Source organism: Paraburkholderia sp. 31.1, from assembly GCF_014397645.1.
In the GTDB taxonomy this organism is placed as follows: domain Bacteria; phylum Pseudomonadota; class Gammaproteobacteria; order Burkholderiales; family Burkholderiaceae; genus Paraburkholderia; species Paraburkholderia tuberum.
This window is the reverse complement of sequence record NZ_VZQN01000003.1, coordinates 57,361-170,423: the sequence shown is the minus strand read 5'-3', so window position 1 is coordinate 170,423 and position 113,063 is coordinate 57,361. Positions and strand designations below refer to the sequence as shown.

100 protein-coding genes and 4 pseudogenes (2 of these 104 only partly in view) are annotated in these 113,063 nt (G+C 63.7%); 53 read left to right on the top strand and 51 right to left on the bottom strand.

Annotated elements, in window-relative coordinates:
• The 5 genes and pseudogenes from F6X37_RS03050 to F6X37_RS03030 form a co-directional block, all read left to right on the top strand.
• Positions 1–144 carry the final stretch of an ABC transporter permease gene (locus F6X37_RS03050; RefSeq protein ID WP_187610263.1) on the top strand. Its footprint begins 750 nt before the window's first position, so 144 of the gene's 894 nt are visible here — the last part of the coding sequence; the start codon falls outside the window, past its left edge; it ends in the stop codon at positions 142–144.
• Positions 145–169: 25 nt separating this feature from the next.
• Positions 170–1,263: pseudogene (locus tag F6X37_RS37835) on the top strand (ABC transporter ATP-binding protein).
• A 62-nt stretch (positions 1,264–1,325) separates the two neighbouring features.
• Complete coding sequence (locus tag F6X37_RS03040; protein WP_187610262.1) at positions 1,326–2,147, top strand: transporter substrate-binding domain-containing protein; 822 nt, start codon at positions 1,326–1,328, stop codon at positions 2,145–2,147.
• A gap of 62 nt (positions 2,148–2,209) precedes the next feature.
• Positions 2,210–2,977 (top strand): amino acid ABC transporter permease, encoded by a 768-nt coding sequence (locus F6X37_RS03035; protein WP_187610261.1) that lies wholly within the window; start codon positions 2,210–2,212, stop codon positions 2,975–2,977.
• 2 nt (positions 2,978–2,979) lie between these two features.
• Positions 2,980–3,636 carry an amino acid ABC transporter permease gene (locus tag F6X37_RS03030; protein WP_187610260.1) on the top strand — a complete coding sequence of 219 codons (657 nt, stop codon included), beginning with the start codon at positions 2,980–2,982 and terminating at the stop codon, positions 3,634–3,636.
• A 1,212-nt stretch (positions 3,637–4,848) separates the two neighbouring features.
• Here the strand turns inward: F6X37_RS03030 and F6X37_RS03025 are convergent.
• From F6X37_RS03025 to F6X37_RS03010, 4 genes are read right to left on the bottom strand one after another with little or no spacing between them, the layout of a single operon-like run.
• Positions 4,849–5,580 (bottom strand): immunity 52 family protein, encoded by a 732-nt coding sequence (locus tag F6X37_RS03025; protein ID WP_184069333.1) that lies wholly within the window; start codon positions 5,578–5,580, stop codon positions 4,849–4,851.
• Positions 5,581–5,587: 7 nt separating this feature from the next.
• The gene (locus F6X37_RS03020) at positions 5,588–6,208 is read right to left on the bottom strand and encodes a restriction endonuclease fold toxin 5 domain-containing protein (protein ID WP_187610259.1); all 621 of its coding nucleotides are present in this window, start codon (positions 6,206–6,208) and stop codon (positions 5,588–5,590) included.
• The gene (locus F6X37_RS03015) at positions 6,208–6,552 is read right to left on the bottom strand and encodes a hypothetical protein (RefSeq protein ID WP_187610258.1); all 345 of its coding nucleotides are present in this window, start codon (positions 6,550–6,552) and stop codon (positions 6,208–6,210) included. Before F6X37_RS03015 ends, F6X37_RS03020 begins: the two co-directional genes overlap by 1 nt.
• Positions 6,539–7,042: a DUF4123 domain-containing protein gene (locus F6X37_RS03010; protein WP_187610257.1), complete on the bottom strand. Its 504-nt coding sequence runs from the start codon at positions 7,040–7,042 to the stop codon at positions 6,539–6,541. Before F6X37_RS03010 ends, F6X37_RS03015 begins: the two co-directional genes overlap by 14 nt.
• Positions 7,043–7,396: 354 nt before the next feature.
• Here F6X37_RS03010 and F6X37_RS36605 point away from each other — a divergent pair, with 354 nt between their 5' ends.
• Positions 7,397–8,725, top strand: a complete 1,329-nt coding sequence (locus F6X37_RS36605; protein WP_187610256.1) for an integrase catalytic domain-containing protein — start codon at positions 7,397–7,399, stop codon at positions 8,723–8,725.
• Positions 8,726–9,074: 349 nt separating this feature from the next.
• Positions 9,075–9,641 (top strand): hypothetical protein, encoded by a 567-nt coding sequence (locus tag F6X37_RS03000; RefSeq protein ID WP_184069325.1) that lies wholly within the window; start codon positions 9,075–9,077, stop codon positions 9,639–9,641.
• 1 nt (position 9,642) lies between these two features.
• On the opposite strand, the gene F6X37_RS02995 is transcribed toward F6X37_RS03000, so the two are convergent.
• The 5 genes from F6X37_RS02995 to F6X37_RS02975 form a co-directional block, all read right to left on the bottom strand.
• Positions 9,643–9,957 carry a cytochrome C oxidase subunit IV family protein gene (locus F6X37_RS02995; protein ID WP_184069323.1) on the bottom strand — a complete coding sequence of 105 codons (315 nt, stop codon included), beginning with the start codon at positions 9,955–9,957 and terminating at the stop codon, positions 9,643–9,645.
• A 103-nt stretch (positions 9,958–10,060) separates the two neighbouring features.
• Positions 10,061–11,371, bottom strand: coding sequence for an MFS transporter (locus F6X37_RS02990; protein ID WP_316251929.1), 1,311 nt, complete (start codon positions 11,369–11,371; stop codon positions 10,061–10,063).
• A gap of 301 nt (positions 11,372–11,672) precedes the next feature.
• On the bottom strand, positions 11,673–12,977 hold the full coding sequence (locus F6X37_RS02985) for a c-type cytochrome (protein ID WP_187610255.1): 1,305 nt from the start codon (positions 12,975–12,977) through the stop codon (positions 11,673–11,675).
• Positions 12,978–12,994: 17 nt separating this feature from the next.
• Entirely contained in the window at positions 12,995–15,247 is a 2,253-nt protein-coding gene (locus F6X37_RS02980; protein ID WP_187610254.1) for a xanthine dehydrogenase family protein molybdopterin-binding subunit, read from the bottom strand.
• 1 nt (position 15,248) lies between these two features.
• A complete protein-coding gene (locus F6X37_RS02975) occupies positions 15,249–15,704 on the bottom strand; it encodes a (2Fe-2S)-binding protein (protein WP_018420878.1) in 456 nt (151 codons plus the stop codon).
• 361 nt (positions 15,705–16,065) lie between these two features.
• Between F6X37_RS02975 and F6X37_RS02970 the strand changes: the two genes are divergently transcribed.
• Positions 16,066–16,464 carry a hypothetical protein gene (locus tag F6X37_RS02970; protein ID WP_184034018.1) on the top strand — a complete coding sequence of 133 codons (399 nt, stop codon included), beginning with the start codon at positions 16,066–16,068 and terminating at the stop codon, positions 16,462–16,464.
• Between the two features lie 250 nt (positions 16,465–16,714).
• Here the strand turns inward: F6X37_RS02970 and F6X37_RS02965 are convergent, their stop codons facing one another.
• The 3 genes from F6X37_RS02965 to F6X37_RS02955 all read right to left on the bottom strand — a co-directional run bounded on the left by F6X37_RS02965 (position 16,715) and on the right by F6X37_RS02955 (position 19,585).
• Positions 16,715–17,662 (bottom strand): peptidoglycan DD-metalloendopeptidase family protein, encoded by a 948-nt coding sequence (locus tag F6X37_RS02965; protein ID WP_187610253.1) that lies wholly within the window; start codon positions 17,660–17,662, stop codon positions 16,715–16,717.
• A 428-nt stretch (positions 17,663–18,090) separates the two neighbouring features.
• Positions 18,091–19,269, bottom strand: coding sequence for a porin (locus F6X37_RS02960; RefSeq protein ID WP_187610252.1), 1,179 nt, complete (start codon positions 19,267–19,269; stop codon positions 18,091–18,093).
• 73 nt (positions 19,270–19,342) lie between these two features.
• Positions 19,343–19,585: a hypothetical protein gene (locus tag F6X37_RS02955; RefSeq protein WP_143037192.1), complete on the bottom strand. Its 243-nt coding sequence runs from the start codon at positions 19,583–19,585 to the stop codon at positions 19,343–19,345.
• A 211-nt stretch (positions 19,586–19,796) separates the two neighbouring features.
• Here F6X37_RS02955 and F6X37_RS02950 point away from each other — a divergent pair, with 211 nt between their 5' ends.
• A complete protein-coding gene (locus tag F6X37_RS02950; RefSeq protein ID WP_187610251.1) occupies positions 19,797–20,906 on the top strand; it encodes an OpgC domain-containing protein in 1,110 nt (369 codons plus the stop codon).
• Positions 20,907–21,118: 212 nt separating this feature from the next.
• Positions 21,119–21,991: an alpha/beta hydrolase gene (locus tag F6X37_RS02945; RefSeq protein ID WP_187610250.1), complete on the top strand. Its 873-nt coding sequence runs from the start codon at positions 21,119–21,121 to the stop codon at positions 21,989–21,991.
• A 57-nt stretch (positions 21,992–22,048) separates the two neighbouring features.
• Here the strand turns inward: F6X37_RS02945 and F6X37_RS02940 are convergent, their stop codons facing one another.
• Positions 22,049–23,143: an AI-2E family transporter gene (locus F6X37_RS02940; protein ID WP_187610249.1), complete on the bottom strand. Its 1,095-nt coding sequence runs from the start codon at positions 23,141–23,143 to the stop codon at positions 22,049–22,051.
• Between the two features lie 343 nt (positions 23,144–23,486).
• Here F6X37_RS02940 and F6X37_RS02935 point away from each other — a divergent pair, with 343 nt between their 5' ends.
• A complete protein-coding gene (locus F6X37_RS02935; protein WP_013091570.1) occupies positions 23,487–23,774 on the top strand; it encodes a DUF3331 domain-containing protein in 288 nt (95 codons plus the stop codon).
• 283 nt (positions 23,775–24,057) lie between these two features.
• On the top strand, positions 24,058–26,643 hold the full coding sequence (locus F6X37_RS02930) for an adenosylcobalamin-dependent ribonucleoside-diphosphate reductase (RefSeq protein WP_187610248.1): 2,586 nt from the start codon (positions 24,058–24,060) through the stop codon (positions 26,641–26,643).
• 57 nt (positions 26,644–26,700) lie between these two features.
• Here the strand turns inward: F6X37_RS02930 and F6X37_RS02925 are convergent, their stop codons facing one another.
• The 5 genes and pseudogenes from F6X37_RS02925 to F6X37_RS02905 form a co-directional block, all read right to left on the bottom strand.
• Positions 26,701–27,654, bottom strand: a complete 954-nt coding sequence (locus F6X37_RS02925) for a dimethyl sulfoxide reductase anchor subunit family protein (RefSeq protein ID WP_187610247.1) — start codon at positions 27,652–27,654, stop codon at positions 26,701–26,703.
• 19 nt (positions 27,655–27,673) lie between these two features.
• Positions 27,674–28,444 carry a 4Fe-4S dicluster domain-containing protein gene (locus F6X37_RS02920; protein WP_187610246.1) on the bottom strand — a complete coding sequence of 257 codons (771 nt, stop codon included), beginning with the start codon at positions 28,442–28,444 and terminating at the stop codon, positions 27,674–27,676.
• A 21-nt stretch (positions 28,445–28,465) separates the two neighbouring features.
• The gene (locus tag F6X37_RS02915) at positions 28,466–31,417 is read right to left on the bottom strand and encodes a molybdopterin-dependent oxidoreductase (protein ID WP_187610245.1); all 2,952 of its coding nucleotides are present in this window, start codon (positions 31,415–31,417) and stop codon (positions 28,466–28,468) included.
• Positions 31,418–31,595: 178 nt separating this feature from the next.
• Positions 31,596–31,847 (bottom strand): annotated as a pseudogene (locus F6X37_RS02910) (Ldh family oxidoreductase); the annotation flags it as partial.
• A 7-nt stretch (positions 31,848–31,854) separates the two neighbouring features.
• Positions 31,855–32,196, bottom strand: coding sequence for a UxaA family hydrolase (locus tag F6X37_RS02905; RefSeq protein WP_187610244.1), 342 nt, complete (start codon positions 32,194–32,196; stop codon positions 31,855–31,857).
• Between the two features lie 269 nt (positions 32,197–32,465).
• Here F6X37_RS02905 and F6X37_RS02900 point away from each other — a divergent pair, with 269 nt between their 5' ends.
• Positions 32,466–33,224 (top strand): GntR family transcriptional regulator, encoded by a 759-nt coding sequence (locus F6X37_RS02900; protein ID WP_187610243.1) that lies wholly within the window; start codon positions 32,466–32,468, stop codon positions 33,222–33,224.
• 144 nt (positions 33,225–33,368) lie between these two features.
• A pseudogene (locus F6X37_RS02895) lies at positions 33,369–33,578 on the top strand (histidine kinase); the annotation flags it as partial.
• A gap of 46 nt (positions 33,579–33,624) precedes the next feature.
• On the opposite strand, the gene F6X37_RS02890 reads toward F6X37_RS02895, so the two are convergent.
• The 3 genes from F6X37_RS02890 to F6X37_RS02880 form a co-directional block, all read right to left on the bottom strand.
• On the bottom strand, positions 33,625–33,927 hold the full coding sequence (locus tag F6X37_RS02890; RefSeq protein WP_187610242.1) for a putative quinol monooxygenase: 303 nt from the start codon (positions 33,925–33,927) through the stop codon (positions 33,625–33,627).
• Between the two features lie 104 nt (positions 33,928–34,031).
• Entirely contained in the window at positions 34,032–35,432 is a 1,401-nt protein-coding gene (locus F6X37_RS02885; protein ID WP_090806019.1) for a heavy metal sensor histidine kinase, read from the bottom strand.
• Entirely contained in the window at positions 35,429–36,100 is a 672-nt protein-coding gene (locus F6X37_RS02880; protein ID WP_090806021.1) for a heavy metal response regulator transcription factor, read from the bottom strand. Before F6X37_RS02880 ends, F6X37_RS02885 begins: the two co-directional genes overlap by 4 nt.
• A gap of 232 nt (positions 36,101–36,332) precedes the next feature.
• On the opposite strand from F6X37_RS02880, the gene F6X37_RS02875 reads away from it, so the two are divergent.
• Genes F6X37_RS02875 through F6X37_RS02865 form a run of 3 tightly spaced genes read left to right on the top strand, consistent with a single transcriptional unit; the run spans position 36,333 to position 38,471 of the window.
• A complete protein-coding gene (locus tag F6X37_RS02875) occupies positions 36,333–36,974 on the top strand; it encodes a hypothetical protein (protein WP_090806023.1) in 642 nt (213 codons plus the stop codon).
• A 43-nt stretch (positions 36,975–37,017) separates the two neighbouring features.
• Positions 37,018–37,668: a cytochrome b/b6 domain-containing protein gene (locus F6X37_RS02870; protein WP_187610241.1), complete on the top strand. Its 651-nt coding sequence runs from the start codon at positions 37,018–37,020 to the stop codon at positions 37,666–37,668.
• A complete protein-coding gene (locus F6X37_RS02865; RefSeq protein WP_090806027.1) occupies positions 37,665–38,471 on the top strand; it encodes a molybdopterin-dependent oxidoreductase in 807 nt (268 codons plus the stop codon). Before F6X37_RS02870 ends, F6X37_RS02865 begins: the two co-directional genes overlap by 4 nt.
• On the opposite strand, the gene F6X37_RS02860 is transcribed toward F6X37_RS02865, so the two are convergent.
• Entirely contained in the window at positions 38,468–39,436 is a 969-nt protein-coding gene (locus F6X37_RS02860) for an AraC family transcriptional regulator (protein WP_026225869.1), read from the bottom strand. The two genes, F6X37_RS02865 and F6X37_RS02860, sit on opposite strands and share 4 nt — an antisense overlap.
• Positions 39,437–39,773: 337 nt before the next feature.
• On the opposite strand from F6X37_RS02860, the gene F6X37_RS02855 reads away from it, so the two are divergent.
• Positions 39,774–40,826, top strand: coding sequence for an NAD(P)-dependent alcohol dehydrogenase (locus F6X37_RS02855; protein WP_187610240.1), 1,053 nt, complete (start codon positions 39,774–39,776; stop codon positions 40,824–40,826).
• Between the two features lie 742 nt (positions 40,827–41,568).
• Positions 41,569–42,525 (top strand): LysR family transcriptional regulator, encoded by a 957-nt coding sequence (locus tag F6X37_RS02850; RefSeq protein WP_187610239.1) that lies wholly within the window; start codon positions 41,569–41,571, stop codon positions 42,523–42,525.
• 39 nt (positions 42,526–42,564) lie between these two features.
• Here the strand turns inward: F6X37_RS02850 and F6X37_RS02845 are convergent, their stop codons facing one another.
• The 4 genes from F6X37_RS02845 to F6X37_RS02830 form a co-directional block, all read right to left on the bottom strand.
• The gene (locus F6X37_RS02845; RefSeq protein WP_187610238.1) at positions 42,565–43,710 is read right to left on the bottom strand and encodes a nucleoside hydrolase; all 1,146 of its coding nucleotides are present in this window, start codon (positions 43,708–43,710) and stop codon (positions 42,565–42,567) included.
• Positions 43,711–43,880: 170 nt separating this feature from the next.
• Positions 43,881–45,362, bottom strand: a complete 1,482-nt coding sequence (gene zwf, locus F6X37_RS02840) for a glucose-6-phosphate dehydrogenase (protein ID WP_090806032.1) — start codon at positions 45,360–45,362, stop codon at positions 43,881–43,883.
• Positions 45,363–45,598: 236 nt separating this feature from the next.
• The gene (gene lhpI / locus F6X37_RS02835) at positions 45,599–46,531 is read right to left on the bottom strand and encodes a bifunctional Delta(1)-pyrroline-2-carboxylate/Delta(1)-piperideine-2-carboxylate reductase (protein WP_187610237.1); all 933 of its coding nucleotides are present in this window, start codon (positions 46,529–46,531) and stop codon (positions 45,599–45,601) included.
• 130 nt (positions 46,532–46,661) lie between these two features.
• A complete protein-coding gene (locus F6X37_RS02830; protein WP_187610236.1) occupies positions 46,662–47,294 on the bottom strand; it encodes a C39 family peptidase in 633 nt (210 codons plus the stop codon).
• A gap of 363 nt (positions 47,295–47,657) precedes the next feature.
• On the opposite strand from F6X37_RS02830, the gene F6X37_RS02825 reads away from it, so the two are divergent.
• The 3 genes from F6X37_RS02825 (at position 47,658) to F6X37_RS02815 (ending at position 50,514) form a co-directional block, all read left to right on the top strand.
• Positions 47,658–47,912 carry a helix-turn-helix domain-containing protein gene (locus F6X37_RS02825; RefSeq protein WP_187610235.1) on the top strand — a complete coding sequence of 85 codons (255 nt, stop codon included), beginning with the start codon at positions 47,658–47,660 and terminating at the stop codon, positions 47,910–47,912.
• A 1-nt stretch (position 47,913) separates the two neighbouring features.
• Positions 47,914–49,254 carry a type II toxin-antitoxin system HipA family toxin gene (locus F6X37_RS02820; protein ID WP_184067127.1) on the top strand — a complete coding sequence of 447 codons (1,341 nt, stop codon included), beginning with the start codon at positions 47,914–47,916 and terminating at the stop codon, positions 49,252–49,254.
• A 405-nt stretch (positions 49,255–49,659) separates the two neighbouring features.
• On the top strand, positions 49,660–50,514 hold the full coding sequence (locus tag F6X37_RS02815; protein ID WP_090806040.1) for a helix-turn-helix domain-containing protein: 855 nt from the start codon (positions 49,660–49,662) through the stop codon (positions 50,512–50,514).
• Between the two features lie 51 nt (positions 50,515–50,565).
• On the opposite strand, the gene F6X37_RS02810 is transcribed toward F6X37_RS02815, so the two are convergent.
• Positions 50,566–52,413 (bottom strand): hybrid sensor histidine kinase/response regulator, encoded by a 1,848-nt coding sequence (locus tag F6X37_RS02810; RefSeq protein WP_187610234.1) that lies wholly within the window; start codon positions 52,411–52,413, stop codon positions 50,566–50,568.
• Positions 52,383–52,952, bottom strand: a complete 570-nt coding sequence (locus F6X37_RS02805) for a molybdopterin-dependent oxidoreductase (RefSeq protein ID WP_187610233.1) — start codon at positions 52,950–52,952, stop codon at positions 52,383–52,385. Before F6X37_RS02805 ends, F6X37_RS02810 begins: the two co-directional genes overlap by 31 nt.
• Positions 52,953–53,238: 286 nt before the next feature.
• Between F6X37_RS02805 and F6X37_RS02800 the strand changes: the two genes are divergently transcribed.
• On the top strand, positions 53,239–54,186 hold the full coding sequence (locus tag F6X37_RS02800; RefSeq protein ID WP_187610232.1) for a phosphoribosyltransferase: 948 nt from the start codon (positions 53,239–53,241) through the stop codon (positions 54,184–54,186).
• 40 nt (positions 54,187–54,226) lie between these two features.
• Here the strand turns inward: F6X37_RS02800 and F6X37_RS02795 are convergent, their stop codons facing one another.
• Positions 54,227–55,894, bottom strand: coding sequence for an ATP-dependent helicase (locus F6X37_RS02795; RefSeq protein WP_187610231.1), 1,668 nt, complete (start codon positions 55,892–55,894; stop codon positions 54,227–54,229).
• A 182-nt stretch (positions 55,895–56,076) separates the two neighbouring features.
• On the opposite strand from F6X37_RS02795, the gene F6X37_RS02790 reads away from it, so the two are divergent.
• Positions 56,077–56,703 carry a glutathione S-transferase family protein gene (locus tag F6X37_RS02790; RefSeq protein ID WP_187610230.1) on the top strand — a complete coding sequence of 209 codons (627 nt, stop codon included), beginning with the start codon at positions 56,077–56,079 and terminating at the stop codon, positions 56,701–56,703.
• Positions 56,704–56,729: 26 nt separating this feature from the next.
• Here the strand turns inward: F6X37_RS02790 and F6X37_RS02785 are convergent, their stop codons facing one another.
• Both F6X37_RS02785 and F6X37_RS02780 read right to left on the bottom strand, forming a co-directional pair.
• A complete protein-coding gene (locus F6X37_RS02785) occupies positions 56,730–57,422 on the bottom strand; it encodes a potassium channel family protein (protein WP_187610229.1) in 693 nt (230 codons plus the stop codon).
• Complete coding sequence (locus F6X37_RS02780) at positions 57,415–58,656, bottom strand: TrkH family potassium uptake protein (RefSeq protein ID WP_262419781.1); 1,242 nt, start codon at positions 58,654–58,656, stop codon at positions 57,415–57,417. Before F6X37_RS02780 ends, F6X37_RS02785 begins: the two co-directional genes overlap by 8 nt.
• Before the next feature lie 260 nt (positions 58,657–58,916).
• Between F6X37_RS02780 and F6X37_RS02775 the strand changes: the two genes are divergently transcribed.
• Positions 58,917–59,525: a Fur family transcriptional regulator gene (locus F6X37_RS02775; protein ID WP_187610227.1), complete on the top strand. Its 609-nt coding sequence runs from the start codon at positions 58,917–58,919 to the stop codon at positions 59,523–59,525.
• Positions 59,526–59,673: 148 nt separating this feature from the next.
• Here F6X37_RS02775 and F6X37_RS02770 read toward each other — a convergent pair whose 3' ends face one another.
• The gene (locus tag F6X37_RS02770; RefSeq protein ID WP_184067100.1) at positions 59,674–60,198 is read right to left on the bottom strand and encodes a response regulator; all 525 of its coding nucleotides are present in this window, start codon (positions 60,196–60,198) and stop codon (positions 59,674–59,676) included.
• Between the two features lie 516 nt (positions 60,199–60,714).
• Between F6X37_RS02770 and F6X37_RS02765 the strand changes: the two genes are divergently transcribed.
• The gene (locus F6X37_RS02765) at positions 60,715–61,446 is read left to right on the top strand and encodes a ribonuclease activity regulator RraA (protein ID WP_187610226.1); all 732 of its coding nucleotides are present in this window, start codon (positions 60,715–60,717) and stop codon (positions 61,444–61,446) included.
• 48 nt (positions 61,447–61,494) lie between these two features.
• Here the strand turns inward: F6X37_RS02765 and F6X37_RS02760 are convergent, their stop codons facing one another.
• Positions 61,495–62,307 (bottom strand): TetR/AcrR family transcriptional regulator, encoded by an 813-nt coding sequence (locus tag F6X37_RS02760; RefSeq protein ID WP_187610225.1) that lies wholly within the window; start codon positions 62,305–62,307, stop codon positions 61,495–61,497.
• Between the two features lie 75 nt (positions 62,308–62,382).
• On the opposite strand from F6X37_RS02760, the gene F6X37_RS02755 reads away from it, so the two are divergent.
• The 3 genes from F6X37_RS02755 to F6X37_RS02745 all read left to right on the top strand — a co-directional run bounded on the left by F6X37_RS02755 (position 62,383) and on the right by F6X37_RS02745 (position 66,842).
• Entirely contained in the window at positions 62,383–63,897 is a 1,515-nt protein-coding gene (locus tag F6X37_RS02755; RefSeq protein WP_187610224.1) for an MDR family MFS transporter, read from the top strand.
• Positions 63,898–64,327: 430 nt separating this feature from the next.
• Positions 64,328–65,512: a hypothetical protein gene (locus F6X37_RS02750; RefSeq protein ID WP_187610223.1), complete on the top strand. Its 1,185-nt coding sequence runs from the start codon at positions 64,328–64,330 to the stop codon at positions 65,510–65,512.
• A 256-nt stretch (positions 65,513–65,768) separates the two neighbouring features.
• Complete coding sequence (locus F6X37_RS02745; RefSeq protein ID WP_187610222.1) at positions 65,769–66,842, top strand: TAXI family TRAP transporter solute-binding subunit; 1,074 nt, start codon at positions 65,769–65,771, stop codon at positions 66,840–66,842.
• A 48-nt stretch (positions 66,843–66,890) separates the two neighbouring features.
• On the opposite strand, the gene F6X37_RS02740 is transcribed toward F6X37_RS02745, so the two are convergent.
• Positions 66,891–68,330, bottom strand: coding sequence for a PLP-dependent aminotransferase family protein (locus tag F6X37_RS02740; protein WP_187610304.1), 1,440 nt, complete (start codon positions 68,328–68,330; stop codon positions 66,891–66,893).
• Between the two features lie 111 nt (positions 68,331–68,441).
• Between F6X37_RS02740 and F6X37_RS02735 the strand changes: the two genes are divergently transcribed.
• From F6X37_RS02735 to F6X37_RS02725, 3 genes and pseudogenes are all read left to right on the top strand, one after another.
• Positions 68,442–69,329 (top strand): DMT family transporter, encoded by an 888-nt coding sequence (locus F6X37_RS02735; RefSeq protein ID WP_187610221.1) that lies wholly within the window; start codon positions 68,442–68,444, stop codon positions 69,327–69,329.
• Positions 69,330–69,486: 157 nt separating this feature from the next.
• A pseudogene (locus F6X37_RS02730) lies at positions 69,487–69,816 on the top strand (hypothetical protein); the annotation flags it as partial.
• Positions 69,817–69,892: 76 nt separating this feature from the next.
• Positions 69,893–70,480 (top strand): GNAT family N-acetyltransferase, encoded by a 588-nt coding sequence (locus F6X37_RS02725; protein ID WP_184069238.1) that lies wholly within the window; start codon positions 69,893–69,895, stop codon positions 70,478–70,480.
• Here the strand turns inward: F6X37_RS02725 and F6X37_RS02720 are convergent.
• The 8 genes from F6X37_RS02720 to garD all read right to left on the bottom strand — a co-directional run bounded on the left by F6X37_RS02720 (position 70,477) and on the right by garD (position 79,722).
• The gene (locus F6X37_RS02720) at positions 70,477–71,031 is read right to left on the bottom strand and encodes a putative glycolipid-binding domain-containing protein (protein WP_187610220.1); all 555 of its coding nucleotides are present in this window, start codon (positions 71,029–71,031) and stop codon (positions 70,477–70,479) included. The genes F6X37_RS02725 and F6X37_RS02720 overlap by 4 nt on opposite strands.
• A 250-nt stretch (positions 71,032–71,281) precedes the next feature.
• Complete coding sequence (locus F6X37_RS02715; RefSeq protein WP_090806074.1) at positions 71,282–72,493, bottom strand: porin; 1,212 nt, start codon at positions 72,491–72,493, stop codon at positions 71,282–71,284.
• Positions 72,494–72,570: 77 nt separating this feature from the next.
• Positions 72,571–73,923, bottom strand: a complete 1,353-nt coding sequence (locus tag F6X37_RS02710; RefSeq protein WP_187610219.1) for a TRAP transporter large permease — start codon at positions 73,921–73,923, stop codon at positions 72,571–72,573.
• A gap of 13 nt (positions 73,924–73,936) precedes the next feature.
• Positions 73,937–74,446, bottom strand: a complete 510-nt coding sequence (locus F6X37_RS02705; RefSeq protein WP_090810071.1) for a TRAP transporter small permease — start codon at positions 74,444–74,446, stop codon at positions 73,937–73,939.
• Positions 74,447–74,623: 177 nt separating this feature from the next.
• Complete coding sequence (locus F6X37_RS02700; protein ID WP_184049987.1) at positions 74,624–75,616, bottom strand: TRAP transporter substrate-binding protein; 993 nt, start codon at positions 75,614–75,616, stop codon at positions 74,624–74,626.
• A 611-nt stretch (positions 75,617–76,227) separates the two neighbouring features.
• Positions 76,228–77,157 carry an SMP-30/gluconolactonase/LRE family protein gene (locus tag F6X37_RS02695; RefSeq protein ID WP_090806080.1) on the bottom strand — a complete coding sequence of 310 codons (930 nt, stop codon included), beginning with the start codon at positions 77,155–77,157 and terminating at the stop codon, positions 76,228–76,230.
• Positions 77,154–78,032 carry an NAD-dependent epimerase/dehydratase family protein gene (locus F6X37_RS02690; protein ID WP_187610218.1) on the bottom strand — a complete coding sequence of 293 codons (879 nt, stop codon included), beginning with the start codon at positions 78,030–78,032 and terminating at the stop codon, positions 77,154–77,156. The genes F6X37_RS02695 and F6X37_RS02690 overlap by 4 nt, the downstream gene beginning before the upstream one ends.
• A 100-nt stretch (positions 78,033–78,132) precedes the next feature.
• On the bottom strand, positions 78,133–79,722 hold the full coding sequence (gene garD, locus F6X37_RS02685; RefSeq protein WP_090806085.1) for a galactarate dehydratase: 1,590 nt from the start codon (positions 79,720–79,722) through the stop codon (positions 78,133–78,135).
• A gap of 255 nt (positions 79,723–79,977) precedes the next feature.
• On the opposite strand from garD, the gene kdgD reads away from it, so the two are divergent.
• The 3 genes from kdgD to F6X37_RS02670 all read left to right on the top strand — a co-directional run bounded on the left by kdgD (position 79,978) and on the right by F6X37_RS02670 (position 83,420).
• Positions 79,978–80,895 carry a 5-dehydro-4-deoxyglucarate dehydratase gene (kdgD, locus tag F6X37_RS02680; RefSeq protein WP_187610217.1) on the top strand — a complete coding sequence of 306 codons (918 nt, stop codon included), beginning with the start codon at positions 79,978–79,980 and terminating at the stop codon, positions 80,893–80,895.
• A gap of 189 nt (positions 80,896–81,084) precedes the next feature.
• The gene (locus F6X37_RS02675) at positions 81,085–82,443 is read left to right on the top strand and encodes an MFS transporter (protein WP_187610216.1); all 1,359 of its coding nucleotides are present in this window, start codon (positions 81,085–81,087) and stop codon (positions 82,441–82,443) included.
• A gap of 233 nt (positions 82,444–82,676) precedes the next feature.
• Positions 82,677–83,420: a FadR/GntR family transcriptional regulator gene (locus tag F6X37_RS02670; protein ID WP_187610215.1), complete on the top strand. Its 744-nt coding sequence runs from the start codon at positions 82,677–82,679 to the stop codon at positions 83,418–83,420.
• 142 nt (positions 83,421–83,562) lie between these two features.
• Here F6X37_RS02670 and F6X37_RS02665 read toward each other — a convergent pair whose 3' ends face one another.
• Positions 83,563–85,146, bottom strand: a complete 1,584-nt coding sequence (locus tag F6X37_RS02665) for an aldehyde dehydrogenase (NADP(+)) (protein WP_187610214.1) — start codon at positions 85,144–85,146, stop codon at positions 83,563–83,565.
• Positions 85,147–85,378: 232 nt separating this feature from the next.
• On the opposite strand from F6X37_RS02665, the gene garL reads away from it, so the two are divergent.
• The 4 genes from garL to F6X37_RS02645 all read left to right on the top strand — a co-directional run bounded on the left by garL (position 85,379) and on the right by F6X37_RS02645 (position 88,693).
• On the top strand, positions 85,379–86,179 hold the full coding sequence (gene garL / locus F6X37_RS02660; RefSeq protein WP_187610213.1) for a 2-dehydro-3-deoxyglucarate aldolase: 801 nt from the start codon (positions 85,379–85,381) through the stop codon (positions 86,177–86,179).
• Positions 86,176–87,105, top strand: a complete 930-nt coding sequence (locus tag F6X37_RS02655; protein WP_260336498.1) for a 2-hydroxy-3-oxopropionate reductase — start codon at positions 86,176–86,178, stop codon at positions 87,103–87,105. The genes garL and F6X37_RS02655 overlap by 4 nt, the downstream gene beginning before the upstream one ends.
• Before the next feature lie 464 nt (positions 87,106–87,569).
• The gene (locus F6X37_RS02650; RefSeq protein WP_187610212.1) at positions 87,570–88,403 is read left to right on the top strand and encodes an RNase A-like domain-containing protein; all 834 of its coding nucleotides are present in this window, start codon (positions 87,570–87,572) and stop codon (positions 88,401–88,403) included.
• A complete protein-coding gene (locus F6X37_RS02645; protein WP_187610211.1) occupies positions 88,400–88,693 on the top strand; it encodes a contact-dependent growth inhibition system immunity protein in 294 nt (97 codons plus the stop codon). Before F6X37_RS02650 ends, F6X37_RS02645 begins: the two co-directional genes overlap by 4 nt.
• Before the next feature lie 824 nt (positions 88,694–89,517).
• Here the strand turns inward: F6X37_RS02645 and F6X37_RS02640 are convergent.
• From F6X37_RS02640 to F6X37_RS02630, 3 genes are all read right to left on the bottom strand, one after another.
• Positions 89,518–90,816, bottom strand: coding sequence for an MFS transporter (locus tag F6X37_RS02640; RefSeq protein ID WP_187610210.1), 1,299 nt, complete (start codon positions 90,814–90,816; stop codon positions 89,518–89,520).
• Positions 90,817–90,861: 45 nt separating this feature from the next.
• On the bottom strand, positions 90,862–91,656 hold the full coding sequence (locus tag F6X37_RS02635; RefSeq protein WP_184067005.1) for an NAD-dependent epimerase/dehydratase family protein: 795 nt from the start codon (positions 91,654–91,656) through the stop codon (positions 90,862–90,864).
• A 358-nt stretch (positions 91,657–92,014) separates the two neighbouring features.
• Positions 92,015–92,836: an alpha/beta fold hydrolase gene (locus F6X37_RS02630; RefSeq protein ID WP_018420811.1), complete on the bottom strand. Its 822-nt coding sequence runs from the start codon at positions 92,834–92,836 to the stop codon at positions 92,015–92,017.
• A gap of 623 nt (positions 92,837–93,459) precedes the next feature.
• On the opposite strand from F6X37_RS02630, the gene F6X37_RS02625 reads away from it, so the two are divergent.
• From F6X37_RS02625 to F6X37_RS02610, 4 genes are all read left to right on the top strand, one after another.
• Complete coding sequence (locus F6X37_RS02625; protein WP_090806103.1) at positions 93,460–94,884, top strand: cytochrome ubiquinol oxidase subunit I; 1,425 nt, start codon at positions 93,460–93,462, stop codon at positions 94,882–94,884.
• A gap of 24 nt (positions 94,885–94,908) precedes the next feature.
• A complete protein-coding gene (cydB, locus tag F6X37_RS02620; RefSeq protein ID WP_187610209.1) occupies positions 94,909–95,913 on the top strand; it encodes a cytochrome d ubiquinol oxidase subunit II in 1,005 nt (334 codons plus the stop codon).
• Positions 95,888–96,085, top strand: a complete 198-nt coding sequence (locus F6X37_RS02615) for a hypothetical protein (RefSeq protein ID WP_187610311.1) — start codon at positions 95,888–95,890, stop codon at positions 96,083–96,085. The genes cydB and F6X37_RS02615 overlap by 26 nt, the downstream gene beginning before the upstream one ends.
• A 256-nt stretch (positions 96,086–96,341) precedes the next feature.
• Positions 96,342–97,109, top strand: coding sequence for a response regulator transcription factor (locus tag F6X37_RS02610; protein WP_187610208.1), 768 nt, complete (start codon positions 96,342–96,344; stop codon positions 97,107–97,109).
• A 45-nt stretch (positions 97,110–97,154) separates the two neighbouring features.
• On the opposite strand, the gene F6X37_RS02605 is transcribed toward F6X37_RS02610, so the two are convergent.
• Positions 97,155–99,047 (bottom strand): hybrid sensor histidine kinase/response regulator, encoded by a 1,893-nt coding sequence (locus F6X37_RS02605; RefSeq protein WP_187610207.1) that lies wholly within the window; start codon positions 99,045–99,047, stop codon positions 97,155–97,157.
• 389 nt (positions 99,048–99,436) lie between these two features.
• Here F6X37_RS02605 and F6X37_RS02600 point away from each other — a divergent pair, with 389 nt between their 5' ends.
• From F6X37_RS02600 to F6X37_RS02590, 3 genes are read left to right on the top strand one after another with little or no spacing between them, the layout of a single operon-like run.
• Complete coding sequence (locus tag F6X37_RS02600) at positions 99,437–99,736, top strand: Arm DNA-binding domain-containing protein (RefSeq protein WP_410451185.1); 300 nt, start codon at positions 99,437–99,439, stop codon at positions 99,734–99,736.
• Between the two features lie 7 nt (positions 99,737–99,743).
• Positions 99,744–100,415, top strand: coding sequence for a phage integrase central domain-containing protein (locus F6X37_RS02595; protein ID WP_187610205.1), 672 nt, complete (start codon positions 99,744–99,746; stop codon positions 100,413–100,415).
• Complete coding sequence (locus tag F6X37_RS02590; RefSeq protein WP_184066977.1) at positions 100,385–100,618, top strand: hypothetical protein; 234 nt, start codon at positions 100,385–100,387, stop codon at positions 100,616–100,618. The genes F6X37_RS02595 and F6X37_RS02590 overlap by 31 nt, the downstream gene beginning before the upstream one ends.
• A gap of 7 nt (positions 100,619–100,625) precedes the next feature.
• Here F6X37_RS02590 and F6X37_RS02585 read toward each other — a convergent pair whose 3' ends face one another.
• Positions 100,626–101,243, bottom strand: coding sequence for a flagellar biosynthesis sigma factor (locus tag F6X37_RS02585; protein ID WP_187610204.1), 618 nt, complete (start codon positions 101,241–101,243; stop codon positions 100,626–100,628).
• Between the two features lie 2 nt (positions 101,244–101,245).
• Complete coding sequence (locus F6X37_RS02580; protein ID WP_187610203.1) at positions 101,246–102,259, bottom strand: DUF2515 family protein; 1,014 nt, start codon at positions 102,257–102,259, stop codon at positions 101,246–101,248.
• Positions 102,260–102,823: 564 nt separating this feature from the next.
• Here F6X37_RS02580 and F6X37_RS02575 point away from each other — a divergent pair.
• From F6X37_RS02575 to F6X37_RS02565, 3 genes are all read left to right on the top strand, one after another.
• Positions 102,824–103,615, top strand: a complete 792-nt coding sequence (locus F6X37_RS02575) for a hypothetical protein (RefSeq protein ID WP_187610202.1) — start codon at positions 102,824–102,826, stop codon at positions 103,613–103,615.
• A gap of 228 nt (positions 103,616–103,843) precedes the next feature.
• Positions 103,844–107,260 carry an alpha/beta fold hydrolase gene (locus tag F6X37_RS02570; protein WP_187610201.1) on the top strand — a complete coding sequence of 1,139 codons (3,417 nt, stop codon included), beginning with the start codon at positions 103,844–103,846 and terminating at the stop codon, positions 107,258–107,260.
• A gap of 311 nt (positions 107,261–107,571) precedes the next feature.
• The gene (locus F6X37_RS02565; protein WP_262419779.1) at positions 107,572–107,745 is read left to right on the top strand and encodes a hypothetical protein; all 174 of its coding nucleotides are present in this window, start codon (positions 107,572–107,574) and stop codon (positions 107,743–107,745) included.
• Positions 107,746–107,763: 18 nt separating this feature from the next.
• Here the strand turns inward: F6X37_RS02565 and F6X37_RS02560 are convergent, their stop codons facing one another.
• Both F6X37_RS02560 and F6X37_RS02555 read right to left on the bottom strand, forming a co-directional pair.
• Entirely contained in the window at positions 107,764–109,206 is a 1,443-nt protein-coding gene (locus F6X37_RS02560; protein WP_187610199.1) for an FAD-binding oxidoreductase, read from the bottom strand.
• Positions 109,207–109,217: 11 nt separating this feature from the next.
• On the bottom strand, positions 109,218–110,192 hold the full coding sequence (locus F6X37_RS02555; RefSeq protein ID WP_187610198.1) for an isopenicillin N synthase family dioxygenase: 975 nt from the start codon (positions 110,190–110,192) through the stop codon (positions 109,218–109,220).
• A 239-nt stretch (positions 110,193–110,431) separates the two neighbouring features.
• Here F6X37_RS02555 and F6X37_RS02550 point away from each other — a divergent pair, with 239 nt between their 5' ends.
• The 4 genes from F6X37_RS02550 to F6X37_RS02535 form a co-directional block, all read left to right on the top strand.
• Positions 110,432–111,259 (top strand): transporter substrate-binding domain-containing protein, encoded by an 828-nt coding sequence (locus F6X37_RS02550; RefSeq protein ID WP_187610197.1) that lies wholly within the window; start codon positions 110,432–110,434, stop codon positions 111,257–111,259.
• 88 nt (positions 111,260–111,347) lie between these two features.
• Positions 111,348–111,998, top strand: a complete 651-nt coding sequence (locus F6X37_RS02545; protein ID WP_187610196.1) for an amino acid ABC transporter permease — start codon at positions 111,348–111,350, stop codon at positions 111,996–111,998.
• A gap of 28 nt (positions 111,999–112,026) precedes the next feature.
• Positions 112,027–112,689 carry an amino acid ABC transporter permease gene (locus F6X37_RS02540; protein WP_187610195.1) on the top strand — a complete coding sequence of 221 codons (663 nt, stop codon included), beginning with the start codon at positions 112,027–112,029 and terminating at the stop codon, positions 112,687–112,689.
• A gap of 13 nt (positions 112,690–112,702) precedes the next feature.
• Positions 112,703–113,063: the 5' portion of an amino acid ABC transporter ATP-binding protein gene (locus F6X37_RS02535; protein WP_316251928.1), read on the top strand. Its footprint extends 527 nt past the window's final position; only the first 361 of its 888 coding nucleotides appear in the window; the start codon lies at positions 112,703–112,705; its stop codon lies off the right edge, out of view.

Below are 113,063 nucleotides of genomic sequence, written 5' to 3'. Positions count from 1 at the left end.
ACGCTGCCGGTATGGCTCTATAGCCGCACGGTGTCGTCGCTCGATCCGACCGTGTTCTGTTTCGCGGTGGTCATCGTCGTGATCGACTTCGCGCTGATCTGGCTGCTCGAAAAGCTGATCGGCGACGAAGGCGTCGCGCTGTGAACCCGCCACCTTGCTGGAGCCTCCGATGACCCATCTGACCTTGCAGGCCGTCACGCGGCGCTTCGGCGCCGTGCATGCCGTCGACGACGTCGACCTGAGCGTGCCCGACGGCAAGCTCGTGTGCTTTCTCGGCCCGTCCGGCTGCGGCAAGACCACGCTGCTGCGGATGATCGCAGGCCTCGAAACGCCGACCGAGGGCAGCATCCATTTCGCCGGCCGCGACATCACGCGACTGCCGGCCAACCGGCGCGACTTCGGCATGGTGTTCCAGTCGCTCGCGCTGTTTCCGCATATGACGGTCGCGCAGAACGTCGCGTATCCGCTGAAGCTGCGCAAGGTCGCGAAAGAACGGCAAACGCGCGCGTCGCCGAACTGCTCGAACTGATCCAGCTGCCGCACATGGCGAACCGGCCGGTCACGCAACTGTCGGGCGGGCAGCGCCAACGCGTCGCGATCGCGCGCGCGATCGCTTCGGAGCCGCAACTGCTGCTGCTCGACGAACCGCTGTCCGCGCTCGACGCGAAGCTGCGCGAAGCGATGCAGGTCGAAATCCGCCTGCTGCAGCAACGCCTCGGCATCACGACGATCATGGTCACGCACGACCAGCGCGAAGCGATGACGATGGCCGACGAGATCGTCGTGATGGAGAAAGGCCGCATCGCGCAGGTCGGCAAGCCGCTCGACATCTACCGCGATCCGGTCAGCGAGTTCGTCGCCGACTTCATCGGGCTCGGCAACATTCTGCCGGTGCGGTACGACGGCGCGGGCGTCGTGAGCCTGCCGGGCGGACGGCGCATCGCGGTGACGCCGAACCCGAGCGCGCCGCTCGCCGATGCGCGGCAGCCGGGTGCGGCCGGCGACGCGATCCGCCTGCTGGTTCGCCCCGAGGACATCTGCGTGAAGGCGGCCACGGAAGCACCGAACCCGAACCGGCTGCCCGGTACCGTCACGTTCATTCGCGACGTCGGCGCCTCGCTCGAAGCGACGATCGATTGCGTGGGCTTCACGCTGACCGCCGCGACCACGCCGCGCGAAACGCCCGGGCTCGCGCTCGGCATGCCAGTGCTCGCCGAACTGCCGCCGCACGCGTGCAAGCTGATCGCCGCGCGCGCCGCCTGATACCCGAACCCATCACACGGCTTTGCCTGAATAACTACCGTATTACGACAGAGGAACACATCATGAACCAGCGCCCCGCTCTCCAAACGACCCGCCGCGTGTTCGCGACGCTCGCCGCGACGCTCGCGATGACCGCGCTCGGCGCGCTGTGCGCACTGCCGTCGGCCGCGCATGCCGACGCGCTCGACGACATCGCGAAGTCGGGCACCGTGCGCATCGGCGTATTCGAGGACTATCCGCCGTTCGGCTCGATCGGTCCGGACATGAAACCGGTCGGCTACGACATCGACGTCGCCAATCTGATCGGCAAGGCGCTCAACGCGAAGGTCGAACTGGTGCCGGTCACCGGCGACAACCGCATGGCCTTTCTCGCCGACCACAAGGCCGACATGTTGCTGTCGGTCGGCCAGACGCCCGAGCGCGAAAAAGTGATCGACTTCTCGCAACCCTACGCGCCGTACTACCTCGCGGTGTTCGGCCCGAAGTCGCTGCCGGTGAAGACCGCCGCCGACCTCGGCGGCAAGTCGATCTCGGTCGCGCGCGGCACGCTCGAAGACCTGAGCGTGACGAAGATCGCGCCGCCGTCGGCGAACATCAAACGTTTCGACGATCCGAACGGCGCTATTTCGGCGTTTCTTTCTGGTCAGGTACAGTTGATGGTGGTCGGCAACGACGTCGGCGCGACGATTCTCGCGCGGCATCCGGCGAACGATCCGGAGCAGAAGTTCGCGCTGTTCAGCTCGCCCGATCACGTCGGTCTGAACAAGAACGAGCCGCGCCTGAAGGCGAAGGTCGACGAAACGATTGCCAAGGCCCGCAAGGACGGCACGATGAACGCGATTTCGCAGAAGTGGCTGCGCGCGCCGCTGCCGGCCGATTTTTGAAACCTGTGGCGTGGCGCCGTGAAGGCCGCGCCGCGATCTGATCCTACGATGGGCACGAGGCCATGACTTACGCGTTCGATTTCAGCGGCTTCGGCCTGTATGCGGGGATGCTCGCGCGCGGCGCGGCCGTGACGCTCGGCCTCACGGCCGTATCGACCCTGGCGGGTGGGCTGGTGGGGATCGCCGGCGCGAGCATCGCGGCGGCCGGGCCGAAGTGGGCGCGCTGGCTGGTCGCGAGCTACGTCGAGCTGATCCGCAACACGCCGTTTCTGGTGCAGTTGTTCTTCGTGTTTTTCGGCCTGCCGAGCCTCGGCATTCATATCGACGAGATAGAGGCCGCGATTCTCGCGATGACCGTCAATCTCGGCGCGTACGCGATCGAGATCGTGCGCGCCGGCATCGATTCGATTTCGCGCGGTCAGGTGCAGGCCGCGCAGGCGCTCGGCCTGCATGGGCGCCAGGTGTTCCGCTACGTCGTGCTGCCGCAGGCGCTCGCCAACGTGTTTCCCGCGCTGCTCGGCCAGGTGCTGATCGTGATGCTCGGCTCGGCCGTCGTGTCGCAGATCTCGGTGCCCGACCTGACCTATGCGGCGAACTTCATCCAGTCTCGCAACTTCCGCTCGTTCGAGAGCTACGTGATCATCACGGCTGCCTATCTGCTGATGTCGATCGTGTTGCGGCAGCTGTTGAACCGCTTCGGCCGCGGGCTGTTCGCGGGCCGCGCGGCGCGAGGTAACAACCGCAGTAGTAGCGGCAACGACGGCTTGCCGCGCAACTGGCGCAGCCGCCTGATGTGGCGCGGCGCGCGCACCTTGCCGACGGAGCGCTGATCATGGTCGAATTCACGCTGTGGGACATCGCCCGCAACCTGCTGCTCGCCGCGCGCTGGACCGTGCTGCTGTCGCTGATCGCGTTCGTCGGCGGCGGGATCGTCGGGCTCGTGCTGCTCGCGATGCGCGTGTCGCCGATCGCGTGGCTGCGCCGCGTCGTCGTGCTGTACGTCGAGGTGTTTCAGGGCACGCCGCTCTTGATGCAGCTTTTTCTCGCCTTCTTCGGCTTGCCGCTCATCGGCATCGACGTGTCGCCGTGGGCCGCCGCGACCGTCACGCTGACGCTCTATACGAGCGCGTATCTGGTCGACATCTGGCGCGGCTGCGTCGAAGCGGTGCCGCGCGGTCAGTGGGCCGCGGGTGCGAGCCTCGGCATGACGTTCGGCCAGCAGTTGCGCTACATCGTGTGGCCGCAGGCGCTGAAGATCGCGGTCGCGCCGAGCGTCGGTTTTCTCGTGCAGGTGGTCAAGAGCACCGCGCTCGCGTCGATCATCGGCTTCGCCGAACTGACGAAGACCGGTACGATGATCACGAATGCCGCGTTCCGGCCGTTTCCGATCTACGGCATGGTCGCGATGATCTACTTCGCGATGTGTTTTCCGCTGACCTGGTATGCTCGCGTGCTCGAAAAGCGGCAGAAGGTGGGACAGCATCGGTGACCCTATCAACAAACGTGTTTGTTGTTGTCACTCCGGTCGATTTTTGGGGACCGGAATTGGCACAACACTGGAATGCGGAAGATGATCCGAATAGGCTTGCTTCGCTAGCGGCACCAGCGTCGTATCGGTAAATAATGTATCGCTCGGGAGACTCGTTCCGCCCGCTATTGGGTATCAGTACGACTAACCCTTTCGGATCGAGATAAATGGCGGCTGGGCGTTCGCTCTCGGCGAAATCGACGCGCTCCCATCGCCCCGCCTTCGTGTTGTAGCGGATCGCAACGCCTTGGAGATAGTTCGATGTGAATTCGCCGGATATCACGAATACGCGCTCCTTTGAACCGATACATGCCACCTGTATTTCATCGCCCCGCGATTGATCCTCGTCCCCCGCATAAAGTCGTACCGGCGCGGTGCTGTTCTTGCTGAGATAGAAAACCGCCGTGCTATCTATGGGATGATCGCGCAGCAATGCGAGCGTATGACTCTGATCGCTTCCGAGTCCGCAACGCGTGACCACTTCCATACCGATAGCGGATTGCGAATCGGCGACGTAGCCAATACACAGGATCGCGATAAAGGCGGCTATTCTCATTTCACCGTATCCGGAAGGGGTTGCATTGAATCGGATCGGCGCTCAGGCCGTCCGCGCACCCCGTGATTTTCTTATAGTAGACGCCGTTGGACAGGCCGCGATAGCGTTTACACGCTGCATTTCTCCATTGGATTTCCTCGTCAATTTTCTGGCAATGCCCCACAATCTGTCTCCTTGTGCCAAATTCCTCCCCCGCAACCAACCGAAATCATTGAAAGGTTACAACGCATCGGCGTGTAACCCTTTTTTTGTTTTTGCGACTTTCTACTAATTGTCAAGACCTGACCCAACTCACGTGTGATGCAATGGCATCGTTGCGTGCCCGGTATGCCGGGCCGCCGATGGATGCGCTTACGGTGGTGGTGAACCGGTGCTGTGATGGCGTCAAGCCGACGCCTGATGAATACCGGGCCGCTATGGAACAGGCGGATGAGGCCGGCAGGCGCGAACAGCTGTTGCACAACTGCTGGAGAAGATCGCAGCGGAACAGCGCATGTGGCATCGTGGCGGATCGCCCCTGAGGCCCACTCTCTGGAATCACGCGTAACCGCGAAAGGCCCGCTCGCCGGGCCTTTTCGCAGGCAAAGCCCCGCCGAAGCGGTGGTAGCGAGCCGAACTCAGAGATCAACGAAACGCGGCAACAGGTCTTGGTCGGCGAGGCGGATTTCGATATCATTAGCCGAATTGACGTGCTCCCGGTTGTTCACGTCAAAGACTTCATCCGTCACGCTGACGATGATCGTGCCTTGCTGCTTGCCATCGCACATGACAGGGATAAGGGCGCGCGCTTCGGGCACTTGGGCGGCTGTGAGAGCGTGCGGTAGGTAGAGCATCCAGCTTACGCCGGGACGATTATCGAAAACCGAGTTGGCAAAGTACTTGCGTGGACCGAAGATGGCATAGGACGGCGCATACACTTCTACGACTTTCGTGACAATCTGCGCGACGGCTTGATACCCCCCAAGTCGAGATGATTCATTTGATCTTTCTTTGACATTAAAGTCGAATTGTTGGGAGAAACCATCTCCACCATCGATAGATATCGTGAATGAAGCACCATCTTTCTGTGCCGCCCCATTCCAAATCCCAATTGATTTTGGATCATCCCTCGATTTTCCCTTGTATTCTTTTGTCATCTCATCAATGGCCGTAGGCAAAGGTTGACGATTCTCTCCGTAAACGCGATACCGAAGCGCTTCCTCGGCGCTGCCCCCCTGGATATACCACTCCTTAAGCATTGCATCTTGACTTGCAAGTGCATCAACTACAGGCCTTAAGCGACGCAGATGAAATTCGAAGTCGGCATTGGGTAAATTGGGCGTATCCCTATACTGAGCAAATAGATTCATTGCGATCTCAAGGTTGGTAGACAGAAGGGACGCCGTTTTTCAGCAGCGTTGGCATTATGTATTCCCTTGCTTTAGGTGTCCCAAAATACCACATCAATCTCGATGGAGGGTTGGCATTCACTTTCTTCGCCTGCTCTGCGATGGTATCGGCCATACTTTTGAATCCCGCAAACCAAAAGACCGGTTCATCGTCTTCATCTAGGAACTGATCGTAGTCATCCTTTGCCTCTTGCAATAGGCACTGTGCCGTCACAAAGCCATCGAAATCAGTTCCAAGCCACGCCCACTCCTGATTCCAACCACCGCGAGTCTCGCGGCCTTTGGCGTCAGTGTCGATCCCATATGCTTTTCCGGTGATACGGGCTTGATAACGCCGGGACTTCGGACTCATACCGTACCTGCGCGTGATTTCATCGCCCTTCTCTGGTGGGCACTTGCATGGCCTTTCGCGCTCGCGGCTCCGGTCACGCGGTAGTTCGCCCCATCCGCCGTCTGCACCCGCGCCAGTTCCGCTGCTGCCCGCAGGACCAGCAGACGGTGCGGTGGTGGGGACCGGAATAGGTATTGGCATTGCCTGCGCCATTGCGTTTGCTGCGCGTGCGAGCGTCGCCGGGAATGGAATACCCATCAGCGTTTCTCCTTCATTTCCTGTTGTCTTTTACCCGTCGCCTGTAGCAGCATTTCGAATCGCTGTTCAGCCGGAACGCCTGATTTGTGCAGCCATGCTATGACCGCCGGAATCCAGTAAAACCCCGGCGTGGTTGCTTCCGCATACAGGAAATCGACTATCGGCACGTCACGCGTAAAGCGGAGTACCTTTGTTTGCGCGAAGGCCGCATTAAGCCGGTCGCGCAAGGTCGGATCATTGGCCAGCGCGGGATAGTCGCGCACGATATGACCACGGATAAAGTCCACATAGTTACGGTCTTCGTAGTCTTTCAGAAGCGCCCATTGTCCTTCAGTAAATTCCATTGTCGTTGATGGTGAACCGTCGTCCTTCGTTGAGGTAGTGCCAAGCTTCGGCAGCCCTGAAAAGATCGCGCTCGCTCTTGCCGTGGCATACCGCATTGAGCGCATGCAACACCCTGGGGTCCCAGAAGCGCAGCAGAGCGGATCGTCCGTCCGGTATTCGGGTATTCAGGTGCGGGCGCAGCTTTGCGGCCTGCCTCTCCAGGCTCTCTGAGGTGATCAGCCAGATCACGCCAGGGCGGGCCTGTTCGAGTTCGCGCAGGTTCGCAAGATGGTCGGGGGTCGTCTTCGGATCAAACAGCCACGGCCCCGCGTGTGCGAGTGCCATGTCGTTCGTGCCCGCGAACAGCGAAACCGTCCTATCGTTTTCGGGCGTGAGTTGCTGGCCGGTATGCTGCTGGTACTGGATGCCATCCACTAGCGCCAGCACGTGGCCACTAAAGTGCCGTTCCCCATACTGGCGAAGCTGCTCATTGACAGAGGTGGGAATCATCAGCGTTCCAGGGTCATCGCGCCTTGCCCGGCAGCGTGGATCATGCATTCGAGACAGATAGACGACTGCGGAAGCGCCGACCGGGGCGTTGCGCGGTGGATCGATAACGGGCCTTTTTTCTGCGCGGAATCAGGGGAGCGTCCGCGACAATCGCATGCCCACGCGTAACCGAGGGCCTCGGCCATGTCGTAGCCGTTTGAATACGACCGAAGCCTATCGAACGAGCGCTGTCCACTGGCTCGTGAGCCTGGGCAGCGATAAATCGGTGTCAGGCCGCCGCGTTTCCAACGGCATTTGAGCCCGAGCCCGGCGAGGACGGACGGAAAGCCTGCCAATGGGTGGCGGGCGTGCCGGATGGTTGATCATCTGCGGATGGTCATTCACTTGAACGAAACCCAGATACGAACCCTGGAACAGGTGCGCGCTGTACTCGACGGAACTCAAGCCTTGGTATTCGCTCCGGCTACCGATGCAGGTGCCCGCTGCGAGTGGATTGCGTCGGTCCTCAAACGCTTTCGCTACGGTCACCTGAAGCGGGGCGATCGCGGGCTGCTATTGCGCTATCTGCGCCGCTTTGGCGGATTCAGCCGCGCCCATCTCACCAGGCTCGTGCTGCGCTGGCTCGACGGCAGCAACCTGGTCAGCCCCAAACGTAAGGCCCCGCCCAACGCCTTTGCGCGACGCTATACGGAAGCTGACCTGGACGCGCTGGCCGAGGTCGAACGCGAGTACGGCCGGCTATCAGGACCGGCCACGGTAGCCGTGCTGCGACGCATGTATCAGCTCTATGATGACGAGCGTTTTGTCCGGCTGCAGCAGTTGTCCTCATCGCACCTGTACAACCTAAGGCGGTCCGCCTCGTACCGGGCCCGCCATACCGTGCGCACGAAGACACGCAGCGATCCCAAAGGCGCCGCCATTGCCATGCGGCGTGCGCCCACGCCGGAGAACCGCCCCGGCTTCATCCGCATCGACAGCGTGCATCAGGGCAACTTTCGCAGCGATCGGGGGCTGTACCACATCAACGCGGTGGACTGCGTCACCCAGTGGGAGGTGGTCGCCAGCGTGCAGACGTTAGCGCGCGAACACATGCTGCCCGTACTGCGCGACATGATTGACCAGTTCCCGTTCCAGATCCTGGGGTTTCACAGCGACGGCGGCACCGAGTACATCAACTACGAGGTGGCCGACATGCTCGAAAAGGAACGCATCGAGTTCACCCGGTCCCGCCCGCGCCACTGCAACGACAACGCCCTGGCGGAATCAAAGAACGGCAATGTCGTGCGCCGCCAGTTCGGTTACTCGCATGTTCCGGCCAGTTACGCCGAACAGTTCAATGCCTTCTGTTCCGGACATCTGAATCCGTTTCTGAATCTGCATCGGCCGTGCCTGTTCGGCACCGAGGTGCCCGATCCGCGCAAGAAGGGCCGCACACGCCGGGTTCACCGGCACAAGGATGTGATGACTCCACTGGACAAACTGCTCACGCTGCCAGACGCGGGCAGCTTCCTGCGCGAAGGCATTACCGTCGACAGCCTGCAACAGCAGGCCCGCAGCCAAACCGACATCGAAGCCGCACGCCAGGTCCGCGAAGCCCGTGAGGCGCTGATGGACCCCATTGCCGTCGAAGTGCGCGCCCGATACGGCGATGTCTGGAGCTACGCGCGTGAAAGCGCAGCCTAGTCCCTATATTGGCCGCGCAGGGGAAGCGGCTACGGGCTACGCCCTCCACCGCTTCCCCTGCGCAACACGCACGCCACATCGATCAACATTCAATCGACCCATGCCTTTAAACTGATGGCTTCAATCAACGATCAACTATCAGGAATATCCGCTTCCCGTTCCCGCTCTCCAGGCTCATTTCGGTATTGGAAAGCTCTAATTCTGAAGGTTTCAGGCACATTCTTGCTGGCACAGGACTAAAATGATTGCATCGAGCCGCCTGTGCCGTTATTGATTGACGCCGATTAGTACTTTGTCCATGATGCGTCCATATCCGCCAGTTCACTTTTCAATATTTCTTTCACTCAATATGGATACCGCGATCCTTTCGTCAATCGTTGCTGGTTCGGCCGCCTTGCTCGGCGGCGCTCTCACCGCCGTTATCCAGATGCAGACGCAGCGGAGCAATCATCGCTTTCAGATCGAGCAGGAGACATTGAAACGGAATGGCGAGTTGCGCGAGAAAGAGAAAGCTCTTGCCCTTGAGCGACTGGCTACAGTGCATCGGCAGTTGACCGCCATAGGTCGAGAGTTCTCACAAGACAGCATAGATATCAACTGGCGCGCTGAAATGGGCGAATATGAATATGATCAGCGCTACCTGTCTATCCGCAAGGAAACCGATGAACTGCGAATGATCTGTGGGCTTTACGAGCCGTCTCTGTACGACGACGTTGAAATGCTCCACGGCGAAATGAACTTGTTCTGGGGAAACTTCAAGAATGTCCTGTACCTAACGGCTCATGAAAAAAGAGTCGATCACACGACGCCGTGCCTCGACCGCGCACACTCGGCCGCAATGGAAATTTCCCGACAAACGTCGGCATTGAAGGCGCGCCTAGCCGAACGAGCGCGCCATTACCGATCGGCCGGCTGATTCAGCATCGGCCCGCGTCGCACGGAGCGCCGACCGCAGCACCAGAAAGCTGACGACCCGATGCCCCGGCCGCCCCAGCATCTTGCGGCCCGGCCGGCGCCTGCCAAGGCGAGACGTGAATGGTTCGCGTCGAATAATCGGTACCGTTCAAGCCGAAAAGCAGGCCCAATGCCAGCAATGCGGTGACCTCCGCGATGCGCAGCATCGGCGAGGCACGGCGCAAATCCATGAAGTAGATCGCCACCAGCAACCCCTTTGCCACTGCGATAAACAGGTTGATCGCGCTATTCCACGCGCCCAGACGCAATGCATGCAACGGCTCGACGCGAAACTGCCGATTCGCTGCCGACATTTGGTTTTCTGAAGTTCAAGTCGGAGCATCTCCGGGATCAGACCGCCATGCGCGAGCGAGCGCCATCTCATGATCGCCTGCTGACCCCGGTGGATACGTCCTGCCGGGAAGCGATCCTGATGCGCGAGACGAACCACGCCGCGAGCACGAACCACCCCGCTGCGACGACGAACGCGACGACATAGGCGGGTCCGGCACCGGCAAACGCCTTGACCCATGACAGCATCCACCCGGTGGCGGCAGGGCCGAGGATCTGCGGTAGCACCATCGACACTTGCCAGATGCCCATGTCCTTGCCGCTGGACGCATCGTCTGGCAACACTTGCAACGCGAGTGCCCAATCGACGGCTTGATAGGTTCCGTAAGCGGCGCAGAAAACCAGCCCGACCGCGATCACCAGCAACAGGTTTGGATGCAACGCCAGCAGGACAAAGCCAATCGCGGCTCCGGCCATGATCCAGCTGGTCAGGCGGACGACGGGAACGACGCCGTGCCGGTCGGCGAGCCGTGCGCCCAGCAGGCTGGCCGGGATCGCTAGCACCACGCCGACGCCAAGCAGCCCATTCAGGAGACTGGTCGGATGACGAATGCCGATCACGTCCTGCAGGTAGTACAACATGAAGGCGAAGATCGACCAGATTCCCATGTTGCCGAACAGACGGGTTACCAGCACCCAGTAAAAGTTTCGGTGCAGACGTGGATCGAGATAGAACGAGCGCATGAACGTGACGAGCTCGAACCGTTGTCGGGATCTGACAGGTGTCGGCTCGCGCGAGCCGCGAATCGTCAGCCAAAGGCAGAGCAACATGATCGCAATGAACGCGGCAACCGTAGGATACAGGTGGCCCGGCGAATAGAGGACAACGAGCACCACGTTGCCAGTGATCGTGCCGAGCACGGTCATCACGTTGAGCCACGCGCTCGCGCGGTTGGTTTCCTGTTTTGGCACGACATCGGGCACCAGCCCGGCGTACGGCCCCGCCGCCCAGTTCCACCAGAACTGGAGATGCAGGAACGCGAGGGTATACATCCCCACGCTGCCCCCGCCGTTGAATGAAGCAAGCCATACCAGTGCAACCGCAATGCCGAGCACGCCGGTGACGAGAAACGGTCGCCGGCGTCCATGTTTTGCAGAGCAGCGATCCGAAAGAGCGCCGGCCAGTGGCGCCACGATCATCGCAATGAATGCGCCGGACGCAATGACGGAGCCGGCCACGCCTTCCTTCAACGCGGCATCGCGTCCGAGCATATCGGCGACCTGTGCCGGCACGAGCACCGGAACGACCGTCATCCATTGGGTAAAGAGCGCAAACCACAGCGACGCGATCTGTATGTGACTGAGCGTCGACAGGCGAGAAGCCGACGGTGTGACCGACACGTTTCGGGCTTGCCTGGGTAGGGTCATGTCGGAAGTCCATGAGCTTCGCGCAGAGACTTCGACGCCGCACGGCGGACGAAGGTCGTGGCCAATTCCGAGAGCCGTTCGAACACGACGGGGACTCCCATAGGACCAATGCGCCTGTATCGGTCGTGGTGCAAATGTCGGCATTGGCCGACGGCGAGTCCATCGACGAAGGCGCGGTGTGGCCGCCCCACTATGATAGCTGCCGTCGGTTGGCCCACAACCTGAAACGGCGCGAGGTCGGCAAGCGCGCTTCTGCGCCGCACTTAGCGACCGATCAACGCCCCGCCTGCGTCGACTGCCGCAACTTCGCCACCTCCGCCGCACCGACCGCCGGCGCGCCGTTGTTCCAGCCAGCCCGCACGAAGCTCAGCACATCGGCGATCTGCTGATCGTCGAGCACCGCGGCGAAGCCGGGCATCGGAAACGGCGACGGCACGCCGTCGATCACGAGATCGCCGGTGCCGTTCAACGTGACGTTGATCAGCGACGACGCGTCCTTCGCGAGCACGTTCGGATTGCCGGCGAGAGGCGCGAGCATCGGCGCGAAGCCGTGCCCGTCGACGCCGTGGCAATGCATGCAATACGCCGTATAGACGCGTGCGCCGGCATCGTTCGCGGGGCGATCGAGCGACACCTTCGTCGCCTGCGGATCGTACGTATAGGCCGCCGCGCCGGTGCCGCCGACCGGCGGCAGCGACTTCAGATACGTCGAGACTGCCGCGACGTCCTGATCGCTCATCGCTTGCGTGCTGTTGTTGATCACGCTCGTCATCGCGCCGAACGCCGATGCATGGCGATTCGCGCCGGTCTTCAGGAACGTGCGCAGATCCTCGTCGCTCCAGCGGCCGAGCCCGGTGTTGTGCTCGCCCGTGAGGTTCGACGCGAACCAGCCGTCGAGCAGCGCGCCGCTCAGGAATGCGCTGCCGCTTTCGTCGAGCGCACTTTCCTGGAACGCAACACCGCGCGGCGTGTGACACGACCCGCAATGTCCGAGCCCTTGCACCAGATACGCGCCGCGATTCCACGCGACGTCTTTGCCCGGCTTGTCGCGATACGCACCCTTCTCGAGAAACGCCATGTTCCAGAACATCAGCGGCCAGCGCATGTTCAACGGCCACTTGATGTCGGACTCGCGATTCGCCTGCTGCACTGGCGCGACGCCGTGCATGAAGAACGCGTACAGCGCCTTCACGTCGTCGTCGTCGACCTTCGCGTAGGACGGATACGGCATCGCCGGATACAGGTTGTGGCCGTCTTTCGCGACGCCCTCACGCAGCGCCCGCGCGAAGTCGGCTTCGGTGTAGCCGCCGATGCCGGTCCGTGCGTCGGGCGTGATGTTGGTCACGTAGATGCGGCCCATCGGCGTGTTCATCGGCAGGCCGCCGGCGAACGGCTTGCCTTTCGGCGCGGTGTGGCAAGCGGCGCAATCGCCGAGTTGAGCGAGGTAAGCGCCGCGTTGCACGAGCGTTTGATCGGCTGCGCCGGTGGCTGACGCAGTTGCGGCATCAGCATGCGCCTGGGCGATAAACGGCAATGCGACGCATAGCGCCGCGCCAAGACCCTTCAGCATTTTTTTCATGTCGGGCTCCTTTCGCGTCAGGCGTTGTGCAGTTGGCGGCCAACCGGCAATTGCCGCAGCCGCGTGCCGGTGGCCGCATAGATCGCGTTGGTCAGCGCGGGCGCGAGCGCCGCGGTGCCGGGTTCGCCGATGCCGCCGGGCGCCTCGCCGCTCTTCACGATATGCACGTCGATCGGCGGCGTCTGGTTGATGCGCAGCATCCGGTAGTCGGTGAAGTTGTTCTGCTCGACGCGACCGTCCTTGATCGTGATCTCGCTATAAAGCGCCGCCGTGATACCGAAGATGATGCCGCCCTGCACCTGCGCTTCGATCGTGTTCGGGTTGACGAACATCCCGCAATCGACCGCGCAGTTGACGCGCTTGACCGTCACTTCGCCCTGCTCGACCGCGACCTCGACGACGATCGCGAAGAAGCTGCCGAACGCGTGCATCACCGAGATGCCGCGCCCTTGCCCCTTGGGCAGCGCGCTGCCCCAGTTGCCCGCTTGCGCGGCCAGGTTGAGTACGTTCAGCGCGCGCGGCGATTTGCCGAGCAGATCGCGCCGGTACTGCACCGGATCGATCTTCGCGTGCGCGGCGAGTTCATCGATGAAACTCTCGACGACGAACGTGCCGCGCGTCGGCCCGACGCCGCGCCAGAACGCGGTGGGCACCGCGTGCGGTTCCACGCGCACGTAGTCGACCAGCTGGTTCGGCAGGTCGTACGGCAGATCGGCGGCGACCTCCACCGCATCGGGGTCGAGCCCGTTCTTGAACGCGGGCGGCGCGAAGCGCGCCATGATCGACGACCCGGCGATGCGATGCTGCCACGCGATCGGCTTTCCGTTCGCGTCGAGCCCGGCCGAGATCGTGTCGTAGTAGTACGGCCGGTACATGTCGTGCTGGATGTCCTCCTCGCGCGTCCACAGCACCTTGACCGGCGTCGACACCTGTTTGCCGACCTTCACGGCCTGCGTGACCATGTCGGTTTCGAGCCGCCGTCCGAAGCCGCCGCCGATCAGATGGTTGTGCACGATGATCTTGTCGGCGGGCAAGCCCGTGACCGCGACCGCCGCATCGACGACACGCGTCGGCACCTGCGAGCCGAGCCAGATTTCGCAGGCGTCGCCGCGCACGTGGACCGTGGCGTTGACCGGCTCCATCGTCGCGTGCGCGAGGAACGGCTGCTGGTAGACCGCGTCGACGCGCGACTTCGCATCGCCGAACGCGCGGCCGACGTCGCCGTCCTTGCGCGCCACCGCGCCGCCATGTTGCGAGGCCGCCGCGAGATCGTCGACGATGCGCTTCATCGATACTTGCGCGCCCGCGCCTTCGTTCCACTTGATGTCGAGCGCCTGCAGGCCGCGCTTCGCGGCCCACGTGTGAGCGCCGATCACCGCGACCGCGTTGTCGAGCTTGATGACCTCGCGCACGCCGGGGATCGTCTTCGCATGCGTATCGTCGACGCTCGCGAGCGTGCCGCCGAACACCGGACAGTTCGCGATCGCCGCGTAAACCATCTCGGGCAAGCGCACGTCGAGGCCGAACTGCGCGGTACCGTCGACTTTCTCCGGCGAATCGAGACGCTTCGCCGGCGTGCCGATCAGCTTGAAGTCCTTCGGGTCTTTCAACGGCACGTTCTGTGGCGCGGGCAGCGCGGAGGCGGCCTGCGCGAGCTGACCATAGCTCGCGCTGCGATTACTGGCCGGGTGTATCACCTGACCGGCCTGCGCATGACAACTCGCCGGATCGACCTGCCACTGCTGCGCGGCCGCGTTGATCAGCATCACGCGCGCAGTCGCGCCCGCGCGGCGCATCGGCTCCCACGCGAAGCGGATCGACGTCGAGCCGCCGGTCAACTGCCCGCCGAGCAGCGGGTCCATGAAGAGCTTTTCGTTGGGCGGCGCGTGATCGAGCGTGACCGTGCCGAGCGGCACTTCGAGTTCCTCGGCGATCAGCATCGGAATCGACGTATAGACGCCCTGACCCATCTCGACCTTCGGTATCACGAGCGTGACCTTGCCGGCGTTGTCGATCTGGATGAACGCGTTCGGCGCGAACACGCCGCTTTGCGGCGCCTCGTTCGCATCGCCGCCGATCACGCTCTTGCCCGCCTTCTGATCCTGGCTCGCGGCCGGCATGCTGAAGCCGAGCAGCAGACCGCCGCCGGCCGCGGCGCCGACCGTCACGCCGAATTTGAGGAAGCCGCGCCGCGAGATGCCGCGTGCATGCCGCGTGTCGGTGTCAGCCGGCTGCGCGCCGTTCTGTGCATCGAGCAATCCCTGAGACATGTCAGGCCCCCTTCGCGGCGTGCTTGATCGCCGCGCGCACGCGGTGATAGGTTCCGCAGCGGCAGATGTTGCCCGCCATCGCGGCGTCGATGTCGGCGTCGCTCGGATTGGGATTGCGCGCGAGCAGCGACGCCGCCGACATCACCTGCCCCGACTGACAGTAGCCGCATTGCACGACGTCGAGCTCACGCCAGGCCTGCTGCACTTTCTGGCCCGTGGGCGTGGCGCCGAGCGCTTCGATCGTGACGATCTTGCGGTCGCCGACCGCCGCCGCCGGGAACACGCACGAACGCACCGCGACGCCATCGAGATGCACGGTGCATGCGCCGCATTGCGCGATGCCGCAGCCGAACTTGGTGCCGGTCAGCCCGACGAGATCACGCAGCACCCACAGGAGGGGCATGTCGGGCGGGGCATCGACGGTATGGGTTTCGCCGTTGATATTGAGCGTTGTCATGAGCGGCTCCGGGTGGGGACGTTGTTGTGGTCACGCGGTTTAGATCGCGACACCGCACCAGACCGCCGACATGCACCGGTTTTGTTCGGCGTGTCGCGCTAATAAGCCATGAAATGCGGCCTGTGAGCGAGCGGGTGTCGCAAGAAAACCGGCCGATTGTAGTCGTGTCGAAAGAAGTTCGCTTTGGCGGTGTCAGGCGGCACATCGCATGCTGTGCGCGGTGGATCGCATGTGTCGGCTGGAGCGATGCGTTACCATCGACGGATCGATCCGTTAGCGTGATCGCGCGACCCGCTGCATCGCACTGCGTGGTGTTGCGACGCACGATTCCGTCGAATCACCTCAGCCGCTGGAGCCGCCGATGAACGACCCGCAATGCACTCAATTCCTCACGGACATTCGCCGACCATTGCTTGCGCTGCACAAGGCGATTCTCGATCACGAACGCGCCGCGTACGAAAAGGAGTTCGGCCCGGTAACGCCGGCGGCATTCCTGCAGGTGCTGATCAACGGCTCGGGGTTTCGTTGGCTGACGCCGCTGTCGACGGTGATCGCGAGCGTCGACGAAGTTCTCGACGACGCGGAAGCCGAGGCCGGCGACCGTCTCGCGACCGCCGAGGCCGTGGTCGGCCTGTTCTCGCCCGATCAACCGCACAATCACTTCCTGCCGCGTTATCTGCCGCTCTTGCAGGCCGATCCCGCGATCCTGCATTACCACGGTGAGGTATCGCGGCTGCTGCGCGGAGGGCAAACGACGTAAGGGCGATTCGCACCAGGCACGGCGGCGGCGCGTGCGCTGCCTGCCGGCTCCTGCATTGCCTCACCGTTCATAAACGGCTGCGGGTCGAGGCCGCATGCTTGATCGTCGGTATTCTTGCGCAGATCGAGCGGAATGCTCTGACGTGAAGGTACTTTTGCAACGATTCGTCGACCGCCGGAATGCGCGGTCGATCAAATTACCTGGTTTAGCTGAATAAATTCAAGGTGAGCTTTTCCGGGAACGTCGAAGCTCAGCCGCGCCCCTGCGGCAGATAAGGCAGCGGATCGACCGGCTTGCCGTCGCGCCGCACTTCGAACCCCACCGACACACGCGAGTTGTTCTCGTCGCCCATCTCCGCGATCTGCTGTCCCTTGCGGACGATGTCGCCCATCTTGACCATCAGCTTGCGGTTGTGCGAATACGCGGTCAGAAAATCCTTGTTGTGCTGGACGATGATCAGACTGCCATAGCTGTTCAGTCCGGTGCCCGCGTACATCACCTTGCCGTCGGCGGCGGCTCGCACCGGATCGCCCGCGTTGCCGCCGATTTCGATGCCGCGTGTTTCGCCGGGCTGGAACGCTTCGACGACGCTGCCCGCGGCAGGCCATGCGAGCGTCACGCTGCTCGCGTGCCGGCGGGTTTCCTGCGTGACTTCGCGCACTGCGGTGGCATCCGGCGCCGGCGCGGCGGACTGTGTCGAAGCTTGCGCCGACGTTTGCGCTGTCGCTTGTGACGCACGCTGCGCCGCGGATTGCGCCGCCGCCTTCGCGGCGGCCGCCGCATTGGCCGCCTGCACCGCGCGCACCGTTTCCGGCGACGCAACGTGCAGCACCTGCCCCGGCTTCAGCCGCGCCGACACCTTCAATCCGTTCCATGCCTGCAACTGCTTGACGCTGATGTGATGATGCTGCGCAACCCGCGCGAGCGTGTCGCCGCGCCTGACCCGATACACGAGCGGCGGCGATTTTTTCAGCGGCGCGTTATCGCTGGCGTCGATCGACAGCGGCGCGGCTGCCGCCGGGTCGCCGGACGCCGCTCCCGTCGCATTCGCCGCCGGCACGCCGGACGCCGCGTTGGCGCTGGTTGCCGCACCGTTCTGCGCATTTGGCTGCCCGACGTTCGCACAACCGCTGACGGCCAGCGCGACCCACGCGCCAGCGAGACTTGCCAATAACGTTCTGTCGAAACGCTTTCTCATCCTGTTCGACTCCTGCTCTATGAATGCGCAAGCCGGATAGCCCGATGCCGCGGACGAGGTGCGCGATCTTCGGCCGCGCGGCCTTCCCGACGGCACGGCGAAGCCGCCTCGTATGGCGCTCATTTCCTGCCTGCTGGCCGATCAAATTTCTCGCGGAATTCTAAAGTGTCGTTTAACAAAAACGCCCTGCCCCACACACTCTGATACAGACGTTACGAGCCGTATTTCCGCGTTACGACGGCACGTGTATTGGGACGCCAACGACGCACACATCACCGCTTCGCCGCGGCGCGTTCAGACTTGTTGACATTCGACTTATCGGCAGGCGCGAGGGGAACTTGAATAGCCATGCGTCGCGTCGGAGGGCGCAAAAAAGGCCAGCCTTCGGAATCCGAAGGCTGGCCGATCTGCGTTTGAAGGGCAGCGAACTAGAACTTATGCCGGATCGCCGCGCGCACGACGACCTGCTTCGACGTCGACGACGGCGATTGCGTGCCGGGGATGAATGCGAAATCGAGGATCGACAGCGTGGAATCGCCGGTGACCTGTTGATAGGCGCCCTGCAGATAAAGGTCGGTGCGCTTGGACAGGTTGTAGTCGGCCATCAGGCCGAACGTATGGATGCGCGGCTTCACGCCGCCGTTCGATGCGTCGTAGGTTTCCATCGTGTACACGTACTGCGCGCCGACGAACAGCACCGGCGAAATCTGATATTTGCCGTTGATCTCGAAGTTCTGATACTTGAGCGAATTCAGCAGCACGCCCGGCGGTGTGACGGGCACGAGCGGCACCAGCGGCTCGATGCCGAGATAGCCGTTTGCGGTCGGCTCCAGGTAGTTCGAGTTGCTATAGACGAAGCCCGCCGTCGCCGGTCCGATCGTATAGGTGATGCCGCCGCCGAACACGCGCAGGCGCGTCGCGACGAAGCCGGCGTCGTTCGCGGTGATCGCCCCGTTCGAGCCGTTGCCCGGATTGTCGGCCTGCAGATAGGCGGCCGCGACCAGCAGCCCGCCGTACGTGTACCGGCCGCCGAAGCTGTAGGCGCGATTGTTGGCGAAGTTCGTGTCGTTGCTGAAGCTGTAGGTGCCGCCGAACTGGAAGCCCGAGATCGACGGGGTCGTGTACTTGACGGTGTTGTCGAGGCGGAACGTGTTGTCGGTGTTGTCGTTGTCGTACGGATGCGAGAACAGCTCGCCGCCCCAGTTGCCGTTGGCCGTGGTCTGCGCGAGATAATCGACGACCGAGTCATATTGCCGGCCGACCGTCAGCGTGCCGTACGCCTCTGAACTGAGTCCGACGAAAGCCTGCCGGCCGAACAGGCGGCCGCCCTGCCCGAGCCGCCCGGAATTCAGATCGAAACCATTCTCGAGCTGGAAGATCGCCTTCAGGCCGCCGCCGAGATCTTCGGAACCCTTCAGGCCCCAGCGGCTTCCCTGCGCAAGACCGCTGGCGAGTTCATAAACATGGCCGTGGCCGACATTGTTCGTGTAGTTGATGCCTTCGTCGATCACGCCGTACAGCGTGACGCTAGTCTGCGCGGCGGCAGGCGCGGCAAGAACGGCAGACGCAGCAATGGAGACAGCCAGCGCGAACACTTGCTTGTTCATGATGATCTCCCTGCACCGCGAGTGATAGGACAACTCGATCCGGCCGCTTTGTTCTCTTTGCTCTTTATTCTCGTCACTTTTCCAGCAGTTCTGAAGACTGCTCCAATGGCTGCGCTTTTCCGGAAATCCTCACATGACATCGTCCGGGCGTCCATGAGTGGATGCGCCAAGCATCGAGAATGTTGCTAATTCTCCACTGCGTGTTGCTGCCTCTTTTTTCGTAACGTCGCTTCAGGTAAACAGCAGCCGCTGCTGCCCGTCTCGCTGCGTCATTGTCATGAAAAGAAATATAATCCTGCGCCTTGCTGCGATGCAACGGAACTCGGCGTCACAGCGAAGGTCATCTTCACAGCCCGCTGACACGGCCGCCTTGCGATACCGGTCGAGCGTGGCGAGATGGGCCACAGGCGACGCCAGCACGGATCACCTCACCGCCGCAGCACCCAATCCCATATTAAAAAGCCTTGTGAGACGCCCGCCGCGCTGGATCAGCGCGCCGTCGCACGGGGCTGCTTTTGACGCAAACAATGGCCAAGTCATCTTCCCGCCTGATCGAGCTCGACTTTTTCCGCGGACTGGTTCTGCTGATCATCGTCGTCGATCACATCGGCGGCAGCATTCTGTCGCGCGTGACGCTGCACGCGTACGCGCTATGCGATGCCGCCGAAGTATTCGTGTTCCTCGGCGGCTTCGCGACCGCCACCGCCTATGCGACGCTCGCCGAGCGGCGCAATGAGACGATCGCGCGCGGCCGCTTCCTGCGCCGCTCGTTCGAGATCTATCGCGCGTTTCTCGTCACTGCCGGGCTGATGCTGCTGGTCAGCGCGCTGCTAACCGCATTCAGCATCGACGGGCCGAATCTCGCCACGACCGATCTCGACGACCTGATCGACACGCCGCTTGCCGCGCTGCGCGACATCGTGCTGCTACGCCGCCAGCCGTACCTCGCGTCCGTGCTGCCGATGTACGCGTTGTTCGCGCTGCTGGTGCCCGCGATCCTGCCGCTCGCGCGCAGCAAGCCTTGGCTGCTGGTCGCCGGCAGCGTCGCGCTGTGGGCCGGCGCACCGGCGGTCAGCCAGTACCTTCCCGCCGCGCCCGACATGCACTGGGACTTCAACCCGTTCGCGTGGCAACTGATGTTCGTGCTCGGCGTGCTCGCGCGCTGCCAGCCGGTGTATCAGCGCACCAGCGCGCATCGATCCGGATGGCTCGTCAGCGTGCTGGCGTTCGCGGTGGTCGTGGGCGCCGCGTACTACAAGCTCGTTCTGCTGCATGCGCCACTTGCCGCGAGCCTCAAGCAGAACCTGTCCTACCTGCGCGCGGGGAACTTCCTCGCGATCGCGTGGCTCGTCGCCAATCTGGTCGAGCTCGGCTGGGCGAAGAAGGTCGCGCGGCGGCTGCCGTGGGTCGGCGCGATCGGGCGTCAGGGTTTGCTGTGCTTCATTGCCGGCGCGGTGATTTCGCTGGTGATCGACTCGCTGCTCTACGCGGCGACCGATGGTTACCTGAACTATCCGCTCGGACTGCTCGCCGATGCGGCCGCGGTCGGCGCGCTGTTTGCCGTCGCGTTGGCCGTGGAACCGCTGAAGCGGGTCGTCGGGCGGCTCGTGGACGGGCGGCTGCGGACGTCGGGCTGAAGAACTTTTCGGCAACGTTTCGAGCGCCCTTCGAGCGCGTCCCTGACGCGTCGCGATTTTCGGGGCACTTGACGTACCCTTGGCGCCCGAAGAACTTTGCGCGCATAAAGCGCCGTCCTTCTCTGCACCACTTTCCATCTCAAATCTGCCGCCAATGCTGATAGCATGACGGCCGCGCGCGAGTCCCGCGCCCGCCGTCCTTCCTTACTGACATGCGTCGATTCCTCAGTTTCGCCCTCGCACTGCTTGCCTTCGCCGTCGGCGCGCCCACGTTCGCGAGCACGGTCGCGAGCCGCAGCTTCCATTCCGATGCGCTCGGCCGCGACTGGAACTACACGATCTACCTGCCGGGCGGCTATCGCGCGGACGGTCCGCGCCTGCCGGTGCTCTACCTGCTGCACGGCAATAACGGCGACGCCAACGACTGGCTCACGCAAGGTCATTTGCAGAACGCCGCGGACACGCTGATCGAGCGCAAGGAGATTGCCCCGGTCGTCATCGTGATGCCGCAAGGCGGCACGGACTGGTACGTCGACCGCAAGGAAAAGATGGAGAGCGCGTTCTTCGACGATCTGCTGCCCGAGATTGAAACGCACTACGCGGTCGCGACGCAGCGCGGAGGCCGGATGATCGGCGGCGTGTCGATGGGCGGCTTCGGCGCGCTGCGCTACGCGCTTACGCGGCCCGAGATGTTTTGCGGCGCGCTGCTGCTCAGTCCGGCGATCTACGCGAACGAGCCGCCGCGCGCGTCGGCGGCGCGGCGGGTCGGCGTGTTCGGCGAGCGCCAGTTCGATCCGCGCGTGTGGCACGAACTCAACTATCCGGCGCAGTGGGACCGCTACATGAGCCAGGCGTATCGCCTGCCGATGTTCATCGCATCCGGCGACGACGACCTCGACATCCAGGCCAACGCCTCGCTGCTGTACACGCATCTGCGGCTCGCGGGCAATCCGGCGGCGCTGCGCATCATCGACGGCGGCCACACGTGGGACGTGTGGCGCGCGCTGTTGCCCGCCGCGCTCAAATACACGCTCGGCTGCGTGAAGCCGCCGGCGCAGGAGCACCCGTCGAATCAGCGCCCTTGAGCCGGCGCGGCACGCGAGGCGCACGGCCGCCCAGCCCCGTGTCCCTCGACGCCCGCGCTACTCCACGAGATCGGTCCACAGCACCATCAGCACCGTCATCAACGCGGGGCCGATGAAAATCCCCAGCAGCCCGAACGTCTCCGCGCCGCCGAGAATGCCGAACAGCACGAGCAGAAACGGCAGGCGCGTCGAGTTGCCGATCAGCACCGGCCGCACGAAGTGCTCGGCGACGAACACGACGACCGCGCCGAACACCAGCAGCCCGGCCGCCGCGACCATCGAGCCCTGCACGAGCAGCCACAGTGCCGCGAGACCGAACACGATCGGCGCGCAGAACGGCAGCATCGCGGCGATCGCCGTGACGAAGCCGAGCAGCGCCGCATGCGGCAGCCCGGTCACAAAGTAGGCGACGCCAAGCAACAGGCCTTCGCCGACGCCGACCACGATCAACCCCGACACGGTGCCGCGCACCGCGGTACCCATATGCGCGACGAGGTCCGCGCCGCTATCGCCGAAACCGCGTCGCGCGGCCTTCAGCAGCGAGCCGGACAGCCGCGGCCCCGCCTGAAAAATCACGAACAGCGTGACCAGCATGAACGCGAACACCATTGCCGCATGCGCGGCGCGCGCGCCGAAATGCCGGCCGAGCGTCATCACCGTATTGCTGTGCAAGCCTTTCATCGCGGCCGAGTCGCGCAGCGGCTGAGCAAGATTGGCCTGCCACCAGGAAGTGATCTGCTGCACGCCGAAAGGCAGACGGTTGATGAAGTCCGGCAGCGCGATGCCGTTCTCCTGCACGCTGCGGAACCAGTCGTTCAGCTCGTGCGCCTCGCGCAGCGCCTGGGCGATGCCGAGCCCGACCGGCAGCAGCACGAGCACGGCGATCACCAGCGTGAAGACCGTCGCGAGCAAGGTCGCGCGCCCCTTGAACCAGTGGCTGCCCGCCACCTTGTGCAGCAGCGGCCACAGCGCGATCGCGACGACCCCGGCCCACGCCACCACCACGATGAAATCGCGCACCACCCACAATGCGAGCAGCGCGAGACCGATATAGAGCACGATCGATGCGGCCTTCTGCTTTTTCAGGCGCTCGGCGGCGACGGACGACGCTTCGGGAGAGTTGGGGGGGACGGCGGGAGGGCGTGGAATCATGTGAACTCTTGTGTTTTTGAACGGTATGCGCGCGAGCCGACCTGAAAAATTCAAACCCGCTACACTGACGGCTCAGTTCGCCGCCCGACATTCGACATCTTAAAGGAAGCGTTGCCGCCTCTTTCCCGGCCGCCCTCCTCATCGCGCCACAGGCAACACAGCGTTGCAAAAATATGCCTTATTAAAAAATCACATAAAAAATGCTTGCAACGCCTGTCATTTCGGCGAATCGCTAATGTCAAGTCTGATTATTGCTAATTCCGGAACGGTGTTTCAACGGTGACACAATAGCTATCCGGCGCGCGTGGGACTACATTCGGCACTCCACAATACGGAGCCGATGATGACCCTGGAGTCCATCCCCCTCGACGGTAGCAATGGCGTACGCATCGAAATTCTCGAGAGCTCCGACACGACGCTGGTGATCCGCTGGGTCGAGCCGGGCCGCTGCCACTACGGTGAGCAGCGCTGGCGCCGTCGCTCGGCGCATTCTTCCGGCACCTGCGCGGTGTCGCGCCGCAAGATCCGTCGCGGTGACCCGGTGTTCAAGCCGGCCGAGCGCCCGGCGCCGTCGAATGCGTCCGCCATGATTTGCGCGGAAATCCTCGAACCGCTGCTTGAAGCGGCCTGACGCACGGAACGTTCCCGAGTCCCGCGCACTAAGCGCGGTTTTCAACCCGTTGTTCCGGGGGCGATCTCCCTACTGCCCACGTGCCCTTAGCGCGCGCGTGCCCGGCGGCCGCGGCATCGCAAGATGCGGCGCCGCGCCGGCCCCGCTGCCGGTTGCCGCCCCGCGCCTCGTGCGTTAAGGTGGACTCGTTGCGCCCGCCCGACCGCCGGCTCGCTATCCGGTGCCGGCCGCGCGCCTTCCACCACCGCGCCGCGCCCGCCGCGACGCCGTTTGAGGGCCGATCATGGCAGAAGACACGCCGCAAACCCGCGCGGCCAACGCCGCTTCCACGCCTCCCGCCTCCTCCGCTCCTCCCGCTTTGCTAATCCCGCCGCAGCAGTTCTCTCTCGACGTGCTGCTCGAAAAGTATGCGAAAGGCGACGAGCAATCGGCCGACGATGTATATCGCCGCGTCGCGCGCGGCGTCGCCGAGGCCGAGCCGCCCGGGTTGCGCGCGTCGGTCGAGGAACAGTTCGTCGACAACATGCGCCACGGCGCGCTCGGCGCGGGCCGCATCATGAGCGCGGCGGGCAGCGGCATCGCCGCGACGCTGATCAACTGCTTCGTGCAGCCGGTTGGCGATTCGATCCAGGGCGTCGATGAACAGGGCTTGCCCGGCATCTACGTGGCGCTGCTGCAGGCGGCCGAAACGATGCGGCGCGGCGGCGGCGTCGGCTACAACTTCTCCGCGATCCGGCCGAAGGGCGCGCGCGTTCACACCACGAGTTCGGCCGCCTCGGGTCCGTGCAGCTACATGGACGTGTTCGACGCGTCGTGCCGTACCGTCGAAAGCGCGGGCTCGCGGCGCGGCGCGCAGATGGCGGTGCTCGACTGCGACCACCCCGACCTGCTCGAATTCATCGAGGCCAAGCATTCGAAGGGACGCTGGAACAACTTCAACGTGTCGGTCAGCGTCACCGACGAGTTCATGCGCGCGGTCGAAAACGACGAGCCGTGGCAACTGGTCCATCGCGCCGAGCCGTCGCCGGCGCTGCGCGCGGCCGGCGACGTGCGGCAGCGCGAAGACGGCCTGTGGGTCTACAGCGAACACCCGGCGCGCGCGATCTGGGACCGCATCATGCGCTCGACGTACGACGTCGCCGAGCCCGGCATCGTGTTCATCTCGCGGATGAACGAGGACAACAATCTGCGCGCCGTCGAAACGATCCGCGCCACCAATCCGTGCGGCGAGCAGCCGCTGCCCGCGTACGGCTGCTGCAACCTGGGGCCGCTCAATCTGACGCGCTTCGTCGTCGATCCGTTTGCGCAGTTGCAGGGCCGCCAGCCGTCGTTCGACTGGGACGGCCTCGCGCGGCGCACCCGCACGCAGGTGCGTTTTCTCGACGACGTGCTCGACGTCACGCTGTGGCCGCTGCCGCAGCAATACGACGAATCGCGCGCGAAGCGGCGCATCGGCGTCGGCTTCACCGGCCTCGGCGATACGCTCGTGATGATGGGCCTGCGCTACAACTCGCAGGAAGGCCGCGATTTCGCGGTGCGCATCGCGCGGCTGATGCGTGACGAGGCGTATCGCGCATCGGTCGAACTCGCGAAGGAGCGCGGCGCGTTCGAGCTGTTCGACGCCGCGCGCTATCTGGAAGCCGGCACGTTCGCGTCGCGCCTGCCCGATGACATTCAGCAGGCGATTCGCCGCGACGGCATTCGCAACAGCCACCTGCTGTCGATCGCGCCGACCGGCACCGTGAGCCTCGCGTTCGCCGACAACGCGTCGAACGGCATCGAGCCGGCGTTCTCGTGGACTTATACGCGCGTGAAAGTGATGGCCGACGGCGGCCGCGAATCGTTCGACGTCGAGGACTACGCGTACCGGCTCTATCGCGAACTCGGCGGCGACGTGAGCCGGCTACCCGACTATTTCGTCAGCGCGCTGCAGATGTCGGCGCGCGACCATCTCGACATGATGGCGGCCGTCCAGCCGTACGTCGACACGTCGATCTCAAAGACCGTCAACGTGCCAGCCGACTATCCGTTCGACGCGTTCGAAAGCCTCTACTTCGATGCATGGAAAAGCGGGCTGAAGGGCCTTGCCACCTATCGCCCCAACGACACGCTCGGCGCGGTGCTGAGCGTGACGCCCGCGCAGGCCGACGACACGCTCGCCGAGATGGACCAGGACCCGCTGCGTATCGCGATCGATCATCGGCCCAGAGGCGAGTTGCCGGCGATCATCGAGAAGGTCGAGTATCTGACCCAGGCGGGCAAGAAGTCGCTGTACGTCGCGGCGTCCTTCATCGAGGTGACGGGGCGGCTCGGCGGCGAGGACGTGACGATCGAGCGGCCGATCGAGTTCTTCATTCCGACCGGTCAGCGCGACGAGTCGCAGCAGTGGATCACCGCGACGATGCGTTCGCTGTCGCTGGCCGCGCGCGGCGGCTTCGTCGCGCGCAATCTGCAGGATATGCGCAAGGTGTCATGGGATCGCGGACAGGTGCGGCTTGGCGACGTGCAGCGTCTCGACGGTCATCGCGCGCCGCGCTGGCACGATTCCGAAGTGGCGGCGCTCGCGTTCGCGATCCAGCAAATCCTGTATCGACGCGGCTTTCTCGACGCCGAGGGCAATCAGGTCGCGTCGCGGATGCTCGCGCGTTTGCCGCGCGGGCACATGAAAACCGACATGGCGCTGTCCGCCGATTTCGGCATCCGTCCGAATCCAGCGGATAGCGCCGACACCTTGCTGCAGCCGAACGGCACGCAAGGACTGCACACGATGCTCGGACGCAAATGCGCTTCGTGCGGCGCGAATGCGGTGATTCGCAAGGACGGCTGCGATTTTTGTACCGCGTGTGGGGAGGTGGGGGCGTGCGGGTAGTGTGAGGCGACGAGCGCGCTGACACCCAGGCCGAACGCGCTCGTTGAAGGCTATGCCTCACCCCACCCTCGCGTAGTAAAGATTCTGCGGATGCTTCGCCTCGGCGAAGAAAAACCAGCGCTCCGCCACGAGCCCCGCATACTGCACGAGACAAGCCGCGGCCAGCAAGCCGAACGACCCGCCAGGCGAACGCAGCCCCGCGCCCAGCACGATCAACACGACCGGCACGACGAACGCACCCACGAGAAAGCCCCATTTGACGCCACGCAACGTCCGCGCCGATTTGCCGTGAAAGAACTCGCGCAAATTGAACGCACCGGCGGTGAAGCCTCGTGACACCTGCACGAGCTTCGGATTGCGGATGCCCGTTGCGCTCTGCACCGTCGATTTCGGCCGCAAGCGCGCATTGCGCATGAGCGACGCGTAGCGGCTCGCGCAACCGGCGAGCGTCAGCAGGCACGCGCAGACCGCCAGTCCCGCCGTCAGCGCGGGCGCGAACCATGCGCTCAGTGCGGTCGCGAGCGTCAAGCCCGATGCGCAGCCGAGCAGCACGAAGTTCACCAGCGTCAGCGGCGTCGCCCACTCCTGCAGAAAGCGCAGGCACGCATAGATCATCGCGGTGCAGACGAACAACGCGGCGCTGGCGAGCACGCCGAGCCAGCCGAGCGCGAGCGACCACGGCGAGCCGAGCCAGTGCGCGACGCCGTACAGGAACGCGCACGCCAGAAACGCCGGCAGGCACAGGCATTCGCGCGACAGCCACGAGGTGCGCCACATCGCGATCGCGCGCCACGCGCGTTCCGGATGGCCCAGATGGAAGAACGACGCGATCAGACCAAGACCGCCCAGCAGCACCGCGAGCGCCGCGCCGCTCACGTAGAACGCGGTGGCGGCGGGTTGCGCAACGACGCCCAGGCACGCCGCACTCTCGACGCCGACGAGCGCGATCAACAGCCCCTGCGCCGCGCCGCTCAGCGTGGTCAGGAAGACTACGGAAAAAGCCGGATTCATCGTGTGGCCTCGTTGTCGTTCAAATGCGCTTCGCGATCGACGCGAGATGCACTTCGCCATGCGCGAGTTGCCCCTCGAGCTGCGAGTCGGGCGAGCCCGGCGTGTGCGTGGCATCGCCGGTGGTCGTTCCTGACGATTTGCACGAGCACCCGTCGTCGCCGCAACTCGCGGACGCGATCGGCACGCGCGGCAAATAGTGATTCGCGGGGCGCGTGCCCCACTCCGGCATCAACTGATAGCCGCCGCGCTCGCGGATCGCTTGCGACACCACCGACTCCGGATCGTGGATATCGCCGAACAGCCGCGCGGATGTCGGACAGGCGAGCACGCAGGCCGGCTTGCGATCGCGCTCGGACAGATGCTCGTCATGAATGCGATCGACGCACAGCGTGCACTTGGTCATCTCCTTGCGCGCTTCGTCGAGTTCGCGCGCGCCGTACGGGCACGCCCACGCGCAATACTTGCAGCCGATGCAGCGATCGAAATCGACCAGCACGAGACCGTCTTCCTTGCGCTTGTAGCTCGCGCCCGTGGGACACACCGGCACACACGGCGGGTCCTCGCAATGCAGGCACGACTTCGGGAAATGGATCATCTCCGTGTCGGGGAAGCTGCCCGCTTCGAAACTCTGCACGCGGTTGAAGAACGTGCCGGACGGGTCCGCGTCGTAAGGATTGAAATCGGCGAGGCTGCCCGATTCGCCTGACGTGTTCCATTCCTTGCAGCTCGTCACGCACGCCTGGCATCCCACGCATACGTTCAGATCGATCACCAGCGCCATCTGGGTCATTGCAAGCTCCTTGCCGTGGCTTTAGCGGTCGTCGCCGTTATGTTCGGCGCGGCGCAACGTCCCGCGCAGGCGAGCCGCGAATTCTCCGCGTCCCGCGAAATAGGTCTGGACGATGCGCGACACCACACTCTTCTGTGCAACCGCGCCGGGCAATTCGGGCATCGCCTCGAACTGCGGCAGCGTGTGCCGCGCATCGGCTTCAGCCGGATAGATGCGCACGCGCACGTCGTACCAGGCGGCCTGGCCCGTCACCGGATCGGAGTTCGACATGCGCGCGGGTGCCTCGTCGCAGCCCGGCAGCTCGTCGGTGATCAGGTGATTGAGCAGGAAGCCGCGCTGCGACTCGTTCGCGTCCGGACCGAGATTCCATGCGCCCGCCGCTTTGCCGATCGCGTTCCACGTCCATACGGTGCCCGGTTCGACGGTCTCGCTGTAGCGCGCCATACAGCGAACGCGGCCCCATTGCGATTCGACGTAGATCCAGCTGCCGTCGGCGATGCCGTTCGCGCTCGCCGTTTTCGGATTCACATAAAGGTAATTCTCCCCATGAATCTGCCGCAGCCACGCGTTCTGCGAATCCCACGAGTGATACATCGCCATCGGCCGCTGGGTGACCGCGGCGAGCGGGAATCGCGCGAGATCCGTCGCCGCGCTTTCGAGCGGCGCGTACCAGAACGGCAGCGGATCGAAGTACCTGTCGACGCGCGCGCGCAGATGGTCGGGCGGCTGCCGGCCGCTCGTGCGTCCTTGCGCGGCGAGCCTGAACTTCTGCATCACGTCCGAGTAAAGCTGGATCAGAATCGGTTCGCTGAACTTGCGGAAGCCATTTTTGACCGCCCAGTCGAGATACGGTCCGTTGCAGTTGCGCATGTACTGCAAGGTCTCGGGCAAGCGGTAATGGAATACGCAGTTGTTCTTCGCGTACTGCTCCCATTGATTCGGATTCGGCTCGCCGACGAGCGCCTTGTCGCCATCCTTGCCGCGCCAGCCGATCAGAAAGCCGACCCCGGAACCGGGCGACGTGGTGTGATTGACGATGAAGTCCGGATAGTCGCGAAAGCGCCGGCCGCCATCCGCATTGGTGAACGCCGGAAACCTCAGGCGCGACGCCAGTTCGATCAGCACTTCCTGGAACGGCTTGCATTCGCCGGTCGGCGGCACGACCGGTACACGCACCGAATCGACGGGGCCGTCGAACTCGGAGATCGGCCGGTCGAGCATCGACATCGCGTCGTAACGTTCGAGGTAAGTCGTGTCCGGCAGGATCAGATCGGCGAACGCGGTCATCTCCGACTGGAACGCGTCGCACACGACGAGAAACGGAATCTTGTAGTCGCCGTTGGCGTGTTTGTCGGCGAGCATCTCGCGCACCTTCATCGTGTTCATCGACGAATTCCACGCCATGTTGGCCATGAAAATCATCAGCGTGTCGATGGGATACGGATCGCCGCGCCACGCGTTGGTGATCACGCTGTGCATGACGCCGTGCACCGCGAGCGGATATTCCCACGAGAACGCCCGGTCGATGCGCACCGGAGCGCCGTGTTCGTCGATGAACAGATCCTCGGGTGCGGCGGGCCAGCCTAGCGGACCCGTCGCAAGCGGTGTATTGGGCTTCACCGCGGCGGGGTCGTTCGGTGGTTTCGCCGATGGCGGCACCGCGCGCGGGAACGGCGACTTGTGACGAAAGCCGCCGGGCCGGTCGATCGTGCCCAGGAGCGACATCAGCACGGCGAGCGCGCGGATCGACTGAAAGCCGTTCGAATGCGCGGCGAGCCCGCGCATCGCATGAAAAGCGACCGGGTTGCCCGTGACCGTCTCGTGCGTTTCGCCCCACGCGTCGGTCCAGCGGATCGGCAGCGTGATGCGGTGCCGGCGGCCCGTCTCGATCATCTCGCCCGCGAGCCGCCGGATCGTCTCGGCCGCGATGCCGGTGATCGCCGCCGCCCATTCGGGCGTGCACTCGGCGACGCGCTCGCGCAGCAATGCAAACGACGGCGTTACCGGCTTGCCGTTGTCGAGCGTGTAACGGCCGTCGAGCGCGGGCCTCACGCCGCTCGCATGATGCGGTACCGCGCGCTGGGTGGCCGGGTCCCACCACAGATGATTCTGCGGAAACAGCGGATTGCCTTCGGCCCGTTCGGGATCGCGCACGAACAAACCGAAGTTTTCGCTCGCTTCGTCGAGATCGATCAGCTCCGCCGCGTTCGTGTAGCGCTGCACGAACTCGTGATCCCACGCGTCGGCGGCGATCAGTTCGTGCAGGAACGCCATGAACAGCGCGCCGTCGGTGCCAGGCCTGATCGGCACCCATTCGTCCGCGATCGCCGCATAGCCTGTGCGGATCGGATTGATCGCGATGAAGCGGCCACCCGCGCGCTTGAACTTCGCAATCGCGATCTTCAGCGGATTCGAATGATGATCTTCCGCGGTGCCGATCATGAAGAACAGCTTCGCGCTGTCGAGATCCGGTCCGCCGAATTCCCAGAACGAACCGCCGATCGTATAGATCATGCCGGCCGCCATGTTCGACGAGCAAAAGCCGCCGTGCGCCGCATAGTTAGGCGTACCGAACTGCTTGGCGAACAGGCCGGTCAGCGCCTGCATCTGGTCGCGGCCCGTGAACAGCGCGAACTTCTTCGGATCGCTCGAGCGAATCGCGGCGAGACGCATTTCGAGCACGTCGAACGCGGTGTCCCACGAGACCGGCTCGAACTGCGCGCTGCCGCGCTGCGCGCCGGCCTTGCGCATCAAAGGCTGCGTAAGGCGCGCGGGCGAGTACTGCTTCATGATGCCGGAGGCACCCTTCGCGCAGATGACGCCCTGATTGAGCGGATGCTCCGGATTGCCGTCGATATAGCGCACCTCGCCGTCGCGCAGATGCACGCGGATGCCGCAGCGGCACGCGCACATGTAGCAGGTGGTGGTCTTGACATCGAGCCGTTCGTTCTGCGTGCGGGCGTGGTGCTCCATGGCCATCTCCGTCGTTGCTTCTGGTGGGCCGAAGCGCGCGTCATACGCGCTGCTCATACGATACCGACCATCGTATTCGCACCTGCCTCACAAGGGAAATCGCGATTTGCGAGCAAAACTATCCGGCGCACCGATAGTTTCGGTTTCGCTTTCAGCTATGCGCTTTTTTCGATGGCGTGTCCAGTCGGGCGATCTCGATCAGCGCCTCGACACGCGACAGATACGCGTCGTCGCCGGCCAGCGCGCCCGGGTCGATCACCCGGAACAGGTGGCCGATGCGCGAGCGCTGGCCCTCCTCGGTCAGGAACGAGCCCGCTTCGCAGCCGAAGTTCGCGCCGCTCAGCGCGGCGGCCAGCAGTTCGACCACCAGCGCCAGCATCGCGCCTTTCGCGCCGCCGAACGGCAGCATCATGCCGTCGAGCGCGGCGCTGCTCTGCCTACCAGCGCTTCGTCTTGATGTTGTGCACGTGGGCGTGCTCGCCGGCCTTGATCGGCGCGACCACCTTGCCGATGTCGACGCCGTACTTGAACACCGTGTCGCCAACGGCCATGTCCTTCAGCGCGATCTTGTGACCGATCGGAATGTCCTGCTTCGCCGGCACGGTGACGATTTCGTCGTCGTCCATGATCCATGCGTTGAGCAGCGTACCCGCCTTGATGCCCTCGACCACCGCCACGCCGACCGTGTCTTTCGCCTCGTGCAGCACGATGTGGATCGTTCTGCGCGGCGCCGACGCGCCCGCTGCGGTGTCGTTGATGTCTGCCGTGGGATTGCTCATGAGCGTCTCCGTTCGTAGTTTGAATGCGGTGAGGGTGTCGCCGGGGCAGCGCAGCCAGGTGCGCCGCGGTGAATCGATATTAGGCGGCGACTTACCCAATGTCAACTAGGTCATATATATGTGTTAGACGACTGGGCGAGAACCGGGCTGTTGTCGCGATTCACCGACAACATACGATTCATCCAGATGGATTAGATGACCTGGTCGTTTAGAATCAGGGCAGGTTCAACCCCGGCGAGCGGCACGACTCGCGTATCCCAGAGGTTTTCATGAGCACGCTCGCGATCAATGCGCCCGCAGTGGGAGGCACACGGTACAAGGAGGTCAAGAGCGCGATTCTCGCGGCGCTGGCGGCCGGCGAATGGAAAGGCGGCGAATGCATTCCGTCGGAAAAGCGCCTCGCCGAACGCTTCGGCGTGTCGATCGGCACGCTGCGCAAAGCCATCGACGAACTGTGCGCCGAGAACATTCTGATCCGTCATCAGGGGCTCGGCACGTTCGTGGCGATGCATCAGCGCGACCGGCACTTCTTCCGCTTCTTTCGCATCGTACGGCGCGACGGCGACAAGGCCTACCCGGTCGTCACGCTGGTCGGGTTCAGGAAGGCGCGTGCCTCGCGCGAGGCGGCCGCCGCGCTCGGCATCGACACCGGCGCGCGCGTTCTGCAGTTCGTCAACGGGCTCGCGCTGCACGGCAAGACCGTGCTGATCGAACATATCACCGTGCCCGAAGCGCTGTTTCCCGGCTTGACGGAAAGCAAGCTGCGCAACCGGCCGAACACGCTGTACAACTTCTATCAGGACGGTTTCGGCATCAACGTGGTCGAGACCGATGAGCATGTGAGCGTTGCGCTCGCCAATGAGCTCGAAAGCACACAACTAGGCGTCGAAGTCGGCGCGCCGCTGCTCGAGATCCGGCGCATCGCGTACTCGTATCGCCGCAGCGCGGTCGAACTGCGCATGTCGCGGCTCAATACCGAGGAGTACGAGTACATCGGCACGCGCGCGGCGCGCGACGATCAGAAATAGCGGACCTCGGTCGCTGCCTGCGCTTCACATCACATCTGCGCAAAAACGACAGGCCAATCGTCTTTCATTTTCGGCCGGCGCCAACCTGTCTAAAATAGCCGCACTTCCGCCCCCGAGAACCTCATGCTGGATACCCTCACGAGCGGCTCCGCGATGATCGACGCGATCCGCCAGCTCGTCGAGATGAACAACCAGTTCTATCCGGGCTCGCCGCTGAGCTTCTCGATGGGCGCGGCAACCTGCCAGCGCGGCGATCGGCTGGAAGCGGGCGTGCAGCACGCCGACCTGCTGATGTACGAGGAAAAGCGCGCGCACTACGAGGCGCAGCCGGGGGCGGACGCGGCGGCGAAGTAACGCTCGCCGGCGTCAGGCGTTCACCACGCCAACGCAACGCTCAACCTCAGCCCGGCAATTTGGCCGCGAGCACATCCAGCTTGACGATGCTCGGTGGCGACGCGAACAGCTCGCCCGCCTTCTCCATCAACGCGGCCGCGACCTTGCCGTTCAGATGCGCGTCGCGGCCGGCTTCGTCTTCGAACGCGTCGAAAATGGCGTACGTCGACGGACCGAGCTTCAGACCGAACCACGCGGCGGTGGCCGGCTCCTGCTCGACGAGCCGCAGGCCGCCGAGCAGAAACGCCTCGACTTCCTTTTCCTTACCGGGCTTGGCTTCCAGACGGACATACAAAGCGAGCTTGACCATGATGCGACTCCTGGTGAGTTCGGCAGCGAACGGTCCTTTCAAAGCGCTTTGAAAAGTATAGGCGGCGTCGGCTGAGGCGGCGCCGGACTTACCCCGCTAGCAAGTCACGCGCCCGGAAAGCGCAGCTCGAAGCGCACGACGCCTGGCAGCGGACACACCACACGCGCGCTGCCGCCATGCAGATGCATGATCGCCTTCACGATCGCGAGCCCGAGTCCGTTCGATTCGGTGAACGCGCTGCGCGCCGCGTCGCCGCGATAGAAGCGGTCGAACAGCCGGTCGAGTTGCATGGCGGGAATCGGCTCGCCCTCGTTTTCGACCGTCACCAGCGCGCCTGCTTCGTCCTGCGCGCCGCGCAGGCGCACGATCGTGTCGCCCGCGCCGTAACGCACCGCGTTGACGACCAGATTGTTGATGGCGCGGCGGCACAGCATCGGATTGGCAGACGCGACGCCCGCCGCGTCGACTTCGAAACGCATCCCGCGTTCGTCGGCCAGGCCTTCGAAATAGTCGGCGATCCTGATGAGCTCGCCACGCAGATCGACCGGCTGCCGCTCGATCGACAACGCCGCATGATCCGCATGCGCGAGAAACAGGATGTTCTCCGCGATATGGCTCAGGCGATTCAACTCCTCGAGATTCGATTCGAGCAGGTGCTGATATTCGTCGGCTTCGCGCGGCTGCGCGAGCGCCACCTGGGTTTGGCCGACCAGCGCGCCGACCGGCGTGCGAATCTCGTGCGCGAGATCGGCGGAAAACTGCTGCAGGCGTTGATAGCCGTCGGCGAGACGATCGAGCATCGCGTTGAACGCCTGCGTAAGTTGACGCAGTTCCACCGGCGCCGCTTCGTCGTCGAGCCGGACCGCCAGGTTCGTCGGACTGATTTGCGCGGCCCGCGTGGCGATCTCGCGAACCGGTCGCAGCGCGCGGCGCAGCACGCCGTAAGCGAGCAGCGTCGCGGCCAGCATGCCGCTCAGCGTCGCCAGCACGATGCGGTTGCGGTATTCGTCCAGCATGCGCATTTCGTTCGTCATCGGATGGCCTGCGATCACCGCGACTTCGGCGCCATCCTCGCGCGCTGTCGCGGTCGCAATCGCCCAATGCACCGGCACGCCGTCGGAGAGGCGCGTTTGACGCATGTCGGCGGCACCCGGCGGATTGCCCGCCGGGCCGACCTGTAGATCAGGCACCGCGAGCCTGCCCGGATTCACGTCGACGAACGGCGCTTCGCCCGGCCGCCGGAAGATCAGCACGTCCTCTTCCGCGCCGAGCATCGTCTCGAACAGCAGCGGGCGCTTTTTTAATTCGCTGACCGAATAAAGGTCGTGCACGATGCGGCTGAAATGCTCGACACGGCCGCTCAGCACGACGTCGGCGCGGCGTTGCAGCGAGACTTCGGCGGAATGATAGAAATACGCGCCGAGCGAGCCGATCACCGCGCAGGCGATCAGTGCGAACAGCAACGTGGTGCGCGCGATCAGCGAGCGTTCGCTCCAGAGTTTCATGCGCCGTCGCCGAACGTGTAGCCGATGCTGCGCACCGTGTGAATCAGCTTCTTCCCGAACGGGTGATCGACCTTTGCGCGCAAGCGCTTGATCGCCACGTCGACCACGTTGGTGTCGCTATCGAAGTTCATGTCCCACACTTCCGACGCGATCTGCGAACGTGACAGCGCTTCGCCCTCGCGGCGCACCAGCAGATGCAGCAGCATGAACTCCTTGTTGGTCAGCGCAATGTCGACGCCCTCGCGCGTGACCCGGCGGCGCAATACGTCGAGCTTGAGGTCGGCGACTTCGAACACGTCGCTCTCGCGGATTACGCCACGGCGCAACAGCGTGCGAACGCGCAGCACCAGCTCGGTAAACGAAAACGGTTTGACCAGGTAGTCGTCGGCGCCGAGTTCGAGACCGCGAATGCGGTCGCTGACCTGATCGCGCGCGGTCAGGAAAATCACCCGCAGATCGCGCCGCGCACGCAACGCCCGCATGATTTCCCAACCGTCGATGCCGGGCAGCATCACGTCGAGAACGACCAGTTCGTATTCATGCTCGAGCGCCAGATGCAGGCCGTCCGTGCCGGTGCGCGCGAGGTCGACCGCGTAGCCATGCTCGCGCAGGCCCTTCTTCAGATAGTCGCCGGTTTTCGGATCGTCTTCGATGACCAGAATGCTCATGATGCTCACTGCTCCTCTCGCGCGATGCGACCGTAAAGGCCGCGCTCGCCCGCGCAAAAAAGCCTGATGACAGCGCTCGAGAACAACCGCAGCGCTCCCGGCGGCCATTCTACGTGGCCGCCATCGACCCTTGATGACGTTTTTGTCATCCTCCCGTCACTCTGACGAGCCGATGCGACGGCTAGTCTGAACGCACCGTCCACCACGCTGCATCCCTTCCTGGAGTTGCCTCATGAAGACCCGTATGAAGATCGCCCGCGCACGAACGCTGCGCGCCCTCGCCGTCCCCGCACTCGCCGCCGTGCTGCTCGCGACGACGTTCGCGGCTTCGGCCCAGACCGCCGCGCCGACCGGCGTGCGCGGCACGGTGACGTCGCTGTCGGGCGATCTGCTCAAAGTCCACACGCGCAATGGTCAGGACGTCGACGTGAAGCTGGCCGCCGACACGCCGATTCGCGGCGTCACGCTCGCCAACGTCAGCGACATCAAGCCGGACAGCTACGTCGGCACCGCCGCGATTCCGCAGCCCGACGGCACGTTGAAGGCGCTCGAAGTGCATGTATTCCCGCCGAGCATGCGCGGTTCGGGCGAAGGTCATCGGCCGTGGGATCTCGGCGCGAACAGCACGATGACGAACGGCACGGTCGGCTCGCTCGTGGTCAGCAACGGCCGCACGATTACCATCAAGTACAAGGATGGCGAGAAGAAGATCGTGATTCCGCAGGACGTGCCCATCGTCAGTCTGGAGCCGGGCAACCGCGCGTTGCTCACGCCCGGCACGAAGGTCGTGCTGTTCGCGCACAAGGAAGCGGACGGCGCGATGGCGGCGAATTTCATTTCGGCCGGCGAGCATGGCGTGACGCCGCCGATGTAAAGCGGCGCGTCGTTCGTCTTCCTCCCCCTCGTCTTTGAAGACTATGCCCGACTCGCAAGCATTTCTGGTCGTTCATCCCCTCGTCGTTCGCGTGACGCACTGGATCAATGCATTCGCGATGGTCTGCATGGTGATGAGCGGCTGGGCGATTTATAACGCGTCGCCGATCTTTCCGTTCCGGTTCCCCGTGTGGGCGACGGTCGGCGGATGGCTCGGCGGCTCGATCGCATGGCACTTCGCGGCGATGTGGCTGCTGTGCGCGAACGGCCTGCTGTATCTCGCGTATGGCGTCGCGAGCGGCCATTTGCGTCGCAAGCTGCTGCCGGTGCGTGCCCGCGAGCTGGCGCGCGACGCGGCGCTCGCGTTGCGCCTAAGACTGCCGCACGAAACCGGCAAGTACAACGCCGTGCAGCGCGCGTTGTATCTGCTGGTACTGCTGCTCGGCTTGCTGCTGGTCGCATCGGGACTATCGATCTGGAAGCCGGTGCAATTGTCGTGGCTAACCGCGCTGTTCGGCGGCTTCGATTTTGCGCGCCGCGTGCATTTCGTCGCGATGGCCGGCGTGGTCGGCTTTGTCGTCGTGCATCTGCTGCTGGTGCTGCTGGTGCCGCGCACGTTGCCGCCGATGGTCACCGGACGCGCCCGGCGCAATGCGCAGCGCATCGATCAAGCCTCCCAGAGGACTCGCGCATGAGCGCCCCGCAACGAACCGACACGGCGAACGATACGCACGCCAATACAGAAGACGCGCGCCGCTCACGCATCGTGCTTGCCGAGCACCGGCCGCGGATCGAGCAGTTGCAACGCCGCTTGTTTCTGCGCTCGTCGCTATCGATCGGCGCGCTCGCGATGCTGTCCGGCTGCAACCTGCAGGACAACGATTCCGTCGACAAGGTGCTATGGGCGATGTCGCGCTGGAACGACCGCGTGCAGGCGTGGCTGTTCAATCGCAACAAACTCGCGCCGACCTATTCGGCGCGCGATGTCACCGATCCGTTTCCGTTCAACGCGTTCTATCCCGAGTTCGACGCGCCCGATATCGACGGCTCGACCTATCGGCTCGAAGTATCGGGGCTCGTCGCGGATAAACGCGGCTGGAGTCTCGAGCAGCTGCGCAGGTTGCCGCAGGTCTCGCAGATCACGCGTCACGTGTGCATCGAAGGATGGAGCGCGATCGGACAATGGAGCGGCGTGCCGTTTCGCACGTTTCTCGAACTGATCGGTGCCGATCTGAGCGCGCGCTACGTCGGTTTCAAATGCGCGGACCGCTATTACTCGAGCCTCGACATGGCGACCGCGCTGCATCCGCAAACGCAATTGACGCTCGATTTCCGCAACGCGCCGCTGCCGGCCAGATACGGCTATCCGCTGAAGCTGCGCGTGCCGACCAAGCTCGGCTTCAAGAACCCGAAGCACATCGCCGCGATCTTCGTGACCAACACGAACCCGGGCGGCTACTGGGAAGATCAGGGCTACAACTGGTTCAGCGGGCTTTAGACCGCGGTCACATAACGCGGCACCGGCTTGTGCGCGCGCGGCGGCGGCGCATCGTGAGCGACGCGCATGCGCTTGACCTCGTCGACGGGACTCAGGCCGAACAGCCGCTTGAACTCGCGGCTGAACTGCGACGCGCTTTCGTAACCGACCCGCACGGCGGCCGCGCCCGCATTCAAGCCATCCTGCACCATCAACAGACGCGCGTGATGCAGACGCGTGGTCTTCACGTACTGCATCGGCGAGGTCGCGGTGACCGCCTTGAATTGCGCATGAAACACCGCGAGGCTCATGCCGGCCTCGGCCGCGAGCGTATCGACGTCGAGCGACGCGTGGTAGTCCGCATGAATGCGCCGCAGCGCCTTCGCGATGCGGCCAAAGTGATTCTGATGCGTGAGCGCCGCGCGAATCGCGCCGCCCTGCTCGCCGGTCAACACGCGATAACAGATTTCCCGGACGATGCCAGGCGCCAGGATTTGCGCGTCGAGCGGCGACGCGAGCGCCTCCAGCAGACGCTGCACCGCGCTGCTCAGTGCGGCATCGAGCGGCGTCGAATACATGCCGGCCGGTTCGTATTGCGCGAGGCCCTGGGTTTCGTTGAGCGCCATCAGCAGTTCGGCGACCATCGTCAGATCGACGCGCACCGACATGCCGAGAAACGGCTCCTGTTCGCTTGCCTCGGTCTCGCATTCGAACGGCAACGGCACCGACAGCACCAGGTACTGCTGCGCGTCGTACTGGAACACCTGATCGCCGAGATAGCCGCGCTTGCGCCCCTGACAGACGATCACGATGCTCGGCTCGTACATGACCGGCATGCGCGGCATCGGACGATTCGCGCGCAGCAGGCTGACGCCTTCGAGGCTCGAGCGCGTCATGCCGGCATTCGGCGCGAGCAGGTTGAACAGTTCGAGCAAGCGGCGTTGCGCGGGGTCTTCCGGAATGGAACCGACAGCTTGAGTGGACATGACGATATGGCGACGGCCAAGAGAATAATGCTTGAAATTTAGCATCAAACAGCCTGTCGCGCTGCCCCTCCAGAGTTTTAGGCAAACCTTCAAGACGATCAGGTATTCCCCGGGCAGCGCCGGGTCCCTAAGATGGGAACCCTGCCGGATCGCCTTTTTCGACGCGCGCAGCATGCGCGGTCATCGACCGCCATGCGCCGACAGCTTGCCAACGGCGGCCCCCAACGCTCGCGCCCCGATCCCGGTTCATGCTGCGGCCCGCCGCATCCGCAACCCAGTGTTGCGCATCGTCGGCGCGTCGCATGTTACGCCATCACCCTCTTTGCTGGAGCCATCCATGAGCACGACGTATGCCTATGCAGCGACCGACGCGACCGCGCCGCTCGCCCCATTTGAAATCCAGCGCCGCGCACCCCGCGCCCACGACGTGCAGATGGAAGTGCTGTACTGCGGCGTGTGCCATTCCGACCTGCATCAGGCGCGCAACGAATGGAAGAACACGATCTACCCGGTCGTGCCGGGCCACGAGATCGTAGGCCGTGTGACCGCGGTTGGTCCGAACGTGACGAAGTACAAGGTCGGTGAACTGGTCGCGGTCGGCTGTCTGGTCGATTCGTGCCGCACCTGTTCGAGCTGCGCGGAAGGTCTCGAGCAGTATTGCGAGAACGGTTGGGTGGGCACGTATAACGGTGTCGATCGCGTCGACGGACAGGTCACTTACGGTGGCTATTCGACGCAACTGGTCGTCGATGAGGCTTTTACGCTGCGCGTGCCGCGGAATCTCGACGCCGCGGGTGTCGCGCCGCTGCTGTGCGCGGGCATCACCACGTATTCGCCGCTACGCACGTGGGGCGTGGGCCCGGGCAAGAAAGTCGGGATTGTCGGCCTCGGTGGACTCGGCCATATGGGTGTGAAGCTCGCTCGGGCGATGGGCGCGCATGTCGTGCTGTTTACGACTTCGCCGTCGAAGATCGAGGATGCGAAGCGGCTTGGCGCGCATGAAGTCGTGGTTTCGAAGAATCCGCAGGAGATGGAAGCGCATGTGAATAGCTTCGATTTCATTCTCAATACGGTGGCTGCGCAGCATGATCTGAATCCGTTTTTGAATCTGCTCAAGCGTGACGCGACGATGACGTTGGTGGGGGCTCCGGAGCACGATCATCCGTCGCCGCAGGTGTTCAATCTGATCTTCAAGCGGCGGCGCCTTGCTGGTTCGCTGATTGGCGGTATTGCCGAGACGCAGGAGATGCTCGATTTCTGTGGCGAGCATGGCATTACTTCTGATATTGAAATGATTCCGATGCAGAAGATCAATGAAGCTTATGAGCGCATGCTCAAGAGCGATGTGAAGTATCGGTTTGTGGTTGATATGGATTCGATGCGGAAGTAATAGCAACTTTTTTGGCCGCGCAGCGGGTGGTTTTTTTGCGCCTGCGGCGCGGGGTTCTGTTTTGTTGTTGTGTTTTTTTTTGCCTTCGCACTTTTTTCTGTGTTCTTAGGGCGTTGGCCTTTCCTTGATTTCTTGTCGGTCTATTAGCGTTGCCCCTGTGCGGGGCGGCACCTACTTTCTTTGCTGCTGCAAAGAAAGTAGGCAAAGAAGACAGCTCAAACCGCTAACTCTTAAGCGGGTCCCTTTGTCCACCTCGGGTAGTGGTGCATCTGGAATCTGTGTTCCCGCACACTCCGCGTTAGTGACAAGGCCATCATTCTTCCGGCGGCGCTGCGCGCGCCGAAGCGCTGTTCTCAAACCATTGGTCGTTTCGGCGCGTCGCCGAGGCGCAGCCGATGGTCCCACTAACATAAAAAAACAGCCTGGTTTCCCTTGCGTACGCGTCCGCGACGCACGTAGTGCGGAGTGGGATGGATGACGGCTTTGTCACTGCCGTGGAATGTGCGGGGGCACGGATTCCAGATGCACCACTGCCATTCGTGGAGCACGGTGCCCGCTTAAGAATTGGCGGTTTGAGCTGTCTTCTTTGCCTACTTTCTTTGCAGCAGCAAAGAAAGTAGGTGCCGCCCCGCACAGGGGCAACGCTAATAGACCGATAAGTCAGCAAGGAAAGGCCAACACCACAAGAACAAAGACAAATCCGCCGCAGGCAAAAAAAGAGAAAACCATTTGGAGCATCCCAGTGATCGACAGAATAACTGCAATGCGCACATTCATCCGAATTGTGGACACCAACAGCTTCACCCGCGCAGCGGAGTCATTAAACATTCCGCGCGCAACGGCGACGACGATCGTCCAGAACCTGGAAGCCCTGCTGGGCACAGCGCTGTTAGTCCGTACGACGCGCCGCCTGAGCATCACGCCGGAGGGCGCCGCCTATTACGAACGCTGCGCGCAAATCCTGGCCGACATCGACGAAATGGAAGCCAGCCTCCGTAATTCGACCGACAACCTGACCGGCCGCCTCCGCATCGAAATGCCCAGCGCGGTAGCGAGTGCAATCGTGCTCCCGTCGCTAGACGACTTCCACACCCGTTACCCGAACCTCGACCTCGCGATCGGCGTCAGCAACCGCACCGTCGATCTGGTCGCCGAAGCAATCGACTGCAGCATCCAGCTCGGTGAATTGCCCGATTCCAATCTCGTCGCGCGGCAACTCGGCACGCTCGATCAGGTCACCTGCGCGAGTCCGGCCTACCTGGCCCGCCACGGCACGCCCGCCGATCTCGATGATCTGCGCGCGCACGTCGCGGTCAACTGCGTGTCGCCGCATAGCGGCCGCGAATGCGACTTCGATTTCGAAGTGGGCGGCGAAGCGCGCAAGGTCAAGCTCAACGGCTTCGTACAAGTCAGCGACGGACAGGCGTACCTGACCTGCGGACTGCAAGGCCTCGGCATGATCCAGCCCGCGCGCATCGCCGCGCAGCCTTACCTCGATTCGGGCTTGCTGCATGAAGTGCTGCCGCAATGGAAACCCGTGCCGATGCCGGTCTCGGTCGCGTATGTGAAGAACCGCCGCGTGTCGCCGCGCGTGCGCGCGTTCGTCGATTGGCTCGCGGAGCTGTTCGAGAAAGCCGGCCACGTCGAGCAGGATCTGTCGCGCGTGCGTCAGTTGCTGCGCGGCCTGCATCCCGCGTGAAGCGGGTGCGGGTCCGGGCGCGCGGCGCTCGCGCGTTGGCTAGTCCAACGGCCGCACCGGCACCGGCCGCGTCAACAGATCGACATAGAAATTAAAAAACGCCGGATTATCAAATCGTTTGACGACCGTCATCTTCTGCAAACCCGGCGGCGGCGAACTCGTGTAGCCCCTTGCCTTGCCATCGTTGGCGCCGAAGCCCGTATCCACATCCACCCACTCCTCGACGGTCTGCGTCGCGAACGACGGATGCATCAGATAAGCGAGCGTCAGCGTGTCCCAGATGTTCGTCGTGTAGTTCGGATTGGTCTCGAAGCCGTTCTTGCCGTCGTATCCGTAGCCGTTCAGCGTCCTGAACAGTTGCGTGATGATGGTCTGCTTCGCCGGATCGTGCGCGACGCGATCGTACAGTGCCTTGTCCATTTTCACGGTATCCGTCACGTCGAGCGGAATCACCGTCTGTTTGATCGGCAGACGCAGCACCGCTTTCGCCGCTGCGGGATCGAACCACCAGTTGAATTCGGCGGCGGGCGTGGTATTGCCACGCACGTCGATCGCGCCGCCCATGTAAATGATCTGCTTGATCAGCGGCACGATCTCGGGATGCTCGCGCGTGGCCAACGCGATGTTGGTCAGCGGGCCGATCGCGAGGATCGTCACCTCGCCCGGGTACCGCTCGACCGATTCGGCGATGAAGTCGATCGCGCTCTGGCTCTGCACCTTCGTGTGCGTCGCGAAGCCGTCCGGCGGCGCGACGAGGTCGCTAGCCGATTTCGGCTCGGGCTTGCTCCATGCGCCAACATAGCCATCGCCGCCGGGGAATTCCTTCAGTTCCCGCTGGATCGTTTTGAAGTCGTGCGTCAGTGCGTAGTTGGCGCCCGCATAGACGCCGATCTGTTGTTCGACGCCGAGTCGTTCGACCGATTTCAGCGCATCGGCAACACCTTGCTTCAGCCACTGATTGCCCGACACCACGGTAATGCCGAGCACTTTCAGCGCGCCCTGCGCCTGCAATTGCGCGGCCATCACCCCGAGCTGGCCGTCATCGCCGAGCGTGTTGTAGTCGCTGTCGATGATCACCTTCGGCGGATCGCTCCGGGCATCGAGACTGCTGCTGGCGCAAGCCGTGAGATCGAGTGTGATTGCCACGCTTGCCGCCCAGATCAATGCCACGAGAATTCGCCCCATCGATGCCCCGTTTGGAATGCCGCTGAGTGACGCGGACAAGGAAATCATCGTAGGCGCGAGCCGTATGAATGACGAATAGTCAGCGCGGCAACGACAGCACACGCAAAAGCGGCTCGCGACGCCACTGCCACGTCGCGAGCCGCTTCGAATAGCGCGCTGTCAAAAGCCCGTTACTGCGATTCCTCCGCCCACACGGCGTTCTCCCGCGTCATCAACGCGGTCGATGCCGCCGGTCCGAACGTGCCCGCCGAATATGAGCGCGGCCGCTCGCCCGACTTCGCCCAGCCCTCGAGAATCGGCTCGGCCCACGCCCATGCCGCTTCGAGTTCGTCGCGGCGCATGAAGTGCGTCAGACGTCCGCGGATCACGTCGATCAGAAGCCGCTCATAGGCTTCCGCGCGACGCTCGGTGAACGCCTGCTGCAGGTCGAGGTTCAGGCTCACCGGCAGCATGTGCATGCCGCTGCCCGGCTCTTTCGCGAGCACCTGCAGCTGGATCGACTCTTCGGGTTGCAACTGGATCACCAGACGATTGCCGTAGGTTCGTCCACCGCTCGGGATGATCGAGAACGGCAGATCGGAGAATTCGATGACGATCTCCGACAGCTTCTTCTGCATCCGCTTGCCGGTGCGCAGGAAGAACGGCACGTTGGCCCAGCGCCAGTTGTTGATCCGCGCGCGCAACGCGACAAAGGTTTCGGCGCGGCTGCCCGCCGGCACGTTGTCTTCCTCGAGGTAGCCCTTGACCGCCTCGCCATCCACCGCGCCCGCCGTGTACTGGCCGCGCACCGTGTCGCGCGCGATGTCCTCGGGCGTCATCGGCCGCAGCGAGCGCAGCACCTTCAGCTTTTCGTCGCGCACCGCGTCGGGATCGAGCGACACCGGCGGCTCCATCGCGACGATGCACAGCAGTTGCAGCAGGTGGTTCTGCACCATGTCGCGCAGCGCGCCGGTCTTGTCGTAGAACCCCGCGCGGCTGCCCACGCCGACCGTTTCGGCCACTGTGATCTGCACGCTCTTGATGTACGGCGCCTGCCACAGCGGCCCGAAAATCGGATTGCCGAAGCGCAGCACCATCAGGTTCTGCACGGTTTCCTTGCCGAGGTAGTGGTCGATCCGGTAGATCTGCGCTTCTTCGAAATGCTTGCCGACCGCGTTGTTGATCTCCTGAGCGGACGCGAGATCGTGGCCGAGCGGCTTTTCGAGCACCACCCGCGAATTGCCGTCGACGAGCCCGGCCGACGACAGGTTGTCGCAGATATGGGTGAACAGATCCGGCGACGTCGCCAGATAGAACACGCGGTTCACGCCGTCGCGCGACGCTTCCTTCAGGCGCAGGTAGTCCTCGGCCGCATCGACGTCCATCCGCACGTATTCGAAAATCGCGAGGAATTTGTCCCACGCCGACGCGTCGAACGCTTTTTCGTCGATGAAGGGCTTGGCCTTCTGCTCCATGAATTCGCTGATGTATTCCTCGCGCGACCAGGGCTTGCGCCCGATCGTCAGAATGCGGGTGTCGGGCGGGAGGTTGCAGTGCAGATGCGCCATGTACAGCGCGGGCAGCAGCTTGCGGAACGACAGGTCGCCGGTGCCGCCGAAGATGATCATGTCGAGCGGCAGGTCAGGTGTGGCAGGAGCTTGTTGGGTCGTCATGGCACGGTCGCAGCGTCTAGGGGGAAGGCGTCGATCAGGAATCGGCGGCGGGCGGACGGGCTACGGCTCACGTCCGCTATGGCGCTTTTTCCGGCAAACATCTATGGTGCAACGTTTTGAGATAGTTTGCACGGCAGCATCTGCCGCAGGTTAGCGCAAGTTGCCAACCTTGCGCGCCAGACAGTCGTTTTTTCGGGATATTTTGCGGGATTATTTGCCGGTTGGGCCGCTGACGGTCAGCCGCGCGCCAGCGCGTCACGCGCGACCCGGCATGCGGCCAGATCCCACGCCGCGCAGCCTACGCTCTTGAACACCACCGGCCCCGCCGGCAAGGGCTGCGTCTGCTCGAGCACCGCGGCGATCCCGCCCACCCGCGCCCAATCGACACCGGCCTGGATGAAATCGCCGGCCTCGTGCAATGCACCAGCCTGATCGTCGACGAACAGCGCGCTGCCCGCGATCGTAGTCGCGCCGATCTCGACCATCTGCGGCGTGAAAGCGCCGACGCCGATCACGAGCCGCTCGGCGCGCGCCGTCTCGTCGTAGACCGGCTGTTTGCTCGTGGTCAACGCGATCACGACGTCAACCGAAGCGGGAATCGTCGCGCCCGCATCCGCGAGCGGCCGCAGCTCACGCACCTTGCCGCGCTGCGCCGCGCAGAACGCTTCGGCGCGCGCGGGCGCGCTGCCCTTGACCCACACGCGCGCGTCGGCAAACAGTTCGCCGATCGCCTCCAGATGATTGAGCGCCTGCGTGCCGGTGCCGATCAGCAGGAATTCACGCGGCGCGCGCGCGGCGAACGTCGCGATGCCGAGCATCGACATCGCCGCGGTCCGGCGCCCCGTCACTGTCGGACCATCGAGGATGAACAGCGTCTCGCCGGTATCGGCATCGAAGGCCATGACCTGACCGTGGATCGTCGGCAGATGGCGCGCACGGTTGCTCGCGCACACATTGACGAGCTTGTGGATCGCGAGATCGGGCGCGGTGGCGGGCATCGACAGCATGACGCCGCCGGCGTTCAGCGGCACGACGAGCCGCTCGGGGCTCACGATGCGTCTTTGCGCGTAGTCGATGCTAGCGCGCCTCAACGCGTCGACAAGCGCTGCGTAAGGCATCAGCCGCGCGGTGGCGGCGGCGTCGAAGATCTGCGTGATCGGGCGGGTCATGGGCGGAACGATCCAATGGGGGATGGAGTGGGCATGACGTCACCGTAACCGAGCGCGAAAAAATTGACCAGTCGTGTGGACGTCTACTGCCCCCCGAATCGCGAACTCCGCTTGATGCCCAGCGCGCCGGCTAGCTCGTGCCGCGGCTGAGCGTCATCCCCCGCCCCGCATAAAAACGCGAGATCGTCGCGAACGGCAGGTACACGTCGGACTGATGCGGCGCGACGCCCGACGGGTTGTGAAACCACACGCCGCCGCGATCCCGCCCGTGCAGAAGGATCAGATGACCGCCCCGCCGCTGGTTCGTCCGCTCCGGATAGCGGATCTCGGGACTGACCGACACGATCGCGAGCGTATCGTCGTCGAGCCGCGCCGCGATCTCCTCGAGCGACGCCTGCGGCAGCACCTCGATATCGAGGCCGAACGCCGGGCCCGCCCAGTCGGCGAACGGCCGGTAGATCAGACCGTCGACGCCACCATCGTCGCGCAACCGGTATACGCCGTGCCGCAGCGCGTCGTCGAGCAGTGCGGCGCGCGGCGCGTGATCGATGCTCCAGTAGTCGAGAGCCGACTCGAGGCACGTCAGCCCGCACAGGCGTTGCGCCCAGAAGCGATAGCGCTCGGGGTCGGCGAAACCGCTGCGCTGCCAGTGCGGATCGTCGCACGGGTCGCGCTGCTGTTCGACGATGGCGCGCACCCACTCGGGGCTGCCCCATTGCGTGTAATACGGGACGTCGGCGTGGCGGAGAACGGGTTCGGTCATCGGTGGTATCGGTCGGGTCGGGTTGTATCGGGCTGGGTTGCGCGGGGTTACAGCATGCTGCGCGGCCGCTTCATCGTGCCGTCGAAGAAACGCTGCAAACGGAACGCCGACAGATCGAGCGAGTGCAGCGGGTAAGTCGTGGTCATGGGTGGGCGGATTGGAGATGTGGGCGTCATCTTCGCAGTGGGAGCCATCGTCCGCAATGACGAGCGACATCGGTACCGCGGCTGGTCGCAGCCGGCGCCTGCCGGAATGCCCGATTATCCGTCACACGAATATTCATCGATTATGCGTCACGCAAATATTTGACAAATATTCGTCTCACGCATAAATTGCGTTTATTCGTCTCGCAGATAATCCGCCATGCTCCACCTGATCGCCACGTCGGACCAGCTCGCGCAGTTGCTAGCGGCCAGCCGCCGCCAGGCCGGCCTCACGCAGTCCGCGGCCGCCGCGCGCGTGGGCGTGAGCCAAAGCCGCATTTCCGCGCTCGAAACCGATGCGAGCGGGCTCACGCTCAGCCAGCTGCTCGCGCTGTGCGGCGCCTACGGCCTGCAACTGCAGTTGCGCGACAAAAATCAGCCGAGCTCCGAGCCGGCACCGAACGTCGAGTGGTGAGATGGCCCGGCAAACCGCTTCGAAGGCATTGTCGGTGTGGGCCAACGGCGAGCGCGTCGGACTCTGGCGGCTGCCCGCGCGCGGTCCGATGGAGTTCGCCTACGACGCCGCCTGGATCGCGTCGCCCGCAGGTCGTCCGCTGTCGCTGTCGCTGCCGTTCACGCCCGGCAACATGACGCACAAAGGGCCGCGGGTGCTCAACTACTTCGACAACCTGCTGCCCGACAGCGACGTCATCCGCAAACGCATCGCGCAGCGCTACCGGACCGAAACGCTCGAAGCGTTCGACCTGCTGCAGGCCATCGGCCGCGACTGCGTCGGCGCGGTCCAGCTGCTCGCCGAAGACGACGCGCCGGCCGGGGTCCAGCGCATCGAAGGCACGCCGCTTTCCGACGACGACATCGAGGCGCTGCTCGCGCAGACGGTCGGCAAACCGACGCTCGGCGCACCCGACGAATTTGACGATTTCCGCATCTCGCTCGCCGGCGCGCAGGAGAAAACCGCGCTGCTGTGGCACGACGGCCAATGGCAACGGCCGCACGGCGCGACGCCGACCACGCATATCTTCAAGCTGCCGCTCGGGCTGGTCGGCAACCGGCTCGCCGATCTCAGCACGTCGGTCGAAAACGAGTGGCTGTGTCTGCGGATTCTGCGCGCGTTCGGCCTGCCGGTCGCGAACACCGAGGTGCTCAGGTTCGGCAAGCAGCGCGTGCTCGCCGTCGAACGCTTCGACAGGCAGATGCATTCGAGCGGCCGCTGGCTGCTGCGTCTGCCGCAGGAAGATTTCTGCCAGGTCTACGGCGTGCCGTCGCATCGCAAGTACGAAAACGAGGGCGGCCCCGGCGTGCTCGACCTCGCGCGGATTCTGCAGCAATCGGTCGAGGCGCGGCAGGACATCGAGACCCTGCTCGCGAGCCAGATCCTGTTCTGGATGCTGGCCGCGCCGGACGGCCACGCGAAGAACTTCAGCATCCGCCTGCTCGCCGGTGGCCAGTACCGTCTGACGCCGCTTTACGACGTGATGTCGATCTGGCCGGTCGAGGGCAACGGCCCGAACCAGTGGTCGTGGTACAAGGCGCGGCTTGCGATGGGGCTATGGTCGCGCAGCAAGCACGATGCGTTTCGCGACGTGCAGCGGCGACACTTCAACGCGATGGCGTTGAAGTGCTCGTACGGCGCCGACGCCGAGCCGCTGCTCCAGCGTCTGATCGAGCAGACACCTGGCGTGATCGAGCGGGTGTCGGCGGAGTTGCCCGAGCGCTTTCCGGGCAAGGTCGCCGAGCGGATTTTCAAAGGACTTCAAAATTCGGCGGCCCGGCTCGACACGATGCCGGCAAGCTGAACGCGGACCGCGCGTGCCGGCGCAAACCCGATCCCTCCGGACACACGTTTCATTGCGCCTCTCGCCTGGCTTTTCCGCAAGGGCGGACCTGCCGGGCTTTGCGGCAAGCGGCCGGATCCGTCGCCTTGCGCACTACTCATTCGTGGATTCCCTACGGTTTCGTCATCGTTTCACCGGTAGAATGCCTTTTGATGCTCGATGCATCAAAGTCACCGGCACGGCCATGGCGTCGCTTGCATCAGCGGACTCGGCGGCCGGTCTGACAAAATCATAAATGGTGATTTTTTTACGGTACATTTGCTGTCCCCGCGTGGCCGATTCATGCGCATAGCATGCGCAGGGTCGGCTTGCGCCTGCCGACCGCGCTCCAGATGTACCTTTTAACCCGGCGGATTTTCACCCAGCATGGCCAACGAAACACACTCACCCGACTCCATCGCGGTTGCCGAGCGCGTGCGCGAGTTGATGAGCAGGCATGGAATCGGCAAGCGACAGCAAACCACGGAGCTATGCCGCATCCTCGATCTGAGTTTTTCTCAGGGGCACCGCAAACTGCGCGGCAATAGTCCGTGGACGCTGTCGCAGATCAAGAAAGTCGCCGAGGTATTCGACGAACCCGCGGCGCAGCTGTTCGGCGCGCAGTCGCTCGATCCGGGCGTCGTCGGCGCGATCGCCCAGGAGGCGGTGTTCTGCATCGGCGCGACCGAAATCGCCTGCACCGCGTGGGTCGGCGCGGCGCTCGAACCGGGTAGCCGCCCGGAATTCGTCGCCTATTCGCGGCTCGGTCAATGGCGCGTCTCGCGTCATGATGGCGCGCTGTATCAGAGCGCGTACGAAGTCCACAAGATCGAGATCTATCCGCGCCGCGCCGAGACCGACAAGCCGGCCATCGCGGTGGTCGACGACGATCGTGCAAGCGCCGATAACCTGCGCGATTATCTGGAGCGCAGCGGCTTCACGGCGGTCGCGATCTATGGGCTCGCGGCCTTCAGCGAGCAGTTGCAGACGCAGGTGTTCGACGGCGTGATCATCGACTGGCTGTTCGGCTCGCAGACCTCGGCGGCCGCGATTCGCGCGGTGCGCGCGTCGGAGAACCCGGACGCGCCGATCTTCGTGCTGACCGGCGAACTGCTGACCGGCAAGGCCAGCGAATCGGAGATCAGCGAGGTGATCCGCGATTACGACGTCGCGTGCTACGAGAAGCCCGCGCGCATGGCGATCCTCGTCGCCGATCTGTCGAAGCGGCTGAACCGCCCCTGAAGCGCGGGCGCCGATGCGCGCCCCGTTCGCGGCAGCGCCGCCTTCACGCGCTCACGCCTGATGCCGCGCCGCCAGCGCCCGCTGCAGGGCGTGCTTCAGATCCTCGTAATGGACTGGCTTTAACAGCGCCTCGAACACCGACGGCACGCCAGTCCCGCCACTTTCGCCATTCCGCACGACCTCCGGCGCGTACGCGCTGACCACGATCACCGGCACGCCCGCCGACGGTCCGTCGCGCATCGCGAAGTCTTCGAGAAACGTGTAGCCATCGCGCTCCGGCATGTGCAGATCGAGCAGCACCACTTCGCAGCGGTGGGTGTCGAGCCACGCGAGCGCGTCGTTGGCATTGCCGAATGCGAGCGAGTCGTAGCCCATGTGCGCGACCATTTCGCTGAGCGACTCGCGGATCAGCCGGTTATCGTCGATGATCAGCACGCACGGCTGCGCGCCGTCCGGCTCGGCTTGCTCCGCGACCTCGGCCGGCTCGACTGTTGCGACCGGCACGACCGGGATCGTCACCGTGAAGCTGGTGCCCTCGCCGACCGTGCTCGCGACATCCACCGTGCCGCCGAACAGCTTCACGAGCCCTTGCACGATCGTGAGCCCCATCCCCGCGCCTTCGAAGCGGCGCGTGCGCGACGCGTCGAGCTGCGTGAACTCCTCGAAGATCAGCGGGATCTGTTCGGACGGCACGCCCGGCCCCGTATCGCTGACGACGAAAACCAGCAGCGCCGGCTCTTGCCGCAGTTCGATGCGCACCGTGCCGGTCTCGGTGTAGCGGATCGCGTTGGTGACGAGGTTGTTGACGATCTGCCGGATGCGGTGCGGGTCCGACTCGACGAGCCCGCTCGCGCCGCTCGCCTCGCTTTCGAGCTCGAGCCCGCGCGTCCTGGCGGACATCGTGTGTTCATCGACGATCGACGCCAGCAGCTCGCGCGGCTCGAAATGCTGGTGCCGCAGTTCGAGCTTGCCGGCGCCAAGGCGCGCGTAGTCGGTCAGGTCCTTCATCTGCGCCTCGAGATGGCGCGCCGCGGTTTCGAGCCGCTGGATCACGTTGCGGTCGGCCTCCGAGTGATAGTTGAAGCCGAGCAGTTCCACCGACGAGACGATCGCATGCAACGGCGTGCGCAGCTCATGGCCGATCATGCCGAGAAACGCATCCTTCGCGAGGCTCGCCTCGCGCGCCGCGCGGCTCGCCTGATGCTCGGCTTCCAGCGCCGCGCGCTGCTGGCGCATGAGCCGCGTGCGGCGCCGGCCGTTGAGCACGAGCAGCAGCGTCGCCGCCGCCGACAGCAATAGCAGCACCAGACCGCCCGCGAACAGAATGCGGCGCTTGTCGATGAAATCGCGGTTCATCGCCTCGCGGTCGGCGACATCGGCGAAACGGCGCGACAGCGCGAGATCGTTGACCTCGCTCCAGTGCTGGCGCAGCTGCGCGTCGATCCGCGCGGCACGCGCACGGTCGCCCTGCAGTACCTCGATCTCGGGCTGGATGTCGTCGAGCACAGTCTCGAGCGTCTTGATTTCGTCGAGCTGCCGTTGCAACAGAGCGAGCTGCGCGGAGAGCCGATGCGTCGAGCCGGCCATCACGCGCAGCTTCGATTGCAGCAGCTGGAAGCGCAGCTGCAACTGCTGATAATCGTCGTCGGCACCGGACTGATACAGCAGCAGCTGGTTCTCGAAACGCGCGTACGCGATCTGCAGTTGCGCGGCGTCCCAGTAGAAACCGTCGTAGGTACCGGTCAGCTGCTCGGTCGCGCGCGGGTTCAACAGGTTCGCATAGAGTAGATAGCCGATCGCGCCGGCGGGCGCCGCGAGCGCCATCAGCCAGATCAGCACGTACAACACGCGCCGCCACGGACGGCGCGCTATTTGACGATGAGGGCCTTGATCTGCCATACGAATTTCGAGTCGCCGACCGCGCCAGTCAGTTCATCTGGAAAAGCGTCGCGCGGATAGATCAGAAACAGCGGCCCGAAGTCGCTGAGTTTCAGGCGCCGGCCGTTCATGCTGTACGCGACGATCACGCCGTAGCGTTCGCAGTCCGACACCGGCACGGTGTAGGTGTAGTCGTCGAACGTGTGGAGTTCGATCTGGGTGCCGTGCGCGCCGACGACCTTCAGGATGTCGGCGAGCCTGGGCCCGGTGAACGTCGAGCGCGGCGTCCAGGTGGTCGAGGTCGTGATCGTATGCACGGGCAGCGCGAGCAGTTGAGCCTCGTTGAAGTGATAGGTGCGATGCGCGGCGTCGTTGGTATTGGCGATCTTGCCCTGCACGTCGAGCGCCAGCGCCGGCGACTGCCGCGCGCCCGGCTGCGCATGCGCGCAACAGACGGAAAGCCCGACGATCAGTCCCGCCAGCCCCGTCAGCCAGCGCATCCGCCAGGGCACACCGGTTCCGCTGGCTGCGTTGCGCAGCGTTGCAATCAGATTGGCCATTTGCTTTTTTTATCCGATTTCGTTGATTCGCCGGACCGCGGGCGGCGCCACGGTCAGCCGATCTCATGCCACGCGAAGTGTTGCGCCGTACCGTGCCGTCAAACGCGTGCCACCCCGACACGCGACCTTTGACCCGCATGCATAATATCGCCAAAATGCGCTGACTCAAAAACGGGGACCCGCGATGTCGCGCCAGTGCGCCAGTGCGCCAGTGCGTCAGCGCGCGCCGCGCGCGCATCCCCGCGGACCATTGCCTTCCATCGCGCCACGCGGCGCCTCGATAGTCATGAACAAGCCGGTCCTGCCTCTGACGTACGAACAGCTCGATCACTGGATCGAATCGCTGCAACCCGCGTTGCTCGCCGAGCGTTTCTCGATGGCGCTCGGGATTCTGCGCGGCGGCGCGCCGCTCGCGCTGATGGTGTCGCACGCGGTCGGCGCGCCGGTCGCGTTCCTGCGCTACGACCGCCAGACGCGCGCGGTCGCATGGGATTCGACGCTGCCGATCCCGCCCGCCGGATCGAAAGTGCTGTTGTGCGAGGACATCGCGGGACGCGGTTTTACGCTCGTCGATTGCATCGCGTTTCTTCAGGCGCACGGGCTCGAAGTCAAAACCCTGACCGCCGCGGTCGATGATCTGAGCCGCGCGCAGCCCGACTACGCGATCGATGCGCGCGGCTACTTCGCCCTCTTTCCATGGGAGCGCCAGGCGTACACCGAGCGCTACCGCGACGACTGGGCGCGCGTCGAAGCCGGCGCCGCGCCCGCGATGGCCAACGACCACGAGTACGCGGCCTACGCGATCGACCTCGACGGCATCCTGCTGCCCGACGTACCGCTCGCGCGCTACGACGAGGACCTCGCCGCCGCGCTCGCCGAGCGCGACGCGCTGCTGCCGTTCGAGGTGCTGCCCGGCCTCGACCTGCAGCAGGTGCGCACGATCATCACGGGCCGCCCGGAGATGGATCGCGCGCGCACCGAAGCGTGGCTCGCGCGACACGGCTTCGCTCACATGCAGTTGGCGATGCGCACGCCCGGCCTGCACGACGACAGCCCCGCCGGCGCGGCCGCGCACAAGGCGAGCGCGGCGCTGCGCGCGGGTGTCACGCACTTCGTCGAAAGCGATCCGGTGCAGGCGCTGCTGATCGCGCAGCAAGCGCCGCTGCTGCGCGTGATCTGGTGGGACGCGCTGACGCGCACGGGGATTTTGGTGAGCGCAAGGGCGTGGAGTTGAGCGCAACGTTCCTTGTGGGCGCAGCGCCCGAACGCCGCCGCTATTTGTCCTTCGCCTCGCGCAACTGCAAATGCCGCGCGGCCCGCTGCGACGCGACGACGATCAGCTTCATCGTCGCGCGCGTCGCGCCGACGAACAGCTTGCGCGCGCTGCGTTCGTCGAACGCGTCGAAGTCGATCTCGGTGAAGATCACGCACGGCGCCGCCTGCCCCTTGAAGCGGTAGATCGACTCGAACAGCACGTCGCCTTCACGATACTCCGGGTTGCCGAACAGATCGTATTTGCCGGTGAAACTGCGCAGCCGATGCGGACCGAGCTGATCGAGCGCGCTCATCGCCGAGCCCTCGCGGCCGCGGAACGACAGCACCGCGATGTCCTGCTTGCGAAAACCGAGCGATAGCGCCTGCGTGATGGCGCGCTTGGTTGCGTCGATACTGCTTTCGGCGCCCTGCGCTTCGTCGTAGACCGACACCGAAACCTCGGAGCCGTCGAACGGACTGCCCGACGTAAGTGCCGCGGCCAGCGGCACCGACGCGCCCAGCACGTCGCGCAGATAATCGAGGATGTCGCGAGGACTGCGGTAATTGGTGGTTTCTCTCAGCGTGGTCCAGCCGGGCAACGAGACCGGCTCACGCATGTACAGATTCTGCAGTGGGTCTTCGAGCCACCACCACGCGGCGCCCGGCCGCAGCAGCCGCTCGAGCGCGGCAACCCATGGCTGCTGGAAATCCTGCCCTTCGTCGACGATCAGTACGTCGAATTGCCAGCGCGGTTCGATCGGCGTGTCGGCGAATACGGCCTCCAGTTGATCGAACACCTGCGCCGACCGGAAATCGGGCGCGCGGCCCGCGTCGCGCGCGATCCAGTCGCAAAGCTGGTGATAGTTCGCGACTTTCGCCTCCGGCGGCGCGACCCGCGCGATGTGATCGGCGAGCGGCCGGTTGAAGCACACGTACAACGGCCGCTCGCCGCGCGCGACCGCGTCCTTCATCACCTGCACCGCGAGTTGCGTCTTGCCGGAGCCCGCCGTGCCAATCACGCGCAAACGGAACGGCGCGAATTCGAGCCGCCGGGCCCATGTCGCAAGTCCGCCCGAAAGGCGCGTGACGAGCGTGCCCGCCTGCCCGACGAGCGCGCTCGTGTCGGGCGTCAACGCGAGTTCGTCGGCGAGAAAGTGGTGGATTTTCGCCGCGCAGGGAAGCCGCGGTTCATCGGCCGGCAGCGCTTCGCGGACGATCGCCGCGAGACGCTCGCGCCGCGTAGCGTCGACGATGCGCGCGGGATTCACGCCGGCGATCGCCGCATCCTTGACGATGTGATCGGGACAGTACAGCAGTTCCTCGATGAAATAGGCGCCCGCGCCGAACGCCGCGGTAAAACGCCGGTGCAGACTCTCGATCGTATGCGCGAGCGCGATCGCGACGTTTCGCTCGGTTTGCAGATACACCTTGACGAGCCCCTTCGGCGTTTCGCGCAGAAAGCCGGTCTTCTGCTCGATGATCAGCAGGCGCCCGGCGGGACTCACGATCACGAAATCGGCCTCGCCGAACACGGAGAAGTTCTGGTTCAGGCGCGTCCAATGCACGCCGTGGTAGACGGTGTAGTCGGCGGGCAGTGCCTTTTCGAGCAGCGCGAGCGTTTCACGTTCGCGCGCCGCCGCGCCGGTCGCTTCGAGGCTCTTCCAGTCGTCGGGAACAATGCGGGCCATGCGATGCCTCAATGAGTTGGGATGCGTGTTTTCAGCGGGCAATCCGGAGTGCGGTCATTGTACGCAACGCAATGTCGGCCGGGCGGCCCGTCGCGCAAAGGCGCGCACATCGTGTATTGTTACTGGCTGAACGCCGCGCACGCCGCGCGGCTTGCCAACCGTAAGAGAAAAGGATTTACCGGATGATTACGATCTGGGGACGCGCCAATTCGGTCAACGTCCAGAAAGTTTTGTGGTGCTGCGACGAGCTCGTGCTGCCGTTCGATCGCGTCGACGCGGGCCTGCAATTCGGCCGCAACAACGAACCCGACTATCTCGCGATGAATCCGACCGGCAAGATCCCGACGCTGGTCGACGACGACTTCGTGCTGTGGGAATCCAACTCGATCCTGCGCTATCTGGCGATGCAATACGGCGAATCGAGCCTGCTGTATCCGGCCGGCCCGAAACTGCGCGCGAGCATCGACCGCTGGCTGGACTGGTCGCTGTCGACGCTGCAGCCAGTGGAACGTCCCGTGTTCTGGACCCTCGTGCGCACGCCCGAGGCCGAGCGCGACGCCGCCAAACTCGCCGCCGACGCGAAGGCGGTCACCGTCCTGTGGCGCCTGCTCGACACGCATCTGCAGGGCCGCTTCTTTCTCGAAGGCGACAAGTTCACGCTCGCCGATATCGTGATCGGCGCGTACGCGAAGCGCTGGTTCGGTGTCGACGGTTTGCAGCGGCCGCCGCTGCCGAATCTGGAGCGCTGGTATTCGCGTCTCACGACGCGTTCCGGGTTCAAGAAGTATGTGGATTTCCCGTTGACCTGAGCATGGCGCGGGTCGGCGGAAACGGTTCAGGTATTCGTGCGACCCGCAAACTCTTCAACCTTGCTCGCGGGGCCGGACACGATCAGCAGATCCCCCGGCACAACAACCGTGTCAGGCCCCGCGTGCTGGAACTCTTCGCCAGCGCGCCTGACGGCCATGACCATCACACCGAACGCCTCCAGAAAGCCGCAATCTGCGAGCGGACGGTTGTGTGTCGGCGCCGGGGCATGAATCGCGGCGACGGCAAATCCTTCGCCGAATTCAATGTAGTCCACGATTCGGCCTGCGATCAGGTGAGCGATCCGTTCACCCATTTCCGCTTCCGGATAAACCACGTGATGCGCGCCAATGCGCTGGGCAATCTGGCCGTGTTCCGCGGTCACCGCCTTCAGCCAGATGTCCTTGATCTGAAGTTCCGTTAGGGCCATCAAGGTCATCAGGCTCGCCGACAGGTCGCTTCCAATGCCCACGATCGCATGAGGGAAGTCGGCAACGCCCAATTGGCGCAGGGTATTCACGTTCGTCGAATCGGCCTGGACGGCATGCGTCAACCGGTCCGCCCATAACTGCACCTGCTGCTCGTCCCGGTCGATTCCCATCACGTCATGGCCAAGCCGAAGCAGCGACTGGGCCACGGCACAGCCGAACCGCCCCAAACCGATGACGACCACACTGTCGCCTTTCGAAAAAGAGAGCGAAATCTTGAACAGGTCAGCCAACAATTGGATGCTCCTCGGGGTAGCTATATTGCGCACGCCGCTCAACCAGCATTAACGACGTCGCAAAGGTAATGGTTCCAACCCGGCCGACGTACATCAGCGCGATGATCACGAACTGTGCCGGCGCAGGCAAATCACCGGTGATACCCGTTGACAGACCGACCGTACTGAACGCCGAAACAACTTCGAAGATGACCTGATCGGTAGGAAAATCGGTGATGTGCAAAATGATCAGTGTGCCGACCGTGATCATCACGGCACCCAGCGCCACGACGGTAATCGCTTGCCGCTGCGCCGACACGCTGACACGGCGCCCAAACGCTTCGATATCGCCACGCCCGCGGATCTCTGCGATCACCAGCAAGGCCAGAATGGCGATGGTGCCGATCTTGACACCCCCTGCCGTCCCCGCGCTGCCCCCGCCAACGAACATCAGGAAGAAATGCAGGGCCCAGCTTTCATGACGCATTGCGCCGATGTCGAGCGAGTTGAAACCCGCCGTGCGCGCGGATACCGAGGCGAACGCGGCCGAAAGGAGCTTCTCTCCTAACGGCATCGGACCCAGGGTTTGCGGATTGGTCCATTCGAACAGCAGCAACGCAAGAAATCCGCCGAGCAGCAGCACCCCCGTGACCACTAAAGTGAGCCTGGTGTGCAATGAAAGCCGACGGGCACCCCAAAGTTTTTCCCGCAGATCGTACAGAACCGGAAACCCGATTCCGCCGACGACAATCGCGACCATCACCGGTACCAGCATCGACGCGTCGGCGGCATAGCGCATCAGACTGTCCGGGTGAATTGAAAAGCCCGCGTTGTTGAACGCGGAGGCCGCATGGAACCATCCACTCCATGCGGCCTCGCCCCATTGGATGTTGTACCCGAGATGAAGCCTCACCGTCAGCCAGAGTGCCGTGGTCAGTTCAGTGACGAGCGTCACGACGAGCACGAGGCGCGCCACGCTGCCGATGTCCCCGAGACGGAGCGTGTGCGTCTCGACCTGGGTGATCAGCTTCGCTCGCAGCGGCAAGGACCGGTTGACCATGAGTCCCAGCAAGGTGGCTGCGGTCATCATGCCGAAACCGCCAATCTGAAACAGGCCGAGGATGACCCACTGTCCAAAGCTTGACCAGTAGGTGCCCGTATCGACAACGACGAGTCCAGTCACGCAGACCGCGGAGGTAGCGGTAAAAAAAGCGCTCAGCCACGGCACTGCCTCACCTTTGGCCTGCGACAAGGGCAACCTCAAAAGGAGCGTCCCTGCGGCAATCGCAAAGAGAAAGGCTAAGGCTACTGCCCGCGATGGGTGAAGCAGTTGTCTCATCGAGATCCCATCAAACATATTCAGCGACTGACTGACAAAGAATAGGCATTTTTTGCCAGTAAAGACCCTATTTTTCGTTTGTTGTCAGTTGTAAGCCAAATCTGGGGAATCCCGATTCTCTCGACGCTTCGACCGGCGCGGCACTTGCATCCCCCTGCCTCTATAATCGACGCATGAAAACCGCCAAGCCCGCCGCGACCGGCCGTCCGGTCGCTCCCACACCTGCCGCCCCCGCCGCCGATGCACACGATCATCAAGCGCATCACGATGTGCACGAGCCGTCGCACGCGCATGGCCCGTCGCAGGAAGCGGCTCTCGCACTCGCCGAGGAATATTGCCGCGAACGCGGTGAAAAACTCACGCCGATCCGGCGCAAGGTGCTCGAACTGCTGCTGAACTCGGGACGCGCGACCAAGGCCTATTCGCTGCTCGACGAAATGCGCCAGATCCACGCCGGCTCGGCGCCGCCGACCGTCTATCGCGCGTTGGATTTTTTACTGTCGGTGGGGCTCGTGCATCGGATCGAATCGATCAATGCGTTCACGGTCTGCCATGATCTGACGCAATGCCAGCACGGCATTCTCGTCGTATGCCAGCAATGTGGCAGCGTCACCGAATTGCATCAACCGAAGCTGCGTCAGGCCCTCGTCGCGCAGATCGAGGACGCGGGCTATCGGCTCGCGAGCGACGAAATCGAATTGAAGGGATTGTGTGCCGCCTGTCAGGCGGCCAAAGCCGCCAGCGCGGCCAGCGCGGCCGCGCCGGTGGCCGCGGCGAAATAGCGGCGCGCCACATTGGGTGCGCAACGCTGTATGACGCGCTGCAAAGCGTCGATGGCCGTGCGCTGCTTCGAGAAACGACATCTCCCCGCCGCGCGCCGGCGTGCTCTGTCTAAAACCCGCTCCCACGAGAGCCGCTGCGAAGCGTCGATCAACCCGCCGCGCGGGCGTCGATCGCGTCGTGCAGCAGCGTCACGAGCGCTTCGGGTAACGCGGGCTTGGTCATGAAATGCTGGAAGCCTTCGCCGATGCTGCGCAGGCGGTATGCGTCGTCGGTATGGCCGGTGAGCGCCACTGCCACCGAGGGGGAATGACCGCCGCAAATCTCGTGGTCGCGCAGCCGCTGGATCAGATAGAAGCCATCCATGGCCGGCAAGTCGAGGTCGCAGACGACCGCGTCGGGAAGCAACCGCATCGCCGCCACGACGCCCTCTTCCGCATCGGCGACCGCGCAAACCTTCGCGCCTTCCGCCTCGAGTAACAAGGTCAACGATTCCCGGCTGTCCGGGTCGTCCTCCACCAGCACGATCGTGGCCTGATCGAGCCTCATTGCTGCGTTCATCGTATGTTGTTGCTCTGAAAAACCGGTTAGGCCGTCCGAGGGGGCGGAGGTTTCACTTTGTATTTCACTTTGCTGATTGCCGCCGATTCGCGCGGCCAGGGTGTTGCTGTCCATGATTCCGACCCGATTTCGCACGCCGAGTTACAGACAGGTCCGCGCTTGTAAAACATTGCGCAACATCTTCCCGAGTACAACGCTTGCGCACGGTAACGCGCCAAAATTGCACGTCGATGAAAAAACGGCGCTCGACGCGCACCGCGATTTAGCTGCTCAGTGTCCGCAGTTTTTCCGCGGCTCGCCGATCGCCGGCACCCGATGTTCCGGCGCGATTCGTACGAACCCCGTTCGTGCGGCCTTCCCCGCCCGGTATCGATTCTGCCCTTCGTATTGTTTGCACAACGCGGCGCTGCCGTTCGTTTTGCGTCGCTCGCATCCGACGACACTGCAAGCACGTCGCGTGCCTCGTTGCAGCGGTTCGCGTCACGTAAAGAAGGGCTCGGTCGCGGTTGCCGATAGCGCGGCGATGAACGGCGCTGGTCTGCTAACCGGTGGTGTCGCGGCGCTATCATCGTGGGCGCGCATGCGCGCCTACCGATGCCCCCTCATTTCGACCCGAGGTCAACCGACACCATGTCCGCCACATCGCCCGCGCTTTCCGCCGCGACGCTCGACATCCTTCGTCACGTCAGCACCGCCACGCTGACCACGCAGCTATTCAAGCGCGGTCTGCGCAACACCTTCATGCAGGGCGTCGCGCCGCTCGGTCCGCGGCGCGGCGCGAATCTGGTCGGGCCGGCGTTCACGCTGCGCAACATCCCATCGCGCGAAGACATCGACGTACTGGAGCTATTCGCGGACCCTGAGTACGCGCAACGCAAATGCGTCGAGACCATTGCGCCGGGCCACGTGCTCGTGCAGGATTGCCGCGGCGAGCGCGGCAGCGCGTCGTTCGGTTCGATTCTGTCGCTTCGTTTACAAGTGCGCGGTGTTGCCGGGATGGTGTCCGACGGCCCGGTGCGCGACAGCGCGACGATCGCCGCGCTCGACATGCCGGTGTTTTGCGCCGGCGCGAGCGCGCCGCCCAATCTGATCCGCCATCACGCGGTCGATATCAACGTGCCGATCGGCTGTGGTGGAGTCGCGGTGTTTCCGGGCGACGTGATCGTCGGCGATGTGGATGGAGTTGTGGTAATTCCGCTGAAGATGGCCGACGACGTCGCGCAAGCCGCCGCCGGACAGGAACAGCTCGAGGCGTTTCTCACCGAGAGGATTCGTGCCGGCGCCGCGCTGCCCGGCACCTATCCGCCGAACGACGAGACGAAGGCGGCGTTCGACGAGTGGAAGAACAATCGCAAAAGCTAGGGCCTTTTCAAAGGACGCGGCGACCGGTGCGCCACACCGGGCGCCAGTTCAATCGCCCTTGCCGGGCCCGATGCCCTGCAACAGCAACGCCACCGCGTGCCGCGCAATCTCCGCGCCGCCGATACTGTGGCGCAACGGATCGTTGCGCCACAGCTTCGAGGTGGCAAGCGGCAGAATCGTCATGCCGAGCAGCGTGACGAACACGAGCGCGGGTTCGAGCGATGCATTCAGGCGCCCCTCCTTCTGCCAGCGCGCGATCGCCAGCAGCGACGCCTTCTGATGCGCGAAACCAAAGCGCTCATGCATGCGCTGGCGCAGCAGTCCGCCGTCGCTGATCACTTCGCGCACCCACAGCGACGCGAACCACGGGTTGTCGCTCGCGATCTGCACGAGCCGCTCCGTGAGTTGCGTGATTGCCGCGACCGGATCGTCGGGATTCTCCTGAAACGGCAGCCCGAGGCTCGCGCGCAACGGTACGAAACACTCGTCGATCAGCACGTCGAGCAGTTGATCGCGCGTCTTGAAGTAGTAGTGCACCATCGCGGGCGTGAAGCCGGCCTCGCGGGCGATCTCACCCAGCGATGTCTCGACGATGCCCTGCCTCGCGAACAGCGTCAGCGCGGCGTCGAGCAAGCGCGCACGCTGCGCGGGACCGCGCGCGGCGCCCGACGGCCGGCCGGGGCGGCGGGCGGCCGATCCAGCCGGTGCGCTGCTGCCGATATTCGCGGCATGAATATCCGTTGCCGCTGCTGTGAGTTTGGGCTTCGACGCGTCGCGCTCTTTCGCGGCAATTCCCGCGGGCGGCCCCGTATCTGCCACGGCATTGTGCGCCGCGGCGTCGTCAGGCGAGATCCTTGTCATTGCATTGAATTTGACGTGAGAGGCGATGTCACATATATTAATCTCTCAGTTAATTAATTTCAACGCGTTGCCGCCATGGAACAACCCGCCACGACCCTGTCAGTCAACCCCGCGCCCGCGGCGGCCGACCATCCGCCGATCCGGCTGCTGTTTCCGGCGCTGCTGCTGGTCATGCTGCTCGCCGCCCTGGACCAGACGATTGTCTCGACCGCGCTCCCGACCATCGTCGGCGAACTGGGCGGGCTCAATAACCTGTCGTGGGTCGTGACCGCCTACCTGCTCAGTTCGACGATCGTCGTGCCGCTGTACGGCAAGTTCGGCGATCTGTTCGGCCGCAAGATCGTGCTGCAGACGGCGATCGTCATCTTTCTCGTCGGCTCGGCGCTGTGTGGCATCGCGCAGAACATGAGTCAGTTGATCGTGCTGCGCGCGCTGCAAGGGCTCGGCGGCGGCGGCCTGCTCGTCGTGACGATGGCCGCGATCGCCGACGTGATTCCGCCCGCTGAGCGTGGCCGCTACCAGGGCGTGTTCGGCGGCATCTTCGGTCTCGCCACTGTCATCGGTCCGCTGCTCGGCGGCTTTCTGGTCGAGCATCTGACGTGGCGCTGGATCTTCTACATCAACCTGCCGCTCGGCATCCTGTCGCTCATCGTGATCGGCGCGGTGTTCAAGCCGCACGTGCGCCACGTGAAGCACACGATCGATTACATGGGTGCCGCGTTTCTCGCCGGCGCGCTGACCTGCATCATCCTGTTCACGAGTCAGGGCGGCACGATCCTGCCGTGGTCGTCGCCGCAACTGTGGTTCACGCTCGGCATGGGCCTCGCAGCGATCTGGGGATTCATTCACGAAGAACGCAGCGCGGTCGAACCGATCATGCCGCTCGGACTGTTCAAACAGCGCACGTTTCTGATCAGCAGCCTCGTGAGCTTCATCATCGGCGTATCGCTGTTCGGCTCCGTGACGTTCATTCCGCTCTATCTGCAGGTCGTGAAGGGCTCGACGCCGACGCAAGCCGGCATGCAGATGCTGCCGATGATGGGCGGCCTGTTCATCCTGTCGATGGTGACGGGCCGCGTGATCAGCAAGATCGGCAAGTACCGGCTGTTCCCGATCATGGGCACGTTCCTCGTCTCCGTGGCGATGCTGCTGCTCGCGCGCCTGCAGATCGATACGCCGATTCATGTGATGTATCTGTACATGGGTCTGCTCGGCTGCGGCCTCGGCATGGTGATGCAGGTGCTGGTCCTCGCGGTCCAGAACACCGTAGAGTTCAAGCATATGGGTGTGGCGACATCGGGCGTCACGCTGTTTCGCTCGATCGGCGGCTCGATCGGCGTGGCCGGCTTCGGCGCGGTGTTCTCGAACGGCCTCGCCGGACGCCTCGAAAAGCTGATCCCGCCCGACACCGAACTTCCGCAGGCATTGGGTCCCGCAGCGATTCATCAGCTGCCCGAAGCATTGCGCAACGACTATCTGCATGCGTTCGCGGGTGCGTTGCACACCGTTTATCTGTCGGCCGCATGCGTCGTGGTGCTCGCCTTCGTGCTCGCATGGCTGCTGAAGGATCATCCGTTGCGCAAGCACTGAGCGTACTTCGACGCCTGATCGGGAAGCTATGTAAACGCGTACCGGCAGGCGCCAGATAGAAGGTCGATCACGAGGCCGCACGCACGACGCGTCGGCCTCGTTGTTTTTTTGTCGCGCTCGCTTCATGCAGCGCGATGCTTCCGGTTACCTTCCATTTGTCGTGAAACAACAGAGACATACACTCGTTTCGAATGTATGGCCAGGGTTTCTTCATACCTCCAAATGAGCGGTAGCGCACACAATCCAGGGGCCAACCGCGTTGACGTCCCCCGTGAAACGCCACATATTGGAACCCGTGGAAACGCGGCCGCTGCCTACGTCTCCACGACTTCCGGCGCATGTGGATCGTGATTCCGCGGACAAGGCTCCTGCCTCTACACGATCCGAAGCATGCCTTTACGGCATCGTTTTCCAAAGGTGGGTCCACGGCATGTCCACCCAGACAGCAACCGGCCAAAGTTTCCCCACGCCCTGCAAACGCTGCGGTGGCGCACTGTACCGACAAGTCGACGCCTGCCCCTACTGTGGCGCTGCGCATCCGTTCGACCAGGACGATCCGCACATCCGCACCGGTATTCCAGGCAGCCGTGCGAGCGCCACGCACAAGCCCCTGCCCCGTTTCGACAACGAGTTCGGCACACGGGACGAGCCCGCCATCGCCGCTGCCGCGATGGCGTCCGAACCCCTGTTGCAGACCGAGCCGGTCATGCACACGGCGCTCGTGTCGACCGACACCACTATCCCACCTTACGAAGATCCGATGTATGCGCCGCCCAACACTGCGCAGACGATTTGGCGCGTGCTGTACGTGATCGGCGCGGTTGTCGCAATCGGCCTGACGTATGTCGCTTATACGCTATTCAGCGACGGCGGCGAATCGGAGGATCAAGGCGTGGAGCAGATTACGCCGGATGCCAGAACAACGACCGGCATGATCGCGCCGCTTGTGTCCGCCCCGGTGATTGCTCAAGCACAGACCATGCACCCGCCGGCCGCGGCCAAGCCTGCGCCACCGCCCGTGACCGCACTGGCGGCGAAGCCCGCGCCCGTCGTGCCCTCGGCTCCTGTCATTCCAGCGACACCAGCTGCGCCGCCTGCCGCGCCGCCGATGGCCGCGACGCCCATGCGGCCCGCGCCGCAATTCCGCGACGCCGGACAAGCATTGCAGGTCGCGAAGACAGCGTTCCGCGCGAACGATCTGTCCGCCGCCCAGGCCGCTCTCGCCGCCGCGCAAACGTTACAACCCGGAAACAGCGACGCGCAGGGTCTGGCCGATCAGATGCGGCCGCTCGTCCAGCGTCGCGATACTGCGCTACAGGCCGCGCAGGCCTGCGTCGCGCAGCAGTCGTGGCCGTGCGCGCGCCAGCACGCGAATGAGGCGCTCGCGATCGACAGCGGCAACGACGCGGCGAAAGTGATCCTCGAGCGCGTCATTCGCGAGACCGGCTGGGCGCCGCTGACTCCGCCGCATGCGGCGACGACGGATGCCGCGCCGGGCGCGCCGCTCGCGCAAGCGCAGGCACCGCTGCCCGTCGGCATGCAAGCGCACGGCGAACGGGTCGTGACTGCAACGAACGTCGGCGTCGTGAGAACCGCGACGCCGCGGAGCAACTAGCGCTCACGCGCGACGCGACGGTCCGAACCGGGTCCCGGAGACGCAAACTGCTGCGCCGTCGCGCAAAAACATTGCTTCGCATACCAGATCAAATGGCCGCCGTCTGTGCCGATTCGCACATTATCGTGCGTCCTCTGAGCGGAAACAGACGGAGCGACCCTGGCAGTAGTTTGAACATGACAGGGCAACCGGATCACTGGTGCTTCCACGCGCCACGCGTGAAGCGGGATCAACCTGACCGATAGGTAGAAAGATCATGCTGAAGAGACTTCTCGCGGGCTGGCTGGGCCTGGTGGTACTGGTCGTATGTTCGCTGGCCGGCGCGGAACCGGCGCACTACAAGATCGTCACCGGGCCGGAGCGCGGCACATATATCCAGATCGGCAACGACCTGTCGAAATGGGTGGCCCAGCCGGCTGGCATCGACCTCGAAGTGGTGGCGTCGAAAGGCTCGGCCGAAAACGTGCAGCGCATGCGTTTCGAGCCCGGCGTGAAGCTCGCGCTCGTGCAGTCCGACGTGTACCAGGCGTTCATCGACATGGCCAACTCGGGCAACCCCGATGCGGGCACGACGATCCGGCCGCTGCGACTGATCATGCCGCTCTACGACGAGGAAATTAACGTCGTCGTACGGGCGGATTCGCCGCTGAAAACGCTCGCCGACATCAAGGACAAGACCATCAGCGTCGGCCTGCTAGGCAGCGGCACCGCGCAGTCGGCGACGACGCTCTACCGCCTGATGTTCGGCCAGCCGATTCCGGAGCAGAACGTCGTGCATCTGAGCAACGAGGACGCGCTCGCCGCGCTGATCGTGAAGAAGATCGATGTCGCGATCATCGTGGTCGGGCAGCCGGCGAAGCTGTTCAACGACATGAAACCCGACCTGCTGTCACAGTTGCGTCTGTTGCCCGTCGATCCCAACGCGCCGGAGACGAACCGCGCGAAGCAGACCTACTTTCCGACCACGATCCACCAAAGCAGCTACCCAGGCTGGCTGAAGGAAGACGTGCCGGGTCTGACCGTCAAAGCGTTTCTGGTCACCTACGATTACGGCTTGCGCGACACAGTCAGCAATCTGAATCATTTCGCCGACTCGTTGTGCGCGAACTTCGACAATCTGCAGGAGCATGGCCATCCGAAATGGAAACAGGTGAAGCTCGAATTGCCGACGCTCGTTCGTGGGTGGAAGTACTACGGTCCGGTCGAGAAGCATCTGCGCGCGTGTCTCGCGAACCGCAGCGCGGCGATGAGCGCGGCGGCCGCGCAACCCGCGCCGAAACCGCACACGCCTTGCTCGGAAGAAGAACGGATGCTTCTGCTGTGCAAATAACGCTGTAGCGGGGGACCGCGAACGCCTGCTTCGCCGCCTGAGTTCGTCTCAGACCCGCTCGCGCCCCGCGCCGGCCGACACCGTGCACGCTTGCATCGCCCGTTGCAATGCCTCGTACACCTTCGGGCGATTGCATTGCGACACGTTGAAACGCAGAAAGCCCGCCGCCGCTTGCGACGCGCTGAACACGTTGCCCGGCGCGAACACGACGCCCGCCGTCAGCGCATGACGGGCGATGTCGGCGGCATCGAGCGCCCCGGGCAAGCGCGCCCACACGAACAGGCCCGCGCGCGGCCGTGTCCAGATATCAAGGCCCGCATAGCCGAGACGCCTGATGGTCTCTCCCATCGCATCGGCCAGCTTCGCGCGCATCGCCTCGAGATGACGCCGATAGGTACCGTCGACGAGCATCCGATGCACGACGCTCGCCGCGAGCTGACCGTTGCCGAACGATGTCGCGAGCTTCAGATCAATCAACGGCTCGACCCATTCGGCGCGTGCCGCAATATAGCCGCAGCGCACCGCCGCCGACAGCGTCTTCGAAAAGCTGCCGATCGACACGACGCGCGCGAGGCCATCGAATGCGGCAAGGCGCGGCGCGGCTTCGTCTTCGAAGTCCGCGAAGATGTCGTCCTCGACGATCAGCAGATCGTGCTCGCCGGCGAGCTTCAGCAGCCGGTGCGCGACGGCCGGCGCGAGCGTCGCGCCGGTCGGATTGTGGATCGCCGAGTTCGTCACGTAGAGCCGCGGACGCTGCTCGACCAGAACGCGCTCGAACGCCGCGAGATCCGGTCCCTGCGGCGTGTACGGCACGCTCGCGATCCGCACGCGATGCGCGCGCAACAACGCCTGAAAATTGAAATAGCAAGGATCGTCGATCAGCACCGTGTCGCCGGGTTCGAGCAGGAAGCGGCACACGAGATCGAGCGCATGGGTGCCGCCGTCGGTCAGCAGGATCTGCTCGCGCGGCGCATCGACCCCGTGCGCGGAAAGCCGCCATGCAAGCTGCTGACGCAGCGCGGGCAAGCCCGCCGGGCTCGCGTAATCCGCGAGCAGCGATTGCGGATCACGGGCCACCGCGCGCAGCGCGCGCCGCACGCCATCTTCCGGCAACCACGAAGCCGGCATCCAGCCGCAGCCGGGCTTCAGCGCTTTCGAGCCGGTCTCCAGCGACTGCCGCGTGAGCCACAGCGGATCGACCTCGCGATCGAGCCGCGGCCCGAGGTCGGCGAGCGCGAGCGGCGGCGCATGGCCCGACACGAAGAAGCCCGAGCCGCGCCGCGCGATGATCACCCCTTCCGCAACGAGACGGTCGTAGCCTTCCACCACGGTCGACTTGGACACGCCGAGCGTGTCGGTCATCGCGCGGATCGACGGCACGCGGGCGCCCGGCATCAGCGAGCGGCTCGCGATACGCTCCCGCAGATTGTTCATCACGAGGCCGACACGCGTGCCCGGCACCGTCTCGTTGTTCTCGCTTTCCGCCATCTGTACTGCTCCCATGTTCGGTACAGTTTGCACGAACTGTACTGATCTGTAGCTTAACGTTTACGGCCGCGGCGCGCATCATGAGACTCTTTCAGCGCAGGGACGTTTGCCATGGACAAAACCACCAACGGCTGGCTCAGCGGTTTCGCGGGCGTGCTGATTTTCAGCGGCTCGCTGCCGGCCACGCGGCTTGCCGTGCAGGGCCTCGATCCGGTGTTTCTGACCGTGGCGCGCGCGACGATCGCGGGCATCCTTGGTCTGCTGCTGTTGCTGGTGTTCCGCGAGACCCGCCCGGAGCGGCGCGATCTGCTGCCGCTCGTCGTGGTCGCGCTCGGCGTCGTGGTCGGCTTTCCTTTGCTGACCGCGCTCGCGCTGCGTCACGTGAGCGCCGCGCATGCGGTCGTGTTCATCGGCCTGCTGCCGCTCGCCACCGCGATCTTCGCCGTGTTGCGCGGCGGCGAGCGGCCGCAGCCGGCGTTCTGGCTGTTCTCGGCGCTCGGCAGCGCGGCGGTGGCCGCGTTCGCGCTGCGTCACGGCATCGACGCCTCGCCGCTCGGCGACGCGCTGATGCTCGCGGCGATCGTCGTGTGCGGGCTGGGCTACGCGGAAGGCGCGCGGTTGTCGCGTCATCTTGGCGGCTGGCAGGTGATTTCGTGGGCGCTCATGCTGTCGCTGCCGTTGATGCTGCCGCTCGCATGGTGGACGCGGCCCGTGTCGTTCGACGGTGTCGGCGCCGCCGCGCTGTGGGGACTCGCGTACGTGTCGCTGTTCAGCATGCTGATCGGCTTCGTGTTCTGGTATCGCGGGCTCGCGCTCGGCGGCATCGCGGCGGTCGGCCAACTGCAGCTGCTGCAGCCGTTTTTCGGACTGCTGCTCGCCGGCGTGCTGCTGCACGAGCAGGTACCACCATCGATGATCATCGTCACCGTGATCGTGGTCGCCTGCGTGGCTGGCGCACGGCATTTTTCGCGCGCCGCGCCGGTGCGGCGGCCGGTCTGACGCGGCTCGACCGTCGCGCGGCGAACAGACTTTTTCAGGATCGAATTGCGCGAGCTGTGGATCGATATGTCATCATTTCGCACGATTGGCACAACCAGCGCCCCACGCCGCGTTCCGCCGTGGCCCGAGCGACTGCGCGCAAACCGGTGAGCTTCATGAACCGAGCGTCGCTGACGGCTCCTCGCCTCGCGACGCCGCGCTCGCCCAATCGCTCGAACTCGAGATCGGCGCGATCCGGCACGTGTATGAACTCGCGCGCTCGCCGGCCTTCGCGCGCGTCGGCATCCAATTGACGCGCGGCATCAGCAACGCGTTCTACAGCTATCTCGAATACATCCGCCCGCGCGTGTTCTATTCGGACGGCATGTCGGGTTCCTACGTCGATTCGCTGATCTCGGCGGTCGTCGAACGGCGTGGACCGGCTATCGACGAACGCGTGGCGCGTAATCGCGAGCTGCAGAGCGAGTTCGATCAATTCGATCTTTGACCCGCTTCAAATCCGCCCGGGCGACAGGCATAGTGAAGACTTCCGCCAAACTGCGCCCGCCACGACAGGACCCCGCATGAGTTCACCCCGCCCTCCGCTCGACGCCCCGCTGATCCGCGACGCCAGCGAAGCCGACCTCCCCGCGATCCAGGCGATCTACGCGCATCACGTGCTGACCGGTGTCGCGTCGTTCGAAGAAACCCCGCCGTCCGTCGACGATCTGCGCGCGCGGCTCGCAAGCGTGCGCAGCCACGGACTGCCATATATGGTCGCGGAGATCGACGGCGACGTGGCCGGCTATTGCTATGCGACGCCGTATCGCCCGCGCGCCGCCTATCGCAACACGATCGAAGACTCGATCTACGTCAACGACGCGTATCGCGGACGCGGCATCGGACGCGTGCTGCTGCAGGCGCTGATCGAACGTTGCGAGACCGGACCGTGGCGTCAGATGATCGCGGTGATCGCCGATGGCGGCAGCGGCGGCTCACTGTCGTTGCACGCGCAACTCGGCTTCGAGCTGACCGGCACGTTGAAGGCTGTCGGCTACAAGCACGGCCGCTGGCTCGACACGACGCTGATGCAACGCCCGCTCGGCCGCGGCGCATCGACTGGGCCCGACGACGACTCAAACGCAGCGGGCGACGCCGAACGCACAACCTAACGCGCGCGCGGCAAACGCATGAACAAGGTCGGATAGTCGATCACGAGACCATCGCTATCCACGCGCAAATTGGCGGTGAACTCGCGAAAAATGCCTTCGTAGCGGTACTCGCCATTCAACTCGATGCACGTGTAGGCCTGCTCGGCGCGCGTGACCTGCAAGTCCGGCGTCGCGATATACGCGACTTCGATCGGCTGACGTTCGCCTTGCGCGAGTTGCAGCCGACGGATCGGCAACGTATTGGTGTACGGCGTCGCCGCGATATCGATGTCGATACAGCCTTCGATCGCGCTGAGCGCGAGGCCGTGCCCGTCGTGCCAGTGGCCGTCGCCATCGCCATGCAGCTCCAGCTCGCCGCCGCCGACGACCTTCAGCCGCGCGTAGCGCGTGCGCCAGCGCGCGTCGCAGCGCACCGCGTAATGCAGCCCGTACGCCTTGCCGTAGCGCTGCCCGACCACCACGCTTTCAACGGCGAAGCCATCGTCGCGCGCATCGAATACCAGATGTTCGATGCCGTCGCCCTCTTCCGAAGCCCATCGTAATTCACGCATCGGCGTCTCCTCGCGAAACGGCGCAGGAAAGCGCGCCGGGCTCTCATCGTAACGCGAAAGCCCGCGCGCGACGCAATCCCAACCCAGATCTGGCACCGCTGGCGAGACCAGCGCCTGCGATGCATCAAAATGAAGCATCCAAAAAAAAAGCTGCGCACGTAATGTGCGCAGCTTTACGAGACTGACGACGCGAAAAAAAACGCGTCGATGTGGCGGCAAAACAACGTGCCGCCACGTATTCAGTAACTGTTTAGAACTTGTGGATGATACCCACGCCAACCGCGGTCTGGCTGCGCGACGAGGACGGCGAACCGTTCTGGCCGTCACCGATGCTTGCCACTGCGTTGATGATGGACTTGCCGTTGCCCGACAGCGTCTGGCCGCTAGCGCGCTGATACGCTTCGAGTGCGTACAGGCCGGTGCGCTTGGACAGCGAGTAGTACTGCGACAGGTTGAACTGGCTGTAGCTAGCCGTGCTCTGAATGCCGTTCGACGACGTTGCACGGGTGTAGCTATAGCCAGCGGCCAGGTCCAGCACCGAGATCGGCTTCCAGTGCAGCACTGCGCCACCGGTATTCCAGATCTGCGTGTCGTGGAACAGCGAAGCCTGGCCCGCAGCGTATTGAACGTTCGAGTATGCGAACGAAACGTCCCACTGCGAGTTGAACGCGTAACCACCGGTCACCGCAATGCGCTGCTGCTTCGCTGCGGTCTGGAAGCCGTTGTTGATTGCCGAGACGGACGGCTGAGCGCCGTTGTTCGACGCCGTGGAATTCCACGCGGGGGTGCCAACGGTCGCCGCGTTGTCAATGCGCTGGATACCTGCCGCGAGACCGATCGGGCCGTTCAGGTACTGTGCCGCAACGCTCCAGGTTTGGCCGGCTGCGAAGCTGCCCGCGTTGCCGCCCAGTGCGTACGAACCGCTAACCGTCAGACCGGCAAAGCTCGGCGACGTATAAACCAGTTGGTTGTTCACCCGGAACGTCGTATCCAGCGAGTCGATATCACCCGGATGCGCACCGTATGCACCGGTCAGCCACGTGGTCGGGCTATACGGCGAGAGCAGCGTGTAGTACGAGGTGTACCCGCGGCCTGCCGTCACCGTACCGAACTGAGCGTTCGTCAGACCGACCCATGCCTGGCGGTTGAATGCCAGACCCGACACACTTTGCGCGCCAGTTGCGCTGTTAAAGCCTTCTTCCAACTGGAAAATCGTCTTCGTGCCGCCACCCAGATCTTCCGAGCCCTTCAAACCGAAACGGCTGCCTGCCCAGATGCCGTTGATCATCTTGACTTGCGAGTTGCCAGCGACGGTCTGCGGTTTCGCCGCCGTGGTCAGCGACGCCGAACTGTTCTGCCAACCCAGGCCCGTATCGACGATACCGTAAAGCGTCACGCTGCTTTGCGCATGTGCGCCCAGGGCGACCAACCCCAAGGCAGAAGCTAAGAGAGTCTTTTTCATTGTTACTCCTCTGTTAAAAACTTTCTAATGCGGCCTATGCGAGCGCCGCTGAGTGTGGGTAAGACGTTTTATTTGGATCAGAACACCGGGTGACCGTTGATGATGCTCGGCAACCAGGTCGAGAACCACGGGACATAGGTGACAATATTGATGGCCGAGAAGATAGCGAGGTAATACGGCCAAGCCACCTTAGTAGTTTCCCCTATCGACACATTGCCAATTGCGCAACCAATGAACTGCACCGAGCCAATCGGCGGATGCACGAGACCCAATGCGCAGTTCAGCAGAATCATGATGCCGAACTGAACCGGGCCCACCCCGTTGTGCATGGCCATCGGCAGGAACAGCGGGGTTGTGATCAGGATGTGCGCCGCCATGTCGACGAACGTACCGAGGAACACCTGAATCACGTTGATGTACAACAACATCAGCCACGGCAGCGAGGTCGCGCCGTCGAGCATGCGCTCGATCGCCTCCGGGATCTCCAGATAGGCCATCTGGTAGCGCAGCATGTTCGACACACCGATCAGCAGCAGCACCACGCCGGTCGTTTTCGCGGCCTTGCCGAGCGCATGGCCGAGCTTCTTCATCGACAGCGAGCGATACACGACGATGGTCAATATCAGCGAATAACCCACGGCGATTGCGGCCGCCTCCGTCGCGGTGGCGATACCGCGCGCCACGCAGAACAGAATGATCGCGATGACCATCAGACCCGGCACCGCGCCGATGAACGTGCGCAGCACCGCCATCCAGCCCGGGAAACGCTGCAGTTCGGTCGAACCGTCGGGACGGCGCGGATAGCCGAACTTGACAGCCTGCCAGTAAGCGGCGATCAGCACGAGGCCCATCACCCACAGCACCGGCAACAGACCCGAGAACAGCAGATCGCCGATCGACACGCCGCTCATCTGCTTGCCGTTCAGCACGCCGCTCACGCCTTGCGCGGCGAACGCGTAGATGATCATGTTGGTCGATGTCGGCATCAGCGCGCCGGCGAGCGACGAGTGCGTGGTCACGTTGACCGCGTATGCGGCGCTATAACCTTCGCGCTTCATCAGCGGGATCACGACGCCGCCCATCGCCGACGTATCCGCGGTCGGCGAACCCGACACGCCGCCGAACAGCGTACAGGCGACCACGTTGGCCATGCCGAGGCCACCGCGGAAATGGCCGACCGTGGCCTGCGCGAAACGCAGGATCCGGTCAGCGATGCCGCCGTGGAGCATCAGCTCGCCGGAGAAGATGAAGAACGGGACCGCGAGGAACGAGAAACCGTTCATGCCCGAGATCATCGACTGCATCGCGGTCGCGGTCGGCAAGCCTTCGAACAGGTACGTCAGAACGCAGGACAGGCCCAACGCGAATGAAACCGGAACCCCGAGGAAGAGGAAGATTAGAAAACTGGCGGTAAGAAGGGCAAGTTCCATGATGGTTCTACTTTTATTCCGTGGCGGAGAGTTCGAGCGCCGGCTCTTCCCGTTTCCCCGCGAAGAGCTCGAGCAGATGCTCGATCGAGAACAACGCGATGCACACACTGGCGAAGATCGGGATGCAGTAGCGCACGCCTTCCGGCACGCCGATGATCGGAATGCGGTCGCCCATCGTGGTTTGCGCCATCTCGAGGCAACCGACGAAGACCGCCACCGCGAAAGCGACCAGACACAGGTGCTGAATCCCTTTCGCGATCACCTGGCCTTTCTCGGGCAATTTCTTCACGAGCGAGTCGAGTCCGATGTGACCGCCCTCGCGAACCTTCAGCGCGGCGCCGAACATCGCGATCAGGATCACCAGCAGCAATGCGATGGGCTCAACGAAATCGGGCGCGTCGCTAAACACGTAGCGCATCACCACGCTATAAATCACGAGCAGGCAAAGCACGGCGAGGCTAAGCGACGCCACGACCAGCAGCACGCGAAAAAGAAAATCATTTGGGCGTTTCAGGAAACTCATGACCCTGTCCTTGCTTACGACCGACCTGTGCTTGAGATTCAGCCGTCCCGATACGACGCGATCCGCACGCGCGCGCGAAATCGCGCGGCGGAAGGTCTCGCGAGTTTCCTCGCGGGACCATTCACGCCGCTGTTGCGACAAGCGTTGCTATTGCTGATTGCGTCCGGGACGCGTGACTTACTTGATTGCTTCGATCTCGTCGACGATCTGCTTCATTTGCGGGGTCTTTTCATACTTCGCCCACACAGGCTGCATCACCTTCACGAAAGCCGCGCGGTCGATCTGCGAAGCCGCGATGACCGTTGCGCCACCCTTCGTGACGGCCTTCTGTGCGTCGGCTTCGCGCGCGGTCCACAGCTTCTCGTAGTAAGGTACCGAGTCAGCCGCGGCCTTCTTGATGATCTGCTGCTCTTGCGGCGACAGCGTGTCCCACACCTTCTTCGAGAACACCAGCACTTCCGGCGTCATCGAATGCTGGGTCTCCGAGTAGACCTGAGCGACTTCGAAGTGCTTGGTTTCTTCGTACGACGGCAGGTTGTTTTCGGCGCCGTCGACGAGGCCGGTCTTCAGGCCCGTATAGACCTCCGAGAACGGCATCGGGGTCGGCGTGCCGCCCATTGCCTTGATTTCGTCGACCATCAGGTCGGACGGCTGCACGCGGACCTTCAGCCCCTTCATGTCAGCCGGCGATTTGATCGCCTTCTTCGCGTACATCGAGCGTGCGCCACTCTCGTAGAACGTCAGTGCGATCATGCCCTTCGCGGTGAAGGCGTCGAGGATCTTCTGGCCTTCCGGACCGTACATGACCTTGCGGAAATGGTCGACGTCGCGGAACAGGAACGGCAGCGACGGGATCATCGATTCCGGCACGATTTCGTTGAACGCAGCACCGTTGGCACGGGCCATGTCGAGCGCGCCGATACGGACCTGGTCGATCGTGTCGTTTTCCGAACCGAGCGCGCTGTTGCCGAACACCTTCACGGAGTCCTTGCCGCCGGTCGCCTTGCTGATCTCCTCGCCCATGTACTTCACGGCCATGTTGGTCGGGAAGGTGTCGCCGTGCACATCGGCGACGCGGAACACGCGCGCTTCAGCCGACATCGTGCTGAACGCCAACGCCGCGGCCGCGACGATCATCGAAACATGGGAAGAGGCAAACTTCTTGTTCATCGTGACATTCCTTGAAAAATAGACCATCCCAGCAACAGCGGATGTGACATGGTTTTGACGCGTCTCCGGCTTCACGCTCACTGCCTTCGCAGGTGCGGGCGTTGGCCGTACTGGCTGTGCGACTTCCCCGGCACAGTTGACCCAGCACTCCAGTCGACAACTCGACTACTTACTTCAATCACGCCGGCCGGCTTCGGACATGCATGCCGCATCGACCGCGGCGGCACGAATGCCTTGAAACCCACCGAATTGCACTGTCACACCAACACAGAAAGCCATTTGTTTGGGCTTATATGTTGTACGACAACATACGAAGTCTATAAAAGGGGTTTTATCTTGTACAGACGGTATTTACCCGCATCAAGAAAAGCGCCGGTACGGATGACCGGCGTGGCATGCCACAAGGTCCCGCGCCGTCCGGCATTGGATGGGGACGGAATCGGTACAGTCTGCGGAGCTGTGGTATTTTTGCTGAAGAAATACGTGGCGGCGTGGTCTTCACACAACACGTTGTACGACGAGTGACAAATAAAGGGCCACACGAATGGTCCTGAAAAATGAAAACGCCGGGAGAAAAACTTCGTCCCGGCGCATGCTTCATGCAAGCAACGTTACAGTTGCCCTGCGAATTCTGGTTCAGGCAGCCCGCTCACGCCGGGCCGCAGCGCGAACACGTGGCCGTCGTGCTCGCTCGCGCCGTTGGCGGGACGAATCGAGGTGACGAACAGCGTATCGAGATCGCGGCCGCCGAACGCGCACATGGCAGGCTTGATGGCCGGCACCGGAACCTGCCGGTCAAGCTTGCCCTGCGGCGTAAACCGCAGCAGCAGACCGGCGTCGTTCGCGCAGATCCAGTAGCAGCCGTCGGCATCGACCGCCGCGCCGTCCGGACGGCCCGAATAGTGATGCAGGTCGGCGAACACGCGGCGGTTGCGCGGCTCACCGCTGTCGACGTCGTAGTCGAAAGCCCAGATCAGCCGGCGCAGCGGATGCGAGTCGGACAGATACATCGTCGTGCCGTCCGGCGACCAGCCCAGGCCGTTCTGCGTGATCAGCGAAGCGACGACCGGCGCTGACAGCACGCCCTTCTCGTCGAAGCGGTACAGCGCGCCGCCCGGGATCGCCGCGGCCATGTCCATCACCATCGTGCCGGCCCAGAAACGCCCTTGCCGGTCGCAGCGGCCGTCGTTGAAACGCATTCCGCCGTGCGGGAATTCAGGCGCCGCGAGCTTGCGCAGCGACGCTGTCAGCGGCTCGCCGCTCGCCGCTTTCGACGCGTCCGCGAGCGTGAGCGCGAACAACCCGGTCTCGCAGCCGGCGAGCACGGTGCCGGCGTGATCGAACGCGATGCAGGCAACCTGCTCCGGCAGCAGCCATTCGCTGCGCTGGCCCGTCGCGAGCGAACCGCGCACGATCTTTTTCGCCGGAATGTCGACCCAGTACAGCGCCTGCTCGGCCGCGCGCCAGACCGGGCTTTCACCGGTGGCCGCGGGCAACCGACCGGCCGCTTCGAAGCGCTCCACTTGCGGATTCGCGCTCATTGCTTAGGCTCCCGCTTAGGCTCCCGCTTAGGCTCCCGCTTCGGCTCCATCGGACCGGCCAGCACGAACGGGCCGCCCTGGTACTGCTGGGTCGGGTCGTCGTAGCGCGTGTCGGGGGCGCTCGGTGGGAACAGGTGTTCGAACTGCGCCGAGCTGTCTTGCGGACGGTAGCCGAGAAACGCGGCGTTCGTGTTGTCGACCCACGAGATGCGGTTATTCGACACGCCGTAGACGATCGCGTGACCGACGCGGTTCGTGAACAGCGAGCAGCGCACGAGCTCGATGAAATCGCGGTAGCTCAGATACGTGACGAGCATGCGTGCGGTCTTCGGCTGCTCGAACGACGAGCCGATCCGCAAACACACGGTCTCAAGACCGAAGCGGTCGAAGTAGTAGCGCGACAGCGATTCGCCGAAACACTTCGTCACGCCGTACATGCCGTCCGGACGCAGCGGCACTTCGGTATCGAGAACCGACGTGACCGGATGGAAACCCACCGCGTGATTCGAGCTCGCGTAGATGATGCGCTTCACGCCATGCTTTTGCGCCGACGAGTACACGTTGTAGAGGCCGCGGATGTTCGCTTCGAGCAGGTCTTCGAACGGCGCTTCGACGGAAATGCCGCCGAGATGCACCACCGCGTCCACGCCTTCGAGCAGCGCGTGCACGGCTGCTTCATCGGCGAGATTGACGACGGCCGCTTCCTCGTGCGCGGCGACTTCGCCGAGCGCAGCGATATCGGACACGCGCACGATGTCGGCCCATTGCGCGAGCGCGGGACGCAGTTGCTTGCCGAGGTTGCCCGCGGCGCCGGTGAGCAGCAGACGGCGGAAGGGTTTCTTTGCCGCGGAGCGGTCAACGTTCAAATCGGTCATGTCTCTTTGCTGTTGTGATTGCGAGCGGGTCTTCTGAACGGAAAAGCGAGCGCCGGCTGGACCGGCGCTCGCCTGAGTATTGACGGGGCACGGTGCCTGCTCAGGTCACCGGCGCCGGGTTGAACAGCGTCAACGCATTGTGCAGTCCGAGCTTCTCCGCGCAGGTTTCCTTGCGGCCGCTCGCGACTTCGAGCATCAGGCGGAACAGTTCCCAGCCCACCTCCTCGATGCTGGACTGGCCGGTCGCGATCGTGCCGGCGTTGATGTCCATCAGATCGTGCCAGCGACGCGCGAGGTCCGAACGCGTCGCGACCTTGATGACCGGTACTTCGGCGAGGCTGTACGGCGTGCCGCGGCCGGTCGTGAACACATGCAGCGTGATGCCCGAGGCGACCTGCAGCGTGCCGCAGATGAAGTCGCTGGCCGGCGTCGCCGCGTAGATCAGGCCCTTCTGATTGACCTTCTCACCCGGCGACAGCACGCCGGAGATCGCCGAGTTGCCCGACTTGATGATCGAGCCCATCGCCTTTTCGACGATGTTCGACAGGCCGCCCTTTTTGTTGCCGGGCGTCGTGTTCGCGCTGCGATCCGCGCCGCCGCGCTTCAGGTAATCGTCGTACCACTGCATCTCGCGGATGATCGCCTGTGCGACGTCCGCATTGGCCGCGCGCGCGGTCAGCTGATCGACGCCGTCGCGCACTTCGGTGACTTCCGAGAACATCACGGTCGCGCCGGCGCGCACCAGCAGGTCCGTTGCGAATCCGACGGCCGGGTTCGCGGTCAGGCCCGAGAACGCGTCGCTACCGCCGCACTGCACACCGATCACCAGATCCGACGCCGGACAGGTTTCGCGACGGCGGTTGTTCAGGCGCTTCAGATGCCCTTCGGCCATCCTCATGATCGACGTGATCATCGACTGGAAGCCGACGTGCGATTCGTCCTGCAACACCACGACGTCGCCGTTCTGGTCCAGCGCGACATCACCGATGTCCGCGACGTCGTCGACGACCGCCGCCGCCGCGATCGGAATCGTTCCCGGCGGCATCAGACGCTCGGGCTGCAGCTTTTCGCAACCGAGGCTCACCATCATCACTTCGCCGCCGAAGTTCGGGTTCAGCGCGATGTTGCGCACGGTGCGGATCGGCACCATCGCGTCGGGCGCGTCGATCGCGACGCCGCAGCCGTAGGTGTGACCGAGGCTGACGACATCGTCGACATTCGGATATTTCGGCAGCAGCTCGGCCTTGATGCGCGTGACCGCGTGTTGCACGACGTCGGCGACGCACTGCACGGTGGTCGTGATCGCGAGGATGTTGCGCGTGCCCACCGAGCCGTCCGAGTTACGGTAGCCCTCGAACGTATAGCCTTCGAGCGGCGGCATGTCCGGCGCTTTGGTGGTGGCGATCGGCAGGTCTTCGAGTCCCGGCGGGCTCGGCATGCGAATCACGTGCTCGTTGATCCAGCTGCCCTTCGGCAGCGGCTTCAGCGCATAACCGATCACGACGTTATAGCGGATGACCTCGTCGCCCTCGGCGAGATCGGCCACCGCGACCTTGTGGCCCTGCGGCACACGCTCGCGCAGCCTGAGGCCATCGGCAAATACCGCGCCCTCGCCCAGACCGCCGTCGTTGACGACGATCGCGACATTGTCATTGGGATGAACGCGGATGTAGAGCGGAGTTTGTTCCATTGATCGATCCTTGAGGCGTGATAGACCTGCGTCGCCAGAAATCATACGTCATCCTACAACGTGAAGTTTCGCCCGGATGTTCCGTATTTACCCTATAGCGTGAATTATGCCGTGAAAACCCCGTTGAGTTACCGGATTTGTTGTTGTACGATGACGTATAAGAAATCTGATTTCCAAAGATTTTCTACTAGTACGACGTCCGTTGTACTGGTTGGAACCAACAACGACCCAATCCGACGCCTGGATACTTTGATCATGACGACACCGCAGGAACTCAAGCAGATCGTTTCGGAAGGCCTCCTGTCCTTCCCCGTCACCGACTTCGACGCTAAAGGCGACTTCCGCGCCGACACCTACGCAGAGCGTCTCGAATGGCTCGCTCCGTACGGCGCATCGGCGCTGTTCGTCGCCGGCGGCACGGGCGAATTCTTCTCGCTGACGCAAGACGACTACACGCAAGTAGTCAAGACCGCGGTCGAGGTCTGCAAGGGCAAGGTACCGATCCTCGCCGGCGCCGGCGGCCCGACCCGCGTGGCGATCGCCTACGCGAAGGAAGCGCAGCGCCTCGGCGCGCACGGCATCCTGCTGATGCCGCACTACCTGACCGAAGCAAGCCAGGACGGTATCGCCGCGCACGCCGAAGAGGTCTGCAAGGCTGTTCCGGGCATGGGCATGATCATCTACAACCGCGCGAACTCGAAGCTCAACGCCGACATGCTCGAGCGTCTGGCAGACCGTTGCCCGAACCTGATCGGCTTCAAGGACGGCGTGGGCGAGATCGAAAACATGGTGACGATCCGCCGCCGCCTCGGCGAGCGCTTCTCGTACCTCGGCGGCCTGCCGACCGCGGAAGTCTACGCTGCCGCCTACAAGGCGCTGGGGGTGCCGGTGTACTCGTCGGCGGTGTTCAACTTCATTCCGAAGACCGCGATGGACTTCTACCGCGCGATCGCCGCTGACGACCACGCGACGGTCGGCAAGCTGATCGACGAATTCTTCCTGCCGTACCTGAAGATCCGCAACCGCCGTGCCGGCTACGCGGTCAGCATCGTCAAGGCTGGCGCGAAGCTGGTCGGCCACGACGCAGGTCCGGTGCGCGCACCGCTGACCGATCTGACGCCGGAAGAAATGGAGCAGCTCGACGCGCTGATCAAGAAGCTCGGACCGCAGTAAGGAACCGGCGTCAGGGCTTCGAGCGAAGTAGCTCGCGAGCCTCATCGATGAGGGCCGCCTAGACGGCCGCGTGGCGAACGCCCGGCACAGCAACGTTGCCGGGCGTTCGTGTGTTTGCCCGACAGGCAGGTGGTCTGCGGGCCACCCGGTGTGCAGACTACACCTCGCCCGACAATACAGGAGATGACCATGGACTTGAGCCGCTCGGCCAGTTCCACCGACGCCGCTTCTAGCGCGGCACGCACCAAGGTCCGCTACGGGATCCTGCTGCTGATCTTTGTGATCACCACCCTCAACTACGCCGACCGCGCGACGCTGTCCGTCACCGGTTCCGCAATGCGCACCGCGTTCAGCCTCGACGCGATCCGCATGGGCTATATCTTTTCCGCATTCAGCTGGGCTTACGTGCTGTCGCAACTGCCGGCCGGCTGGCTGCTCGACCGTTTCGGCGCGCGCCGCGTGTACGCGGCGAGCATCTTCTCGTGGTCGCTATTCACGCTGCTGCAGAGCTCGGTCGGCCTGCTCGGCAGCGCCGGTGCGGCGATTACCGGCCTGTTCGCGCTGCGCTTCGTGATGGGCGCGGCCGAGTCGCCGGCGTTCCCGGCGAACGCGAAGGTCGTCGCGAGCTGGTTCCCGACCAACGAGCGCGGCACCGCGTCGGCGATCTTCAACGCCGCGCAATACTTCGCCGCGGTCGTGTTCACGCCGCTGATGGCGTGGCTCACGCACGCGTTCGGGTGGGAAATGGTCTACGTCGTACTGGGCGTGGCCGGGCTGCTGCTCGCGCTGACGTGGCTGAAGGTCATGAAGAATCCCGCCGACCATCCGCGCGTGTCGCGCGCCGAGCTCGAGTACATCGAGCAAGGCGGCGGCCTCGTCAGCGGTGCGCGCAAGACGCGCCCGGACGATGTTTCGAAGGCCGGCGGCTGGACGCTCGTGCGTCAGTTGCTCAGCAACCGCATGCTGCTCGGCGTCTATCTCGCGCAGTACTGCATCAACGTGCTGACCTACTTCTTCCTGACGTGGTTTCCGATCTACCTCGTGCAGGCGCGCGGCATGACGATCCTGCATGCGGGCCTCGTGGCCTCGCTGCCGGCGATCTGCGGCTTTCTCGGCGGGGTGCTCGGCGGCGTGCTGTCGGACGGAATGATCCGCCGCGGCTGTTCGCTGACCGTCGCGCGCAAGGTGCCGATCGTCGGCGGCATGCTGCTGTCGACCTGCATCATCGGCTGCAACTACGTGTCGACCGACTGGGTCGTCGTCGCGCTGATGTCGCTCGCGTTCTTCGGCAAGGGCATCGGCGCGCTCGGCTGGGCGGTCGTCGCCGATACGTCGCCGAAGGAAGCGCTCGGCTTGTCCGGCGGGATCTTCAACATGTTCGGCAACATCGCCGGCATCGTGACGCCGATCGTGATCGGTTATCTCGTCGCGCGCACGGGCTCGTTCAATGGCGCGCTGGTGTTCGTCGGCGCGAACGCGCTGCTAACCGTGATCAGCTATCTGGTGATCGTCAAGGACATCCGGCGGGTCGAGTTGCGCCCGGGGTGAGCCCGTTATAGGCTTGGTTATCGTCGCGGTTATCGTCGCGGTTATCGTACTTCCGGCCGACCGACCCGGCGCCTCGCGCGATCTATCCGCGCCGAGGCGCCAAACTTCGGGCCTGCGCCGATATACGTGACATTTGCGCCGGAAACGATCCGGCCTTCTATAATCAGTCGTCAGACGACGATATAATAAAAATGCACGATTCCCAGCGGTCTTTCAAACAAGGAGCGTTTTCGATGGCTACACCACTAGCATCCGCGGCACCGCCACGACGCGCTCGCAATCTTGCCGAGTTCGTCGTCAACTACGTCACCGAGCAGATCGCGGCCAACTTGCTGAAGCCGGGCGACAAACTCCCCACCGAATCGCAGCTGATGAGCACACTCAGCGTGAGCCGCACGGTGATTCGCGAGGCGATCTCGCGCCTGCAGGCAGGCAAGGTCATCGAGACGCGGCACGGCATCGGCAGCTTCGTGCTCGAGCCGCAGCGCGAAAAGCTCGGCATCGACATGGTGCCCGCCACCACGCTGCGCGACGTGCTGTGCATTCTGGAGCTGCGCATCAGCCTCGAAACCGAATGCGCCGGTCTCGCCGCGCAACGCGCGAAAGCGGACGACCTCGCGCGCATGCGCGCGGCGCTCGACGCGATCGAGGCCACGCGCCACAACGGGCTCGACAGCGTGCAGGCCGACCTGCAGTTCCACATCTCGGTCGCACGCGCAACCGGCAACCGCTATTTCGTCGACATCCTGTCGCAAATGGGCAGCGCGCTGATTCCGCGCAACCGGCTCGACTCGGCCGGCATCGCGCGCGCCGATCCTGATGCGTATCTGTCGCTCGTGAACCTCGAGCATGAAAGCATCCTCGAGGCGATCAGCCGGCACGACGCCGAAGGCGCACGCGCCGCGATGCGCATGCATCTGTCGAATAGCCGCGAGCGGCTGCGTCGCGCGAATGAAGTGAGCGAAGCGAACAGCTGATTCTCACGAAGCTCGCGGGCGAAAAAAATGGCCGGGAATCTCCCGGCCATTTTTTTATCTTGCGATTGCGTCCGCCCTTCCCTTCGATCCGCGCCCGGCCGACCGGCCCGGGCGCGCATCCGTTCAGGACGGCGTCACGCGATTAACCGCGCGTGAGTTCGCCATCGCGACGACGCCACAGTTCGAGCGGATTGCCGTCAGCCAGCGTTTCCGGCAGCAGCTCGGCCGGGAAGTCCTGGTAGCAGACCGGGCGCAGGAAGCGGTCGATCGACGTGGTGCCGACCGAGGTCGCCCGGCTATCCGACGTTGCCGGGAACGGGCCGCCGTGGACCATCGCATGGCACACTTCGACGCCGGTCGGGAAGCCGTTGACCAGAATCCGGCCGGCCTTGCGCTCGAGAATCGGCACCAGCTTCTTCGCAGCCGCCACGTCGGCGCTGTCCATCTGCAGCGTCGCGGTCAGCTGGCCGGCGAAGTATTCGGCGACCTTCAGCATTTGCTGCTCGTCCTTGCAGCGGATGATCGTCGACACCGGGCCGAATACTTCGTCTTCGAGCGCCGGGTTCGCGAGGAACGTCTGCGCGTCGGTCACGAACAGCGCCGCGCAAGCCTGGGTCGGGCCGGTCGCGGCGACGCCGCGTGCCACGACTTCGACGCCCTTCGTTGCGGCCAGCTTGCCTTCGCCGTCTTCATACGCGGCGTGAATGCCCGAGGTCAGCATGGTCTGCGCCGGCTTCGCCGCGAGCGCTTCCGATGCCGTCGCGACGAAGCCCTTCAGCGCGTCGCTGTCGATCGCGATGGCGAGGCCCGGGTTGGTGCAGAACTGGCCCGCGCCGAGCACGAGCGAGTCGACGAAACCGCGCGCGATGCTGTCGCCGCGTGCCGCAAGAGCGTTGGGCAGCAGGAACACCGGGTTGATGCTGCTCATTTCCGCGTACACCGGGATCGGCTCCGGACGCGCCGCCGCGACGCGCATCAGCGAAGTGCCGCCCGCGCGCGACCCGGTGAAGCCGACCGCCTTCATGGCCGGGTGCGCAACCAGTGCCTCGCCGACCGAGTTACCCGCGCCGACGATCATCGAGAACACGCCTTCGGGCAGATCCATTTCCTGCGCGACGCGCTGGATCACGCGACCGACCAGCTCCGACGTGCCGAGGTGAGCGCGATGCGCCTTCACGACGACCGGGCAGCCAGCAGCCAGCGCCGCGGCGGTGTCGCCACCCGCTACCGAGAACGCGAGCGGGAAGTTGCTCGCGCCGAACACCGCGACCGGACCGAGCGCGATCTTCTGCATGCGCAGATCCGAGCGCGGCAGCGGCTTGCGCTCCGGCAGCGGCGAATCGAGCGTAGCGTTGAGCCCCTGGCCCGCGCGCACGGTCTGCGCGAACAGCTTCAACTGGCCGGTGGTGCGGCCGCGCTCGCCTTCCAGACGCGCCTTCGGCAGTCCCGATTCAGCCTGCGCGCGCTCGATCAGCTCGTCGCCGAGCGCGGTGATGCCGTCAGCGATACGGTCCAGGAACTCGGCGCGCACTGCGAGCGGCAGTTGACGGTAGGCGTCGAACGCCTGTTGCGCGAGCGCGCAGGCCTGCTCGACGTTCTCGACGGTGCCGCTGCCGAACACCGGCTCGGGAATCTCGGAACCCGTGGCAGGATTGAACGCGCGCAGCGGTTTTTCTTCGCCGCGCACGGCTTTGCGACCGATCAGCATTTCGCCGGTAATAGGCATTTTTGACTTTCCTTTAATGAAGGCTAAAGATATAGGTCATCCTACAACATCGCGGGGGCCCTATGCAACCCGAAACGCTTGTCTGACAGGCGCATACGGGTATACTCGCCCATTACAACCGGGCCGTGCGGTGCTAATCTGTAGCTAGTCATACGACGACTTATAACTCGCATTTCGCGGTTTAGCATTGTCGCAGCTTTTCCCGATCCATCGCAGTTCGAGGAGACACCGCATGCCCGCCGTCACGCCTTACGAATCCTTGCCCAACCGCTTCCGGCGCGCGGTGCGCGAGGGAAAAACCCAGATCGGCTGCTGGGCGTCGCTCGCCAGCCCGATCGCCACTGAACTGCTGGGCACGGTCGGCTTCGACTGGATGCTGCTGGACGCCGAACACGCGCCCAACGACGTGCTCACGCTGATCCCGCAGTTGATGGCGCTCAAGGACAGCGGCAGCGCACCGGTCGTCCGACCACCGGCCAACGACAGCGTCGTGATCAAACGTTTTCTCGACAGCGGCTTCTCGAACTTCCTCGTGCCCTTCGTCGACAGCGCCGACGACGCCGCCCGCGCGGTCGCGTCGACACGCTATCCGCCGCAGGGCATTCGCGGCGTATCGGTCGGCCATCGCGGCAATCGCTACGGCACCGTGTCCGACTACTTCGCGATCGCCAACGACAACGTCTGCGTGATCGCGCAGATCGAAAGCCGCAAGGCGGTCGAGAATATCGACGGCATCCTCGCGGTGGACGGCATCGACGCGGTCTTCATCGGTCCGTCCGACCTCGCGGCGTCGTATGGCCACCTCGGCAATGCGAGCCATCCGGACGTGCAGCAGGCGATCGCGCATGTGTTCGCGTGCGCGCAGGCGGCCGGCAAGTCGAGCGGCATTCTCGCGCCGCTGCAGGCCGACGCGGAACGATATCTGTCGATGGGCGCGCGCGTCGTCGCGGTCTGCGCGGATCTCGGGTTGCTCAAGGGCGCCGCGCAGGCGGCACAGAAACACTTCATGCAGAAACCGGCGGGCGAGGCTTGAACGCGGCCGCCACGACATCTTCGGAGCATTCCATGCAAAAAGCAGGCTTTATCGGACTCGGCATCATGGGCAAGCCCATGGCCGCCAACCTTCTGAAAAACGGCGTGTCGCTCGCCGCCTTTACGCGTAGCGGCGTGCCCGCCGAGCTCACGCAGGCCGGCGCCCTCGCATGCGACAACCCCGCCGCGGTCGCCGCCAACGCGGACGTGATCTTCATCATGGTGCCTGACACGCCGGACGTCGAACGCGTGCTGTTCGGCGAGAACGGCCTCGCGAGCGCGCTGCGCGCCGGCCAGACGGTCGTCGACATGAGCTCGATCTCGCCGATGGCGACCCGCGATTTCGCGGCGCGCGTGCGCGAATCCGGTGCCGATTATCTCGACGCGCCGGTGTCCGGTGGCGAAGTCGGCGCGAAGGCCGGCTCGCTGACCATCATGGTCGGGGGCGAACAGGCCACGTTCGACAGCGTGAAGCCCCTGTTCGACATGATGGGCAAGAACGTCACGCTGATCGGCGCGGTCGGCGCGGGCCAGGTGTGCAAGGTCGCCAACCAGGTGATCGTCGCGGCGACCATCGAGGCGGTCGGCGAAGCGCTGCTGCTCGCGTCGAAGGCGGGTGTCGATGCGGCGCGCGTGCGTGAGGCGCTGATGGGCGGCTTCGCATCGTCGCGCATTCTCGAAGTGCACGGCGAGCGCATGACCAGGCGCACGTTCGATCCGGGCTTCCGCATCGAACTGCACCAGAAGGACCTGAACCTCGCGCTGTCGACCGCGCAGGCGCTCGGCGTGTCGCTGCCGAACACCGCCACCTGCCAGGCGCTGTTCAACGCGTGCGTCGCGCACGGCGGCAAGGCGTGGGACCACTCGGCGATGGTGCGCGCGCTCGAAGTGCTCGCGAATCACGAGATCGGTCAGAAGAGCGCGTAAGCGCGCTGTTGCATGGCGCCACTTCACAGTTGCGATCGGGTTTTCCGTCTGTCCGCATGTGACCGATGGCCGGCTCGATCGCAATTCGTCGTCTGATCGGGAACGATGCTCATTTCGCGGCATCGCTCTGAATTGCCGCCTGATCCAGCGCTTCGGACCAGCGTAGGACCATCAACGCGTGAGCATGGCTCGCGACCTTTAGTCTCCTCATTAACGGCAGATGCTCTCGCAATTTTATTGCGAGCCACGCGCCCCTCTTGCGCCTGTCACAGCGTACGGCGTGGGTAGTGACCGGGCTGCCATGGCATTCGCCCCCATGCCCTTGCGCCATTCAATCCAACTAACGTCCGATCGAGCGAACCATCGGGACGCACGGGCTGGCACAAGAATCATCCTTCGCCCATTCCCTCGCTCTGTACCCGGCTGTTAGCTTGATAGCCCCAACAACGACAGAGGAGTCCGGAGTGTCATATAACCAGGATTCGGATGGCGTGCGCGTCGTACTCAGTGCGCCACAACTGGCGGCGGTGCTGACCCGCCAATCGATCAGCCACGGCGAAATGCTTTCCAACCGGCTATGGGGCGGATTGCAACTTGTCGGCGGTCTGCTGGAAATGGTCGGGGCCGGCGCGCTGTGTGTGATGCCAGAACCGACCATGGCAAGCAAGGCCGGATGCGTTGTGTTCGGCGTTCACGGCTCGGACACAGCGGCCGCTGGCTTGCGTCAGATCTGGACGGCGCGAGATACGGCGACGCTAACCCAGCAGGGCACGACGAAACTCGCCGAAGCGATGAATGCCAGTCCCGATATGGCGAACAATATCGGTCTGTGGCTCGATATGGTCGTGCCGTTTGGCTTTGCTGGTTCGATCAAGGCTGTACGGACTTCGCAGATCGTGATGGGCCGGATCAGACTGATGGAGCACGAAGCGAAGGACGGTAGCCGGATCGGCGGGCATACAATCGAAAAGCATGTCGGGCGGACTGAGGCGCAATTGCGCGAGAGGCTGCGCCTAGAACCAAAAAGAGACGTAGTATCGTCGTTTCGGGATTTACCGACGGCGGAATGGGCGATCTCCAAGGTTATGGAATCCAACACACTGAAAATCAGGAGTTGGGCTCAATCAAATCCGAGACTTGTGTTAACTCTATTCCATAACGTTGGAAAAACTGTAGGTTATGGAATTAACCGAGAAACCGGGCAAGTAAAGGGTATGAGTATGGTTCAGGTTGTCTTGAAATATGAGAAATACAATGGAATGCCATATTACATTTTGACGTCTTATCTACTGAAATGATGAACGAAGAATCATATCCCCAGTTCTATGTCCTGTTCGGGGGATATCTCAACCAAGACAGCGATCTCTGGGGTGACACTCTGGAGCAGGTTGTATCGTGCTTCAAGGAAGACAGTTCTAGAGAAGAAATTGCAGAGACGCTGCGCGAAATAGATAAATATAAAAAAGAAGCAAGCGAAAATCTTGACCAAAAGTTTTACGAAGATTATGGATTTAATTTCCATCCGAAATTGTGGGGATACACTACCGCATCCTTCTTTGACGAATTAAAACGTCTGCTGGGCGACTAATCTGCTTGCCGGCTGCAACGCTCACGGCGCAACGGCGCCATCCTGCAAACGGCCGCAAAACCGAATCGGGTAGGAGGCGGGGTTGCCCCCGCCGTCCTCCCACAACACCGGACGTACGGTTCACGTATCCGGCGTTTCCCGTCGGCCTCGGACCGGATCGGTCGTCGGCGTGAGCTTGTTTCGTGCGTCGTGTCGCCTGGCATCCGATGGACACCTCAGCCTCTCTCGGGGCTTCCGGCCCCTCCAGCATGGCTGCAGGCCCCCGGCATGGCCGAGGCTTCTGCCCAGATACGCAGAGATCACGCGTGACTTGCCACTCGTGACAGGTTTGGCCCTTCGCCGCTCCGGTTTCAACGGCTACTACGACCTCTGCTGACTTCTGCCACCCCATTCCGACACCTCTCGATGCCAGTAGCACAAGGCAGGATGGCAGATCTCCCAGGGTAATACGCGCGACCTTCACGCTTAGGCCTGTCGGATCTACGTCATGGCGTTCCGTGCAAGTATCGGGCTTTACAGATTTTGGCCTGCTCACCCCGCCATACCGCCTAATATCCGCTTCCTGTTCGTCAGGCCAGCGCTTTGCCTTCGGCTTCCTTCAGATTCCACCTCACGATGGACACCCTTGCCGTCCGCTAACACTTCCCCTTGCCGGGTGTGTAGGGGACTCTCACCCCCAAGTCATCCAGTTCGCCACCACAGCGATCCAGATAGCGCCTTTCACGGCGCTGCGCGCCATGCCTGGCGCACCAAAAAAACGGCGCTCACTCATGGGCGCCGCTTCTTTCACCACATCGGCCCACTAAAGCCGACCGCACTTCGCCTTACTTCGCCGTCACCGCACCGGCCGACGCCCACTTCGGCTCCGGCATCTTTTCCGAACTCCTGGCCATCAGGCAGACCACGACCGCGGCAATCAGATCGAACACCGCCAGCACGACGAACAGCGGGCTATAGCCGATCTGCGTGACGAGCACACCGAACAGCGCGGTGAACGCCGCGGCGCCCAGATATCCAGCCATGCCGCCCATGCCCGTCGCGGTCGCGACCTCGTGCTTGCCGAACATGTCCGAGGTGATCGCGTACAGTGCGCCCGACAACGTCTGGTGCGCGAAGCCGCCGACGCACAGCAGCGCCACCGCCATGTACGGGCTCTCGACGAGACCGACGCACGCCGGCCCGATCATGAACAGCGCACCGACCACGAACACCATCTTGCGCGACGTGAACAGCGACACCTTCGCGTACTTGTGGAACAGCGGGCTCAGATAACCGCCGAGCACGCAGCCGATGTCGGCGGCGAGGAACGGCATCCACGCGAACATCGCGACTTCCTTCAGGTTCATGTGACGCTCGGTCATCATGTACAACGGAATCCACGCGTTGAACGTTTGCCAGGCCGGCTCGGACAGAATTCGCGGAATACCGATCGCCCAGAAATCGCGGCTCGCCAACATCGCGCGCCAGTTGCGCTTCGGCGCGTTGATGTCATCGTGATGCTTCGCTTCCTGGCCGCTCAGAATGTAGTCGCGCTCCGCGTTGGCCAGCAGCTTCTGGTTGCGCGGATGCTTGTAGATGGTCATCCACAGCACGCTCCATACGATACCCGCCACGCCGACGATCACGAACGCGAGTTGCCAGCGGCCGTGAAACAGTGCCCACACGACGAGCGGCGGCGCAAGCACCGCGCCAATCGACGAGCCAATGTTGAACCAGCCGATCGCAACCGACCGCTCTTTCGCCGGGAACCACTCGCTGGTCGCCTTCACGCCAGCCGGAATCCCGGCCGATTCGGCGAGACCCAGGATACCGCGGAACACTGCGAGGCTACGCCAGCCCGTCGCCCATGCCGCCGCCGCGCACGCCACCGACCACGCCAGCGCGAACACCGCGAAGCCGACCTTGGTGCCGATCGTGTCGAGCACGAAACCGGCGACCGGCTGCATGAACGCATAGCAGAGCTGCCACGCCACGACCACGTGCGAATACTGCTCGGTCGTGATGTTCAGCTCCTTCATCATCGTCGGAGCCGCAACCGACAACGTGTTACGCGCCAGGTAGTTGATGATCAGGCCGGCCGCGACCAGCGCGACCATCCACCAGCGAATACCCTTGATCTTCATTGCTGCTACTCCTCGTGATGCATTGCCCGTCAAGCCGAACGGGACTCAAGCCTTGCGCGAATAGTCGATGCCGACGAAGCTACCGCCCTGGTAGCGCTGGCACAGTTCATCGAGCGGATTCGGGCGCGACAGGATGTCTTGCGCGTAGTCCTCGGCGTTCTGCTTCGGCTCGTAGCCAAGGCGCGCGGCGCCGCTGTTGTCCCACCAGCTGCGCGTATTGGCCGACACGCCCCAGATGGTCAGGAAGCCGACGTCTTCCGCTTCGATGCAGCGCTCGAGGAAATGCATCAGGTCCTTGTGGCCGAACCAGGTGCTCAGATGGCGCTGCTCGGTCGGACGCTCGAGGCAGCTGCCGATCCGCACGCACACGCTTTCGATGCCGTGCTTGTCCCAGTACATGCGCGCGAGCGCTTCGCCCCACACCTTCGACAGGCCGTAGAAGCCGTCCGGGCGCAGTTCGCAGTCGAGGCTCAGATGCTCGGTGACCGGGTACATGCCGATCGCGTGGTTCGAGCTCGCGAACACGATGCGCTTCACGCCGTTGCGGCGCGCGCCTTCGTAGACTTCGACGAGGCCGCGCAGGTTGTTCTCGATGATCTCGGGCAGCGGACGCTCGACGCTCGTGCCGGCGAAATGGATCAGCACGTCCACGCCGTTCAGCAGACGGTCGACCACCGCCGGATCGCGCAGGTCGCCGTTCATCACGTCTTCGCCGTCGACGAGCGGCGTCAGTACTTTGGAGCCCGCGGCCGAGCGCAACGGCACGCCACGCGCGACGAATTCAGCACGTACCACGGAGCCGAGCTGGCCGCCGGCGCCACTCAGGGCAATCTTCTTCATAGGGGTTCCTTTTACTGCGCCGCGCGCGAGGTCTTCAGAGAACAGACGGAGGATCTGAGCGGCCGGCGAATCGCGCTGCGCGCGTCGCATAACACACTCAAGTTGTACGATAACGTACTATCGACGATGGACAAGCGGATTTCAACTCCGCATTTACCCTTAAATTACTGCGCGGCAGTTTCGTACCTCTTTAAAAAACAAAGGCATAGGAACGTCGCCTTCGTGCGACATCGTATAACTCGAAGTGGATTTTTGTTCCAGAAGTGGATTTACCCGACGCCAGCGGGCGCGTGGCGTCCGACGCGAGCGGCGTCCGTATGCCGCCCGCGCCCTCAACGGATCACATCGTTACGTTCGCTCAGGCGCCGATGAATTCGAGCAGATCGGCATTGACCTTGTCGGCCTCCACCGTGCACATGCCGTGCTGGCCGCCCGGATAAACCTTCAGCGTTGCGTTCTTGACGATCTCCGCGGTGCGTCGGCCGGCCGCGTCGATCGGCACGATCTGGTCGTCGTCGCCGTGCAGCACCAGGGTCGGCACGTCGATCTTCTTCAGATCTTCGGTGTAGTCGACTTCGGAGAACTGCTCGATGCAGTCATATAGCCCCTTGATCGAACCGGCCATGCCCTGGCGCCAGAATGAATCGATCACGCCCTGCGACACCTTCGCGCCCTCCCGGTTGTAGCCGTAGAACGGCACGGCCAGATCCTTGAAGAATTGCGAGCGATCGTCCGCGACGCCCTTGCGGATGCCGTCGAACACGTCGATCGGCAGGCCGAGCGGATTATCGGCGGTCTTCAGCATCAACGGCGGCACCGCGCCGATCAGCACAGCCTTCGCGACGCGCCCCGTGCCATGCCGGCCGATGTAATGCGCAACTTCGCCACCGCCTGTCGAATGGCCGACCAGCGTCGCGTCCTGCAGATCGAGATGTTCGATCAGCGCGGCGAGATCGTCGGCGTAGGTGTCCATCTCGTTGCCGTCCCACGGCTGCTCCGAGCGGCCGTGACCGCGCCGGTCGTGCGCGATCACGCGAAAGCCCTTGCTGCCGAGAAACAGCATCTGCGCATCCCATGCATCGGCGGTCAGCGGCCAGCCGTGCGAAAACACGACCGGGCGGCCATGGCCCCAGTCCTTGTAGAAAATCGAGGTACCGTCTTTCGTCCTGATCGTGCTCATCTGCTGACTCCTTGTCGATGAAGTCTGCCGTCGCCGGCAGGTGGATGAAGCGCAAGCTGCTCACGAAGTATGCGCGCGACGCATGACAGAACGCCGTGCGAATGCGGCAATGAGTCATGACCTATTGAGAAATTCCGCCGCGAAATAACATCAACACCAAACGAATGGCGAACGGATAATGCGCAACGAATACTGAAGAGAAAAAGCTGAAACGGCCACGCGGCAGCGTGCATCGTAGAAGTAAAAAAATCGCCTGACCAGCACGCCCACCGACGAAGTCGGTTTGGATGGATCGATTGTCGGCTGGCGACAGACACCGCCCGGGACCTTGCCGCGCAAGGCTGCGCGAAACGCATTGCTGCAGCGCGGTCGATTGACGCAGCTCACGCGACGAGGCACACACGGCGACGTATCAACCGCCAAAAGAAACTTGATATTCAACAACGGCTTGCCTCATCGATAAGCGTATTTCGCATAAAACAAGGCGGTTTTTTGACGCACATCGCATCGCAACACTTTTTGTTTCGATCCCCTACTCTTGCGCCATCTGCCCAGCGCAGTGCGCACCGACATCGGTCGACGCGCGTAAGTCTGCTCACGCGGCCATCACGCACAACAGGATCATGAACTCCGCACTATCGGCATTCGATCTCGCGCGCATTCAATTCGCGTTCACCGTTTCTTTTCACATCGTTTTCCCCGCGCTCAGCATCGGTCTCGCCAGTTTCATCGCCGTTCTCGAATGGCGTTGGCTGAAAACCGGCAAGGCCTACTACAAAGATCTTTGTCTGTTCTGGTCGAAGATCTTCGCGGTGGCCTTCGGCATGGGCGTCGTCTCCGGCGTCGTGATGAGCTATCAGTTCGGCACCAACTGGTCGGGCTTCTCGAGTTTCGCCGGGCCGATCACCGGTCCGCTGCTGATGTACGAGGTGATGACCGCATTCTTTCTCGAAGCGGGCTTCCTCGGCATCATGCTGTTCGGCTGGCAGCGCGTGAGTCCGCGGGCGCACTTCGGCGCGACGCTGATGGTCGCGATCGGCACGCTGATCTCGACCTTCTGGATTCTCGCGTCCAATAGCTGGATGCAGACCCCGCAGGGCTTCGAAGTCGTCGACGGTCATGTCGTGCCGCTCGACTGGTTCAAGATCATCTTCAATCCGTCGTTCCCCTACCGGCTCGCGCATATGGCGCTCGCGGCGTTCATCGTCGCGGGGCTGGTGGTCGCGGCGGTCGGCGCGTGGCATCTGCTGCGCGGCCGGCGCGATCCCGCCGTCAAGAAGATGTTCTCGATGGCGCTCTGGCTGCTGTTGATCCTCACGCCGATCCAGGCATTCGTCGGCGATCAGCACGGCCTCAATACACGCAAGTATCAGCCGGCGAAAATCGCGGCGATCGAAGGCTTGTGGGATACCGAAAAAGGCGGTACCGCGCTGAACCTGTTCGGCATCCCCGACATGAAGGCCGAAACCACGCGCTACGCGGTGTCGGTGCCGCACCTCGGCAGCCTGATCCTCACGCATAGCTGGGACGGCGAAATCCGCGGTCTGAAGGAATTTCCGCCTCAGGACCGGCCGGATTCGACCGTCGTGTTCTGGAGCTTCCGCATCATGGCCGGCCTCGGCGTGCTGATGATCGCGATGTCGATCGCGGCCTGGGTGCTGCGCCGGCGCGGGCGCCTGTTCGAAGCGAAGTGGTTCCAGCGGCTGTGCGTCGCGATGGGGCCGAGCGGCTTCATCACGCTGCTGGCCGGCTGGGTCACCACCGAAGCGGGCCGTCAACCGTGGGTCGTGTACGGCGTGATGCGCACGTCGCAGGCGGTGTCGCCGCTGACCACGCAGCAGGTCGGTCTGTCGCTGATGACGTTCGTGGCCGTCTACTTCCTCGTGTTCGGCACCGGCATCTACTACATGCTGAAGCTGATGCGCTCCGGTCCCGCGCTGCCTGGCGGCAAGGCGAACGACATGTCCCACGGCCTGCCGCGGCCGACGCCCGCGCAGACCGCGCGCCGCCCGCTGTCCGCCGCCGATCAGATGATCGACGCCGTCTAACCTACGCTTCGAGAGAAAGAAAAAATGGACGTAACCGTCGTATGGGCCGCGATCATCGCGCTGGGCCTTTTCATGTACGTGGTGCTGGACGGCTTCGACCTCGGCATCGGCATCGTCTTTCCGTTCTTCCCCGACGAAAAGGAACGCGACCTGATGATGAACACGGTCGCGCCGGTGTGGGACGGCAACGAAACCTGGCTCGTGCTCGGCGGCGCCGCGCTGTTCGCGGTGTTTCCGGTCGTCTACTCGACCGTGCTGTCGGCGCTCTATCTGCCGCTCGTGTTCATGCTCGTGTGCCTGATCTTTCGCGGCGTGTCGTTCGAGATCCGCGCGAAGTCGCGTCGCACGAAGCATCTGTGGGATCTCGCATTCATCGGCGGCTCGGCGGGCGCGGCGTTCTTCCAGGGCATCGTGCTCGGCGCGTTCCTGCAAGGCATTCCGGTCGCCGATGGCGCCTATGCCGGCGACGCGTTCGGCTGGCTCACGCCGTTCAGCCTGCTGACGGGCCTCGGACTCGTCGCGACCTACGCGCTGCTCGGCTGCTGCTGGCTCATCGCGAAGACCGAGGGCGATCTGCAGCGACGGCTGCATCGCGTGGTCTGGCCGCTGACGCTGGTGCTGCTCGGCTTCATCGCGCTCGTGAGCCTGTGGACGCCGCTGATGGATGCGGGCATCGCGCAACGCTGGTTCCATGACGGGATCTTCTACCGTCTGCTGCCGGTGCCGTTCCTCGTCGCGATCTGCGCGTTCTTCATGCATCGCGCGGTGCGCGCGCGCCATCACAACACGCCGTTCGTGCTCGCGCTGGCGCTCGTGCTGCTCGGCTATCTCGGGCTGCTCGTGAGTCTGTGGCCGTATGCGATTCCGTCGAGCATCACGCTATGGGAAGCCGCCGCGCCACGCTCGAGCCAGACGTTCACGCTGGCCGGCGCGGCGGTGATCCTGCCGATCATCGTCGCCTATACGACGATGGGTTACTGGGTCTTTCGAGGCAAGGTGCGTCATGGCGACCAACATCACTATCACTGAAACGCGCGGTGCCAGTGCGTCGGCTCCCACCGCCACTGCCGCAACGCCCAGCCGCAAACTGCCGGGCTGGCTCTGGTTCATCGCGCTGTGGTGTTTCGGCGTGAGCGCGGCGATGTCGCTCGGCTTCGCCTTCAAGCTTCTCATGAATGCGACGCTGTTCGCGGTCAGATAGCGGCGCGCGAACCCGTGTCGATCCGGCGGGCATAACCTTCCGGATCGTGCGCGTCAGCGCTTCAAAAACAGGGCGCGCGGCTCGTCTACGTAGCAAGCCGGAACCTATGCGCGGGAGACCTGCCTTAACATCACGAAGCGCATCGAACGATGCCGGCAGCCGGCCACGGGCGTCGCAGCGCAACTGCGCAGCCTGCAACTGCGGCATGTGCAACGGCGGCAGCCCTCAACGGACAGGCTCGACTCGCGGAGACATCATGAAGTTTCTTGTAGCCGACGACCATGAACTGATCCGGCAAGGCGTCAAAGGCATGCTGCGCGGCTTCGATCCCGACGCCCAGTTCGACGAAGCCGACAGCTGGGAAACCCTTGCGACCGCCGCTCGCCCCGACGCGAATCACGATCTGGCGATCGTCGACCTGCATATGCCGGGCATGAGCGGCGCGAGGTCGCTCGAAACGCTGCTGAAGGCGAATCCGGCGCTGCCGGTCGTGGTGCTGTCCGCCGAGGAATCGCCCGACGAGATGCGCGCGGTGCTCGCGGCCGGCGCGCTCGGCTTCGTCCCCAAGCGCCAGCCCGCCAGCGTGATGCTGAAGGCGATCGAACTGGTGCTGTCCGGCGGTGCCTATGTGCCGATGGAGGCGCTGAGTCTGCTCGGCTCGCGCGAGACGCGGGCGGGCCCCGATGCGGATGGATCGGCACGTGTGCCGGCCCCGGGCGCCGCCGCGCAAGCCGTCCGCGCGCCGGGCCCCGGCACCGTCCCGCAGCTCGAACCGGTCACGCAGGTACCGTCGCTGCAGCCGCATCAGCAGCATCTGCTGGAGAACCTGTCACCACGTCAGCAGGACATCATGCGGCTCGTGCATCGCGGCTGGACCAACAAGATGATCGCGCGCGATCTCGGCGTCGCCGAAGGCACGGTGAAGGTGCATCTGTCGGTGATCTTTCGGGCGCTTGGTGTGCATAACCGGTCGACGGCGATCGCCGTAATCAATGGATGGCTGGAGGCCGGGAAGACGTTGTAGCGCTTTGTGCTGCGCCGCAAGCCCAACCCGTCTTGGTTCCAGCCTCTAAGGCTGCGTTTCGCTTTGCGCCCCTGAGCCCGCTTCAGCTTGCGGCGAGCCGGCCGCGGCGGGCGACGGCGCTGGGTCGTCCGGCGCTCCGCCCCCCAACACCACCGCACCCGCCGGCCGCCCCTGATCGAGCTCCGCCTGCTGCCACAGCATTTCCAGCGTGCGCCGCAAGCGCGCCGGCGTCACCGGCTTGTGCAGCACCGGAATCCCCTGCAACGCGAGCGCCGTCAGCTCCGCCGACGCCATATCGCCGGTGATCAGCAGCGTCACCACATTGCCGTGCCCCTCCCGCGCAAGCACGCCCCGTATCGCGCTCAGCGCCTGCGCGCCGGTGCGGTGATTGGCGAGCTGGTAGTCGCACAGCACCGCGTCGGGCACGAAGCTGTCCGCGAGCGCGGCGAGCGCGCCGGCTTCGTCGCGCGCGCCGCGCACGTCGCAGCCCCAGCGCTCGAGCAGACTCGCGAGGCCTTCGAGTATCGACGGCTCGTCGTCGATGCACAGCACGCGCCGCCCCTGCGCGGCCGGGCCGCCCGCGACCGAATCGTTCAGACTCGCGACGATGCCGCTCGCGTCACCCGCCTGCACCGCAAAGCGGAACACCGAGCCGCGCCCCGGCGCCGAGCGCAGCTGCAACTCGCCGCCGAGCAGGCCGACGAGCCGCCTGACGGTCGGCAGCCCGAGCCCATGCCCCTGACGCGCGTCGCGCTGCGGATTCTCGACCTGGTAAAACTCCTCGAAAATGCGCTCGTGCTCTTGCGGCGCAATGCCGACGCCCGAATCGCGCACCTCGATATAGCCGCCCTTCTGTCGCCCCGCGCGCCGCAAGCCGAGCCAGATCGCGCCTTGCTCCGTATAACGCACCGCGTTCGACAGCAGATTGCTCAACACGCGTTCGAGCAGCACCGGATCGTCGTAGACGACCATCGTCGTAGGCGCGATGCGCAGCGCGAGCCCCTTCGCCGCGGCCTGCGGACGATACTGGCTACCGACCCGGTCGAACAGCTCGGAGAGCCGGAAGTGCAACCGGATCACCTGGGTCACGCCGCTTTCGAGCCGGGCCAGATCGAGCACCTGGTTGAACAGCTGATTGAGCGCCTCGACGTTATAGACGATGTGCCCGGCCGTCTTCGCGTGCTGCGCGGGCGTCGCCGTCGGATCGTTCAGAGATGCCGCAAGCAGGCCGATCGCATGCAGCGGCTGACGCAGATCGTGGCTTGCCGCCGCGAAAAAGCGCGTCTTCGCGAGACTCGCTTCTTCGGCGACGCGCTTTTGCGCGGCCAGCGATTCCGCGAGGTATTGCTGATCGACACGCGCCTGCACGACCTGGCGAAACAGCTTGCGATAGCTCATCGCGTAGACGTTGATCGCGCAGAAGAAGAACGCGAGCACGATCGCGAGAATCGTGCGATCGAACGTATGCGAGCCGAAATGCAGCACGATCGACGGCAGCAGCAGAAACGGAATCGAGGTCGAAAAATTGAGGAGATCGAATCCATTCGACATGAACACGCCGGCCGCGAGCGTCACCAGCAGTACGGTATGCAATAACGGCAGATCGGTTTGCGGACTCTGGAACGCGAACCACACCGCGAAGCCCGGCCCGCTATAGAGGAGCACGCCGCGCAGCGCGTGCAGATAGATCCAGTCGCGCGGCGAGACGAGCTGCGGATAACGGCGATTGCAAATCCACAGCGCCAGGCCCGCGCAATTGGCGAGCGCATAAAAAACGAAGCACGCGATAAACAGCGGCGGTGCCGGCACATGCGGCCAGTAGATCGCCACCAGCACCGCGATCGAAAACCAGTGCGAAAAGAACGCGATCGGATCCTGCGCGTAGAGCACGCGCACGAGGTCTTCGTCGATGGCACGCTGGATCGGGTCGGCCCGCATGGGGCGGTCTCCTCTGTCGATCGGCGTGAGCGCTTTAGCGCTTACGCCGATCCCACGCAGCTTTATCGCGCGGGCATGGCAACTTCGTTGAGACGAAACACTGACGAAGCGGCGGCGCTCTGGCACTTCGTGGCAACCGCGGGTCCAATCGGGCGACCGAACGCGCCGCCCGCGCGGTCTATTCTACGGCGAATGCGCGCTCTTCAGACGAATCGTCAGCAATCCACCCGAAGGTTTATCCGGCAGTTTACCATCGCGAGTTTTTATGTCGCGTCGCACCAATTTTAAAGACAACTAAGCTGTTGATTAAAAACAAATAACATGTTTACCGTTTTACTCCTGCCTTCTATACACTGCCCCGACATAACGGTTCGCTGTGGGGGAATGCTGTGGGGGAATTGACCGAAAAACTACTGGCCGTACTCACGCCGATAGACCAAGGACGCGTCCTCCGGGATGGCAATGGAGTCGCAGGAAAGGTTCACGTGTCCGCAACCGGCGCGATTAGTGTGCACTTCCGCTATCGCTATCGGTTCGACGGGCAACAGAAGGAAGTGGCGCTGGGTGCCTGGCCCCGTGACACATTGAACGCCATTCGCGAAAAACATCAAGCCATCAAGCTTCGTGTCTCACTGGGCGCTGATCCCAACGGCCCCAAAAAAAGCAGTACGCCAGCAAATCACGCTTGAGCGGGCATTGGAAAAACGGCTGCTTGCAGAGCATACGGCCCGCGTCGAACAGGAACAGATTACGAGGTCCACCTTCCGCCAGCTCTGCGACGCATGGCTGGAACACGGGGTCAACCGGAAATGCAAGAAGCGGCTCAAGCTCACGTTCGAGAAAAACATCCTGCCGTCACTCGGGGAGAAACGTGTACACGATGTAAGTGATTCGATCCTCCTTGAAGTGCTGCAAGCGATCATCTCATCGGGTCGTAAGCCGACCGCACTCGCTCACTTTGGCGAGCTGCACCACATGTTCAAATGGGGCAAGCGCCGCAAGCCGTGGCGTGACCTCATCGATGTGCTGCCTACCGAACTGATCGATCTGGACCGCCTCTTCGGCAAGGGGTACGTCTCCTTGCGGACCCGAACCCTTTCCGAAAACGAAGTGCGTGACCTCAATTTGAAGATCGCGGCAACCCGTGAGACTCCCGACCGGGAAACGTGGGGTCGCGTGCGGCACACTCCGCTGGGCGAGGACACTGAGGCTGCAATATGGATCTATCGACGCGCAAGCGGAACATGGATCGCAAACCATCTCCACTGTGGGATTCGCTCGTACTCTCCGGGGGTGGCTGGACACCTCACGATCTGCGACGCACCGGCGCAACTTTCATGCAATCGCTCGGCATCTCCCCTGTCGTGATCGAGCGGTGTCTAAACCACGTCGCGCCACAGCGGGATCGACAGGAGGTCAATCCGAAACTGGTGCGCGTCTACCAGCAGTACGGCTACGCCAACGAAATGTGCGATGCCTGGCAACGCCTGGGGCACTACCTCGGCACACTACTGTCAACGCCTGTTGATAGCTTCGACGTCGAAACGCTGCTACTCGATCACACCCTGTGATTTCTGGTTACCGATTGGCTTCCAGCCAAGGCGAAGCGACATCCAAGGTAATCAGGTAACGCTCTAAGTCCGGATGAGAATCTGTCCGGAAACAACGGACGTTCAGGCCAAGCTGATATTTGTCGCCCGCCTGCCAATAGCCAGTAGGGGCCGCGCATCCGCGTATCTTAGCTCGCACAGTCGGCGTGTCCTCAAGGGGCGGGGAGTCTTCAACCAGAATCTGCCGCCAGCCGCCTCGACGAAGCTGCTCCTGCAAGTCCAAGACAATCGCCATCGTCTCGTCGAGCGGCAAGATCGTGACCTGTGGTGACATCCGAACGGAATCGACCTTACCGTGCTCGTCGTAGCTCACAGCCATGAACTTTGCAACAGGGGTCGAGAACCCGTACTGAGGATCGGTAAAACGCAGCCTAGCCGGACGGTTGATTACGCCGCCCCAATTCGCGCCCGGCTCGGCGGCCGGCAGGGTCGAGCGCGATTGCTGGCGCACCTGTTCGTAAGGCTCCCCGATCATCAGTAGAACTTCATCAGCAGGTCTAGTCACCGCGTAGATACCCCCTACGATAGTGCAGCCAATCACCAAGCACCCCAGATACACGAGCCGTCTGATTTTTTTACGCGACATAGCTATCTCGGATGCGCAACTAGAAAGATGGAATTCTCGACCATGTGCTTCTCTGTCGGGTTGCGCAATAGGTCGTCAAACCGCTGGGCTGCGCGCATTACGAACGCCATCCGCTGACCAGGATCGGCAAGGTTGGCGAGCGGCTGCTTACTGAAAATTTCAATTTGGGCGTTCGCTCCCGTTACAGTGCACTGGTTCGCAAGCGTCAACTGAATCTCGCGTGCCGAGCTAGTCGGAATGTTTAACGCCCATGCGAACTGATTAGCCCGCATCAGCATCGCAAACATCGGATCGTTGTACATAGCCGGCTGCAAGATATTGACCTGTTCATGCCATGCCAGCCGTTCAACACCTTTCGTGATGTTACCGGCATCAATTGCCTCAAAGCCCTGAACGGTTTCAAGTTGCGGCTCGCCGAAAGGCACTTTATCCGCAATCGGCCATACGACCGAGCCACGCAGCGCCGCGCGCTCCTTGAGACACCGCTTGAACCGCTGGAGCCCAAATCGTTTATAGAACATGTGCAGCGGCCAGATGTCGAGGAACAAGGCCGTATTGCCCTTGGCGAGCATCTGATACACCTTGGTCGCGCCTTCGCCGGTTGCCTGATCCGGCACAGGCATGCGCGGCGATCCATATGGCGACAGCCTTTCCAGAGGCGAGCTTTGCCGTTCCCATTGTTGATAGGCGTTGCGCTGCTGATTGGACTTGTGAATCAACTCGGCAGCGTTCAACAACCCGCAACCTACCTGCTTCGACGCGAACGCAGCAAGCCCGGCCCACTGGAAGCGATGATCATCAAGCCACGACTGTGCATAGGCGGCGTTGATACGGCGGTTGCGTGCAATCGGATCGTCTACGGCGACGATGGCTTCGGCCTGCTTCTGATAGAAGCGCCAGCAGTCGATACAGTCCTGCTTGTCATCTTCCGCTCGCTTTTTTGCGGCGGCCTCTTCCTCCTTCCAGTTGGGGTAACAGATCGGACATCTCGGGTTTTCACATCCCTGTCTAGCCATGCTCGCCAGCCTTTCCTTTTGTTATTTGAGTCGTACAACGAACATTCATGCGAATACCCTACAACAAGTTACTTGTCTACAAGACCGGTTCGACTTAACAAAAAATCACAATTAAGTTGTCAGTGACGGCAGTCAGGGCAGTCATCCCAATCCTCGCCGTGAGAACAGGTTTCCGGTTGCATGGCAAGCAATCCCCGGATTCTGTACACGATCCGGTTTGGCTCGTATTCGTTCATCGTGCTCGCGTAACACACAACCGCGTCGAGATGCGGCTCGATGGCGCGCAGCAGTTCCAGCGCTATCTACTGAGAAATTCAGGTTCTTCGCCCGACTAGCTATCGCCGTAAGCGCCTGATGTCCAAGGGTTTTCTGCGCGCGCTTAAAAATCAGGCTGGTTTACCCGGCGGTTTACCCATCGGCTAACACTTAATCCATATAGGCGACGGCCTTGCCGCGAACCATACTGCATTCACGTTTCAGCGCGGCATTTCAGCCACCTTCCCTCGACTCGCGGCCCACGCGCCGCGGCTCGCCGCGCTCCCTGCCCACCGACGGAGGTTTTCCATGGGCGCAGTCCCGAGCTACGAGTTCGCCCGCCAACTCGACGACGCGATCCTCCCCGATCTGTGGCGCAGGCGCACCCGGCTCTCAGCGGACGAAATGGTGTCGATGGTCGAACTGGTCAAGCGCGCGTTGCGGACCTACCACCCGCTCGAATTGCAGGCGCTCGGCGAGGACAAGGAAGAACTGGTCGCTCAGTTCATCTACGCGAAGGTGTTGCGCCTCGCGCCCGGCCACACCGAAACGAACGCGCGCGCCGACAGCGCACCGTCCAATAGCTACGCGGTATGCGCGTATTTCCGCCGCTATCTGATCGACTGCCTGCGCAGCGCGTGCCATCAGCGCAATGTGTCGATGGAGACCGAGGGCGTCGCGCAGGAAATCGATCTGCACGCGCACGCGCTCGAAGACCCGGTGGAAAGCGTGCTGCTGCAATACGGCCTCGACGAACAGCGCGTGCGGCGCGCGGCACGCGAGTTCATCGAAGGGCTCGACGAACCCGAGCGGATCGTGCTGGCCGGCAGCCTCGGCTGGTGCTCGGAAGGCAAAGGCGGGCTTTCGGCGGTCGCGGCTCGGCATCGGGTGCCCTCTTATCACTATCGCGCCGTCAAACTCGGCGTCACCATGAAAAAGACGGCCGGCGCCGAGGAATTTTCCAACACCAAGCTCGGCCGCTGGCTCACCGACGCGCTCGGCATCGAGATCGACATCGACAATCGCGCGGCGATTCTGGTTGCGCTGAATCTGCTCGCGGCGGAATCGAGCGATAGCGAATTCCATGAAGTGGCCGCGTAATAGTTCGGATAACCAACAGGCCACATAAGAAGCGCGATAAGTGCGCATGCCCGTACGGCCGGTCGTGCCGCCCTGAACCTCGCACGCTACGACTTCGGCGCGCCCTCCACGGCGCGCTTTTTTTGCGCCGATATTCCGCCTACGATAAAAAAGCTCCCGCAGCACGCCGTCTTTGTTCCGAAGTCGAGCTTCCGTTCCCCGCATCCGATCCCAGACGAGGTGGTCCTGATGAACCGCTTATCGAGCGCGCCGACGGCGCTGCAACGGCATTACGAGGTGGTCGTGATCGGCTCGGGCTACGGCGGCGCGATCGCCGCGAGCCGCATGGCGCGCGCGGGCCGTCGCGTGTGCGTGCTCGAGCGCGGCCGCGAATTCATGGCCGGCGAGTATCCGCGCACGCCCGTGCAGGGCATCGAGCAGATCCAGTACAACACGGCCGAGGCGCAGATCGGTTCGCCGCTCGCGCTGCTCGAAGTGCACGTGAACGAAGACGTCAACGCGGTGGTGGGCTGTGGGCTCGGCGGGACGTCTCTGATCAATGCGAACGTCGCGCTCGAGGCCGATCCGCGCCTGTGGGACGACCCGCGCTGGCCGGCCGCGCTGCGCGGCGACCAAGCCGGACGCGACGACGGCTATGCACTCGCCTGGAAAATGCTGTCACCGTCGCCGGTGCCCGACGACTTCCCGCCGCTGCCGAAGCTGCAGGCGCTCGAAAAATCGGCGCAGGCGCTCGGCATGGCCGACCGCTTCAGTCGTCCGCCGATCACGGTCACGTTCAAGGACGGTCCGAACGCGGCGGGCGTCGAGCAGCAGCGCTGCGTCGGTTGCGGCGATTGCAACTCCGGTTGTAACTACGACGCGAAGAATTCGACCCACATGAACTATCTGCCCGACGCGGTCGCCCACGGCGCGCAGATTTTCACCGGCACGGCCGTGCATTCGGTGCTGCGCGATTCCGACACGCAGCAATGGAAGATCAACTTCCAGCTCGTGAAGCTCGGCCGCGAAAGCTACGACGCGCCCGATCTGTTCGTGCTGGCCGATATCGTCATCGTCGCGGCGGGCACGATCGGCTCGACCGCGCTGCTGCTGCGCTCGCGCGACGCGGGCTTGAGCATGTCGGAGATGCTCGGCCAGCATTTCACCGGCAACGGCGACGTGCTCGCCTTCGCATACAACACCAGCGACACGATCAACGGCGTCGGCTGGGGCGAGCACAAGCCGGGGCAGATTCCGCCGGTCGGGCCGACCATCACCGGCCTGATCGACAATCGCGCCGACGAGAAAAACGTCAGGGACGGCTATGTGATCGAGGAAGGCTCGCTGGCCGGTGCGGTCGGCGAGGCGCTCGTCGGCATGCTCGGCGCGGTCGCGCCGCTGGAAGGCGTGGATGCGGCTGGGGCCCCGTCGCTGCTCGAGCGCATGAGTTATGACGCGCGTGCGCTCGAAAGCCTGATCCGCGGCCCGTACCACGGTGCGCTGAATCACACGCAAAGCTACCTCGTGATGGCGCACGACGACGAAAGCGGCCGCATCACGGTCGGCGACAAAGGCCGTGCGCGCATCGAATGGAAAAACGCGGGACGCCAGCCGATCTTCCAGAGCATCGAGAACGTGCTGATCGAGGCGAGCAAACCGCTCGGCGGCAAATATCTGCGCAACCCGATTTCGACGAAGATCGCCGGCCGGCGCACCGTCACCGTGCATCCGCTCGGCGGCTGCGGCATGGGCGAGGACGCCGCGCATGGCGTGGTCGATCATCTGGGCCGCGTGTTCAGCGGCACGGTCGGCGTCGCGGTGCACGACGGCCTCTACGTGATGGACGGCGCGGTGATGCCGATGTCGCTCGGCGTCAATCCGCTCCTGACCATCTCCGCGCTCGCAGAGCGCAATTGCGCGCTGCTGGCCAAAGCGCACGACTGGTCGATCGACTACATGTCGAAGGGCACCGCCGCCGCGCCGCCCGCACAGAAGATCGGCCTGCGCTTCACCGAGACGATGGTCGGCACCTACACGCCCAGCGTGGCGGGCGAAGCCGCGAAGAGCCCGATCGAATTCACGCTGACGGTCGAGTCCGACGATCTCGCCGACATGCTGAGCAACCCGAATCACCTCGCGCGCACCGCCGGCACACTGACCTGCCCCGCCCTGTCCGCCCAACCGATGACGATCAGCGACGGCACCTTCAACCTGTTCGTCGTCGACGAATCCGACGTCGACGAACGCAACATGAACTACCGGATGACGCTCGACGCGGTCGAAGGCAACACCTGGTATCTGACCGGCAAGAAGATCATCACGCGCACGTCGCCGATCAACCTGTGGGAGCAGACCAACACGCTGTACGCGGAGATTCGCGCCGCGGCGCAGAACGATGCGCCCGTCGTCGGCACCGCGACGCTGATCATCACGCCCGAAAACTTCCTGAAGCAGCAACGCACGCTCGAAGTCACACACGCGCCCGACCTGAAGACGCGCCTCGAATGGACGCTGAAGTTCGGCAAGTTCTTCGCGGGCGTGCTGTTCACCGAATACGGCGGCGTGGCCGCGCCGCTGCAGTTCTACGATCCGTACATACCGCCGCGCGCGAAACGCACGCTGCGCGCGCCGGCGCCGCAGGTCACGTACTTCGACACTCCCGACCGCACGCGGCTCAAGCTCACGCGCTACTGCGATCCGGCCGCGGGCAAAGCCGCGAAGCCGATCCTGCTGATCCACGGCTCGGGCGTATCGAGCCGCATCTTCTCGACCGATCTGATATCGACCAACCTCGTCGAATATCTGTACGCGTCGGGCTACGACGTGTGGCTCGTCGATCTGCGCGTCAGCATCGAACTGCCGAGCGTGCTCATGCCGACCAACGTCGACAAAGTCGCGCGCGAGGACATTCCCGCCGCCGTCGCGAAGATTCGCGAAGTGACCGGCGCGCCGGACATTCAGGTACTCGGCCACTGCCTGGGCGGCCTCGCGCTCAGCATGTCGCTTCTCCATGGGCTCGACGGCGTGCGCTCGGCGGTGATTTCGCAGGTGTCCGCGCATCCGGTGCCGGGCACGTTGCAACGGATCAAGGCCGGCTTGCATATTCCCGACCTGATGCAGCATCTGCGCATACGCGACCTCACCGCCTATACGCAGGAAGATTCGTGGCCCGCGAACCTGTTCGACGAAGCGCTGCGTCTCTACCCGCTCGATCACGGCGAGGGCTGCGGCAATCCGATCTGTCATCGCGCGACGTTCCTGTATGGCCTGCTCTACGAGCACGACAAGCTGAACGAGGCGCTGCATGCGAACCTGCAGGAACTGTTCGGCATTCACGACATGGCCGTGTTCCAGCATCTGGCCACGATGGTGCGCGCGGGCCAGGTCGTCGATGCGCGCGGCGACGACGTGTATCTGACCGGCGCGGACGGCATGAAAGGACTCGAGGGCATGCGTTTGCCGATCGGCTTCATTCACGGCGAGAAGAACGAAACCTATCTGCCGGTCAGCACCGCGCGCACTTACGAGCTGCTGCGCAAGCGCTTCCCCGAGCAGCCGTACGAGCGGCATCTGATCCCGGGGTATGGGCATATCGACTGCATCTTCGGCAAGAACGCGGCGGTCGATGTTTATCCGTTGATCGTCGGCTATCTGAATGCGCATTGACACGGCTGCATTGCCGATGCGCCACGCATTCGGACAATATAGCCAAGCATAAATCAAGAGATTTTATAGAAGCCGGCGTGTCGCAATATTGCGTGGATTCGTTCGACCATTATCTCAAAATCACGAGGCGCGATTAATACGTTAGTATCGACCCTCTTGTAAAGGCGAGGCGCAAAGTTCAGGGCTACACGCTTATGGATGGATCGAGGTAACGACAATTGGCGACACTTGCCCGTAGACTTTGCAAGCTGTTTCTTTTTTTGGCTTTGTTTTTGTTATCGGTGCGGTATGTCCACACGTACCCATCACCCATGACGCTGGAGCAGCAGCATATATTGATCGAAATCTCCGATAAGCTCGAAGTGGCCGATTATGAACTGCTTTACATCGGCGCAATGACGGCCATAGATCTGATTGTGGCGATCGTTCTTTATGTGCTGATCGTGAAAATATGGCGGACTTGCACGCGAGGGAGAGGTCGTTGATTTGCTTCTCATCGAAACTCAGAACAGCTTGCCCGGATTCAAAATGCCGTTCGGATCGAGCGCACGCTTGATCGCGACCATCGCCGCAAGCTCGGCCGGTGAGCGCGAAATCGGCAGGAACTCGCGCTTCAGCGAACCGATGCCATGTTCCGCCGACACCGACCCGCGCAACGGCCTCAGCATCTCGTAGACGAACGCATAGACCGCGTGATGTTCGACGCCCGGAATCGAATGACCATCCACGGTCAGATGCAGATTCGAATCGCCGATATGCCCGAAAAAATACGATTGGTTGCCGGGCCAGCGCTGATCGAGCGCCGCGCGGCAACGGTCGACGAACGTGCCGATCTCGCCGATCGGCAGACTCACGTCGAAGTTGATCGGATCGAGCTTGAGCGGAAACTCCGCGGTGCACTCGCGGATCGCCCATAGCGCGCGCGCATCGGCGACCGATTGCGCGATCACCGCGTCGCGCAGCGCGCCCGCTTGCAGCGCATCGGTCAGCGCCTGGGCGAAACGTTCCCCAGCGTCGTCGGCATCGAAGCCCGCGTGTTCGATCAGCGCATAGAGCGGATGCGCGGCGTCGAACGGCGAGCGCGCGCCGGTCGGCTTCACGCCGAAATCGTAGAAGTCCGGCCACATGATCTCGAACGCGCCGATGTCGTTGCCGAAGCGCGTCGCGAGACGGCGCAGCAGGCTCACCGCGGCATCGTAATCGTCGAGCGCGACGAGCGCCGTATGGCGCGCCGCACGTCGCGGATGCAGCCGCAGCACCGCGCGCGTGATCACGCCGAGCGTGCCCTCCGAACCGATGAACCAGTGCTTCAGGTCATAGCCGGTGTTGTTCTTGACCATCTTGCCGAGCGAACTGAGCACGTCGCCATTGGCGAGTACCACTTCGAGCCCGAGCACCTGGTCGCGCGCGGTGCCGGACTGGATCACGCGATTGCCGCCCGCGTTGGTCGCGAGATTGCCGCCGATCTGGCATGAGCCGCGCGCGCCGAGGTCGAGCGCGAGTTCGAAGCCCGCGGCTTCGGCGGCTTCCTGCGCGGCCTGTAACGTGGTGCCGGCACGTACGGTCAGCGTGGCCGACGCCGCGTCGAGCTCTTCGACGCCGCTCAGGCGTTCCAGCGACAACGCGATATCGTTGGCGCGCGCGATCGCGCCGCCCGCGAGTCCGGTCATACCGCCTTGCGGTACCACCGGCTGATGCGCGGCGTGGCAGATCGCGAGCGCACGCGATACTTCGTCGGTCGTGCGCGGCATCAGCAGCGCCGCCGGACGCGTCGGCTCGTGGCGCGTCCAGTCCGTCAGCGCGCGTTCGCCGATCTGCTCGCCGACGCGCACCGCGTCGACGCCGAGCGCGGCGCGCAAGGCCTCGAGCGTCGTCGCGAGCGGTGCGGTTGCGGTTGCGGTTGCGGTCTGGGTCGTCTTGTCGTCGGTGATGCTCGGTTCTGTCATGCAGGTGGTCCTTACTGTGCGGTAGCGGCGAGTTTCTTGCGGTAGCCCATCGAATCGTTGATGCGGCCGAGGATATAGTCGCCCGCGGCGACCGGCTGATATTTGCTTTGCGCGTCGCTTGCGCCGAGCTCACGCGGATCGACGAGCGCGCCGTAGGTCGGATCGTAGAACGTCGCGATCGAATAGCGCTCGCGCCCCGATGCATTGATCACGCGATGCAGCGTCGAGCGGAAGCGGTCGTTGGTCCAGCGCGCGAGCAGATCGCCGACGTTCACGACGAAGCTGCCTTCGACGGGCGGCGCCTCGACCCACGTATCGTTGGCGATTTCGCGCACCTGCAGGCCGCCCACCTGATCCTGCCACAGCAATGTGATGCAGCCGTAGTCGGTGTGCGGCGCGACGCCGAACTGATCTTCGTCCGACTGTGGCGGCTGCGGCGGATAGTAGACCATTTGCGTGCGCTGCATGCGCTTCGTGTAGCGCGGCGCGAAAAAATTTTCTTCGATGCCGAGACTCACCGCGACCGCACGCAGCAGATCGGCCCCGCACGCGCCGACCGCCTCGTAATAGTCATACAGCACCGGCCGCAACCCGGGCATGAAGTCCGGCCAATTGTTCGGCCCGCGTAGTGCCTGGCCCGCCAGCACGTCGGGATCGTCTTCCGGCAGTTCGAGGCCGATGCTGAAGAACTCCTTGTAATCGGGCCGCTTCGCCTGATACATCGTCGCGTCGCCAAGCGCATTGAAGCCGCGATGCCGATGATTGACCGCCGCGCGTCGTTTCGTGCCGACCGGAAACGCGAAGAAAGTGCGCGCGGCCTGCGCGGCGGCATCGATCTTCGCTTGCGGCACGCCGTGATTGACGATGTAGAAAAAACCGATCGTCGTACACGCTTCATGAATTTCCTTCGCGACGCGTCGGAGCGCCTGCTGATCGCCCGCGCGCACGCCGGCGACATCGATGATCGGAATGCGGGTCACGGCCATCGCGCGGCTCCTTCGAGGATCGGTATTGCAGTGGTATATACCGCCAAAAGCAGCGCCGCAAGTTGCTTCGCACGCCTCGAGATCAGGGCTTTTCTCTACTCAAGCGAGCATTTATTTTTCGCCGGAAACGCGGTATATACTGCCCAGCGAGGCCCGCATCGCGCCGCCGGCGCGGCGGGTCTGGAACGAACACTTCGACACGCCGGCGACCCAACACCAATTCGCCCCCGGAGCACCCCATGCGTATCCTTGCAGGCTGGAAATGTCGTCTGGTCATGCTGGCGCTGTGCGCGGCAAGCGTCACCGCGCACGCCGAAGACCAGCTCGCCAAAGTGAAGAAAGCCGGCGAACTGGTGGTCGGCACCGAAATGCAGTTCGCGCCATTCGACTTTCTCGAGAACGGTCAGCAAGCCGGCTTCAACAAGGAACTGTTCGCGCAGATCGGCAAGGAAATCGGCGTCAAGGTGCGCTTCATCGATCTGCCGTGGCCGAGCGTGCTGCCCGGTCTCGAAGCGGGCAAATTCGATATGGTCGGTGGCCCGCTGACGGTCACGAAGGCGCGCATGGAACGCTACACGTACACGCTGCCCGTCGCCGATGCGACCGACGCGCTGCTCAAGCGCGCGAACGATGCGTCGATCAAGCAATCGTCGGATATCGCGGGCAAGACGGTCGGCGCGGGCAAAGGCACCGCGCAGCTGGACCAGCTGAAGAGCTACGCGGCCACGCTGCCGAAGCAGCCTGAAATCCGCGAGTACGTCGACAACAATCAGGCTTACGCGGACCTCGCGGCGGGCCGCATCGCCGCGGCAGCGAACTCGATGACCAACATCGCATATGTCGCGAAGCAGCGCCCCGAGATGTTCGCGGTCGTGCAGCCGCCGTTCGGCGCGAAGGTGTACTTCGCGTATGCATTGCGTAAGGACGCCGACAGCAAACCGCTCGCCGACGCGTTCAACGCAGCGCTCGTGAAGATGCAGAAGGATGGCCGCCTCGCCGCGTTGCAGAAAAAGTGGTTCGGTGTCGCGATGGAGATGCCGTCCACGATGCCCACGCCGAACTACTGAGCGTCTTCAACGTGGGCGTCCCACAACGTGCAATAGTTTCGCCGTAGCGCGGCGCGCGTCGCCCTTCCCCTTCCATCGGCCGCGACCCATGTTCAACACGACCGTCTTCGTTCAGGGCCTGCCGCTGCTGCTGCATGCGGCGCTCGCCACCGTCGGCATTTCGCTGACGGGGCTCGTGATCGGATTCTTCGTCGGCATCGGCGTGTGCACCGCGCGGCTGTCGCGGCATCGCGCCGCGCGCCTCGCGGGCGGCGCCTACGTGTTCTTCTTTCGCGGCGTGCCGATGCTCGTGCAGTTGCTGCTCGTGTACTACCTGTTGCCGTTCGCCGGCATCAACGTGTCGCCGATCGTCGCCGCGATCAGCACGGTGTCGCTGTGCTCCGCGTCGTATATCGCCGAAATTCTGCGCGGCGGTTTTCTGAGCATTCCGCCCGGACATCTCGAAGCCGCGCGCATGCTCGGGCTTTCCCCGCTCGATACGCTGCGGCGCATTCTGGTGCCGCAAGCATTCCGTTTGACGCTGCCGTCGCTCGTCAACGAAATGGTGCTGCTGATCAAGGCTTCTTCGCTGATCTCGGTGGTCGGCGTCGCCGAGTTGACGCGCACCGCGCAGAACATCGCCGCGAGCACTTACCGGCCGCTCGAAGCTTATGTCGCGGCCGGGCTCATCTACTTCGTGATCTGCGGTTCGCTCGCGCTCGTCGCGCATGCGGCCGAACACCGTTTGCAGCACGCCTGAATCGACTCACGTTTAAGCGAACCTCGCCATGCAAACGTTCGACCCGACCGTCATTACGCACAACCTGCAGCCGATCGCCGCCGGCCTCGCGACGACGCTCGCCAGTTGGGCCGCGGGCGTCGCAATCGGTCTCGCGATCGGCTTTCTGATCGCGGTGCTGCAACTGTTCTGCGGACGCTGGCTGCGCGCCATGTTGCGTGTCTACATCGAGTTGCTGCGCGGCACGCCGTTTCTCGTGCAGCTGTTTCTGCTGTACTACGCTGGCCCGTCCATCGGCATCACGCTCGAACCGATGACGGCCGGCATCGTCGGCCTCGGTCTCTACGGCAGCGCGTATTTCGCCGAGGCGTTCCGCTCCGGCTTCCAGTCGGTGCCCAAAGGCCATCTCGAAGCGGCGGCGTGTCTCGGACTCACGCGCTGGCAGGCGATTCTGCGCATCCAGGCGCCGCAGATGATGGTGCTGATCGTGCCCGCGCTGACCAATCTGATCATCGTGTTGAGCAAGGAAACGGCAGTGCTGTCGATCGTCACGGTGCCCGAACTGACGTTCGTGCTGACCGGCATCGGCTCGGCCACCTTCGCTTTCGTCGAAACCCTGCTGGTGCTGTGCGTGTGCTATCTCGCTCTAGTCGAGCTGACCTCGCGCGCGGGCATGTGGGCCGAAGCCCGCCTCGCACGCTTCATGGCATGATTCCGGAACACCTATGAACGCCATCGCCGACATGTCCTCCCCCGCGCAATCTTCCGCGCCGTCCGCCAGCGCAACGGCGAACGCATCGAATGTCGCGCCGCTGATCGAGGTGCGCGATCTGCGCAAACGCTTCGGCGATGTCGAGGTGCTGCGCGGCGTCGATCTCGAGATCGCGCGCTCGGAAGTGGTCTGCGTCATCGGGCCGTCGGGCTCGGGCAAGAGCACGCTGCTGCGCTGCCTCGCCGCGCTCGAAACCTACGATCACGGCGACGTGCGCATCGAAGGCGAGCTGCTCGGCTATACCGAGCGCAACGGCAAACGCGTGCGCGCCTCGCAGGGCGAGATCAACCGCGTGCGCCGCAACGTCGGCATGG

What these genes read in the sequence shown, in the direction of transcription:
- F6X37_RS03010 (WP_187610257.1), bottom strand. Translation starts at nt 7,042, where the DNA reads ATGATTCCCACCTCTGTCAATGAGCAGCTTCGCCAGTATGGGGAACGG.
- F6X37_RS02930 (WP_187610248.1), top strand. Translation starts at nt 24,058, where the DNA reads ATGGCAGAAGACACGCCGCAAACCCGCGCGGCCAACGCCGCTTCCACG.
- F6X37_RS02830 (WP_187610236.1), bottom strand. Translation starts at nt 47,294, where the DNA reads ATGACCGAACCCGTTCTCCGCCACGCCGACGTCCCGTATTACACGCAA.
- F6X37_RS02975 (WP_018420878.1), bottom strand. Translation starts at nt 15,704, where the DNA reads ATGACAACGCTCAATATCAACGGCGAAACCCATACCGTCGATGCCCCG.
- F6X37_RS02885 (WP_090806019.1), bottom strand. Translation starts at nt 35,432, where the DNA reads ATGAAACTCTGGAGCGAACGCTCGCTGATCGCGCGCACCACGTTGCTG.
- F6X37_RS02940 (WP_187610249.1), bottom strand. Translation starts at nt 23,143, where the DNA reads ATGATTCCACGCCCTCCCGCCGTCCCCCCCAACTCTCCCGAAGCGTCG.
- garL (WP_187610213.1), top strand. Translation starts at nt 85,379, where the DNA reads ATGCCCGCCGTCACGCCTTACGAATCCTTGCCCAACCGCTTCCGGCGC.
- F6X37_RS02700 (WP_184049987.1), bottom strand. Translation starts at nt 75,616, where the DNA reads ATGAACAAGAAGTTTGCCTCTTCCCATGTTTCGATGATCGTCGCGGCC.
- cydB (WP_187610209.1), top strand. Translation starts at nt 94,909, where the DNA reads ATGGACGTAACCGTCGTATGGGCCGCGATCATCGCGCTGGGCCTTTTC.
- F6X37_RS02555 (WP_187610198.1), bottom strand. Translation starts at nt 110,192, where the DNA reads ATGGCCGTGACCCGCATTCCGATCATCGATGTCGCCGGCGTGCGCGCG.
- F6X37_RS02795 (WP_187610231.1), bottom strand. Translation starts at nt 55,894, where the DNA reads ATGGCCCGCATTGTTCCCGACGACTGGAAGAGCCTCGAAGCGACCGGC.
- F6X37_RS02860 (WP_026225869.1), bottom strand. Translation starts at nt 39,436, where the DNA reads ATGTCCACTCAAGCTGTCGGTTCCATTCCGGAAGACCCCGCGCAACGC.
- F6X37_RS02900 (WP_187610243.1), top strand. Translation starts at nt 32,466, where the DNA reads ATGAGCACGCTCGCGATCAATGCGCCCGCAGTGGGAGGCACACGGTAC.
- F6X37_RS02675 (WP_187610216.1), top strand. Translation starts at nt 81,085, where the DNA reads ATGGACTTGAGCCGCTCGGCCAGTTCCACCGACGCCGCTTCTAGCGCG.
- F6X37_RS02880 (WP_090806021.1), bottom strand. Translation starts at nt 36,100, where the DNA reads ATGAGCATTCTGGTCATCGAAGACGATCCGAAAACCGGCGACTATCTG.
- F6X37_RS02845 (WP_187610238.1), bottom strand. Translation starts at nt 43,710, where the DNA reads ATGGGGCGAATTCTCGTGGCATTGATCTGGGCGGCAAGCGTGGCAATC.
- F6X37_RS02570 (WP_187610201.1), top strand. Translation starts at nt 103,844, where the DNA reads ATGAACCGCTTATCGAGCGCGCCGACGGCGCTGCAACGGCATTACGAG.
- F6X37_RS02775 (WP_187610227.1), top strand. Translation starts at nt 58,917, where the DNA reads ATGAAAACCGCCAAGCCCGCCGCGACCGGCCGTCCGGTCGCTCCCACA.
- F6X37_RS02565 (WP_262419779.1), top strand. Translation starts at nt 107,572, where the DNA reads ATGACGCTGGAGCAGCAGCATATATTGATCGAAATCTCCGATAAGCTC.
- F6X37_RS02965 (WP_187610253.1), bottom strand. Translation starts at nt 17,662, where the DNA reads ATGAGAAAGCGTTTCGACAGAACGTTATTGGCAAGTCTCGCTGGCGCG.
- F6X37_RS03035 (WP_187610261.1), top strand. Translation starts at nt 2,210, where the DNA reads ATGACTTACGCGTTCGATTTCAGCGGCTTCGGCCTGTATGCGGGGATG.
- F6X37_RS02590 (WP_184066977.1), top strand. Translation starts at nt 100,385, where the DNA reads ATGCAATCGCTCGGCATCTCCCCTGTCGTGATCGAGCGGTGTCTAAAC.
- F6X37_RS02665 (WP_187610214.1), bottom strand. Translation starts at nt 85,146, where the DNA reads ATGCCTATTACCGGCGAAATGCTGATCGGTCGCAAAGCCGTGCGCGGC.
- F6X37_RS02755 (WP_187610224.1), top strand. Translation starts at nt 62,383, where the DNA reads ATGGAACAACCCGCCACGACCCTGTCAGTCAACCCCGCGCCCGCGGCG.
- F6X37_RS02950 (WP_187610251.1), top strand. Translation starts at nt 19,797, where the DNA reads ATGGCCAAGTCATCTTCCCGCCTGATCGAGCTCGACTTTTTCCGCGGA.
- F6X37_RS02770 (WP_184067100.1), bottom strand. Translation starts at nt 60,198, where the DNA reads ATGGACAGCAACACCCTGGCCGCGCGAATCGGCGGCAATCAGCAAAGT.
- F6X37_RS02760 (WP_187610225.1), bottom strand. Translation starts at nt 62,307, where the DNA reads ATGACAAGGATCTCGCCTGACGACGCCGCGGCGCACAATGCCGTGGCA.
- F6X37_RS02560 (WP_187610199.1), bottom strand. Translation starts at nt 109,206, where the DNA reads ATGACAGAACCGAGCATCACCGACGACAAGACGACCCAGACCGCAACC.
- F6X37_RS02960 (WP_187610252.1), bottom strand. Translation starts at nt 19,269, where the DNA reads ATGAACAAGCAAGTGTTCGCGCTGGCTGTCTCCATTGCTGCGTCTGCC.
- F6X37_RS02875 (WP_090806023.1), top strand. Translation starts at nt 36,333, where the DNA reads ATGAAGACCCGTATGAAGATCGCCCGCGCACGAACGCTGCGCGCCCTC.
- F6X37_RS02690 (WP_187610218.1), bottom strand. Translation starts at nt 78,032, where the DNA reads ATGACCGATTTGAACGTTGACCGCTCCGCGGCAAAGAAACCCTTCCGC.
- F6X37_RS02855 (WP_187610240.1), top strand. Translation starts at nt 39,774, where the DNA reads ATGAGCACGACGTATGCCTATGCAGCGACCGACGCGACCGCGCCGCTC.
- F6X37_RS02745 (WP_187610222.1), top strand. Translation starts at nt 65,769, where the DNA reads ATGCTGAAGAGACTTCTCGCGGGCTGGCTGGGCCTGGTGGTACTGGTC.
- F6X37_RS02615 (WP_187610311.1), top strand. Translation starts at nt 95,888, where the DNA reads ATGGCGACCAACATCACTATCACTGAAACGCGCGGTGCCAGTGCGTCG.
- F6X37_RS02605 (WP_187610207.1), bottom strand. Translation starts at nt 99,047, where the DNA reads ATGCGGGCCGACCCGATCCAGCGTGCCATCGACGAAGACCTCGTGCGC.
- F6X37_RS03025 (WP_184069333.1), bottom strand. Translation starts at nt 5,580, where the DNA reads ATGAATCTATTTGCTCAGTATAGGGATACGCCCAATTTACCCAATGCC.
- F6X37_RS02820 (WP_184067127.1), top strand. Translation starts at nt 47,914, where the DNA reads ATGGCCCGGCAAACCGCTTCGAAGGCATTGTCGGTGTGGGCCAACGGC.
- F6X37_RS02790 (WP_187610230.1), top strand. Translation starts at nt 56,077, where the DNA reads ATGATTACGATCTGGGGACGCGCCAATTCGGTCAACGTCCAGAAAGTT.
- F6X37_RS02935 (WP_013091570.1), top strand. Translation starts at nt 23,487, where the DNA reads ATGACCCTGGAGTCCATCCCCCTCGACGGTAGCAATGGCGTACGCATC.
- F6X37_RS02985 (WP_187610255.1), bottom strand. Translation starts at nt 12,977, where the DNA reads ATGAAAAAAATGCTGAAGGGTCTTGGCGCGGCGCTATGCGTCGCATTG.
- kdgD (WP_187610217.1), top strand. Translation starts at nt 79,978, where the DNA reads ATGACGACACCGCAGGAACTCAAGCAGATCGTTTCGGAAGGCCTCCTG.
- F6X37_RS02750 (WP_187610223.1), top strand. Translation starts at nt 64,328, where the DNA reads ATGTCCACCCAGACAGCAACCGGCCAAAGTTTCCCCACGCCCTGCAAA.
- F6X37_RS02980 (WP_187610254.1), bottom strand. Translation starts at nt 15,247, where the DNA reads ATGTCTCAGGGATTGCTCGATGCACAGAACGGCGCGCAGCCGGCTGAC.
- F6X37_RS02645 (WP_187610211.1), top strand. Translation starts at nt 88,400, where the DNA reads ATGATGAACGAAGAATCATATCCCCAGTTCTATGTCCTGTTCGGGGGA.
- F6X37_RS02920 (WP_187610246.1), bottom strand. Translation starts at nt 28,444, where the DNA reads ATGACCCAGATGGCGCTGGTGATCGATCTGAACGTATGCGTGGGATGC.
- F6X37_RS02540 (WP_187610195.1), top strand. Translation starts at nt 112,027, where the DNA reads ATGCAAACGTTCGACCCGACCGTCATTACGCACAACCTGCAGCCGATC.
- F6X37_RS02735 (WP_187610221.1), top strand. Translation starts at nt 68,442, where the DNA reads ATGGACAAAACCACCAACGGCTGGCTCAGCGGTTTCGCGGGCGTGCTG.
- lhpI (WP_187610237.1), bottom strand. Translation starts at nt 46,531, where the DNA reads ATGACCCGCCCGATCACGCAGATCTTCGACGCCGCCGCCACCGCGCGG.
- F6X37_RS02550 (WP_187610197.1), top strand. Translation starts at nt 110,432, where the DNA reads ATGCGTATCCTTGCAGGCTGGAAATGTCGTCTGGTCATGCTGGCGCTG.
- F6X37_RS03000 (WP_184069325.1), top strand. Translation starts at nt 9,075, where the DNA reads ATGGATACCGCGATCCTTTCGTCAATCGTTGCTGGTTCGGCCGCCTTG.
- F6X37_RS02585 (WP_187610204.1), bottom strand. Translation starts at nt 101,243, where the DNA reads ATGTCGCGTAAAAAAATCAGACGGCTCGTGTATCTGGGGTGCTTGGTG.
- F6X37_RS02705 (WP_090810071.1), bottom strand. Translation starts at nt 74,446, where the DNA reads ATGAGTTTCCTGAAACGCCCAAATGATTTTCTTTTTCGCGTGCTGCTG.
- F6X37_RS36605 (WP_187610256.1), top strand. Translation starts at nt 7,397, where the DNA reads ATGGTTGATCATCTGCGGATGGTCATTCACTTGAACGAAACCCAGATA.
- F6X37_RS02805 (WP_187610233.1), bottom strand. Translation starts at nt 52,952, where the DNA reads ATGGCCAATCTGATTGCAACGCTGCGCAACGCAGCCAGCGGAACCGGT.
- F6X37_RS03030 (WP_187610260.1), top strand. Translation starts at nt 2,980, where the DNA reads ATGGTCGAATTCACGCTGTGGGACATCGCCCGCAACCTGCTGCTCGCC.
- F6X37_RS02925 (WP_187610247.1), bottom strand. Translation starts at nt 27,654, where the DNA reads ATGAATCCGGCTTTTTCCGTAGTCTTCCTGACCACGCTGAGCGGCGCG.
- F6X37_RS02905 (WP_187610244.1), bottom strand. Translation starts at nt 32,196, where the DNA reads ATGAGCAATCCCACGGCAGACATCAACGACACCGCAGCGGGCGCGTCG.
- F6X37_RS02625 (WP_090806103.1), top strand. Translation starts at nt 93,460, where the DNA reads ATGAACTCCGCACTATCGGCATTCGATCTCGCGCGCATTCAATTCGCG.
- F6X37_RS02725 (WP_184069238.1), top strand. Translation starts at nt 69,893, where the DNA reads ATGAGTTCACCCCGCCCTCCGCTCGACGCCCCGCTGATCCGCGACGCC.
- F6X37_RS02640 (WP_187610210.1), bottom strand. Translation starts at nt 90,816, where the DNA reads ATGAAGATCAAGGGTATTCGCTGGTGGATGGTCGCGCTGGTCGCGGCC.
- F6X37_RS02710 (WP_187610219.1), bottom strand. Translation starts at nt 73,923, where the DNA reads ATGGAACTTGCCCTTCTTACCGCCAGTTTTCTAATCTTCCTCTTCCTC.
- F6X37_RS03040 (WP_187610262.1), top strand. Translation starts at nt 1,326, where the DNA reads ATGAACCAGCGCCCCGCTCTCCAAACGACCCGCCGCGTGTTCGCGACG.
- F6X37_RS02740 (WP_187610304.1), bottom strand. Translation starts at nt 68,330, where the DNA reads ATGGCGGAAAGCGAGAACAACGAGACGGTGCCGGGCACGCGTGTCGGC.
- F6X37_RS02545 (WP_187610196.1), top strand. Translation starts at nt 111,348, where the DNA reads ATGTTCAACACGACCGTCTTCGTTCAGGGCCTGCCGCTGCTGCTGCAT.
- F6X37_RS02800 (WP_187610232.1), top strand. Translation starts at nt 53,239, where the DNA reads ATGAACAAGCCGGTCCTGCCTCTGACGTACGAACAGCTCGATCACTGG.
- F6X37_RS02865 (WP_090806027.1), top strand. Translation starts at nt 37,665, where the DNA reads ATGAGCGCCCCGCAACGAACCGACACGGCGAACGATACGCACGCCAAT.
- F6X37_RS02575 (WP_187610202.1), top strand. Translation starts at nt 102,824, where the DNA reads ATGGGCGCAGTCCCGAGCTACGAGTTCGCCCGCCAACTCGACGACGCG.
- F6X37_RS02815 (WP_090806040.1), top strand. Translation starts at nt 49,660, where the DNA reads ATGGCCAACGAAACACACTCACCCGACTCCATCGCGGTTGCCGAGCGC.
- F6X37_RS02810 (WP_187610234.1), bottom strand. Translation starts at nt 52,413, where the DNA reads ATGGCAGATCAAGGCCCTCATCGTCAAATAGCGCGCCGTCCGTGGCGG.
- F6X37_RS02715 (WP_090806074.1), bottom strand. Translation starts at nt 72,493, where the DNA reads ATGAAAAAGACTCTCTTAGCTTCTGCCTTGGGGTTGGTCGCCCTGGGC.
- F6X37_RS02970 (WP_184034018.1), top strand. Translation starts at nt 16,066, where the DNA reads ATGAACGACCCGCAATGCACTCAATTCCTCACGGACATTCGCCGACCA.
- F6X37_RS02630 (WP_018420811.1), bottom strand. Translation starts at nt 92,836, where the DNA reads ATGAGCACGATCAGGACGAAAGACGGTACCTCGATTTTCTACAAGGAC.
- F6X37_RS02720 (WP_187610220.1), bottom strand. Translation starts at nt 71,031, where the DNA reads ATGCGTGAATTACGATGGGCTTCGGAAGAGGGCGACGGCATCGAACAT.
- F6X37_RS03015 (WP_187610258.1), bottom strand. Translation starts at nt 6,552, where the DNA reads ATGGAATTTACTGAAGGACAATGGGCGCTTCTGAAAGACTACGAAGAC.
- F6X37_RS02945 (WP_187610250.1), top strand. Translation starts at nt 21,119, where the DNA reads ATGCGTCGATTCCTCAGTTTCGCCCTCGCACTGCTTGCCTTCGCCGTC.
- F6X37_RS02765 (WP_187610226.1), top strand. Translation starts at nt 60,715, where the DNA reads ATGTCCGCCACATCGCCCGCGCTTTCCGCCGCGACGCTCGACATCCTT.
- F6X37_RS02635 (WP_184067005.1), bottom strand. Translation starts at nt 91,656, where the DNA reads ATGAAGAAGATTGCCCTGAGTGGCGCCGGCGGCCAGCTCGGCTCCGTG.
- F6X37_RS02670 (WP_187610215.1), top strand. Translation starts at nt 82,677, where the DNA reads ATGGCTACACCACTAGCATCCGCGGCACCGCCACGACGCGCTCGCAAT.
- F6X37_RS02915 (WP_187610245.1), bottom strand. Translation starts at nt 31,417, where the DNA reads ATGGAGCACCACGCCCGCACGCAGAACGAACGGCTCGATGTCAAGACC.
- F6X37_RS03020 (WP_187610259.1), bottom strand. Translation starts at nt 6,208, where the DNA reads ATGGGTATTCCATTCCCGGCGACGCTCGCACGCGCAGCAAACGCAATG.
- F6X37_RS02610 (WP_187610208.1), top strand. Translation starts at nt 96,342, where the DNA reads ATGAAGTTTCTTGTAGCCGACGACCATGAACTGATCCGGCAAGGCGTC.
- F6X37_RS02890 (WP_187610242.1), bottom strand. Translation starts at nt 33,927, where the DNA reads ATGGTCAAGCTCGCTTTGTATGTCCGTCTGGAAGCCAAGCCCGGTAAG.
- garD (WP_090806085.1), bottom strand. Translation starts at nt 79,722, where the DNA reads ATGGAACAAACTCCGCTCTACATCCGCGTTCATCCCAATGACAATGTC.
- F6X37_RS02825 (WP_187610235.1), top strand. Translation starts at nt 47,658, where the DNA reads ATGCTCCACCTGATCGCCACGTCGGACCAGCTCGCGCAGTTGCTAGCG.
- F6X37_RS02695 (WP_090806080.1), bottom strand. Translation starts at nt 77,157, where the DNA reads ATGAGCGCGAATCCGCAAGTGGAGCGCTTCGAAGCGGCCGGTCGGTTG.
- F6X37_RS02870 (WP_187610241.1), top strand. Translation starts at nt 37,018, where the DNA reads ATGCCCGACTCGCAAGCATTTCTGGTCGTTCATCCCCTCGTCGTTCGC.
- zwf (WP_090806032.1), bottom strand. Translation starts at nt 45,362, where the DNA reads ATGACGACCCAACAAGCTCCTGCCACACCTGACCTGCCGCTCGACATG.
- F6X37_RS02580 (WP_187610203.1), bottom strand. Translation starts at nt 102,259, where the DNA reads ATGGCTAGACAGGGATGTGAAAACCCGAGATGTCCGATCTGTTACCCC.